At 42.1% G+C, this 115,343-nt stretch carries 109 protein-coding genes, 4 tRNA genes and 1 pseudogene (2 of these 114 running past the window's edge); 42 read left to right on the forward strand and 72 right to left on the reverse strand.

Annotated elements, in window-relative coordinates; genetic code table 11:
• From DMB45_RS07755 to nqrF, 6 genes are all read left to right on the forward strand, one after another.
• Nucleotides 1-1,286: the 3' portion of a Na(+)-translocating NADH-quinone reductase subunit A gene (locus DMB45_RS07755; protein WP_041502073.1), read on the forward strand. 70 nt of this gene lie to the left of the window's left edge; the window shows 1,286 of its 1,356 coding nt (coding positions 71-1,356); its start codon lies beyond the left edge, outside the window; it ends in the stop codon at nt 1,284-1,286.
• Between the two features lie 67 nt (nt 1,287-1,353).
• A complete protein-coding gene (locus DMB45_RS07760; protein WP_041502074.1) occupies nt 1,354-2,508 on the forward strand; it encodes an NADH:ubiquinone reductase (Na(+)-transporting) subunit B in 1,155 nt (384 codons plus the stop codon).
• 22 nt (nt 2,509-2,530) lie between these two features.
• Entirely contained in the window at nt 2,531-3,214 is a 684-nt protein-coding gene (gene nqrC, locus DMB45_RS07765) for an NADH:ubiquinone reductase (Na(+)-transporting) subunit C (protein WP_110688632.1), read from the forward strand.
• A gap of 5 nt (nt 3,215-3,219) precedes the next feature.
• The gene (locus DMB45_RS07770; RefSeq protein WP_041502076.1) at nt 3,220-3,864 is read left to right on the forward strand and encodes an NADH:ubiquinone reductase (Na(+)-transporting) subunit D; all 645 of its coding nucleotides are present in this window, start codon (nt 3,220-3,222) and stop codon (nt 3,862-3,864) included.
• A gap of 24 nt (nt 3,865-3,888) precedes the next feature.
• Entirely contained in the window at nt 3,889-4,509 is a 621-nt protein-coding gene (gene nqrE, locus DMB45_RS07775; RefSeq protein WP_041502077.1) for an NADH:ubiquinone reductase (Na(+)-transporting) subunit E, read from the forward strand.
• Between the two features lie 97 nt (nt 4,510-4,606).
• Nucleotides 4,607-5,875, forward strand: coding sequence for an NADH:ubiquinone reductase (Na(+)-transporting) subunit F (gene nqrF, locus DMB45_RS07780; RefSeq protein WP_110688633.1), 1,269 nt, complete (start codon nt 4,607-4,609; stop codon nt 5,873-5,875).
• Between the two features lie 100 nt (nt 5,876-5,975).
• On the opposite strand, the gene DMB45_RS07785 is transcribed toward nqrF, so the two are convergent.
• Nucleotides 5,976-6,464, reverse strand: coding sequence for a hypothetical protein (locus DMB45_RS07785; protein WP_041502079.1), 489 nt, complete (start codon nt 6,462-6,464; stop codon nt 5,976-5,978).
• Nucleotides 6,465-6,509: 45 nt separating this feature from the next.
• Nucleotides 6,510-6,992 carry a hypothetical protein gene (locus DMB45_RS07790; protein ID WP_041505404.1) on the reverse strand — a complete coding sequence of 161 codons (483 nt, stop codon included), beginning with the start codon at nt 6,990-6,992 and terminating at the stop codon, nt 6,510-6,512.
• Nucleotides 6,993-7,150: 158 nt separating this feature from the next.
• Between DMB45_RS07790 and glyA the strand changes: the two genes are divergently transcribed.
• Complete coding sequence (glyA, locus tag DMB45_RS07795) at nt 7,151-8,431, forward strand: serine hydroxymethyltransferase (protein WP_041502081.1); 1,281 nt, start codon at nt 7,151-7,153, stop codon at nt 8,429-8,431.
• Between the two features lie 44 nt (nt 8,432-8,475).
• Here glyA and DMB45_RS07800 read toward each other — a convergent pair whose 3' ends face one another.
• A complete protein-coding gene (locus DMB45_RS07800; RefSeq protein ID WP_041505403.1) occupies nt 8,476-9,315 on the reverse strand; it encodes a formamidopyrimidine-DNA glycosylase in 840 nt (279 codons plus the stop codon).
• Between the two features lie 87 nt (nt 9,316-9,402).
• Nucleotides 9,403-9,882, reverse strand: coding sequence for a pantetheine-phosphate adenylyltransferase (gene coaD, locus DMB45_RS07805; protein ID WP_041502082.1), 480 nt, complete (start codon nt 9,880-9,882; stop codon nt 9,403-9,405).
• Nucleotides 9,883-10,118: 236 nt separating this feature from the next.
• Between coaD and DMB45_RS07810 the strand changes: the two genes are divergently transcribed.
• The 5 genes from DMB45_RS07810 to DMB45_RS07830 all read left to right on the forward strand — a co-directional run bounded on the left by DMB45_RS07810 (nt 10,119) and on the right by DMB45_RS07830 (nt 16,184).
• Complete coding sequence (locus DMB45_RS07810; protein ID WP_041502083.1) at nt 10,119-11,963, forward strand: biotin/lipoyl-containing protein; 1,845 nt, start codon at nt 10,119-10,121, stop codon at nt 11,961-11,963.
• Nucleotides 11,964-12,050: 87 nt separating this feature from the next.
• The gene (locus tag DMB45_RS07815; RefSeq protein WP_041502084.1) at nt 12,051-12,959 is read left to right on the forward strand and encodes an RluA family pseudouridine synthase; all 909 of its coding nucleotides are present in this window, start codon (nt 12,051-12,053) and stop codon (nt 12,957-12,959) included.
• A gap of 141 nt (nt 12,960-13,100) precedes the next feature.
• On the forward strand, nt 13,101-13,622 hold the full coding sequence (locus DMB45_RS07820) for an FUSC family protein (protein WP_041502085.1): 522 nt from the start codon (nt 13,101-13,103) through the stop codon (nt 13,620-13,622).
• A 48-nt stretch (nt 13,623-13,670) separates the two neighbouring features.
• On the forward strand, nt 13,671-15,452 hold the full coding sequence (locus DMB45_RS07825) for a MutS-related protein (RefSeq protein WP_041502086.1): 1,782 nt from the start codon (nt 13,671-13,673) through the stop codon (nt 15,450-15,452).
• Between the two features lie 42 nt (nt 15,453-15,494).
• Nucleotides 15,495-16,184: a hypothetical protein gene (locus DMB45_RS07830; RefSeq protein ID WP_041502087.1), complete on the forward strand. Its 690-nt coding sequence runs from the start codon at nt 15,495-15,497 to the stop codon at nt 16,182-16,184.
• On the opposite strand, the gene DMB45_RS07835 is transcribed toward DMB45_RS07830, so the two are convergent.
• The 4 genes from DMB45_RS07835 to DMB45_RS07850 are packed head-to-tail and all read right to left on the reverse strand — an operon-like array spanning nt 16,172 to nt 19,766.
• A complete protein-coding gene (locus DMB45_RS07835; protein WP_041502088.1) occupies nt 16,172-16,771 on the reverse strand; it encodes an aminotransferase class IV in 600 nt (199 codons plus the stop codon). The genes DMB45_RS07830 and DMB45_RS07835 overlap by 13 nt on opposite strands.
• A 10-nt stretch (nt 16,772-16,781) precedes the next feature.
• A complete protein-coding gene (locus tag DMB45_RS07840; RefSeq protein WP_394341857.1) occupies nt 16,782-17,753 on the reverse strand; it encodes an aminodeoxychorismate synthase component I in 972 nt (323 codons plus the stop codon).
• The gene (locus tag DMB45_RS07845) at nt 17,734-18,540 is read right to left on the reverse strand and encodes a lysophospholipid acyltransferase family protein (RefSeq protein ID WP_041505401.1); all 807 of its coding nucleotides are present in this window, start codon (nt 18,538-18,540) and stop codon (nt 17,734-17,736) included. The genes DMB45_RS07840 and DMB45_RS07845 overlap by 20 nt, the downstream gene beginning before the upstream one ends.
• Complete coding sequence (locus tag DMB45_RS07850) at nt 18,540-19,766, reverse strand: MFS transporter (protein ID WP_110688634.1); 1,227 nt, start codon at nt 19,764-19,766, stop codon at nt 18,540-18,542. The genes DMB45_RS07845 and DMB45_RS07850 overlap by 1 nt, the downstream gene beginning before the upstream one ends.
• A gap of 144 nt (nt 19,767-19,910) precedes the next feature.
• On the opposite strand from DMB45_RS07850, the gene DMB45_RS07855 reads away from it, so the two are divergent.
• On the forward strand, nt 19,911-20,525 hold the full coding sequence (locus tag DMB45_RS07855) for an anthranilate synthase component II (RefSeq protein ID WP_052634334.1): 615 nt from the start codon (nt 19,911-19,913) through the stop codon (nt 20,523-20,525).
• A gap of 2 nt (nt 20,526-20,527) precedes the next feature.
• Here DMB45_RS07855 and DMB45_RS07860 read toward each other — a convergent pair whose 3' ends face one another.
• From DMB45_RS07860 to DMB45_RS07875, 4 genes are all read right to left on the reverse strand, one after another.
• Complete coding sequence (locus DMB45_RS07860) at nt 20,528-22,159, reverse strand: B12-binding domain-containing radical SAM protein (protein ID WP_041502092.1); 1,632 nt, start codon at nt 22,157-22,159, stop codon at nt 20,528-20,530.
• 141 nt (nt 22,160-22,300) lie between these two features.
• Nucleotides 22,301-23,146 carry a mechanosensitive ion channel family protein gene (locus DMB45_RS07865; RefSeq protein ID WP_052634336.1) on the reverse strand — a complete coding sequence of 282 codons (846 nt, stop codon included), beginning with the start codon at nt 23,144-23,146 and terminating at the stop codon, nt 22,301-22,303.
• A 76-nt stretch (nt 23,147-23,222) separates the two neighbouring features.
• The gene (locus tag DMB45_RS07870) at nt 23,223-23,801 is read right to left on the reverse strand and encodes an acyl carrier protein phosphodiesterase (RefSeq protein WP_052634338.1); all 579 of its coding nucleotides are present in this window, start codon (nt 23,799-23,801) and stop codon (nt 23,223-23,225) included.
• On the reverse strand, nt 23,802-24,701 hold the full coding sequence (locus tag DMB45_RS07875; RefSeq protein WP_110688635.1) for an NAD(P)-dependent oxidoreductase: 900 nt from the start codon (nt 24,699-24,701) through the stop codon (nt 23,802-23,804).
• A gap of 102 nt (nt 24,702-24,803) precedes the next feature.
• Between DMB45_RS07875 and DMB45_RS07880 the strand changes: the two genes are divergently transcribed.
• The gene (locus DMB45_RS07880; protein WP_041502094.1) at nt 24,804-25,319 is read left to right on the forward strand and encodes a C40 family peptidase; all 516 of its coding nucleotides are present in this window, start codon (nt 24,804-24,806) and stop codon (nt 25,317-25,319) included.
• 1 nt (nt 25,320) lies between these two features.
• On the opposite strand, the gene DMB45_RS14710 is transcribed toward DMB45_RS07880, so the two are convergent.
• Complete coding sequence (locus DMB45_RS14710; RefSeq protein WP_041505399.1) at nt 25,321-25,512, reverse strand: hypothetical protein; 192 nt, start codon at nt 25,510-25,512, stop codon at nt 25,321-25,323.
• A 46-nt stretch (nt 25,513-25,558) separates the two neighbouring features.
• Between DMB45_RS14710 and DMB45_RS07885 the strand changes: the two genes are divergently transcribed.
• Nucleotides 25,559-26,419 carry a PfkB family carbohydrate kinase gene (locus DMB45_RS07885; protein WP_041502214.1) on the forward strand — a complete coding sequence of 287 codons (861 nt, stop codon included), beginning with the start codon at nt 25,559-25,561 and terminating at the stop codon, nt 26,417-26,419.
• Nucleotides 26,420-26,456: 37 nt separating this feature from the next.
• On the opposite strand, the gene DMB45_RS07890 is transcribed toward DMB45_RS07885, so the two are convergent.
• The 6 genes from DMB45_RS07890 to DMB45_RS07915 all read right to left on the reverse strand — a co-directional run bounded on the left by DMB45_RS07890 (nt 26,457) and on the right by DMB45_RS07915 (nt 33,770).
• Nucleotides 26,457-28,889: an FAD-dependent oxidoreductase gene (locus DMB45_RS07890; protein ID WP_110688636.1), complete on the reverse strand. Its 2,433-nt coding sequence runs from the start codon at nt 28,887-28,889 to the stop codon at nt 26,457-26,459.
• 26 nt (nt 28,890-28,915) lie between these two features.
• Nucleotides 28,916-29,218, reverse strand: coding sequence for a thioredoxin (gene trxA / locus DMB45_RS07895; protein ID WP_041502096.1), 303 nt, complete (start codon nt 29,216-29,218; stop codon nt 28,916-28,918).
• 66 nt (nt 29,219-29,284) lie between these two features.
• Nucleotides 29,285-29,578: an ArsR/SmtB family transcription factor gene (locus tag DMB45_RS07900; RefSeq protein ID WP_041502097.1), complete on the reverse strand. Its 294-nt coding sequence runs from the start codon at nt 29,576-29,578 to the stop codon at nt 29,285-29,287.
• A gap of 83 nt (nt 29,579-29,661) precedes the next feature.
• Nucleotides 29,662-30,441 carry a metallophosphoesterase gene (locus tag DMB45_RS07905; protein ID WP_052634342.1) on the reverse strand — a complete coding sequence of 260 codons (780 nt, stop codon included), beginning with the start codon at nt 30,439-30,441 and terminating at the stop codon, nt 29,662-29,664.
• Between the two features lie 165 nt (nt 30,442-30,606).
• A complete protein-coding gene (locus DMB45_RS07910) occupies nt 30,607-31,440 on the reverse strand; it encodes a PepSY-like domain-containing protein (protein ID WP_181416500.1) in 834 nt (277 codons plus the stop codon).
• A gap of 251 nt (nt 31,441-31,691) precedes the next feature.
• Nucleotides 31,692-33,770 (reverse strand): cation:proton antiporter, encoded by a 2,079-nt coding sequence (locus DMB45_RS07915; RefSeq protein WP_052634344.1) that lies wholly within the window; start codon nt 33,768-33,770, stop codon nt 31,692-31,694.
• A 193-nt stretch (nt 33,771-33,963) separates the two neighbouring features.
• Here DMB45_RS07915 and DMB45_RS07920 point away from each other — a divergent pair, with 193 nt between their 5' ends.
• Nucleotides 33,964-35,169 (forward strand): MFS transporter, encoded by a 1,206-nt coding sequence (locus DMB45_RS07920; protein WP_110688672.1) that lies wholly within the window; start codon nt 33,964-33,966, stop codon nt 35,167-35,169.
• Nucleotides 35,170-35,487: 318 nt separating this feature from the next.
• Here DMB45_RS07920 and DMB45_RS07925 read toward each other — a convergent pair whose 3' ends face one another.
• Together DMB45_RS07925 and DMB45_RS07930 are read right to left on the reverse strand one after the other, a co-directional pair.
• Complete coding sequence (locus DMB45_RS07925) at nt 35,488-36,594, reverse strand: SIR2 family protein (RefSeq protein WP_110688638.1); 1,107 nt, start codon at nt 36,592-36,594, stop codon at nt 35,488-35,490.
• A 154-nt stretch (nt 36,595-36,748) separates the two neighbouring features.
• Nucleotides 36,749-36,821, reverse strand: a tRNA-Thr gene (locus DMB45_RS07930).
• Between the two features lie 117 nt (nt 36,822-36,938).
• Between DMB45_RS07930 and DMB45_RS07935 the strand changes: the two genes are divergently transcribed.
• Nucleotides 36,939-37,319, forward strand: a complete 381-nt coding sequence (locus DMB45_RS07935) for a diacylglycerol kinase family protein (RefSeq protein ID WP_041502100.1) — start codon at nt 36,939-36,941, stop codon at nt 37,317-37,319.
• 5 nt (nt 37,320-37,324) lie between these two features.
• The gene (locus DMB45_RS07940) at nt 37,325-37,864 is read left to right on the forward strand and encodes a phosphatase PAP2 family protein (protein ID WP_041502218.1); all 540 of its coding nucleotides are present in this window, start codon (nt 37,325-37,327) and stop codon (nt 37,862-37,864) included.
• A 2-nt stretch (nt 37,865-37,866) separates the two neighbouring features.
• Here DMB45_RS07940 and DMB45_RS07945 read toward each other — a convergent pair whose 3' ends face one another.
• From DMB45_RS07945 to DMB45_RS07960, 4 genes are read right to left on the reverse strand one after another with little or no spacing between them, the layout of a single operon-like run.
• A complete protein-coding gene (locus DMB45_RS07945; protein WP_041505398.1) occupies nt 37,867-38,418 on the reverse strand; it encodes a flavodoxin family protein in 552 nt (183 codons plus the stop codon).
• A gap of 21 nt (nt 38,419-38,439) precedes the next feature.
• Nucleotides 38,440-39,102, reverse strand: a complete 663-nt coding sequence (locus tag DMB45_RS07950) for an HD domain-containing protein (protein WP_041502102.1) — start codon at nt 39,100-39,102, stop codon at nt 38,440-38,442.
• Nucleotides 39,103-39,129: 27 nt separating this feature from the next.
• A complete protein-coding gene (pncB, locus tag DMB45_RS07955; RefSeq protein WP_041505397.1) occupies nt 39,130-40,287 on the reverse strand; it encodes a nicotinate phosphoribosyltransferase in 1,158 nt (385 codons plus the stop codon).
• Nucleotides 40,288-40,292: 5 nt separating this feature from the next.
• Nucleotides 40,293-40,898, reverse strand: a complete 606-nt coding sequence (locus tag DMB45_RS07960) for a uracil-DNA glycosylase family protein (RefSeq protein WP_041505396.1) — start codon at nt 40,896-40,898, stop codon at nt 40,293-40,295.
• Between the two features lie 344 nt (nt 40,899-41,242).
• Between DMB45_RS07960 and DMB45_RS07965 the strand changes: the two genes are divergently transcribed.
• Nucleotides 41,243-41,707 carry a fibronectin type III domain-containing protein gene (locus DMB45_RS07965; protein ID WP_041502105.1) on the forward strand — a complete coding sequence of 155 codons (465 nt, stop codon included), beginning with the start codon at nt 41,243-41,245 and terminating at the stop codon, nt 41,705-41,707.
• Nucleotides 41,708-41,814: 107 nt separating this feature from the next.
• Here DMB45_RS07965 and DMB45_RS07970 read toward each other — a convergent pair whose 3' ends face one another.
• Nucleotides 41,815-42,225, reverse strand: coding sequence for a secondary thiamine-phosphate synthase enzyme YjbQ (locus DMB45_RS07970; protein WP_041502106.1), 411 nt, complete (start codon nt 42,223-42,225; stop codon nt 41,815-41,817).
• Nucleotide 42,226: 1 nt separating this feature from the next.
• The gene (locus tag DMB45_RS07975; protein ID WP_110688639.1) at nt 42,227-42,580 is read right to left on the reverse strand and encodes an arsenate reductase family protein; all 354 of its coding nucleotides are present in this window, start codon (nt 42,578-42,580) and stop codon (nt 42,227-42,229) included.
• 391 nt (nt 42,581-42,971) lie between these two features.
• Between DMB45_RS07975 and DMB45_RS07980 the strand changes: the two genes are divergently transcribed.
• The gene (locus DMB45_RS07980) at nt 42,972-43,568 is read left to right on the forward strand and encodes a DUF4251 domain-containing protein (protein WP_041502108.1); all 597 of its coding nucleotides are present in this window, start codon (nt 42,972-42,974) and stop codon (nt 43,566-43,568) included.
• Between the two features lie 111 nt (nt 43,569-43,679).
• Here the strand turns inward: DMB45_RS07980 and DMB45_RS07985 are convergent, their stop codons facing one another.
• Nucleotides 43,680-45,059, reverse strand: a complete 1,380-nt coding sequence (locus DMB45_RS07985; protein WP_041502109.1) for a tryptophanase — start codon at nt 45,057-45,059, stop codon at nt 43,680-43,682.
• Between the two features lie 247 nt (nt 45,060-45,306).
• Nucleotides 45,307-46,611 carry a DEAD/DEAH box helicase gene (locus tag DMB45_RS07990; protein WP_041502110.1) on the reverse strand — a complete coding sequence of 435 codons (1,305 nt, stop codon included), beginning with the start codon at nt 46,609-46,611 and terminating at the stop codon, nt 45,307-45,309.
• Between the two features lie 420 nt (nt 46,612-47,031).
• Between DMB45_RS07990 and DMB45_RS07995 the strand changes: the two genes are divergently transcribed.
• Both DMB45_RS07995 and DMB45_RS08000 read left to right on the forward strand, forming a co-directional pair.
• A complete protein-coding gene (locus DMB45_RS07995) occupies nt 47,032-47,277 on the forward strand; it encodes a DNA-binding protein (RefSeq protein ID WP_041502111.1) in 246 nt (81 codons plus the stop codon).
• A gap of 118 nt (nt 47,278-47,395) precedes the next feature.
• Nucleotides 47,396-48,574, forward strand: coding sequence for a class I SAM-dependent rRNA methyltransferase (locus DMB45_RS08000; protein ID WP_041502112.1), 1,179 nt, complete (start codon nt 47,396-47,398; stop codon nt 48,572-48,574).
• A gap of 27 nt (nt 48,575-48,601) precedes the next feature.
• Here the strand turns inward: DMB45_RS08000 and glmM are convergent, their stop codons facing one another.
• Nucleotides 48,602-49,987 (reverse strand): phosphoglucosamine mutase, encoded by a 1,386-nt coding sequence (glmM, locus tag DMB45_RS08005; protein ID WP_041502113.1) that lies wholly within the window; start codon nt 49,985-49,987, stop codon nt 48,602-48,604.
• 74 nt (nt 49,988-50,061) lie between these two features.
• Complete coding sequence (gene gcvH, locus DMB45_RS08010; protein WP_041502219.1) at nt 50,062-50,436, reverse strand: glycine cleavage system protein GcvH; 375 nt, start codon at nt 50,434-50,436, stop codon at nt 50,062-50,064.
• A gap of 300 nt (nt 50,437-50,736) precedes the next feature.
• Here gcvH and DMB45_RS08015 point away from each other — a divergent pair.
• Nucleotides 50,737-50,810 (forward strand) — tRNA-Asp (locus DMB45_RS08015).
• 17 nt (nt 50,811-50,827) lie between these two features.
• Nucleotides 50,828-50,901: transfer RNA gene (locus DMB45_RS08020), tRNA-Asp, on the forward strand.
• A gap of 72 nt (nt 50,902-50,973) precedes the next feature.
• Here the strand turns inward: DMB45_RS08020 and DMB45_RS08025 are convergent.
• Complete coding sequence (locus tag DMB45_RS08025) at nt 50,974-51,822, reverse strand: LytTR family DNA-binding domain-containing protein (RefSeq protein ID WP_181416501.1); 849 nt, start codon at nt 51,820-51,822, stop codon at nt 50,974-50,976.
• A gap of 171 nt (nt 51,823-51,993) precedes the next feature.
• Here DMB45_RS08025 and DMB45_RS08030 point away from each other — a divergent pair, with 171 nt between their 5' ends.
• Both DMB45_RS08030 and pgl (DMB45_RS08035) read left to right on the forward strand, forming a co-directional pair.
• On the forward strand, nt 51,994-53,154 hold the full coding sequence (locus tag DMB45_RS08030; protein WP_041502114.1) for a DUF6051 family protein: 1,161 nt from the start codon (nt 51,994-51,996) through the stop codon (nt 53,152-53,154).
• Nucleotides 53,155-53,219: 65 nt separating this feature from the next.
• Entirely contained in the window at nt 53,220-54,023 is an 804-nt protein-coding gene (pgl, locus tag DMB45_RS08035) for a 6-phosphogluconolactonase (RefSeq protein ID WP_052634348.1), read from the forward strand.
• Here the strand turns inward: pgl (DMB45_RS08035) and atpG are convergent.
• The 16 genes and pseudogenes from atpG to DMB45_RS08120 form a co-directional block, all read right to left on the reverse strand.
• The gene (atpG, locus tag DMB45_RS08040) at nt 53,991-54,854 is read right to left on the reverse strand and encodes an ATP synthase F1 subunit gamma (RefSeq protein WP_041505394.1); all 864 of its coding nucleotides are present in this window, start codon (nt 54,852-54,854) and stop codon (nt 53,991-53,993) included. The genes pgl (DMB45_RS08035) and atpG overlap by 33 nt on opposite strands.
• A gap of 5 nt (nt 54,855-54,859) precedes the next feature.
• Nucleotides 54,860-56,437 carry a F0F1 ATP synthase subunit alpha gene (atpA, locus tag DMB45_RS08045; protein ID WP_041502116.1) on the reverse strand — a complete coding sequence of 526 codons (1,578 nt, stop codon included), beginning with the start codon at nt 56,435-56,437 and terminating at the stop codon, nt 54,860-54,862.
• Nucleotides 56,438-56,461: 24 nt separating this feature from the next.
• Nucleotides 56,462-56,998, reverse strand: coding sequence for a F0F1 ATP synthase subunit delta (locus DMB45_RS08050; protein ID WP_041502117.1), 537 nt, complete (start codon nt 56,996-56,998; stop codon nt 56,462-56,464).
• Nucleotides 56,999-57,003: 5 nt separating this feature from the next.
• A complete protein-coding gene (gene atpF / locus DMB45_RS08055; protein ID WP_041502118.1) occupies nt 57,004-57,501 on the reverse strand; it encodes a F0F1 ATP synthase subunit B in 498 nt (165 codons plus the stop codon).
• Nucleotides 57,502-57,511: 10 nt separating this feature from the next.
• Nucleotides 57,512-57,766, reverse strand: a complete 255-nt coding sequence (atpE, locus tag DMB45_RS08060) for an ATP synthase F0 subunit C (protein ID WP_041502119.1) — start codon at nt 57,764-57,766, stop codon at nt 57,512-57,514.
• A gap of 70 nt (nt 57,767-57,836) precedes the next feature.
• Nucleotides 57,837-58,952 (reverse strand): F0F1 ATP synthase subunit A, encoded by a 1,116-nt coding sequence (gene atpB / locus DMB45_RS08065; RefSeq protein WP_082027553.1) that lies wholly within the window; start codon nt 58,950-58,952, stop codon nt 57,837-57,839.
• Nucleotides 58,953-58,956: 4 nt separating this feature from the next.
• Nucleotides 58,957-59,193 carry an ATP synthase F1 subunit epsilon gene (atpC, locus tag DMB45_RS08070; protein ID WP_041502223.1) on the reverse strand — a complete coding sequence of 79 codons (237 nt, stop codon included), beginning with the start codon at nt 59,191-59,193 and terminating at the stop codon, nt 58,957-58,959.
• A gap of 26 nt (nt 59,194-59,219) precedes the next feature.
• The gene (gene atpD / locus DMB45_RS08075; protein WP_041502120.1) at nt 59,220-60,725 is read right to left on the reverse strand and encodes a F0F1 ATP synthase subunit beta; all 1,506 of its coding nucleotides are present in this window, start codon (nt 60,723-60,725) and stop codon (nt 59,220-59,222) included.
• Between the two features lie 127 nt (nt 60,726-60,852).
• A complete protein-coding gene (locus DMB45_RS08080) occupies nt 60,853-61,245 on the reverse strand; it encodes a hypothetical protein (protein WP_041502121.1) in 393 nt (130 codons plus the stop codon).
• Between the two features lie 179 nt (nt 61,246-61,424).
• Entirely contained in the window at nt 61,425-63,077 is a 1,653-nt protein-coding gene (locus DMB45_RS08085) for a tetratricopeptide repeat protein (protein WP_041502122.1), read from the reverse strand.
• Nucleotides 63,078-63,104: 27 nt separating this feature from the next.
• Complete coding sequence (locus DMB45_RS08090; RefSeq protein ID WP_181416502.1) at nt 63,105-64,049, reverse strand: PstS family phosphate ABC transporter substrate-binding protein; 945 nt, start codon at nt 64,047-64,049, stop codon at nt 63,105-63,107.
• Between the two features lie 3 nt (nt 64,050-64,052).
• The gene (locus DMB45_RS08095; protein ID WP_041502124.1) at nt 64,053-64,877 is read right to left on the reverse strand and encodes an energy transducer TonB; all 825 of its coding nucleotides are present in this window, start codon (nt 64,875-64,877) and stop codon (nt 64,053-64,055) included.
• A gap of 3 nt (nt 64,878-64,880) precedes the next feature.
• Entirely contained in the window at nt 64,881-65,552 is a 672-nt protein-coding gene (locus DMB45_RS08100) for an ExbD/TolR family protein (RefSeq protein ID WP_041502125.1), read from the reverse strand.
• Nucleotides 65,553-65,573: 21 nt separating this feature from the next.
• Nucleotides 65,574-66,176 (reverse strand): ExbD/TolR family protein, encoded by a 603-nt coding sequence (locus DMB45_RS08105; RefSeq protein ID WP_041502126.1) that lies wholly within the window; start codon nt 66,174-66,176, stop codon nt 65,574-65,576.
• Between the two features lie 110 nt (nt 66,177-66,286).
• Nucleotides 66,287-67,087, reverse strand: a pseudogene (locus DMB45_RS08110) (MotA/TolQ/ExbB proton channel family protein); the annotation flags it as partial.
• Nucleotides 67,088-67,474: 387 nt separating this feature from the next.
• Complete coding sequence (locus DMB45_RS08120; protein WP_041502128.1) at nt 67,475-67,867, reverse strand: hypothetical protein; 393 nt, start codon at nt 67,865-67,867, stop codon at nt 67,475-67,477.
• A 291-nt stretch (nt 67,868-68,158) separates the two neighbouring features.
• Here DMB45_RS08120 and pgl (DMB45_RS08125) point away from each other — a divergent pair, with 291 nt between their 5' ends.
• The 5 genes from pgl (DMB45_RS08125) (at nt 68,159) to DMB45_RS08145 (ending at nt 70,632) form a co-directional block, all read left to right on the forward strand.
• Nucleotides 68,159-68,854, forward strand: a complete 696-nt coding sequence (gene pgl, locus DMB45_RS08125; RefSeq protein ID WP_041502129.1) for a 6-phosphogluconolactonase — start codon at nt 68,159-68,161, stop codon at nt 68,852-68,854.
• 154 nt (nt 68,855-69,008) lie between these two features.
• Nucleotides 69,009-69,437 (forward strand): large-conductance mechanosensitive channel protein MscL, encoded by a 429-nt coding sequence (gene mscL, locus DMB45_RS08130; protein WP_041502130.1) that lies wholly within the window; start codon nt 69,009-69,011, stop codon nt 69,435-69,437.
• Nucleotides 69,438-69,522: 85 nt separating this feature from the next.
• Complete coding sequence (locus tag DMB45_RS08135; protein WP_110688641.1) at nt 69,523-69,825, forward strand: hypothetical protein; 303 nt, start codon at nt 69,523-69,525, stop codon at nt 69,823-69,825.
• Between the two features lie 34 nt (nt 69,826-69,859).
• The gene (locus DMB45_RS08140; RefSeq protein ID WP_110688642.1) at nt 69,860-70,258 is read left to right on the forward strand and encodes a hypothetical protein; all 399 of its coding nucleotides are present in this window, start codon (nt 69,860-69,862) and stop codon (nt 70,256-70,258) included.
• Complete coding sequence (locus tag DMB45_RS08145; RefSeq protein WP_146216429.1) at nt 70,210-70,632, forward strand: golvesin C-terminal-like domain-containing protein; 423 nt, start codon at nt 70,210-70,212, stop codon at nt 70,630-70,632. Before DMB45_RS08140 ends, DMB45_RS08145 begins: the two co-directional genes overlap by 49 nt.
• Nucleotides 70,633-70,776: 144 nt before the next feature.
• Here the strand turns inward: DMB45_RS08145 and DMB45_RS08150 are convergent, their stop codons facing one another.
• From DMB45_RS08150 to DMB45_RS08185, 8 genes are all read right to left on the reverse strand, one after another.
• Nucleotides 70,777-72,423 carry a metallopeptidase TldD-related protein gene (locus tag DMB45_RS08150; protein ID WP_160289124.1) on the reverse strand — a complete coding sequence of 549 codons (1,647 nt, stop codon included), beginning with the start codon at nt 72,421-72,423 and terminating at the stop codon, nt 70,777-70,779.
• Between the two features lie 41 nt (nt 72,424-72,464).
• On the reverse strand, nt 72,465-74,171 hold the full coding sequence (locus DMB45_RS08155) for a metallopeptidase TldD-related protein (RefSeq protein WP_052634350.1): 1,707 nt from the start codon (nt 74,169-74,171) through the stop codon (nt 72,465-72,467).
• A gap of 5 nt (nt 74,172-74,176) precedes the next feature.
• A complete protein-coding gene (locus DMB45_RS08160) occupies nt 74,177-74,599 on the reverse strand; it encodes a hypothetical protein (RefSeq protein ID WP_041502135.1) in 423 nt (140 codons plus the stop codon).
• A gap of 20 nt (nt 74,600-74,619) precedes the next feature.
• Nucleotides 74,620-75,258, reverse strand: a complete 639-nt coding sequence (locus DMB45_RS08165) for a hypothetical protein (RefSeq protein ID WP_041502136.1) — start codon at nt 75,256-75,258, stop codon at nt 74,620-74,622.
• Between the two features lies 1 nt (nt 75,259).
• Nucleotides 75,260-76,840, reverse strand: a complete 1,581-nt coding sequence (locus DMB45_RS08170; protein WP_052634351.1) for a RagB/SusD family nutrient uptake outer membrane protein — start codon at nt 76,838-76,840, stop codon at nt 75,260-75,262.
• A 5-nt stretch (nt 76,841-76,845) separates the two neighbouring features.
• Nucleotides 76,846-80,313 carry a SusC/RagA family TonB-linked outer membrane protein gene (locus tag DMB45_RS08175; RefSeq protein ID WP_237143289.1) on the reverse strand — a complete coding sequence of 1,156 codons (3,468 nt, stop codon included), beginning with the start codon at nt 80,311-80,313 and terminating at the stop codon, nt 76,846-76,848.
• 111 nt (nt 80,314-80,424) lie between these two features.
• The gene (locus DMB45_RS08180) at nt 80,425-81,591 is read right to left on the reverse strand and encodes a FecR family protein (RefSeq protein WP_110688644.1); all 1,167 of its coding nucleotides are present in this window, start codon (nt 81,589-81,591) and stop codon (nt 80,425-80,427) included.
• Between the two features lie 30 nt (nt 81,592-81,621).
• Nucleotides 81,622-82,200, reverse strand: a complete 579-nt coding sequence (locus tag DMB45_RS08185; RefSeq protein WP_110688645.1) for an RNA polymerase sigma-70 factor — start codon at nt 82,198-82,200, stop codon at nt 81,622-81,624.
• A 405-nt stretch (nt 82,201-82,605) separates the two neighbouring features.
• On the opposite strand from DMB45_RS08185, the gene DMB45_RS08190 reads away from it, so the two are divergent.
• On the forward strand, nt 82,606-83,181 hold the full coding sequence (locus DMB45_RS08190) for a hypothetical protein (RefSeq protein ID WP_110688646.1): 576 nt from the start codon (nt 82,606-82,608) through the stop codon (nt 83,179-83,181).
• A 188-nt stretch (nt 83,182-83,369) separates the two neighbouring features.
• Here the strand turns inward: DMB45_RS08190 and DMB45_RS08195 are convergent.
• Nucleotides 83,370-83,442: transfer RNA gene (locus DMB45_RS08195), tRNA-Lys, on the reverse strand.
• Nucleotides 83,443-83,653: 211 nt separating this feature from the next.
• On the opposite strand from DMB45_RS08195, the gene DMB45_RS08200 reads away from it, so the two are divergent.
• Together DMB45_RS08200 and DMB45_RS08205 are read left to right on the forward strand one after the other, a co-directional pair.
• Nucleotides 83,654-84,214 (forward strand): ComEA family DNA-binding protein, encoded by a 561-nt coding sequence (locus DMB45_RS08200; protein WP_041502139.1) that lies wholly within the window; start codon nt 83,654-83,656, stop codon nt 84,212-84,214.
• Between the two features lie 54 nt (nt 84,215-84,268).
• Nucleotides 84,269-86,758 (forward strand): AsmA-like C-terminal region-containing protein, encoded by a 2,490-nt coding sequence (locus tag DMB45_RS08205; RefSeq protein WP_041505392.1) that lies wholly within the window; start codon nt 84,269-84,271, stop codon nt 86,756-86,758.
• A gap of 43 nt (nt 86,759-86,801) precedes the next feature.
• On the opposite strand, the gene DMB45_RS08210 is transcribed toward DMB45_RS08205, so the two are convergent.
• Both DMB45_RS08210 and ettA read right to left on the reverse strand, forming a co-directional pair.
• Nucleotides 86,802-87,605: a hypothetical protein gene (locus tag DMB45_RS08210; RefSeq protein WP_041502141.1), complete on the reverse strand. Its 804-nt coding sequence runs from the start codon at nt 87,603-87,605 to the stop codon at nt 86,802-86,804.
• Nucleotides 87,606-87,616: 11 nt separating this feature from the next.
• Nucleotides 87,617-89,293, reverse strand: a complete 1,677-nt coding sequence (gene ettA, locus DMB45_RS08215) for an energy-dependent translational throttle protein EttA (protein WP_041502142.1) — start codon at nt 89,291-89,293, stop codon at nt 87,617-87,619.
• A gap of 393 nt (nt 89,294-89,686) precedes the next feature.
• Here ettA and DMB45_RS08220 point away from each other — a divergent pair, with 393 nt between their 5' ends.
• The 5 genes from DMB45_RS08220 to DMB45_RS08240 all read left to right on the forward strand — a co-directional run bounded on the left by DMB45_RS08220 (nt 89,687) and on the right by DMB45_RS08240 (nt 96,570).
• Nucleotides 89,687-91,555, forward strand: coding sequence for a hypothetical protein (locus DMB45_RS08220; RefSeq protein WP_041505391.1), 1,869 nt, complete (start codon nt 89,687-89,689; stop codon nt 91,553-91,555).
• A gap of 117 nt (nt 91,556-91,672) precedes the next feature.
• The gene (gene tilS / locus DMB45_RS08225; RefSeq protein WP_052634357.1) at nt 91,673-93,028 is read left to right on the forward strand and encodes a tRNA lysidine(34) synthetase TilS; all 1,356 of its coding nucleotides are present in this window, start codon (nt 91,673-91,675) and stop codon (nt 93,026-93,028) included.
• 256 nt (nt 93,029-93,284) lie between these two features.
• Nucleotides 93,285-94,289 (forward strand): type I glyceraldehyde-3-phosphate dehydrogenase, encoded by a 1,005-nt coding sequence (gene gap, locus DMB45_RS08230; RefSeq protein ID WP_041502144.1) that lies wholly within the window; start codon nt 93,285-93,287, stop codon nt 94,287-94,289.
• A gap of 88 nt (nt 94,290-94,377) precedes the next feature.
• Nucleotides 94,378-95,175 (forward strand): patatin-like phospholipase family protein, encoded by a 798-nt coding sequence (locus DMB45_RS08235; RefSeq protein WP_052634359.1) that lies wholly within the window; start codon nt 94,378-94,380, stop codon nt 95,173-95,175.
• Nucleotides 95,176-95,247: 72 nt separating this feature from the next.
• Nucleotides 95,248-96,570, forward strand: a complete 1,323-nt coding sequence (locus DMB45_RS08240) for a DEAD/DEAH box helicase (protein WP_110688647.1) — start codon at nt 95,248-95,250, stop codon at nt 96,568-96,570.
• A 31-nt stretch (nt 96,571-96,601) separates the two neighbouring features.
• Here the strand turns inward: DMB45_RS08240 and DMB45_RS08245 are convergent, their stop codons facing one another.
• From DMB45_RS08245 to argS, 6 genes are read right to left on the reverse strand one after another with little or no spacing between them, the layout of a single operon-like run.
• Nucleotides 96,602-97,375, reverse strand: a complete 774-nt coding sequence (locus tag DMB45_RS08245; RefSeq protein ID WP_041502146.1) for an inositol monophosphatase family protein — start codon at nt 97,373-97,375, stop codon at nt 96,602-96,604.
• Between the two features lie 12 nt (nt 97,376-97,387).
• Nucleotides 97,388-98,350, reverse strand: a complete 963-nt coding sequence (locus tag DMB45_RS08250; protein ID WP_041502147.1) for an FKBP-type peptidyl-prolyl cis-trans isomerase — start codon at nt 98,348-98,350, stop codon at nt 97,388-97,390.
• Between the two features lie 35 nt (nt 98,351-98,385).
• Nucleotides 98,386-99,402 (reverse strand): FKBP-type peptidyl-prolyl cis-trans isomerase, encoded by a 1,017-nt coding sequence (locus tag DMB45_RS08255; RefSeq protein ID WP_041502148.1) that lies wholly within the window; start codon nt 99,400-99,402, stop codon nt 98,386-98,388.
• Nucleotides 99,403-99,413: 11 nt separating this feature from the next.
• A complete protein-coding gene (locus DMB45_RS08260; RefSeq protein ID WP_110688649.1) occupies nt 99,414-100,256 on the reverse strand; it encodes a histidinol-phosphatase in 843 nt (280 codons plus the stop codon).
• A 2-nt stretch (nt 100,257-100,258) separates the two neighbouring features.
• The gene (locus tag DMB45_RS08265) at nt 100,259-100,771 is read right to left on the reverse strand and encodes a flavin reductase family protein (protein ID WP_041502150.1); all 513 of its coding nucleotides are present in this window, start codon (nt 100,769-100,771) and stop codon (nt 100,259-100,261) included.
• A gap of 11 nt (nt 100,772-100,782) precedes the next feature.
• On the reverse strand, nt 100,783-102,570 hold the full coding sequence (gene argS, locus DMB45_RS08270; RefSeq protein ID WP_041502231.1) for an arginine--tRNA ligase: 1,788 nt from the start codon (nt 102,568-102,570) through the stop codon (nt 100,783-100,785).
• Nucleotides 102,571-102,793: 223 nt separating this feature from the next.
• Between argS and DMB45_RS08275 the strand changes: the two genes are divergently transcribed.
• Nucleotides 102,794-103,942, forward strand: coding sequence for an alpha/beta hydrolase family protein (locus DMB45_RS08275; protein ID WP_041502151.1), 1,149 nt, complete (start codon nt 102,794-102,796; stop codon nt 103,940-103,942).
• A gap of 69 nt (nt 103,943-104,011) precedes the next feature.
• On the opposite strand, the gene DMB45_RS08280 is transcribed toward DMB45_RS08275, so the two are convergent.
• From DMB45_RS08280 to DMB45_RS08310, 7 genes are all read right to left on the reverse strand, one after another.
• Nucleotides 104,012-105,283, reverse strand: coding sequence for a TolC family protein (locus DMB45_RS08280; RefSeq protein WP_110688650.1), 1,272 nt, complete (start codon nt 105,281-105,283; stop codon nt 104,012-104,014).
• 68 nt (nt 105,284-105,351) lie between these two features.
• Nucleotides 105,352-108,387: an efflux RND transporter permease subunit gene (locus tag DMB45_RS08285; RefSeq protein ID WP_041502153.1), complete on the reverse strand. Its 3,036-nt coding sequence runs from the start codon at nt 108,385-108,387 to the stop codon at nt 105,352-105,354.
• Between the two features lie 12 nt (nt 108,388-108,399).
• The gene (locus DMB45_RS08290) at nt 108,400-109,449 is read right to left on the reverse strand and encodes an efflux RND transporter periplasmic adaptor subunit (RefSeq protein WP_059025609.1); all 1,050 of its coding nucleotides are present in this window, start codon (nt 109,447-109,449) and stop codon (nt 108,400-108,402) included.
• A 244-nt stretch (nt 109,450-109,693) separates the two neighbouring features.
• The gene (locus DMB45_RS08295; protein ID WP_110688651.1) at nt 109,694-110,470 is read right to left on the reverse strand and encodes a 3'-5' exonuclease; all 777 of its coding nucleotides are present in this window, start codon (nt 110,468-110,470) and stop codon (nt 109,694-109,696) included.
• Nucleotides 110,471-110,500: 30 nt separating this feature from the next.
• Entirely contained in the window at nt 110,501-111,625 is a 1,125-nt protein-coding gene (dnaN, locus tag DMB45_RS08300) for a DNA polymerase III subunit beta (RefSeq protein WP_059025607.1), read from the reverse strand.
• A gap of 17 nt (nt 111,626-111,642) precedes the next feature.
• Nucleotides 111,643-113,034, reverse strand: a complete 1,392-nt coding sequence (locus DMB45_RS08305; RefSeq protein WP_059025606.1) for an aminopeptidase P family protein — start codon at nt 113,032-113,034, stop codon at nt 111,643-111,645.
• A gap of 197 nt (nt 113,035-113,231) precedes the next feature.
• Nucleotides 113,232-113,639 (reverse strand): hypothetical protein, encoded by a 408-nt coding sequence (locus tag DMB45_RS08310; protein ID WP_041502158.1) that lies wholly within the window; start codon nt 113,637-113,639, stop codon nt 113,232-113,234.
• Between the two features lie 266 nt (nt 113,640-113,905).
• Here DMB45_RS08310 and mce point away from each other — a divergent pair, with 266 nt between their 5' ends.
• Both mce and DMB45_RS08320 read left to right on the forward strand, forming a co-directional pair.
• Nucleotides 113,906-114,310, forward strand: coding sequence for a methylmalonyl-CoA epimerase (gene mce / locus DMB45_RS08315; protein ID WP_041502159.1), 405 nt, complete (start codon nt 113,906-113,908; stop codon nt 114,308-114,310).
• Between the two features lie 37 nt (nt 114,311-114,347).
• On the forward strand, nt 114,348-115,343 hold the 5' portion of the coding sequence (locus DMB45_RS08320; protein ID WP_110688653.1) for an acyl-CoA carboxylase subunit beta. 564 nt of this gene lie beyond the right edge of the window; the window shows 996 of its 1,560 coding nt (coding positions 1-996); its start codon is at nt 114,348-114,350; its stop codon lies beyond the right edge, outside the window.

The raw sequence follows: 115,343 nt of genomic DNA on the forward strand, positions 1-115,343 counted from the left end.
CCTCCGTGGAGGGATGTAACCTATACGCGGTAAAGCCTACCGATTTCCGAGCGCTTACTCCTAAACTAATGGTAAAAGCAGGCAATGAAGTTAAAGCAGGCGACGTATTATTCTCGGATAAATACAGACCTGAAGTCCAGTTTACGGCCCCGGTTAGCGGTATCGTGGATACGGTAAACAGAGGTGAAAGAAGAAAATTATTAGAGATTGTCATAAAAGCGGATGCAGAAATCAGCTACAAAGATTTCGGTAAGGCTGATGTGAACAAATTAAACCGGGAGGAGATCATTTCCAAATTACTTGAAAGCGGAATATGGCCCATGATCAAACAACGTCCTTACGACGTAATTGCAAACCCGGAAACCACACCGAAAGCCATTTTCATCTCAGGCTTTGACTCGGCTCCGTTAGCTCCTGATTTCGAGTTCGCCTTACAAGGAGAAGAAGAGGCATTACAGACGGGTATCGATTGCCTGAAAAAGCTTTGCAATAAAAAGGTATATTTAAATCTCCGAGAAGGAACTCCTTCCCATTCCATTTTTGCAAAACTAAAAAACGTTGAGATCAACTATTTCAGCGGTCCCCACCCAGCCGGGAACGTAGGCATACAAATCCATCATTTGGATCCGATCAATAAAGGAGATATCGTATGGGTTGTCAATATCATGGATGTTGCCATCATAGGTCGGTTATTTTTAACAGGCCATTTCGATGCGCGTAAAATTATTGCCTTAGTAGGTTCCGAGGTGAAAAAACCAGCATACTATAAAACAATCCTCGGCGCAAATATCGGTTGTATCGTTAACAACAAGTTGAAGAACCAAGTACACCAACGGATCATTTCCGGAAATGTTCTCACGGGTTATAAAGTATCCCCGGAGTCGTTCTTGGGTTATTACAACAATATGGTAACCGTCATTCCGGAGGGAGACGAATACGAATTTTTAGGTTGGGCCACCCCCGGATTCAACAAATTCTCCATGTCCAAAACCTTCCCCTCTTTCTTATTTCCCAACAAGAAATACGCGTTGAACGCGAATTATCATGGAGAAGAGAGAGCGTTTGTCGTCACCGGACAATACGAGAAAGTATTACCCATGGACATTCTGCCGGTTTACCTGCTAAAAGCCGTTTTAGCCGAAGACCTGGATAAGATGGAGCAATTGGGTATGTATGAAATTGCACCGGAAGACTTGGCTCTTTGTGAATTTGTTTGCACCTCTAAAACTCCGGTACAACAAATCGTAGAGCAAGGTATTGAACTGATGATGAAAGAACTGAGTTAATTGACGATTTTAGATTTTAGATTTCGGAAATCAAAAATCATAAATCATAAATTCAAAACAATAGAAAATGAACTTTTTACGAAATTATTTAGATAAGCAAAAGCCTAAATTCGAAGAGGGAGGTAAACTGCACAAGTTGCACTCCGTTTTCACGGGTTTCGAGTCTTTTCTTTTTGTGCCCAATCGCACAACGACTTCAGGTTGCAATATCAGGGATGCCGTTGATTTAAAAAGAACCATGATCATCGTGGTCATAGCCCTGATCCCGGCTTTACTGTTCGGTATTTACAATGTAGGTTATCAGCATTTCAAAGCAATCGGTTCATTAGCGGAAACCGGATTCTTCGAACTATTCTTTTACGGTCTATGGAGAGTTCTTCCCATGATCATCGTCTCTTACGTGGTCGGGTTAGGTATAGAATTCGCCGTGGCACAAATCAGAGGGCATGAAATTAACGAAGGCTTTCTTGTATCCGGCTTGTTGATTCCGTTAATCATGCCGGTAAACGCACCGTTATGGATGATTGCCGTGTCTACAGCCTTTGCGGTCATCATCGGAAAGGAAATATTCGGAGGAACCGGGATGAACATTTGGAATCCGGCTCTATTGGCTCGGGCATTTTTCTTTTTCTCCTACCCTTCTATGATCTCCGGCGATAAAGTATGGATCGCAGGAATGCCTGACGGTTTTTCACAGGCTACGCCGTTGGCTCAGGCCGCCCAAGGCACACCTCTAACCGCAGACTTCAGCACCATGTTTTGGGGGTTGATTCCGGGATCCATTGGAGAGACCTCGACCTTCTGTATTTTACTGGGTGCTATTTTATTGATTGCAACAGGAATTGGAAGTTGGAAAATCATGCTATCCACTTTTATCGGAGGATTCTGCATGGCTTACTTGTTAAACCTAACCTTACCCGAAACAAACCCGTATGCAGCCGTAGATGCTATCGATCATTTGGTGATGGGAGGGTTTGCCTTCGGCGCCGTATTCATGGCGACAGATCCGGTAACTTCAGCTCAAACCGAAAAGGGAAAATGGATTTACGGATTTATTCTCGGAGTAATGGCAATTCTAATCAGGACCTTGAATCCGGGGTATCCGGAAGGAATGATGTTAGCCATTTTGTTAATGAACACGTTCGCTCCGCTTATCGACTGGTTTGTTGTGCAAGGCAACATTAAACGCCGGTTGAAAAGGGCAAAAGTCATGGTAGATTGATCTAATTCTAAATCAAAGAGAGATGAATAAACAAGGAAATACATACACCTTTATATATTCCATTATACTGGTAGTCATCGTTGCCGTTCTGCTGTCCGTGATAGCCCTGTGGTTACAGCCTACCCAAAATGAAAATATAGAGAATGAAAAAAGACAGAACATACTGCGTTCTGTGAATATTACCTCCACCCCGGAAAACTCCAAAGAACTATTCGACAAATACATTACCAAACAATTTATTGTCAATTCGAAAGGAGAAGAAGTGGCGGGGAACGCTTTCGCGGGTGATCTCAGCAAGGAAGTGAAAAAATCGTGCGAAGATAGACAGCTTCCGGTCTACGTGGCCAATATCGATGGCGTGATCAAATACATCTTGCCGTTACAAGGAACCGGTCTATGGGGACCCATCTGGGGATATATTTCGCTAAACGAGGATAAAAATACCGTTTACGGAACCGTTTTCGATCACAAAGGTGAAACTCCCGGCCTTGGAGCAGAAATTACTCAAGATCAATTCCGTCGTCAATTTGACGGAAAAACAATCTTTGATAACGGTAATCTGGTCTCCATATTCGTGAAAAAAGGCGGAGGAGCTACCGGCCCGCATGAAGTGGATGCCATCTCCGGGGGAACCATCACCTCCAAAGGAGTAGAAAGCATGCTTAAAAATTACTTAACCTGTTACGAACAATTCTTAAAAAAATAATTCTGATGAGCGAAAAAGAAGCATTATTTTCAGCTAAGAACCTACAATTACTGTTAGGTCCTTTGAGCAAGAATAACCCGATCCTCGTACAGGTTTTGGGAATATGTTCTGCTCTTGCTGTTACGGCAAAATTAGAACCGGCCATCGTTATGGCACTATCTGTTACTGCCGTAACCGCCTTCTCTAACGTGATCCTTTCGCTGTTGAGAAATACCATCCCGACCCGTATCCGTATTATCGTGCAGTTGGTTGTGGTCGCAGCTTTAGTAATCATCGTGGATCAAATATTAAAAGCCTATGCTTACGATGTAAGTAAACAACTATCCGTATTCGTCGGTTTGATTATTACAAACTGTATCATCATGGGCCGAATCGAGGCTTTCGCTTTAGGAAACAAACCGTGGCCTTCCCTCCTCGACGGTATCGGCAATGGTTTGGGATACGGAATCATCCTGGTTATCGTGGCTTTTTTCCGGGAGTTACTCGGCTCAGGAACACTCTTCGGTATCAAAGTGGTACCACAGGCTTTTTACGATATGGGATACATGAATAACGGTTTGATGATTCTTCCTCCGATGGCCCTGATCATTGTGGGAATCATTATCTGGATACACCGTTCCAGGAATAAAGACTTAATCGAACAGAAGTAGTTAACCAAAAGATAAAATGAAGATATGGAAAACCTTTTAAATATATTCATTCGCTCTATATTCATCGACAACATGATTTTCGCATACTTCTTGGGTATGTGTTCTTATCTGGCCGTGTCGAAAACCGTTAAAACTTCTTTCGGTTTGGGTATAGCTGTCGTTTTCGTGTTACTGATTACCGTTCCGGTAAACTATTTGTTGGACAACTACGTGCTAAAAGCCGGAGCATTGACCTGGTTGCTGGGAGAGAGTGCGGCCAACATCGATCTCAGCTTTTTAAGTTTTATTATGTTTATCGCCGTTATCGCCGCGATGGTACAATTAGTGGAGATGGTCGTTGAGAAATTCGCACCGACTTTATACAATCAATTGGGAATATTTTTACCGTTGATTGCCGTTAACTGTGCCATCATGGGAGCATCATTATTCATGCAAGAAAGAGGCTACGCAAACGTAGCGGAAGCCACTGCATTCGGATTAGGGTCCGGTATCGGCTGGTTACTTGCCATCGTGGGAATCGCTGCTATCCGTGAAAAACTAAAATACTCGAATATCCCCGCTCCCCTGCGAGGTATCGGGATTACGTTTATCGTGACAGGATTAATGGCTATTTCATTCATGAGTTTTTTGGGTATCAATCTGTAAAACAATTCAGTGATTTAGAGATTGCCGATTCAGTGACGATTAATCACAGAATCTAAAATCACGGGATCACTTTATCAGTAAATCTAAAATTAATAAGATGACATTATTAGTAATAAATACAGCGATCGTCACGGCAGGAGTAATCGTGTTCCTTATCGTAACACTCATTCTCGTGGGCATGCTCCTGTTTGCCAAAGCAAAACTAACTCCCAAGGGGGAAGTGAAGGTCAGCATCAATCATGGCGAAAAAGAGATAGCAACGGAACCCGGGTCAACCTTATTGGCCACCCTCGGAAATAATAAAATATTTCTTCCTTCGGCTTGCGGAGGAAAAGGCTCCTGCGGCATGTGCCGTTGTCAGGTAGAATCGGGTGCGGGATCCATTCTTCCCACCGAAACGGGCTTCTTCTCCTATAAACAGCAACACGATAACTGGCGTCTGGCCTGCCAGGTAAAAGTGAAAGAAAACATCGAGATGGAAATTCCCGAATCCGTATTGGGTATCAAAAAATGGGAATGTGAAGTCGTTTCCAATAACAACATTTCAACTTTCTTGAAGGAGTTCGTCGTGAAATTGCCGGAAGGGGAAACTTTGAAATTCAAATCGGGAGGTTATATTCAAATAGATGTACCGGCCATCGATGTTGATTTCAAAGATATTGAGGTAAACGAGAAATACCGGGCAGACTGGGAACGCATGAAGATGTTCGATTTGAAAATGCATAATCCGGAAGCCACTTACAGAGCCTACTCCATGGCCAACCACCCGGCAGAAGGGAATATCATCATGTTGAATATCCGTATTGCCACTCCCCCGTTCGACAAAGCAATAGGTGGATTCGCCCATGTAAACCCGGGCATCTGTTCATCTTATATTTTCACTCGCAAACCGGGTGATAAGGTGACCATTTCCGGACCTTATGGAGAATTTTTTCTACGGGATACCAATAACGAGATGATGTTTATCGGTGGAGGTGCCGGTATGGCCCCGATGCGTTCGCACATCTTCAATTTATTTAAAACCATGCACACGAAACGGAAAGTGACCTTCTGGTATGGTGCCCGAGCATTGCAGGAAGCCCCTTACGTGGATCAATTCAATAAGATACAAGAAGAAAACCCGAACTTCAGGTGGACCTTGGCTCTTGATAAACCGGATCCGGTGGCTGATGCGGCTGGAGTAGCTTATAAGCCGGGATTCGTACACCAGGTAATCTACGAACAATACCTCAAGAATCACGAAAATCCGGAAGATATTGAATACTATTTGTGCGGACCTCCTATGATGATTCAGGCCGTCACGAAAATGTTATACGATTTAGGTGTTCCCGACGAAAACGTTATGTACGACAATTTCGGAGGATAACATGAATAAAAAGGCCCTTGTTCCCAAGGGCTTTTTTATTTATTTACCATGTAGGCAAACAAAACATTGTACGGTCTCCGGGGAGATTTTATCGCCGCTTTTATTTCATTTGCCTGTAATTGACCGCGTAAAGGACAATAAACAGCAAGACAAAAAAGCCGGAAGTAAGGAATGAGACCCAGACGATCATCGAAAAACCTGCATAATAAGGAAGTACGAACAAAGCCAAAATCTGAGCTGCCGAATAAATATAAAACCCGACCTTTCTCAAATTAAACATAAAAATAGCCCCGATCAAACTAAACAAAGACAAAAACAAACCGGATAAATTAATCGCTGTTGCATGCAGGGCTGTCACTTGCATAAGATCCATGCTCGAATTCATCCATGCTTTAAGAAAACCGGAACCCGAACTTCCGCTACTTTGATACAACTGCTGTATTTCCATTGCAGAATTCTGAAGCCCCGCTGTAAACAATCCCATTAAATTACTTAAAATTCCCCAGCCACTCCCGATAAAAGTCAGGATACAAAGTACCGTTAAAAAGGCCGAACGTTTCGGTTTACTCGTTTCAAAAGGATTTTCCATAGTATTCAAAATTAAATTTGAAATCAAATATATAAAATATTAGAACTATTTTACCATATATTTATAATTTGCATAATACATCAAAACAAAAGCCGCATTGACCAATAAACCCAATACATTATAAATAAGAAATATCGACACGAATTGCACGGTCGTGTATACAAAAAAACCGAATTTATCCAATCGCCACATCCGATGTGCTCCATAAAGAGAAGCTCCGCTCAACACGAGTGAAATAAAAGAAGCCATCATTACAGTTTGCCCGGAAAGATACTCCTGGGGAACCATTCCATTCATCCAAAACAATTGCTCTATGTAACCGGATATCAATAGACTCACGAAGCTGACTAAAAGAGTGGATCCGCTACCGATAAAGGTCAGAATACAAAGTACGGTTAAAAAAGCAGGTCTTTCCGGTTCCCGGCCTCCTTCCCGGTTATCCGATACATAACTTCGCCCCGTTTCCATCAATTCATACACTTCTTCGGAAGAAGCGCCGCCGGATAATTCTTTTTCTCCTATCTTCATTATTTTACCTTTTATATTTCAATTTCCTTATTCCTTACGAATCTACGGGATAAAGGGTTTTTAGGATTAAAAAAAAACTTGAAATACTTTGTTTACAACGAGTATTAATATAATTTTGGCAAAGATTTTAGAATGTCTATATATTAAAAATTTAAATAATGAAAAGAGATACACAAATTTTTGACCTCATTGATAAGGAGTGTCAACGTCAAAAACAGGGGCTGGAGTTGATTGCCTCTGAGAACTTCGTAAGCGATCAAGTAATGCAAGCCATGGGTTCCTGTTTAACCAACAAATACGCCGAAGGCTACCCCGGAGCGCGTTATTACGGAGGATGTCAAATTGTCGACCAAACGGAACAGCTGGCTATTGATCGCGCATGCCAACTTTTCGGAGCCGAATTCGCCAACGTACAACCCCACTCGGGAGCACAAGCCAACGCTGCCGTGTTCTTTGCTTGCATGAAACCGGGAGATACGTTCTTAGGGTTAGACTTGGCACACGGAGGCCATCTTTCCCACGGTTCACCCGTGAATCTTTCAGGTATCAACTACCATCCGGTAGCTTACCACGTGAAGGAAGAGACCGGTATGGTGGATTATGATGAGATGGAGCGATTAGCCATCGAACACAAACCCAAAATGATCGTATCCGGAGCATCCGCATACTCTCGCGACTGGGACTACAAACGTATGCGTGAGATTGCCGATAAAGTAGGAGCTTTACTGATGTGTGACATGTCTCATCCGGCCGGTTTGATTGCCAAAGGATTACTGAATAACCCGATGGAATATTGTCATATCGTAACTACCACGACCCACAAAACACTTCGCGGTCCCCGCGGCGGTATGATCCTTCTCCCTAAAGATTTCCCAAATCCATGGGGTTTGAAAACACCGAAAGGAGAGATCAAAATGATGTCGCAGGTAATTAATTTCGCCGTTTTCCCCGGACAGCAAGGAGGACCGCTCGAACACGTGATTGCCGCTAAAGCCGTCGCTTTCGGTGAAGCGTTATCCGAAGAGTATACCAATTATGCCAAACAGATGTTAGCAAACTCCAAAGCCATGGCAAAAGCGTTCATGGACAAAGGATACAAAGTAATCTCCGGAGGTACTGACAATCACTCCATGTTAATCGATTTAAGAACCAAATTCCCGGATTTAACCGGTAAAAAAGCCGAAAATACATTGGTATTGGCAGACATCACGATCAATAAAAATATGGTACCGTTCGATACGCGTACCCCGTTCTCCACATCCGGTTTGCGGGTAGGTACTCCTGCCATTACGACCCGCGGCTTGAAAGAAGAACATATGCCTGTCATCGTGGATATGATCGACCGGGTATTAAGCAACGTCGATAACGCCGATGTAATTGCACAAGTAAGAAAAGAGGTAAACGCCATGATGAGCGACAGACCGATGTTCGCTTGGTAATATTATCGAATACGAATAAAAAAGCTGCTTTTGAAGCAGCTTTTTTATTCGTATTTTTGACAACCGGGACAGTAATATATACTACCTCCCATATAATTTTCTTTCAATATCATTTCGCCACAGCGTAAACAATTGCTTCCCAGCGTAGCCTTCGACAAATGAGAAATATATCCTCCCGGTTTTCCGAACAAATCGGTTTCGGTGCTTCTACCCCCGAAACAATACATCTCACTTAATACCACCTTAATAGCTTCAAACAACCCCTCCTTTTGCGTAAAAGATAAGGAAGAGACCTTACTCCTCGGATGGATCCTCGCGTGATAAAGGATATCCTGCAATACCCCATTCCCCAAACCGGGAATCGTTTGCCCCGTTGCCAAGAAAGCCTTAATACTCTTTTTTCCCTGCTCCTCTCCTTTAAGCAACTCCATAAAATAAGATATATCGAAAGTATCCGTCATTACTTGAGGTTTATATTTCGCACTCTCGTAATAAGGTTTTAAAGAGCCTTCAAAATCTCCGGTCGGAAAGCACCAGATTCCACCGTACATCCGGACAGAAGCAATTATACAACTTTGATCTTCAAAACCAACTAACAATTGATGTTTGGAAGGAAGTCTCTCCCCCGGCCCATAATAACGAAGATTTACCCCATCAGTATAGACTAAACGAATATCTTCGGCACATATCTCAACCATACCCCCGAAAGCACACGCTCTTCTCACGGTCTTCCCGAACAAACGCTTTTCATATTCGTCCGTATCCCCATAAAAAAAAGTAAACCGATGCGGCGTATTCTTCACAATTAAATCCGTAACACGCTTTCCTTTGATCGTCCGGTTTAATTGTTCGGCCAAACATAAAGCTTCCGGTGCCTCTATCATCCTATTTTTTATTTTTGAATTGCAATTTAAAACATCGAAAGGAACTACTTCCCCGTAATACCCTTCTTCTGTTTCAGCTTTAAGTGCCTATTGAAAACAAATCAGATCTTCAGTCGTAATATTCGTGGGCAAAAATTTGGTAGCATCTCCTCCGTTCATAACAATATCCCGCACGATGGTCGAACTGATAAAGGTATGTTCCGGAGAAGTTAACAAAAATACGGTTTCAACGGAAGAATCCATAGCTTTATTTATCTGCCCCACAGCTCTTTCATATTCAAAATCAGCAGCCGTTCTCAAGCCCCGAATGATAAAACCGGCTTCTATCCGGTTACAATAATCAACCGTTAAGCCGGAATAACTCTCCACCCGAACCCGTTCTATACCCTTAAATACTTTCTGTATGATGGCAATACGAGTATCTATATCCAAAAATTCCCTTTTGACGGCATTGATACCTACAGCCACAATAATACGGTCGAATATCTTCAATCCTCTTTTGACGATCTCCTCGTGTCCCACGGTAAAAGGATCGAATGAACCCGGAAATACGGCAATTTTTTCCATTACAATTCATTTATGATTAAAAACAAACCCTAATTTTCTCATTTGCACACACATAGAATACAATACACAAGCAACTTCCCCCACATATTACAAATTAAAACTATTTTTCTGAATTAACAAAGGAATTGTTATTATTTCTCCTCGATTTCATTGAAAATTATTAGGATAAAAAAATAACTTTAGATATATTTGTGAAATAGTAAAATACAACACATAACAATTAATTCTTATAAAACATGGCACAAAAATTACTAATCAGAGACTTAACTCTTAGAGATGGTCAACAATCTGCTTTTGCGACACGAATGAAACAAGAACAGGTAGACCGGGTATTACCTTACTACAAGGATGCAAACTTCTATGCAATGGAAGTTTGGGGTGGTGCCGTTCCCGACTCTGTAATGCGTTACTTGAATGAAAATCCCTGGGATCGTTTGGAAAAAATCAAAGCCGGTATCGGAGACGTTTCAAAATTAACCGCTTTGTCGAGAGGTCGTAATCTTTTCGGTTATGCTCCATACACGGATGAAATCATCGAAGGTTTCTGTAAAAATGCTATCGAATCCGGACTTGGGATCATGCGTATATTCGATGCGTTGAATGATGTCAATAACGTAAAATCGACCATTAAATACGTGAAGAAATACGGCGGTATAGCTGACTGTGCAGTTTGCTACACCATTGATCCGAAGTATCCGAAACTCAGTTTAATGGATAAATTGAAGGGAAAGAAAAACCCGGAACCGGTGTTCACCAACGCTTATTTTTTAAACAAAGCCAAAGAGATGGAAGCTCTCGGGGCTGATATGATCACTATTAAGGATATGAGTGGTCTGATCAACCCGGCCCGGATTGCAGAGTTAATTCCGTTATTTAAACAAAATCTGAAAATTCCCGTCGATTTCCATACGCACTGCACTCCCGGATACGGGTTGGGAGCTGTATTGATGGCTATCGTCAAAGGAACCGATATCGTAGATACCAATATATGGAACTTCGCAGGCGGTCCTGCCGCTCCCGCTATCGAATTGATTTACATCTTCTGTCAGAAGTTAGGTATAGAAATGGATGTAAACATGGAGGCTGTAGCTAAAATCAATAAAGAACTTTACACGATCCGTAAAGAACTGGAAGCTTTCGACGCTGTTAAACAATTCCCGAAACCGTTCAATCCGCTCACGGACAAATTACCGGCGGAAGTGGATAAAGAGTTTGACAAAGCCATCGAAGCCGCAAAACAGAATAACGAAGAGGCATTGTTGAATGCCTGTCATGCCATCGAGGCTTATTTCAATTTCCCGAAACCGAACGAATTGGTTAAGAAAGCTGAAGTTCCCGGAGGTATGTACACCAATATGGTCGCTCAATTGAAGCAATTGAATGCCATGGATATATTGGAAGATGCCATGAAGTTGATCCCGACGGTTCGTTTAGCTGCCGGTCTTCCTCCTTTGGTTACGCCAACAAGCCAAATTGTCGGAGCACAAGCCGTAAACTGTGCTTTGGATATCAAAAACGGCAAACCCATGTATTCTAATGTATCCAACCAATTCGTTGCTCTTGTCAAAGGTGAATACGGAAAAACTCCGGTTCCCGTCGATCCCGCTTTTCGTCTGAAAATTGCCGGAACACGGGAAGAAACACCGTATGATACTTCAAAATACCAAATGCAGGAGAATCCCGTGTTGACGGCATTCGGAGGTGTTAAATTAGCGGAAAATGAAAAAGAAGTACTTCTGCTCGAACTCTTCCCGGCTGTCGCTAAAACGTTCCTAACCAAACAAAAAGAGGCTCGTTATATGGCTACTCATAAACAAGAGGAGACCCAATCCGCAGTCGAGGAGAAAAAAGAGGAACCGATTACAGGAAAAGTAGTTGAAGCTCCCATGCCAGGAAGCATTTTCAAGATTTTGGTAAAACCGGGAGATATCGTGGCTAAAGGACAAAACGTACTCATACTCGAGGCAATGAAAATGGAAAACAGCATTGCCACGGATTATGCCGGCAAGGTTAAACGAATCTTAACAAAAGAGGGAACAACCGTTGCAGCAGGCAGTAAACTAATCGAGATCGAGGTGTAAGCCTTCATTAAATAATTTTGAAAAGAGTGGCTTCCTTTAAGGGAAGTCACTTTTTATTATTACTTTTGCCGCAAATAACAAGGCGCCATGAATAAAACCAACCATCCCCGAAGACACAAACCTCAGATACGTCAATTTACGGTCGGAGAGGAAATTGAACTTTTGTCCTATCTATTCAAACAATTCCCGGAAAAGAGCAGAACAACCGTAAAATCCATATTGAGCAACCGACAGGTCAACGTGAACGGCCAAGTTACGACACAATTCAACGAGCCGTTAAAACCGGGGGATTATATTTCCATAAACATGGAAAAAGGAAACGTTGAATTTTCCAGTCCGCATATGGACATGGTGTATGAAGACTCCGACCTTATTGTTATCAATAAAAAGAGCGGTCTACTCTCCATGGCTACCCAAAATGAAAAAAAGAAAACAGCCTATCATATTTTAAGTGACTACGTCAAATCCATTGATCCACAGAATCGTATATTTATCATCCACAGATTAGACAGGGAAACCTCCGGTTTAATGATGTTCGCCAAAAATCAGCAAACACAGGAAAGAATGCAACAACACTGGAACGAAATGCTTCTTGAAAGGAAATACGTGGCCATTATTGAGGGGGAACCGGAAAAAGCGGAAGATCAGGTATCGACCTATCTTCAAGAAAATGAAGCCATGAATGTTTATACCTCCGACCGGGGAAAATGGGCCGTTACCCACTATAAAGTAATTAAATCCAATCGTCAGTACTCATTGGTTGAACTGGAATTGGAAACCGGACGCAAGAATCAGATCCGCATTCACATGGCAGAAATAGGACATCCCGTAACCGGAGACACCAAATACGGCGCACGCAATAACCCGATTAACCGTTTAGCCTTACATGCCCGTCAATTGAAATTCATTCACCCCTCAACCGGTCAGGTTATGAATTTTAGAACAGATGTTCCGAAACGTTTTAGTCTGCTCGTAAAGAACCGAACAGGTAATTAACGAAGTACCTGTTCAATTCGTATCTACGGTTAAATCCGCTTTAATCACTCTACCCGCTGATATTCCGAATCCTCTCGGTCTCCAGGAAGATTAAAGATCAAAAAGTGCAACTTTTCATTAAGTCTGACGATACAAGAGAGTATGAAACTTCGGGTAAAAACTATCTTAACCCGTATTAAACCGGGTTCGGCTATCGCAAAAGGCATCGTGGTACTACTCTCTTGTCTGCTGGGAGCATACATCACGGGAAGGTTCCATGAAGGTTCCAAATATATGGGAGCAATGCTTGCCGCCATTTCCGGAATTGTGGTGCTTCAAGATGATTTCAAGACATCCATCCACCAGGGATGGTTGCGAGTTGCAGGCACGTTTATCGGAAGTTGTATCGCTTACGCCTATCTTACCTGGTTTCCTTTTACCATTACAGGAATGGTGATCTCCGTACTCATTCTCGATTTGTTATGTATGGCGATCGGACTTCCTGACGGCAGCAAAATGGCCGCCATTACCTTAGTAGTAATCATGATTGTCTCTATCATGTCACCGGATATTTCTCCCCTGCTAAACGGTCTGTTGAGATTTACGGAAGCGACCGTCGGGGCCCTGATTGGAATTACCCTGGCCTGGATATTGCAACGTATCCCTGCTAAAAAAGGCTCCTGATCTCATTTATTACTCATTTTGAATTATCTTTGTAAAAATCCCATATCCATGCATGCAGAATTATATTATCAAGATAAAATAGCAGAAGCGACCTCACAGGTAAAGAAATTGAAAGCAACGCGTAACTACATTACATTTACCAAGATCATACTCTTTTTACTGATCATCTACTTTTTATATTCCCTGCTTACGACGGGAAACCTTTTTGCATTATACACCGGAATTCTTTCCATAATACTCTTCGTCTATATCAATTATACGGAAACCAAATTGTTACAAAAAATAACCTACTATACCGAATTACGTCATGGTGCAAAAATAGAGGTAGAGTACTTGGCGGGAGATTCGACGCACCTGCCTAAGGGAGACAAATTCAAAGATCTATCGCATGCCTACTCTCACGATTTGGATCTATTCGGAGAAAACTCGCTTTTTCAATCCGTCAACCGGACGGTTACCCCTAACGGGACTCAAAAACTCTCCGAGTGGCTGTGTTCCCCTCTAAAATCTAAAGAAAGAGTGCTACAAAGACAACAAGCCGTTCAGGAGTTAAGCGAAGATCCGGACTGGTGTCACAGTTTCAGAGCTATCGGTGTCAGCCATAAATTATCCGGTATCGCCATAAAAGAGATTCGGGAATGGTCCGAAGAACAATTACGACTCCCTACCGCCATGCTCCAACTATCCTACTATCTTCCGATAGTGACAATAGCAGGCTGGAGCTTATGTCTGTTTTCAATCATACCCTTTTCTTTACCGCTTTTATTATCGTTTATTCAATTAACGATCGTTCTCTCTTCCGCGAAAAAAATAAACCGGGTCCAACACCAACTGGATCAATTTATCCATTCGTTCAGCAATCTTCACCGATTGATGCAACACGTTCGATCCAAACAGGTAGATTCGGAGCGACTGAAAGAGATATATTATAAACTATACGAGCAAAAATACAACGCAGAAGAAGCATTCCGTTCGCTTCACAAAACATCGGAAAGTTTTGACCAGCGGGGCAATATATTAGCCGCCATACTGTTGAACGGACTTTTCATGAAAGATGTTCATCTTATCCGCCGATTAACTAAATGGAAGGAAAAATATGCCTCCTTCATCCCGGAATGGTTAGAATCAATAGGAGAATTGGATGTATTCGTGAGTCTCGCCAATTACCGCTTCAACCATCCCGATTACATCTTTCCCATTCCCGACGACGAGGTTATCTTACGCGGAGAAGCAATAGGTCATCCGATGCTCCCGGCATCGCAACGGATTGTCAACGATTTCCAGGTAGCACGTTTGCATGAATTCTATATCGTCACGGGAGCCAACATGGCAGGAAAGAGCACGTTTTTACGCACAATAGGCACTAACCTGATTTTGGCTAATTGCGGTTGCGTCGTATGTGCCAAAACCTTCCGTTTTCAGCCCATAGCTATCTTTTCAAGCATGAGAACTGCCGATAATCTGGCTAAAGGAACCTCCTATTTCCACGCAGAGTTATTGCGTCTGAAGCAATTGGTCGAAACTGCCGAAAAAGAAGATAAACTCTTTATTATTTTAGACGAAATTTTAAAAGGAACTAACTCGGTCGACAAATTGAACGGCTCGCGCCTTTTCCTACAAAAATTGCTATCTCTTCCTGTTTCCGGCTTAATTGCAACCCACGATTTAGAATTAGGAAAGTTGGCGGATGTATTTCCTCGGCACTTTATCAATAACTGCTTTGAGATCGCACATTCCGGAACGGAAATAAGTTACGATTACAAATTAAAGCCGGGAATCAGCCAAACAATGAATGCCTCCATTCTTTTAAAGAAAATGGGACTGGTATAACTTTATTTTTGTCATTCCGTTATACCCAGAAAACGAAATGATATGAATACAATACAAATCGTAAGCATTTGCTTCATCACCCTTTTTTTGTCGGGTTGCAAACCACAGAAAACGAAAGAAGAAGAACAGCCGAAGCATACTACTTTTCCGGCACAAACAGAATTATCCATACCACATTATTTTAACGGAGAGTTTTCGCTCATACGGGAACATCCGGTTCTCACGGACTGTGCCACAGGAAACCGATTAACAATCACCATGGACAGCATCGCGAAAGAGGTTATCGAAAAATACCGAAAAATTCAAAAGGGTACAAACACAAGTCTATTAGGGGTGTTCGAAGGTTCACTCTCTTTCTCGAACGATATCGAAAAGAATCAAACACTCCAATTGACACTGACCGATTTTATTCGTTTCGATACGGTAAACGATTGCGATCCGCAAAGAAAGATTACCGGTGAATACGTGGCATTAATTCCTAATCGACAACAACCGACAGATAAATTTACCCTGAACCTTCATCCGGATTATACTTATACCTTCACCATTTTCAACATGTTGTCTAACTCTACCCGGAAAGCAAAAGGGTATTGGTATCAGTTATCCGAAGATATGATCGCTTTAGAAATAACACCCCTTACCAATTACCGGAACAAAGCGTATATCAATTACAGTACAAAAGAGCTTACCTTTATCAACAGCAAACGAGTATATCACCATCAAGAAGAGTAGATCCGCTCCACGGGAACATATACTTGATCCGACAAATCGATCATGGCATTGATCAAAAATACCCCTTGATAACGGGTGAGATCCGCAACACGAATCTCTCTTTCACGGACAATCCCTTCCCGCAACAGACGCTGACGCCGGGTTCCGTTCAACAAGAAAGCGGAAGGAGTATAGAGACCGTCGCAGGCTCGAAAGACAACATTTGAAAATGAAGTGTCTGTTATCTGCCCTTGTTTCACGATCAAAACCTCATCACGATCTCCCCGACGATCAGACAATCTCTTTAAAGCATCCCGGTCCGTAGACTTAAAAGGGTAAACAATCTCGTTGTCCTCCACTAATTTCAAACTGGCAATTTTCCGAATATGATAAGGAATAAATTCCACTTCCCGAATAACATAATCGTAAATAATCCGACACTTTACAACCCCCTCCCGTAAATCTTCGGGAACTATCAATTCATCCGGTATGAAAACGATTTCCCGTCTGAAAAAAACAACAGAGGTCTCTTTCATTCGAGCCACATGGAATGAAAAATTACAAAATTCACCGTCAATCACTTGTATGGTCTCAATAAATGCAGACATCCGTTTCCCGTTAAAAAGGTAAATACACTTTTTCCAATACCTCCTCGTATTCACTTCGGCAAGAACTATTGATCGTTATTCCTCCTCCGCTACGAAAATAACGTTTCCTTCCCTTCTCCTCTATAAAACGAATCATCACGGCCGTATCCAAACGCTTCCCGTCGTACAAGCCAAAAACTCCCGTATAAAATCCCCGCTTTTCTCCCTCGGCACGAGATATAATACGTAACGTAGCAGGTTTGGGTGCTCCCGATATGGAACCGGCCGGTAATAAGTCAAACACGATATCTCCCAAGAAAGTTTCATAATGTTCCGGCAAACGGCCCGTAATCTCCGAACTGACCTGCAGGATATCCCCATTACTGGTATGTAAGCGATCCACGTATCGAAAACGTTCCAGTCTTACTTGTTCCGACACCCGATTCAAATCATTACGGATCAAATCCACTATCGTATTGTGTTCCGAACGCTCTTTATAGTCGGATAATATCACCTCTTCGGCAAAAGGAACAGAAGCATCGATAGTCCCTTTCATCGGGTTGGAAGAGATCCTGCCCTCCTCTATCAACACGAAACGTTCCGGGGAGAAACAAACAAAATTCTCCGGTATACATAACCGGTACAAAGCGTGACTTTGATGAAATATCTCCACCAAAGACCAACAGGTCTCGACCTCTGTTGCCACCGTCAGGTTCGATAAAAAGGAATCCCCCCGCAACAATCCTTTCCTTACCTCCCTGAATTTACGTTCGTACTCCTCGAAAGCAATCGGATTTTTCACTAATGCTTTTTGCTCACCGTTTATCTTAGCACGCTCCACGTTAGAAACTCCCCGTACATCAAAAAGAATATTTTGTTGTTCCAAGGGACTCTCGATAAAAAAACCGCGAGTCAATTCAAAATCAACCCCGAAAAGAAAAGAGGATCCGGATGCTCCGGCCCGATTCATTAATTCTTTGACTTTATTCGCTGATTCCATCATATTTTTGGGGGTCTGCTCCCTTTATATGTTCCGGTAATTTACGTTTTAAAGCGGGAGAATAAAAAAAATGCTTCAAAAACAGGACCGGCTCCGGCCCTTCCGCATTATAAAAACTCTCCAAATAACGATTGAACTCCTGACGACTCACTGCCGCTCTCCCGCATCCCGCATCGGTAATATCATAAAAACTGATCGTAACATCCCTTCGCGGCAAAAAAAACAGGCCATTAGCCAAAACATAAAAAATTCCCTTCAAATAAGTCCATAAAAAGTTAGGAGATTCCCCGTTCCAAGCCTTGGACCACATGCTACCCCATAATCCCCGAATACGGACGCCGATGATACGGGTATTCTCCGGCAATTGCCGGCATACTTGCCAGGCACTCTGTTTATTATAAATCCGTTCATACCCTTGACCGGCCAATTGGCCCGCCGGATAAATCAACATACTATGACCATGGGCGAGAGCCTCAAGTACGTTTTTATAAAGATTGGCAACCACCTCTATCCCTTTCCGGCTTTTTTCCAGATCCGGAACGGATACGACGCCCATCAAACGAAATATCGGCTTCAATATCCAAACTTTACAATAAGCTTCCGTCACCAAAGGGGAAGCTTTCGTGTATTTATATAAATGAGCAAAAATCAATTGAGGATCAACCGTTGCCTGATGATTTGGCAAAAACAATTTCGTTGAAGAAGAAGTTAAATGTTCGGTTCCCTCCAATTTCACTCTATACCTCAATGCCAGCAGATAACGATATATAGCAGCAAACACTCTTACCATTATTTCCGTATTTTTAAATTCTTAAATCTCCCTCTCATCTCTTTCACCTGCTTATACAAAACAAAAGTCATGAAAAATGTCAACGTAGCTAAAAACAAAAATATATATTTGGTATCCCATAACATCTCCATCGTTCCGAAACAACCCGAGGCAACAAGCATGAATAAAAAGGTGATCAGATTGGAATAAGCCAACATGTCTCCCAACTCCCTTCCTTTCACATTCGCTTGTATCCAGGCATCCAAAGGCACTTTATACATCCCGCTGCAAAAAGCAGCTGAAAATACCAACAAGGCAAAAGCAATTCCTTGCAGATCAAACAAGAAAATAATGGCAAAAGCAATTCCTGTCATCATCCCACCCCACGGAACCAATCCCAATTCTACCTCCCCGTGAGAAAACACTCCCGCCAGATAACACCCCGCTCCGATCCCGATAGCAGCCAACGACATGACCATACCGGTTTCTGAATCGCTCATTCCCAACTCTCCCCGACAATAAACGATCAAGGTCATCTGAATCATCGAACCGATAAACCAGAATACAGCCAATCCCACGACAATCAGATTCAACCCTTTAAAATCACTCGCACGGATATACATATCCCGAACGAATTTAACCGGATTCAATGTTTCATGACTCTCTTTCAACGGTTCGCTCTCCCGGACCCGAATCGTTAAACTACAGCCCCATCCCAAAAAGGCAATCACAAACAACAACCCGCATAACCCTAAAATACTCACATTCTCGGAAAGAAAAGCAGCCAAGAGAGTCCCCGATAGTATTCCGACAAAAGCAAACATCTCCATAGCCCCCGATCCGAAAGATATACCTTTTTCACCTCCGATATCCCGAATCAACCCGTACTTGGAAGGAGAAAATAGCGCACTCTGCAACCCCATCAGCAAAATAGCAATCAATACAACAGAAGTAGATGTCATCAATAACCCCAGACTTGCCACAGCCATAATCCATAATTCGGCAAATTTCGCCCACACGACAATTTTGTGCTTCTTATAAATCTTGGCCAACCGACCGGCCAAAGGGGAAAACAGCAAATAGGGAATCACCAAGGCGGCGGATGCTGAAGTAACGACCATCGACTCATGCTCCTTTCCGACCCAAGCAATACATATAAAACACGCCAAAGTCTTCAGGAAATTATCATTCAATACCCCCAAATAGTTTGTAAAAAAGAGAGGTAACCAATTTTTATTTTTACTCATAATCCGAATTTATCGCATCATTTACCTTTATCACCCCCGCGTTTCGGGCCAAAGGTATTTAATTTTATCATTCAAACCGATGAAAAAAACTAAAAATAGCCCTGTTTTCTCTATTTTTGTCTCCCGTAAAAGGGAGCTTCAAGCATGAAAAATATATTGGTAATCGACAATTACGACTCATTCGTGTATAATCTGGTCCAACTCCTGAAAGAAAACGGGAAATGCAGATTCGATATCGTTCGAAACGATCGCATTGATTTCACTCGACTAAGCCGATACGACGGCTTACTGCTTTCTCCCGGCCCGGGAATACCCGCTGAAGCCGGGGATCTGCTTCGTGTCGTCAATCAGTGCAAAACGACTCATTCGATTTTAGGAATCTGTCTGGGACACCAGGCCATTGCGGAAAGTTTCGGTGCAAAATTAGAACGATTGCCCTTCCCCAAACACGGACACGAAAGCCCTTTAATCATTCAAGATACCGAAGATCCGATTTATCGTAATCTTCCGCCCCAGGCTGTTATCGGGCGCTATCACTCCTGGACGGTAACCCCTTCTACCCTCCCTCCTCCTCTTAAAGTCAGCGCTATCGATGAAGAGGGACATATCATGTCCTTTTATCACCCGGTCCTCCCCATTCATGGTTTGCAATTTCATCCCGAATCCATCATTACCAACATCGGCTCTCTCCTTATTAACAATTGGATAAACAGAATAAAAATCCAATGTAATCCTACACAAAGATACCTTTCTTTCTAAAACTAATTTCTGGCTATAAAGAGCGGTTTGGATTGTGACTTGCTCCTGTCAAATCCGAACCAGTACGTTTCGGTTTCAAAGGGGAGACGATAAAGACGCATGACCTCCGTCCACTCCCCTTCCAACACCTCCAAGTTTTCCGGCAAACGGCTATCCCATGCTTCTAAACGTCTGCTCGGCTCTTTGGTAAAAGGTATTCCGGCCGCAATCCATGCCACTGCTATCTTCGGTAAATAAGAGGGATATGCCCCACTACAAAATCGATACAACAACACACCCCGTTTTTCCAGACTTAAAGGTTGTTCTAAAAGTTCCTGATCTTCAAGCCAAGAAAGAAACTCTTCCAAAAAACAAGGATGATCGGTGACGAGCTGACGAATCACTTTTTGCCAAGCCAGAGCGTTATAAAAACCGTCTATCAAACGGGAAAGCAGGCGAGCTCGTCTCAAGTCGCCAACAGACATGACCGGCGTTTGTAAAACTTCATAAGGAGGATCCGGCGAATAGATTATTCCCCACTCTTCAGCTCGTTCTCGCATCACCGTTCCCGGTAACAATTTCAATAATTCCAACTGGATCTCGCTTGTCCCGAAAGAGACCAAGGTTCTCACGTCTTCAACTATTTCCCTAAGGGAATATAAAGGTAAACCCGCTATCAAATCCGCATGTACCACGAGATTAGAAAGAGAGGACAAATAACGCAAACCTTCCAAAGCGGCTTCTATATTCCCAATCCTCTGACACGTCTTCAATACCTTTTCCCGTAAACTCTGTATTCCGGCTTCCAAATGCAACAAATCTTCCGGCATCTCCCGGAGCAAGTTCATTACCTCTTCGGAAAGCAATGCCGGATGAATTTCCAGATGAAAATGCATTTTTCCGGCATATTCCCGGAACAAAGACAGAAGTTCTACGGCACGTCGGGAACTCCCGTTAAAAGTACGGTCCAGCAACCGGATGTCCCGGATACCCCTTTTCCGAATAAGATCCAACCTCTCCCGGATACGCTCGACAGGTAAGGTACGTACCGGCTTCTCTCCTCCGCTCACGCAAAAAGTACAGGTATTAAAACACCCTCTGGTCGTTTCCAACTGCACGAAAGGTTTAGTCCAATCAAAAAAAGTACTTTGCTCCGGCAAAGCCAAACTGTCAAAAGCTTTAATCTTAGCGATACCATTATCCCGATACACCCCTGCTTCATTCAACCAACACAATCCGATAATCTCCTCCCATCTATCCGGTCGCTTATACACGGCTAACCATTCGTGAAACCCTACTTCTCCCTCCCCCCGAAACACGCAATCGATAAACGGATAGGTTCGCAAATAAGCCTCGTTATCACCCAACATCTCCGGTCCTCCCAATATAACAATACAATCCGGCAACAAAGCCTTTACCCGAATAATAATTTTACGCAATACTTCGTGAGTAAATAGCCAAGCCGTGGCCGCTAAAACTTGCGGAGCATACCCGACGATTTCCGTCACAACACTCCCCACGTTCGAATTGATCGTAGCCGAAACCCGACACCACTCCACATCAATCTCCGTCCCCGGTTGCTGAGCGTGAATCGCCGGTAAAGCCAATGAAGAATGAGCGTACGAAGAGTTTAAATCCAACCAGAGTAATCGCATAATCCTGTTTTATTCTTTCACAAAGATAGACGATCTAAAGAAAAAACACGATCTATTGCCTCACAAAAAAGTCATTCGTTTTGACGAATGGCTTTTTGATTATAAATTGTAAATTAATAACCTCTCAACCTGCAAGTCGTTTTATTTCGTTCCATGCACGTGAACATCCATCTGCGGGAACGGAATATTCAGGTTCTCCCGAGCGAACGTTTTATAAACTTTCTCATTCATATCAAAAAATACCCCCCAATAATCGGCGGCATTTACCCACGCCCGTACAACGATATTGACGGAACTGTCACCCAAAGAGGTAAGAGCTATAAAATAAGCAGGGGTCTTCAATACCCGAGAGTCCTCATCCAACAATCTGCCTATAACCTCTTTGGCCTTATCGTAATTATCCCCGTATGCAATACCGAACTGCCAATCCACACGCCGGGTCTCCTCTTTAGAATAGTTTTTCATGATACCGGTAGAAAGTCCCCCGTTGGGAATAATAATGATCTTATTATCTGCAGTCGTTACAATGGTATTGAATATCTGAATCTCCTTTACCGTACCGCTTTGTCCCTGAGCTTCGATAAAATCTCCTACCTTAAAAGGTTTAAATAACAAAATCATTACTCCGCCCGCAAAATTTTGCAATGTACCGCTCAATGCCATACCGATAGCGACACCGGCAGATGCAAACAAGGCTATGAATGAACTGGTCTCTATTCCCAACACCCCGATCACGATAATGATCAACAATAAATTTAACGTGATACTTACCAAACTTTTCACAAAAGAAGATAAAGAAGCTTCTACCTTTCTTTTCTCTAGAATAGTAACCAGTAATCGATTCAATTTTTTTACAATCCAACGTCCTACAAGAAAAACGACCAATGCAATCAATAACTTTGATCCTAAGGACACTCCCAAATCAATCACTTTAGTTAAAAAAACATCCCATGACATAGCTGATGTCGAACCCAAAAACTCATTCATAATTTAATTTTTACTTCATTAAACTTTTCAATATTTCACAAATATATAAACCTTTATTTAAAACAACAAAATAAGATTATCTTGTCGCCTTGTTTAATATACAATCCTTATAACTATCAAAAAAAGTAACAGCCGAATCATTGAATACCGTATACCGATCCTTTACAAAAATAACGGCTTTATCCGGATCCACGACGAAGTTTCTGTATTTTGTCATAATAGACAACGATTCCCGTATTCCGTTTAAAGACCCGTAACGACACAACCGATTCGTGATTACAAAATGCCATAAGAATCCTTTTATCCGGGGAGGAAGTATCGCGTAATGTCTTATTAAATTCCAATAAAATCCCCATGCAAAACGTTGTAGAGACTTAGAGGTATATCTTTCAAAATTAACAGCCAAGAAATGGTCAAAAAAGATATCCGTCAACACTCCGGAATAACGTCCGAAATCAGGTCTCAATAATAAAACTGCTTCCCGAACCGCAGGATGCCCATCCGCGTATTGATCCATTCTACGATGCAAGGCGATACCTTCGCGTATACGTTCCGGATAGTGATCGTAACTTCCTTTCACCGCATCTCCGATAAAATTTCCAAGCTGAATGTCTTTATCTTCCCCGGAAAAAAGTATATGGGCCAAATAATTCATCTACTCGTCGATTTCCATGTAACGACAACAATTCTCCAACACTTTCCGGGAAAGCCGTTCCATGCATTGAGCAGAGTGTCCGGAAACCCGATCGGTAAATAATACATTTTCCAAAGGTAATAGAGAATTTTTTAAATTTCCCATTCCTACTTGATCGCACACGTAAAAATTACCTGTCCCTGCCAACCACTCGACCAAAGCCTCTCCATCGAAAGTGGGGCCCACCGATGTATTAAAAAATATCTTTCCTTCTCCAAGAGCAGCAAAGTCATCTCTTCCCAAAACAAAAGTATTTCTCGGCAAACAAGTCCCCAAAATATCCACCTGTCGTAACAACTCGTTCAATGGCAAATACATTATCCCTTCCCGTTCTGCCTCCTGTTTACGACGACGATTATAGTAATACACCTCCGCTCCTAAAAACTTCAATCCTTTGGCAATCATACTCCCCGTTCGTCCCAAACCAATTATCCCGACTTTCAACCCGGTCAGCTCGTAAGCCTCGTCTCTCCACCGTTGTTTTCCGAAACCATGCAACAGCCGAACCAATTCGCTAATCACGTATTCGACAACCCCTTCATCCCCATAATCGCAAATTCCGGTCACCATAATTCCATGCTCCCGGGCCGCCACCACATCGACATTCGCACTCTGTTCACTATATAAAGTACAACACATCCCTATATATCGAATAGAAGGACATGCTTCTATCACCTCCCTGCCAATCCGGGTATTGTAGGATACCAATACCCCCTCGGCATCAGCAATACGCTTTACGAGAACCTTATTATTCTCCGGTATATCCCCGTATACATCGACCTGACGGGCAAACTTTCTCAAACCCTGTATAGCCCAGGGTCTCAATCCGGTAGAATCTACTATCACGATCTTCTCAAACATACTTTTTACATTAACAAGGCAAAATTACAAAAATCCTTGCTGAAAGAGGATCGTTTTTAAGAATGAAATTTATTACATTTGTCCTAAAGTTGCGATCAAATCATGAGATACATACTATTTATTGGATTTCTATTCATATGGGCCACTTTTTCTTCTTGCGGTACAAACCGGCAATTAGCCTTCAATAAGCAACAAACGGCACAACTGTCCCGGAAACTCGGATTCACCGTGAATCGGAAAGACGACCTACCTCTACTCGAAGAGGTTACCACCTGGTTAAGAGTACCTTATCGATACGGGGGAACTACTCGGACCGGAGTTGATTGTTCCGGTTTTGTCGGGGCCGTTTATAAAAATGTATATCACAAAAAATTAGAAAGGACCGTTGCGCATATTTTCCAAAAAGACTGTAGGCGTATCGGAAAACATAAACTAAAATCCGGAGATCTGCTTTTCTTTACCCTTTCGAAGAAAAAGAAAAAAAGACTGACACATATGGGTATCTTCCTAAAAAACGGTTATTTTGCCCATGCCAGCGTATCCAAAGGAGTCATCATCAGTCACCTGAGTGACCCTTATTACAAAAAAGGTTGGAAAAAATCCGGACGGGTATGGTAATTTATCCCTCGTTTTCCTGTCGATACGAATAGAAAACAAATCTACTAATGAGCGGTGACTCCTGGTATACATTCCATTCCGCTTCCACTGAAAGATCAAACACCAAATTCATCTCCCATCGACCTCCGGAATATTCCGTGTTAACCATAGCAGTCGGTTCCGTTATGGTTTTCTCTTTTAATATATTCTCCAACCAAAACTTTCACTACCTTTGGATATATAAAAACAAGAATTACTTCATGAACGGATTATTTATAGGCTTATCAACCATAGATCTGATTTATTACGTTGAAAGAACCGTATATGCTAACGAAAAGATAAACGCAAAAGAGATTGTATTATCCGGCGGCGGACCAGCCTATAATGCCGCCGTCACATTTTCGGCATTAGGAAACAAAAGTCTCTTGATTAGTGGAATAGGCCCTTCTTCTCTTTCAACTATTATTCATAAAGAACTAAAAGATTTCCACATCTCTTGTATCGATGGTTTTAAAGATTCTTCCCAGACACTCCCCGTATCCTCCATACAAATCACTCCTGACGGAGAACGTGCCGTATTAACCAATTCCGGTCCGCGTTCTTTACAGCCGGAACAACTACCCGGAGATATCCCTCCCGATACCCGTATCTTGTTGACTGACGGACATTATTTAGAATCGGCCATACATTTTTCCCAAATAGCTTATCAGCAAAAAATTCCTACCATTTTAGACGGGGGAAGCTGGAAAAAAGGAATGGAAAAATTATTACCATGGATCAACGTCATCATCTGTTCCGATACGTTTCGTATTCCTTCCGTTGCAGATAACTATTTGGAAAAAAAGGCTTATTTGTTTCATACTGGCCCCCAAAAAGTAGCTTTTACACGTGGAGCAAACTCCGTTCTGGCTTTCGAGAACGATCTGCAAACAGAGATTACCGTTCCCGACTTCCCCGTTGTCGATACCTTAGGTGCGGGAGATATTTTCCATGGAGCCTTTTGTCATTACTATATAGAGCATTTCAACTTTTTAAAAGCTTTAAAACAAGCCTCCGAAATAGCCAGTCTCTCTTGTAAATATAAAGGAACCAAAGCTTGGATCGATCAGTTAAACAAATAAACAGGTCAAGACGAGATCGTTTTGACCTGCTCCCTCATTAAATGAATAAATTCACGTTCGCCTCCTCCGCCCTCTCTAAATAAGTCGCCACACCTCCCACATTCACTCCCTCCAACAACTCTTCCGGCCCTATTCCCATGACCTCCATCGACATCTGACAAGCAATGAATTCCACTCCACTTTGTCGGGCCTGTTGAATTAAACTCTCCAGAGAATCGATCTTTTTACTCTTCATGATCCTTCTCATCATCCAACTTCCCATACCGCCCATATTCATTTTAGACAAAGACAGCTTCTTACTATTCGAGGGAAGCATCCAACCGAACAACTTTCCGACCCAATCCTTTTCCGTCCTTCCCGGATGCTCTTTTTTGATCACGTTCAATCCCCAAAAAGTAAAGAACATCGTCACTTTACGTCCCGTCGATACCGCTCCGTTAGCAATGACGAACGATGCAATGGCCTTGTCCAAATCGTCACTAAAAACAATCAATGTTTTATTATCAGCCAGCAACCTCTCTTTCTGCCGGAAAGAATCGCCTTTCTCAACAACAGCCGTAATAATACCTTTTTCCCGTTGCAAACTTACCACCTGATTTCCGGTCATCTTGGCCCACGAAACCACATCCCGATAAAAACCATTATCCGTTGCGGTTATCTTCATCCGCTCTCCAACCTTGAGATGCTCAATTTCTCCCTTCAATTTCATCACAGGCCCCGGACACTGCAATCCGCAAGCATCAATCGATACAGTTTGAGGCTCTTTCGCTTCTTTTTTCTCTTCCGTATTTGTTTCTGGCTTCGCCTGAACACTACTACCTTGTTCCTGTATAGCCATCCTGTAGGTTTTCAAACCTCCGTTTAAATTCATAACCCGAAAACCTCTTTGTGAAAGAATCCGGGCGGCAATGTAACCCCTGAGTCCGACGGCACAAAAAACGACAATCGGCCGATCGGGGGTAATAGAATCGATCTCCTGCCTCAAACGATCCAATGGAATATTTATAGCTCCGGGAATACTTCCTAATACATATTCATCCGGCGTGCGAACATCAAGCAAAATAAACTCCCCTTTCCGGACCTCTTTTAAGTTACGCCACTCTATGGTTTGTACCTTACCGCTCCACAAATTATCTGCCGCAAATCCAGCCATGTTTACCGGATCTTTAGCGGAAGAAAACGGCGGTGCATAAGCCTGCTCCAATTCCGCCAAATCGAACACGCTACCTCCACCACGTATGACCGAAGCCAACATCTCCAGTCGTTTATCCACCCCCTCATACCCCACAACCTGTCCTCCCAGCAAACGTCCTCCCTCCGGAGAGAAGTTAATTTTGATCATCAAGGGCATAGCTCCCGGATAATACCCGGCATGGGAAGAAGCATGGATGATCACATTCTGATAAGGAATACTATTTTTCTCCAACAATTTAGCCGCAACCCCGGTACTGCCGACCGTCATATCGAACACCTTGGCAATAGCCGTATTAATAGCACCTTTATAGGAATACCGATTCCCGTATACCATATTGTCAGCGCATATCCTTCCCTGTTTATTCGTCGGACCGGCTAAAAAAGACAACGAAGGACGCCCAGTAACGGGATTCGGAAACTCAATGGCATCTCCGACAGCATAAATATCCGGATCAGAAGTTTGTAAATACTCGTTTACCCATATCCCGCCGGTCTCTCCAACCCTCAAACCCGCCATCGAGGCCAACCGATGATCGGGACGCACACCAATGGAAAGCAAAACCAACTCCGTTTTTAATCTATCCCCGCTACGCAACGCGACCAAAATAGTTTCTTCCTCTTTCTCGAAAGAGACCACAGCCTCTTCCAACCGCAAATTTACTCCCTGATCCTTCAACTCCTGATGAACAAACGTAGCCACTTCGTAATCTACAGGCGTCATAACCTGATTTGCCATCTCTACGACAGTCACTTCGATCCCCTGTCTTTTAAGATTCTCGGCCATTTCCAAACCGATAAAGCCAGCCCCGACAATCAAGGCCCGTTTCACGCGATGTTCCCCTATAAACGTTTTTATCCGGTCCGTGTCGGCTACGTTACGAAGGGTAAATATACCCGGATGCTTAATACCATCCAACGGAGGAAGAACCGGTTCCGCTCCCGGAGAAAGAACCAGTTTATCATAAGTCTCTTCATATTCTCTTCCTGTTTCAATATCCTTTACAACCACCTTCTTAGCATCCGGCAAGACATCCGTAACCTCCGACTTCACCCGCACACCTACCCGAAAACGGGCAGCAAAACTCCGAGGTGTTTGCACGAATAACTTCGAACGCTCGTCTATCACATCCCCGATGTAATAGGGCAAACCACAATTAGCATAGGAGATATATTCCCCCTTTTCCAATAGAATAATTTCCGCCTCTTCATCCAACCGACGCAACCGAGCCGCAGTCGACGCTCCACCGGCAACACCCCCGATAATAATATATTTCATAACTCTCTTCCCTATTTATAATTTTCTTACAAGTACTTCTCGATAATCTGCTGTAACTGGTTGGCCGGAACTACACCGCTATTATTCCATAGTACCCGTCCTTGCTTAAAAAGCATTAGTGTCGGCACCGATTGTATATGATAAGTATAAACAGGCTGACGATTGGCAGGAACGTCAACATCCACCTTTACGATTGTTATCTTGTCGCCCAAGCGCTTTTTTAAATCCTCCAAAACAGGATGCATCATTTTGCAAGGACCGCACCAGGTCGCATAAAAATCAACCAATACCAATTTATCTCCTTGAATCAACTCGTTAAACTTTTCCATAATCTTATCTAATTTAAATTTATAATATCAAATACATAAACATACATTTATATAATAAGGTAAAAATTATTCCGAACACTTCATCATACACCGCATGGCGTTCGTGATACGGTCATCTGCCAATCGATAGTAGGCATTCCGTCCTTCCCGACGAATTAACAATATCCCTTTAGCCAGCATATCCGTCAAATGATGCGAAACCAATGCCTGACTACACTCCATCTTTTCACAAATTTCAGAAACACTCAACTCGGCATTTCTCGAAAGCAGGCATATGATATTCAATCGATTCGGATGAGCGACAGCTTTCAATACATAAGCCATCTTCTCTAATTCTTCCCTCGTTAAACAATGTTCCATCTGTATATTCTTTCATTTAATAATACAAATATATAAACATATATTTGAATATACAAGTAAACGCAAAAAAAAATTTTACGCGATTATACCTCAACGAAAGCATCCAATTGAAAATTAAGATGCTCATCGTATTTCACGTAGCCCAATTGATTACATAATAATTTCGTTCCCTCTATATCGACTTCCGGCATATTGGAATGGGAGTGCCCGTATATCCAATAATCAATCGGATATTTTTTTATAAAATCCTTCAACTCCACGACAAAAGCCGAAGTTAAAACGCCATCTTTAAACTGGGGAGGATTACAATAATAGGTCGGTACATGATGAGAAACTACGACTCTTTTATTCGCCGTACTTTTCTCTAACGCTTTGTTTAAAAAACATAAACACTTCTCGTGTACTTTATCATAATCGACAGCAGCAAAGGGGCGACCGGAATAACAGATCCGTTGACAGTCCATCATACCGTATTCGACATCCCACAACATCTCTTCCGGAACGGGTGACCATAAGGTGGTAAAAAAAAGTTCCGCCTTCCCGATCCGTACACTCCGATTATTAATCCACCTTACATTCGAACGAACTTCCATGACAAAACCTTCCAGTACATTCGCCAAGTCGTATCCCCCGTAAAATTCATGATTCCCCGGTACGACATACACCTGTTCATAATGCTCGGAAGCCCAATCCCAAAAAGGATGACGATTCAAACGCCGATCTTTGATGTAGCTAACATCCCCGGCTAAAACAAGCATATCTCCTCTAACGATCAAAGGGATCTCCTCCAGAAACTTTGTATTCTGACTGAATTCCAAATGTAAATCAGACGCGTATTGAATTTTTATACCCTCTTCTTTCATACTTTAAAGATATGAAAATTATCCGTATGGAGAGCTTTTCATCCCTTTTATAAGGCTTGTTTCAATCATCAACGTTAGTTTATACACGGAGCGAACCGGAAATTTATCTCAATAAAAAACTGCTCCAAAAATCATTTTGAAGCAGCTTTTTATCTATTTGTTAAATCAATCAAGAAATAACGATCCGTCTGCATAAATCTCGACAAACATATTCAGACTTCCGTTTTTTTGTAACTCTATCCTGTATACGTCATCCCCCGATGCGTATTCCCTGAATTCGGCTCCGATCAGAGTATACCCTACAAAAGCATTTCCTTTCAAAGTATTAAGGACAGGCTGAGGTAACTCCGTCAACAGTACTTTCCATTGAGTCTGAAGCCACGAGTTGTCCGATGCGAATAAAACCTCTTTTACCCGTCCCTCATCCAAAATAGTGACAATCTTACGCCCATCGATCAGGAAATCGGAATCAACGATGACGGACTGTGGATAATCCTTCTGAATAAAACTGACCATTGCCGTCGGTAAATCCGTAGTACTGTTGTCATCGGCCTCCCGCCTCAAATTTCCTTCCTCATCATAATAAAGCGTTCTTTCCTGTTGTCCTTGTTCCACCTCTATCCGATAGGATAAAGGCATATTCAACCGTTCCAGCATCTCGACATCTTCTACTTTCCAGGTGGAGTAAGCTCCGGCTTCAAATCCTGTCTTAACGGCTGAAGGCAATTGATTATACGACAAATCCGTTTCCGTCAATAACCATTTACCGGATTGAGAGAACCATGCTTCACAACTTTTTCCTTCAAACGTAAAATCCGCCCGGGCATACCCGTTATCCATCTTCCATTCCACATTCGAGGCCGTCGCGTATTTTGCCTGAAACGCTTCAATAACCTGTTTTCCGGGAGTATTTTTCCCTCCGTTATGATCGTCATCGCTACAAGCCGCAAAAAAAGCGAAAAAACCGATAACGACCGCCAAAATTCCATTTTTCATCATCTTCATATAGTTTATTAAATTTCTATCCGACGAAAGATAAAGCTGTCTGAAAAATACAAACAGCTCCTCTTTTGCCTGTCGTAATACTGTTTTGATCCTCTTTTTCTACAGCTCCATATCATTACGACAGCCATAAGGTATAACGAAACGGTCTGAAAAAAGTTTCTTCATACACATCATTCCTGCGACCAATATTCACTATCATCCGTCACGAGGGCGCCTTACGATAAGATTTCGAAAAAAGAGTGGTATCAAATAAAATATCGGTTATGAGAGATCTCCATTGCTTGCGAAGGATAGATAAGTACAAAACTGTTTTCCTGGAAATATTTATTCAGGTATCCCGGAACACGCCCCATATTAGCATGATAAGAAGGCCCTTCCCTGCGACTTAACACGATCCATAAATCATCATCCTTACGGATATCCCGGAACACAATTAAAAAATCTTCCCAATCTCCGAATTCTACGAATTCGGCCGCAATAGGACGTTTGGCATAAATCTCCTTCAATGCCGACAAGGTCTGTCCGGAAGCGTAAAATACGATCTTAGCTCCCGTATTGTTGGCCACCTGCCAGATCTTTGCCACCCATAAAGTAAAACCGACCTCTTTTTCCGCTTTATCCGGGACGACAACCAAATGCCGTTTTATGGTTGCCAAAGGTTGAGCCGGTTTATAAATCAAGGTCGTGGTATGACTTTGACTCAATAAACCTTCCGTTATTTTACCTAAAAACGAAGTCGAAATACCCTTCTCTTTATGCAATCCAAGTACCAGATCGGTGATGTTCCTCTCCTTAATCACCCCGATGATGGCATTTACAATACTCAAGTCATAACGAATCAAATCCTGTACATGATTATCTGCCGCAGAAGCCGTCACAACGGCCTGATTCAAAATCTTCTTCGCCCGCTTAAGTACCTTTTCGTCTGTTTCCCGACTATCCACTACATTCAAAGCATACAAACCGCTTTTATTCTTTTTTGATTTTATGACCGTACTCAAATTAACCAATTCATCCACGTTATGTTCATAGCTTACCGGAATCAATATTCGTTCAACCTCAACGCTATTATCCGAATCCGTATCGGACATATCGGCCAAAGCCAGATTCTGAGCTCCTTTCTGAGCAGAAAAAGAGGCCATCGTACAGGTTACCAATATCATTAAAATCGTACCGTTCAGTACGCTTTCATTTAACAATCGTACCGGTTCTCCCGTATCGGTATGCCCCAATATCACATTATACCCGACCATCACCGCCGCCAGGGTTGCCGCCGCCTGTGCATTACTCAAGCCGAAAATAACCCGTCGTTGGTCTACCGACATTCGAAATGTTTTCTGAGTAAGCCATGCCGCCGCGTATTTAGCGACAGTAGCCACGACTATCATCACGACACCGACCTCTATCGTTTCCCAACTATTAAAAAAAGCACGATAATTAATCAACATCCCGACCCCGATCAGGAAAAAGGGAATGAAAATAGCATTACCGACAAATACGACCCGATTCATCAATGGAGAGGTTCTAGGAATCAAACGGTTCAAAGCCATTCCGGCCAAGAAAGCACCTATAATAGACTCGATGCCCGCTACCTCCGCCAAAAAGGCTCCCAAAAATACCATGACCAATACAAAAATATACTGGGACACGCTATCCTCACAGCGCTTAAAAAACCAACGTCCGATCCATGGAAACACCAACATGACGAACAAACCGAACACCATCACGGCTATCGCCAAACGATACCAGAACATATCGTCCACACTATCCGTCGACATTCCGACGACGACCGTCAATACAAGTAAAGCCAAGGTATCCGTGATCATGGTCCCACCCACGGTCAGATTAACAGCCAGATTCTTGCTGACACCTAATTTACTGATAATAGGATAGGCTATTAACGTATGCGAAGCAAACATACTGGCCAATAAAATGGAAGTCAGCCAGGAAAAATTCAACACGTAAAGACCGACAACGGTTCCCAAGACCATCGGAATAAGAAAAGTATACATTCCGAAAATCAAACTTTTCCCGCTATTCTTTTTAAAATCTTCCAAGTCAATCTCCAAACCCGCTAAAAACATAATATAGAGTAGTCCCGCCGTACCGGAAAGAATAATGCTGCTATCCCGCAGAACCAAATTAAAACCGTTCGGACCGATAATCGCCCCCGCGATAATTAACCCCAAGAGATGAGGTATTCTCAATTTGTTCAATAGCAGCGGTGCCGCCAGAATAATAATCAAAATCAACAAGAACTTCAGAACAGGGTCTTCCAGAGGGAGCGAAAAATCCGTAATTGCCAATAATAATACATTCATCATTTTAACCTAAATATTAAATTCTTACAAACATTTACTTTCCTCGGAACCGAACAACACAAAAGTAATAAAAACCAGCTTTATAGCAGACTTTTACCCGATCAATTTTTCAAGCGGAAAAAGGCACCGGAAAAGGGACATCGAGCAGAGAAACTACGTATATTTGTACCCGCGTTTTGATCAAACTGACATGTACATGAAATCCAAAGATTATCTGCAACAAAAAATGACAAAAGACATTGTTATTTCAGTATGTGTATTCCTATCGGGATTTTCCTGCTTCGCCCAACTCTATTATTTTCAACCGCTTCTTCCCGATCTGGCCAAAGAGTTTTCCTTAACCGCCAGCCATAGCAGTTTGGCCATATCTTTCTCCACGTTAGGTATGGTTATAGGGTTATTTACCGCCATGTTTATCGCTGATCGTATTCCAAGAAAACAATTAATCAGTTGGGCTTTGCTCTCTTCTTCCATTTTTTCCGTCATTTCATCTTTTTCAACATCCTTTTTTTTCCTTGTACTATTAAGTGCCGCTAAAGGTTTCCTGCTTTCCGGAGCCACTTCCGTCTCCTTAGCCTATATTTCGGAAGAAGTCTTACCGCAAAACAAGGGAAAAATCACCGGATTATATATTGCCGGGAATGCTTTAGGAGGTATGGCGGGACGGGTCATCTCTTCTTATATCAGTGAAGAATACTCCTGGAGAATAGCCTCCGTATCCATCGGAATACTATGTGCATTTTTCGCTCTGTTATTTCTCTTTTTCAGTCCTATGTCGACCAATTTTATACCTAAAAAAGAGAATTTCAAATCCTTGATCACGGAAAATATAAAATTTATCACGGTCAAAGAGTTGGTTCCGTTCTATATCATCGGTTCCCTCATGTTAGGCATATTCGTAAGTTTATATAACTACCTGGGATTTTATTTGGTAAAAGAACCTTTTAACTTTTCTCCCAACCTGATCCATTACATCTATCTGATGTATTTGTTCGGTATTTTCGGTTCCGTCGCCACGGCAAAACTAACTTACTATTTCAATCCCGTACAGGTGTTGAAAACGACCATTCTCATCTCCATTCCCGGCATCGGGTTAATGTATATCACTGATTTTTGGATTGTCACGTTAGGATTAGCCATCCTTACCTTCGATTTTTTCGTCATACACGTCATCTGCAATCGTATCGTCAGCGAATACAACGTGATGAAACGTTCCGTCACGATCTCCATTTACCTTTTAGCCTACTACCTCGGTTCCAGTTTCTGGGGATCGGCCACGGGTATCGTATTAGACAAATGGGGATGGCAATACTTTTTAGCAGGACTTATCGTTTTACTGCTTATTCTTTATCTTTTCGCCAAACAGGGAGAAAAAGTCACGCGAAAAAAGAGGCTATCTTAAAATAAACTTTCGAATCAGACGCTATTACACCCTGTTTGTAGCTGCTCCCATTCACGATCAAAAAGAGGGAAGCAAACAATACCCGATAACCCATTTTGAGATCTTCTAATAGGCATCATAACCCTATCCTCCCATTATTAAGTCAAACATTCATATTCTTCTGAATGGGGTTTTACCGCGAGCTCAAATGCATGAAAAGATAATTCAACTTATGTGCCAAATCCGGTACGACAGCCAAAAGCCTACCCGCACTCGTATCTATGTCATTCTCGCATCATAATATAGACATACTATCTCTATTATCAAGTAGATATAGTACTATTTCATTTCGTTTCTTAAACCCGTTACATAATCGGGCACGCTCTTCAAAATAATATCCCGACCTGCTATCCGGCTACCGAAGAAATTTTTATAACGGTCGACTTCGGCCTTCACCCTATTTCCATACGGGTATATGACGACCTCGATTTTTGCATCCGGACGAATCATACGAGCCAAAAGCTGACGGATCTCAAAATCGGCAGAGGGAAGAGAGTAACCGATAAAAACAATTCTTGTCGCTTCAGAAAGTTCGATGGCTGCATTCTGCCATACCAACTTAATCTGTATGTTACTCAAATTCTTCAGGTAAGTAGGCAATAATAAATTACTCCTTAATTTAATCGAACTGATCTCCCCCATCCCGTAATTCTTGCGACAATGACGGCAATAAGCCGCTTCCATCATCTCTATCTCCTCCCCGAATCTCACGTACATCCGTTGACACATGGGACAATGAAACCAATTCATCGAACCGTGCAATTTCAAATACTTGATATTGTAACCGCCGTAACCAATCGCCAGCAAACCGGGCTTCACCGTATCGTCATTGGCTTCCCAGGAACTCACGTAACAACAATAGTCCACAACACTCAATTTTTCCGGATGCCCGTTATCAATGGCTCGCTTCAAGGCATGATCGAAAAGGACGTCCCAATTCGTGGTAATCAATGCGACCCGATCCTCCCCGTCCTCCATCCTTTTCTTGGCCATCCCGTCAATATACTCGGCAAATTGATCCACGTAATCCCCGCAACTTCTATTCTTTTTAAAACTATAATTCACCGCCGCTGCCATCAGGGCATGAAACTCCTCCCTCAATTCGACCAAACCCTTTGCACTGTAACGACCGATAGAAAGTCCATCCCAAATGCAACGATCTATGGGGGTAAATACATCCTCAAGAGCTACATTACAATAATGATCCTCGTATATATGCAACTCCTCTTTCAAAAAGTCGATAAAATGATCTCTCGCCCGGATCAACTTTTTATTATCACCGGTAAACTTCTCGTCCAAAATCGTCCGGATTATCTCATTCTGAACCAACCCTCCCGCTTCTTTCGAAAATCCTGAACCTAAAAAATACACCGTCTTTTCCATCATTTCCCCATTTGAATTTAGACAAAAGTAATGTTTAATTGTTACATATCCATCTCTTATTAAACAATCTAACCGTACATTTTATCCCCCCATGGAGAATTAGATTTCTCTCAGAACAAAAAAATAAGGATCGGAATAAAATATTCCGATCCTTCCGAGCCAATTTGGGGACTCGAACCCCAGACCTACGCATTACGAATGCGTTGCTCTACCAGCTGAGCTAAATTGGCAATTACGGCTGCAAATGTAGTACAAATTTTCAAACATAAAAACGATAAATCAAAAAAATTCCCGTATCATTTCTCATTTTTTCGTATGTTTGTCCCGACTTTTTAATTATCAGAAAGATGAATGACCGCAAATTTTCAATAAAAGCTAGAATACGCAGTTTCAAATACGCCTTTCAAGGAATTAAAATACTAATTACCCATGAACATAACGCCCGTATTCACCTTTTTGCAGCGGTATGTGTCTCTATTGCCGGATTCTTACTTGATATTTCAAATAACGAATGGATCGCCGTCATTTTCGCCATCGGATTGGTTTTCTCCGCAGAAGCTTTTAATTCGGCTATCGAATATTTAGCAGATCTGGTATCGCCTGACTATAACGAACTAATCCGTAAATCCAAAGATGTGGCCGCCGGAGGCGTATTATTTACCGCTATCGTCGCCGCTATTATCGGATTACTTGTTTTCATCCCTCGATTAATCACTTTATTTCAATAAAAATGATGCGCTATCTTTTCATATCGATAACCCTATTGGGACTCTTTTTTATACACCCCCTACAAGCCCAGCGCAAAGCTATCCGTACAACGGGAGACGCCCTTCTCTTCGTCGCTCCCGTAACGGCCTTTACCATGACCCTATTCAAGAAAGATTACGAGGGAACCAAACAATTGGTACTTTCGGGTGCCACGGCTGTCGGATTGACCTATATTCTTAAATACAGTATCAGCAAGGAACGCCCCGATAAAAGCGACGATCACTCCTTTCCGTCCGCCCATAGCTCCATCTCTTTCACGGGAGCCTCTTTCCTGCAACGGCGTTACGGATGGAAATTCGGGATACCCGCCTATCTACTCTCTACCTACGTGGCCTGGAGTCGTGTATACGGGAAAAAACACGATTGGTGGGATGTACTAGCAGGAACGGCCATAGGTGTAGGCAGTACCTATATCTTCACCAAACCTTTCGGCAGAACGGCCATTAGCATCACTCCCGCCGTCCTGGACAACTACCCCGGTATCCACGCATCTATTGTCTTCTAAATTTAAAAACTCGCACCTAAACTCCGGGCCCTTTCCAAATAATCCATATGTCGGACCTCACCTTTTTCCCAAACGTCACAGGCATACATCTCTCCCCGATTCTTCCACCCCATGTACTCCGTCATAATCCGGTAAGTTTCCTGAATACCTTTCAATTCCGCCATCTGATCGGTAGCAGCCGCCAATATCAAAGCACTCTCTTTTCCCTTCAACTTAACAGGAGAACGATCGAGATAATAAGGATACAAACGATCTATAACGGCTTTCAATTGGGTTGACCAGGTAAAGAAATAGAGAGGAGACACCCAAACAACGGCATCAGCCTGTTCTATCTCCGGATATATTTTTTCCATGTCATCCGATTGTACGCAAGGTTTTCCCATATTCCAACACATACTGCAGGCAAAACAGCCGTTTACCCGGTAACAGGATACCTTTATAATGCTGACCTCGTGTCCCTGGCCTCCGGCTCCCTCGGCAAAAGCTTCCGCTAACATATCGCTATTCCCATCCATCCTGGGACTTCCTTCCAACACTAAAATATTTTTTCCCATAACCGCAAATTAAATCCACTCCTATAGCAATCGCTGACCGTTTATGACCAGTTCAAAACGAATATTCAAAAACTCTGCCGCTTTTCTGCTCAACAACATTCTGCCCAAAAAGATCTCAAAATAATCCATAACGGCAGAAATTTTGGTATCAATTGTCAAATCGAGAATAACAGCACTTCTATCTTCGTTAAAATAGATTTCGGATTCTTCTACGGCATAATTTACCCGATCGTGAATATCAAAATTAGCGAAATCCCGGTTCCGGACACGACTACGCCTCACATCCGTCTTATCTCCCAAAATCAATGCCGCTGCAATCGGATTTACCGGAGCGGCCGTACTTTCATCATGGTTGCCGATAGCACTTATCACCTGGGCAATCTCATCCGCTTCCATCCCCATTCTATCTAACAATCGAAAAGCCATTACTGCTCCGCTCTGGGCATGATCCACCCGATTCACGATGTTGCCGATATCATGCATATATCCGGCTATTTTGGCCAATTCGGCTATCCTCTCCGGATAACCCAAAGTCTGTAATATCATCTCCGCCGTATTGGCCGCTTTCACCACATGAGGAAACGAATGTTCCGTATAGCCCAACGTTATCAACACGTTATCCGCTTGAGCTATATAACTTTTTATTCCCTCGTCTTTTCTTATATCTTCATAAGTCACCAACATATTTTTCCCTTCTGTTATTCTATGTCTTCATAATCGCAATATACCCAAACACAAATCAATCTCCCGAGGATCTCCGGTATGTTTACCCTCCACATCGGAAAGCTTTACCACTGGCAAAAAATCCGCCCCTCCTTTGGGCCTGCACTCAAACAATTTTATCACCATGTTTAAAGGTTTTACACCCACGTCATTCGTCAAATAAGTACCGATCCCGTATACATCATGAATCCGGCCGTTTACAAACGCTTTGATCTTCTTTACCCCTTCCAGATCCAAGGCATCGCTATAAACAATTGTTTTGGTCGTCGGATCAATCCGATGCTCCCGGTAATGTTTCAACGCTCTCTCCGTAAACTCATACGGATCACCGCTATCCCATCGCAGACCGTCAAACAATTTGGCGTATTTGGTATTGAAATTTCGAAAAAAATCTGCCGACGTATAAGTATCCGCAAGTGCTATTCCCAAGTACCCGTCATATACTTCCACCCAATTAGCCATAGCGATCTCGTTGGCCGAACGATAGCCGTAGTGAGCCCCATGATACATAAACCACTCGTGCGGATGTGTTCCCATAGGAATCAAATCATACTTCATGGCAAGATACACGTTGCTGCTTCCGTTAAGAAAACGTCCCATATGCTCTTTCAATATACCGACCACCCGATCCTGCACTTCGTAAGAGTAACGCCTCCGGGTTCCAAATTCCGAAATCTCTGCTTTTAAGCGCACAAACTCTTTAGCTTTACAGACGGCATTTTTCTCCTCATCCCGAGCCTCTAATCCCATCATTTTAAAGTACAATTCAGAGATAATAGCCATTAAAGGAACCTCCCAAAGTACCGTACGATACCACAACCCGCGAATTTCCACGTTTAACTCTCCCCCCTCCTGTGAAATTTCAACCTCCTTAGGATCAAACCGAAAACCTTTTAACAAATCAAAAAATACGGAATCAAAATAATAACACTTTGCACGCATAAAACGTTCGTCCTCTTCCGTCAACACCAAACTTTCCATTCGATCGACCTCTTCCCGCAAAACAGTTGCGAATCCCGGCGGAAATGAGGTTTTTCCCCGATTCACGAAACGATAAACCACTTCCGCATCCGGAAACTTCTTTTGAATAGCATTCATCGTCGTGAATTTATACAAGTCGTTATCTATAAAACTTTTTATAACCATATCCCCTATTCTTTTTCTTTTTTCAACAATCCGATCTCCTCCATCATTTTCCGGTAATACAAAGCTTTCTCCTCCACCGGTTTGGGATAGGCCCTCGAAGAGGAAGGCATCCGATACAATCTTATCACCCGCCCCTGAAAACAAAATTCAGAAAATCCTCCTACCGGCGGCTGCTCCGTTCCAGTTAACGCGATCAGCGTATCCGTCGCCTTTTGTCCTGTGGTTACAATCGCTTTACATGCAGCAAGTCGTTGTAAAACGACTTGCAAGTCCAAAGACTCCACCACTTCTAAAAACTTATCCGAAGCATTATCTTTATGGCGGATAATTTTGGTGGCCGTATCGCTTAAGGCTATTCCCTTTTCAATCAAAAATGCCCGTATCTTCTCCTCGTAAAAATGTTTTCCGTCCTCCGTCAGAAAATAGTTTTTATCCTGAAAAAAGACAATCCCCAGAATCCTCCACATATCGTTTTGAAAATTAGGGTAGTAAAAGTCCATGGACCAACGGGACCGGGGCGGGGGAAAACTCCCCAACATCAACAATCTCGCCCCTTCCGGTAAGAACGGCTCTAAAGGATGAATCTCTATTGCCTTATTATTATCAATCATTTACGCTTCAAAATATCTATATTTTCCAGATACAAATGTACGAAAAAAATACGAACATCATACCACCGAAATCTCCGGTATTTATCCTTTCTTATTTTACATTTTTCGCCTCTTTTACTTTTATTATTTATTGGAAAACATAGACTGTATAAAAAAGAAAACCATAATTCCATTTAAAATAGCCACAATCCAGGAACAAAAAGAACACAGTTTAGATACATTTATTAAAAATAGATGATTTATTTTTGTCAAAATAAAATATCATTATTCTTAATGACATAAATAAATAACAAGACGCTATTATTCCTTGCAATATCAAAATGTGTAACTAAAAAAGTAAAATCATGAAAACATTAAAAATCTTTTTAACACTATGCGTGTTATCGATCAGTTCTTCTTTGTTTGCACAAGATACTAAAGTGGTCTTAAATCTTATTGCCGACAATACAGACATAAAAGACGTCACGCTAACAATTATTGAATATCGGGAAATATCAGAATCAAGATGGACCCTCCATGCAAAAATTCCTGCATTTACTCCAACAATTGTGATTAAAGGTTTACGCGAGGGGAAACAATATCAATTCAGAGTCATATTGGCATCAAAATATGGGGAAGGAAGACCGGCTGATAGTAAATTTTACGAGATAATGAGTCCGCTATGGGAACTCTCCATTAGTATATGGTGTTACCCACCGATCTTGGCTTATGCATGGACTCCAACAAGCAAGGCCAACATGAACTATTCCAACATAAACGGTATATTGAACAAGAAAACCACAAAAGTTCCCCTTAGACCTAAAGAATAAATAAAAATAATACGATAAGAAATAGGAATAATAGGAAAATCGAAACAGTAGATTGAAGTAAATGTAAGTTTTCAATCTACTGTTTTTTATTTCCCAAGATACGATCTCTAAGCAATTACGGTTGCCACAAGCCGACGTGCTCCCCCCTGTTCCCTAAACTCGCAAAGGTATATTCCCTGCCAGGTACCCAGATTCAATTTTCCGCCCGAGATCGGGATCGTAAGCGTTACCCCGGCAATGACTGTTTTAGCATGAGCCGGCATATCGTCATCCCCCTCCAACACATGGCGGTAATAGGGTTCCCGTTCTTTTACCAAACGATTAAAAATACGTTCGAGATCCCCCCGGACTTCGGGATCTGCATTCTCATTCAACGTCAGAGCAGCAGAAGTATGTTTTATAAACAAATTCAATATACCCGTTTCCGGCAAAAGAGGTAAATGGCAGATAACTTCATCCGTAATCACATGAACACCTCTCGGTTTTTCCCGAAGTGCAAATTCTATTTGTACGACCATGTCAGCCTATATTTTCCCAATCCTCCACATGAAAACCTACCCACACCCGGTCTTTTCCTATCAGCAAAGGACGTTTTACCAGTTTTCCGTCAGAAGCCAAGAGCTTCAACTGCTCCTCTTCACTCAACAAGGGTAATTTATCTTTCAATTGAAGTGCCCGGTATAATTGCCCGCTTGTATTAAAAAAACTCCTGACAGGCAATCCGCTCCGGATTATCCACTCTTTTAACTCTTTAAATGTCGGCTTATTCACAACGATATCTCTGTCCTCATATAAAACACGATGTTGATCCAACCACTTTCTGGCATTCCGGCAAGTACTGCATTTGGGGTATTCTAAAAATAAATAGCTCATAATATTTCCATTTCATGTATACACTTCCGTTTTCGAACGCTTACAAAAGTATACAAATATCACCGGTTTGAAAAACGAAACAAACAGGAAAGATTGTCTTTACAAAAGATCCGTCAGACAACTATATCACTATATATCAAAACAATACACTTCAACTTATCTCTTATACCACATCTGTTTTTATTCAAAGTTTTCTAATTTATTCTAACGGAAAAGGAGAAAATTAATCTTTTTTAAAGAAAGAAGGCTAACCCTCTTTCCATCCCTCACGTATATGCCATAGAATTTCAATATTCTACTCCTTATGGATAGAGACTAGCATCACAAGAGGAGTATCGAATGGGATAAATTCGTTAAACTAAACTACATAAAAAAATAAAAAAGAGACGCTATGAAAAGATTACTTTTTTTATTGGCAATGGCTACATTCTTGTTTTACGATTTCAGTCTTCAAGCACAAACCAAAACAAAACAAGAGATAAAAGCGGAGAGAAAAGCACACAGACAAGCGATGAGGGCACATAATAAAATGGTTCGCCAGTTACAAAACGAAATCGCTTACCAAAATGCACTACAAGCGTTAAAGAACAATAGTTGGGCATTACAGGCAAATACCTTGTATAATAATTACGGCATGCCGATGTCCGTAACCAACAACACGAACTTTATCGCGATGGATCGTAATCGGGTTTCCTTACAATTAGCCTTCAACGGCTTCAATCCCGGTCCTAACGGACTCGGAGGGATCACGGTTACCGGTTGGCCATCCAGTATACATCAAAGAATAGACAAGAAAGGGAATGTTACTTACACGTTCAATGTCATGGGTGCTGCTATTTTTGCACAAGTTACGGTACAACTCTCGTACGGAAGTAACTACGCGACGGCAACGGTAACCGGCAACACGAACGGAAGACAATTGACTTTCTCCGGTATACTGCTACCTTACAGTCAATCTAATATTTTTGAAAGTGGGTTCAGTTTTTAAGTGAAAAACTTTACGACACAACTCATTTAATATTCAATTACTCAATTTTCGCACATGAAAAAACCGGGTTGGCTCACACCAACCCGGTTTTCATATTCTACTCCCCAAAATTTACTTGGCAGGTTCCAACTCCACGGTAAAGTGACGCATAATCGGGAACTCTTTGGTAATCACGTAACCGCGATTAATTGATTCTCTCCGGTCATATACATTCTTCAACGCTGCTGCAATCACATCCATATGATTGTTGGTGTATGTTCTACGCGGGATAGCCAAACGTAACAACTCCAATTTCGGATAACGATTTTCGCGGGTAACCGGATCACGGTCAGCTAAGATCGAACCGATCTCTACACCGCGGATACCGGCTTCCAAATAAAGCTCAATACCTAAAGTTTGAGCAATGAATTCTTCTTTCGGAACATGAGTCAGGATCTTCTTGGCATCCACAAAAATAGCGTGTCCACCGGCAGGACGTTGATACGGAATACCGTATTCATCCAATTTAGCCCCCAGATATTCAACTTGTTTGATACGGGTTTCCAGGTAATCGAACTCAGTCCCCTCATCCAAACCTTGAGCCAAAGCGTTCATATCACGACCGGACATACCTCCGTAAGTGATAAACCCTTCGTTCATGATACAGAACATCTGGCATTTCTTCCATAGTTCCTCATTTTTGAACGCTACAAATCCGCCCATATTCACGATAGCGTCTTTTTTAGAGGACATCGTCATAATATCGGCATAGGAGAACATCTCTTTTACGATCTCCTTGATAGTTTTATTCTCATAACCCTTCTCCCGGGTTTTGATAAAGTACGCATTTTCAGCAAAACGAGCGGAATCAATTTGCAGATTAACACCGTATTTCTTACAGATAGCGGAAACCTCACGTATATTAGCCATAGAAACCGGTTGTCCTCCGGCCGTGTTATTGGTGACCGTCAAAACGACTGCCGGAATTTTCTCCTTCGGGTATTTCTTTAATACGGCTTCCAGCTTAGCCGGATCCATATTCCCTTTGAACGGAATTTCCAATTGCGTATCGGCAGCTTCGTCTATCGTACAATCAATGGCTAAAGCCTTACGAAATTCAATATGTCCTTTTGTCGTATCGAAATGAGAATTACCTGGAAGTACATCTCCTTCTTTAATAATGGTTGAGTAAAGAACATTTTCGGCAGCACGTCCTTGGTGGGTAGGCAAGAAATAATCAAAACCTAAAATATTTTTAATCGCGTTCTTCATGTTATAGTAAGAACGAGCCCCGGCGTAACTCTCATCACCCAACATCAATTCCGACCATTGCTTATCACTCATGGCTCCGGTTCCGGAATCCGTTAACAAGTCGATGAACACATAATCGCTCTTCAGGTTAAACAGGTTATACTTCGCCTCTTTAATCCATTGTTCGCGTTCTTCACGCGTACTTTTACGGATGGTTTCCACCATCTTAATTCTATACGATTCTGAAAATGGCAATTCCATAATCCTAAAATTTAAATTGGTAAATAATATAAGTTATTTTATTTGATTCTTTTCACAAATAATCAGACCCAGCGGTCTTTTGCATAGGAAAGTCCGTGAAAAAACTTCACGCCAAGACAAGAAACGCATCCCGCTTCTTAATATTCAGAAAAAGCTGATTGATCAATATGACGTTTCTTACTTTCATGCAGGCAAATTTGAGAAAATAAAAAAAAAGATCAAAATAATTTTGATCTTTTTTATATCTCTATCTTTTCTTACGATGTGCCATCCTTTTGGCCTTTACGTTTCTACGATTGTCATCCGTCGTATAACTGTTCTTTTGCTTCCGTGTATGAAAAGCCCCTCCCCCTTGCGGTTTTCCTCTCTGGTAAACGATATTATTGGTCTGTATCCGCTCTTCATCCAATAAAAGTTGAGACACTTCCAAATCTTCAGGTAAATCCGCCAATTTCACTTTTTGCGAGATCAGTTTTTCTATATCGTCAAAACGCTCTTCCTCTTTCTCGGAAACAAAGCTTATAGCCGTTCCCGTTTTCCCGGCTCGGGCCGTTCTCCCGATACGGTGTACATACTCTTCCGCAAGAGAAGGAATATCAAAATTTATAACATGCGTAATATCCTGTACGTCGATACCGCGTGCCGCCACATCGGAGGCAACCATGATTCGAGTCGTTCCCTCTTTAAAAGCGTTTAAGGCTTTCAAGCGGGTATTCTGTGCCTTATTCGAATGAATTACACTTAATTCATTTCTCCAATAGTCCGCCAATCGCTCCACGATACGATCCGCGTTCTTTTTGGTTTCCGTAAATATCATAACCTTTTTAAAACTTTCTTTATCAGCTAATAACGACTTCAACAAATTAATCTTCGTCATGATATTGGGCACGTCATACCGTATCTGTTCGATATGTTCCACCGGGGTCGCCTGCCGATCGACCTCCACTCTTACCGGATCACGCAAAAAATCACTTGCCAGCATATTCACGGCCTCCGAAAAAGTGGCGGAAAACAACAAGGTTTGGTGTTTCTCGGGAATAACCTCCAGAATACTTTTCAATTGAGGTAAAAATCCCAAATCCATCAACCGGTCCGCTTCATCTATAACAACCGTTTTGATCAATTTGGTCCGAATAATACCATTATAATAAATATCCATAAATCGCCCGGGAGTCGCCACCAGCAAGTCCACGCCTTCATACACCTTATCCTGTTGCGTACGAATATTAGTTCCTCCGTATATTCCGACACAGCGAATATCCATATACTCTGCCAAAAGCTCTACACTTTCACATACTTGAACCACCAATTCCCGGGTCGGAACGACAACCAAGGCCCGCGGATAAACATCCTGAGCGTAATGCAATTTCATCAATATCGGTATCAGGTAAGCCAATGTCTTCCCTGTTCCCGTCTGTGCTATTCCAATCACATCCATTCCGGAACGAACGACAGGAAATACCTCTCTTTGAATAGGTGTAGGCGTCTCGAATCCGGCTTCTTCCAAAGCCATCAATATCTGCTTACTTATATTTAAATCCTGAAAACTCATGCTTTAAAATAGATTTATAATTTAGATCTTCTTTCATAAATAGTCTCATCTAACAACCGGACTATTCATCTTAATACTCAATAATCGAGTGTACAAAGGTATAAAAAGCATCTCTCCTGAAAAATAAAAAACCTATTTAATTACAAGAAAACTCTTTCGCTTCTCCGTCCTTCCGGCTGTCTACAAGAAAGATATCGGTCGTACGCGTTGATTCTCCATAACAAAGGCGATACGAGGCAACCGCCATAAAATATAATGTATCTAAATACAATAAATATATTCTCTCATAATAAAAGAGTTATCCAAATCCATGTTTCAGACCGGCTACAAATTAGAGTCGGAGAACAGAATATTTTATTTGCTTTTCTCAAAATAAAGTTCTACATTTATTGCAGGTAATAATTCTAAAACTACTACGTTATGACTTATACTATTACATTCAACGAATTAAGAAGAATTAAAGATATGTTGCCACACGGTAGCATGCAAAAAATTGCGGATGAATTGGGAATCAGTACCGATACCGTAAGAAACTACTTCGGAGGGGATAATTATGAAGAGGGTAGTTCTGCCGGTATTCATTTAGAACAAGGTCCAAACGGTGGAATCGTTGTTTTAGACGACACGACAATCCTTGAAAAAGCAAAAGAAATGCTGGAAGTGTAAACAAAGAAATTGAATGCCGGGAAACGATGAAAACAGTTCCCGGTATTTTTTTATCCGTTTTTTAGCTACTTTTGCGCCGGAAAAATCGATATCGCACAGGTGATAGACAAATAAAATTATGAACAAAATAATATTAAAAGCCGGTAAAGAACGCTCTCTTTTCCGTTTGCATCCATGGATATTTTCCGGTGCCATAGCTAAAATGCCGCGTGATCTCCAGGAAGGCGATGTGGTCGAAGTATACAACTACGATGAAGAATTTATGTGTATCGGACATTACCAGATCGGAAGCATCGCCGTTCGGGTTCTCTGCTTTGAACAAAGAGAGATCGATTATGCGTTTTGGAAAGAACGTATCCAACAAGCATACGATACCAGGATAACGATCGGACTGGCAAAATCCCACGACTCCAATGTATATCGTTTGATACACGGAGAAGGGGATGATCTTCCCGGTTTAATCGTCGATTTTTATGCCGGTGTCGCCGTCGTTCAATTCCATTCGGTCGGTATGTATAAAGTTCGTCAGGAAATAGCCAAAGCAATCGTAGAGGTTATGGGAGATCAGTTATCAGCCATATACGATAAATCGGAAGGAACCCTCCCTTTTAAAGCGGGATTAAATCCCCGTAACGAATATTTATACGGAGCATCTGAAAACTTCATTGCCATAGAAAACGGTTTAAAATTCAACGTCGATTGGCTCGAAGGACAAAAAACCGGATTTTTTGTTGACCAAAGGGAGAATCGCAGTTTGTTAGAAAAATACGCGAAAGATAAAAACGTATTGAACATGTTTTGCTACACGGGAGGTTTCTCCTTTTACGCTATGCGTGGAGGAGCACGCCTGGTACACTCCGTTGACGCTTCGGCCCGGGCCATCGAGCTCACGAACCGAAATGTAGATTTAAATTTCCCGGGAGATTCAAGACACGAAGCTTTCGTTGAAGACGCCTTCAAGTTCTTGGAAAAATCCAAATACACATACGACCTCATCATCCTCGACCCCCCAGCTTTCGCCAAACACCAGAATGTACTGGAAAACGCCATTCAAGGATACAAGAAACTCAATCGCAAAGGAATCGAAGTCGTAAAACCCGGTGGTCTCATTTTCACTTTCTCTTGTTCCCAGGTGATGACCAAAGAACTTTTCAGGCAAACCGTTTTCACGGCAGCAGCCAACACGGGAAGAAAAGTAAAGATTTTACATCAGCTGACACAACCGGCCGATCATCCGATCAACATCTACCACCCGGAAGGAGAGTACTTAAAAGGACTGGTTTTATACGTGGAATAATAAAAAAATCGGCACTTGCCGATTTTTTTATCCGATTAAACTCCGGGCTACTTGTATAACTTCATCAGCTAATCGATTGGCGGAATTCTCGTCTTTTGCTTCCGAATAGATCCGGATAATGGGCTCCGTATTTGATTTTCTCAAATGTACCCACCCCTCTGCAAAATCAATTTTCACTCCATCTATATCCGTTATCTCCTCCGAGGCATATTTTTGTTTTAATCCGGTCAGGATCTTATCCACATCCGTACTCGGGGACAGGGTCAATTTATTTTTTGAAATAAAATACCGCGGATAGGCTGCTTTCAACTCCGTCATTTTTTTCCCTTCTGCAACATAATGGGAAAGGAAAAGCCCTACTCCGACTAAAGCATCCCGACCGTAATGACTCTCCGGGTAAATAACTCCCCCGTTTCCTTCTCCCCCGATTACGGTCCGCGTCTCTTTCATTTTGGCAACGACATTGACTTCTCCGACTGCCGCTGCATAATAAGAGTGTCCGTATCCGAGGGTTATATCCTTCAAGGCCCTGGAAGAAGAGAGATTAGAAACCGTGTTTCCCGGAGTATGTTTTAAAACGTAATCGGCAACAGCAACTAAGGTATACTCCTCCACGAACATTTCGCCATTCTCACAAACCAACGCCAAACGATCGACATCCGGATCTACCACAATTCCCAAATCGGCACCGCATGCTTTTATTTTTTCTGATATTTGCGTTAAATTTTCAGGAATAGGTTCCGGATTATGACTGAAATGTCCGGTCGGCTCACAATTCAATGGAATGATCTCTTTTACTCCCAAAGCCTTCAATAGAGCAGGAATGACAACTCCACCCACGGAATTCACGGCATCCACGACAACCTTTAGATTGGCCTTGGCTATAGCCTCCCGATTTACCAATTTTAAATCCAAAACTTGCTGAATATGATAATCGGTATAATCCTTATACGTGATCATCCCTAATCCATCCACATCAGCATATTCGAAACACTCCTCTTCTGCCATTTCCAACACTTTACCCCCTTCTTCGGCAGAAAGGAATTCTCCTTCAGCATTCAGCAGTTTTAAAGCATTCCATTGCTTGGGATTATGACTCGCCGTCAGAATAATACCGCCATCGGCCTTCTCCGCCGTAACCGCAACCTCGGTTGTCGGAGTCGTCGCTAACCCGATATTCACGACATCATGCCCCAAAGCGGAAAGTGTCGCTTCTACCAATTTGGCATACATATCACCGGATACTCTTGCATCCCGTCCCAATACAATCTTTGCCTTTTGCTTTCCAGCTTTCTCTTTCAGCCAAGTCGCGTAAGCAGAAACAAACTTAACAATATCCAAAGGAGTAAGATTTTCACCCGGCCTCCCTCCGACCGTTCCACGAATTCCTGAAATAGATTTTATTAGTGTCATAATTGTTTATACAAAAAAAAAGACTGTACCTCCACTCAAGAATAAAGGTACAGTCTCTACCATCCATAATATGTTTAAATCAACGCTTTATAGGCATCAGCACTAAGCAATCCGTCCAATTGAGCTTCATCGTCTATTTTGACCTTGATGATCCAACCTTCTCCATAAGGATCCTTGTTTACCAAATCCGGTTGATCTTCCAATGCAGCATTGAATTCAATCACCTCACCGGCAACCGGCATATAAAGATCCGATACGGTCTTCACGGCTTCAATCGTTCCGAAAGTATCTCCAGCCTCCAAACTATCTCCTTCGGTTTCGACCTCTACAAATACGATATCACCTAATTGACTTTGCGCATAATCCGTTATACCGATAAATGCTTCTTCACTCTCAACACGAATCCATTCGTGTTCTTTAGTGTACTTTAATTCTGCTGGTACGTTCATTATCTTATTAATTAAATTAAATTTGACGTATATTAATGCCACAAATATACTCAAAAAATTAAACTCCAAAACAGTAATCAAATATTTTACATCTCTATTTTATTTCTCCGTATATTTAACATTTTAATACTCAAAAGGTATCTTTTCAGAAGAGAATAACGGGAATCATTTTTTTCTTACTTGTCTCCCCTTTTTTAAATAACTTTTTTTCATTTTTCTTCCTACGGGTATTGCAGAATAAGAAAAAGTCTATATCTTTGCACCGCAATTGGGAATAACAGCGGTTATTCTATACAAAAAGGTTCGGTAGTTCAGCTGGTTAGAATACATGCCTGTCACGCATGGGGTCGCGGGTTCGAGTCCCGTCCGAACCGCTTTTTTGAAATATTTTGGTGTGGTAGTTCAGCTGGTTAGAATACATGCCTGTCACGCATGGGGTCGCGGGTTCGAGTCCCGTCCGCACCGCTAAGATATAAAGCTCTGAAAACAAATCTTTCAGGGCTTTTTCATTTAAAAATAATCTCGCCACAACTTCGCTCAGGAGGAGTAGCTCATAAACCACCGGGTAACTTTCTCACTATAGGTTTTTGAAATCGGAATATCCGGAACCTTATCCACTCCCAATTCTAAATATATCCCGTCTTTTCCGCGTCGAATGACTTTGACCTGCTCGAAGTTCACCATATAGGAACGATGACAACGCAATACGGTCGTATTGATAAAATGTTTTTCTATGTTCTTCAACGTATTACGCAACATAAACCGGGTCACGATCCCCTTGTTCAAGTACCAGATAAAAACATAATTGTCTGCCGACTCCATGTATAACAGATTATTCCGCTTTACGGATAAACGCAGCTCTTCTTTCTCGTCATAAAACGAAAGAACGGTTCCCTTCCCGCCGACATCCGCCCTTCCCTCTTCCAGTCTCCTTAATTGACGTTCTTTTTCCTGTTTGGAAAAATAAAGCACAAGAATAGCGTAAGGAAGGAGCAATACCAAACTCGTGTTCTTCATGGAATCTTCAAAAACATCCAACACCTCCTTTTCTTCTTTTAACGAGAGCGTATATATCGTGTAAAAAAGAGCCATCAAAAATATTTCTCCCAAAATCCAAAGCCCGTATTGACCGTATGAAATAAAATGAGACTTTACATAATGATACATTATGATACGACTGATGACCACCACCAATACCCCCGTCAAAATGATCAAACTCGAAAAGAGAAAAAATTTGAATTCGGAAACAGGATACCAGTAAGAAGAACTGAAAGGTTTATATATATTAATAAATACAAGAGCAAAAAGAGCTGTAAACAAGACCAAACGAACCAAGTTCGATTTCTCGTACATGTAAACCGGTATTTTACGATTCAACAATCCCATTTTTCCATGTTTTTAAACAAAGATACATTATTTTTTCTCAGAATTTTCACCACGCATAAATGAATTTTACCCCATTATATCGGTTTTTATCCCTTTCCGGAAAGCACTGAAACTTTTTTTTGGAAAATAGAGTATTCTCTTTTTTGTTTGTATATAAAAACACGCTAAGTCATGAAAATTTCGTTACGCACCCAACAACTGAAAACTATTTTTTCTTACGAAAAAAAGACGACTATCGAAGACAGACCTTTGGAAATTCGTCCCTATCGTTTTATACAACGCATCGGGGAAAACGAAATCAATTGTTTCCAAGAGTCTATCCCCACCACGGAATTTTGCCCGATACGCGATAACGGTATCGAAGAAAATAAAAATTTCAAATACACGATTTTCGTTCCCAAAGGAACACGGAAAACCGACCAGGCGATTCTGTTTTTACACGGATTAAACGAACGAAGCTGGGAAAAATACCTGACCTGGGCAGAATTTCTCTCTTTGGCAACCGGAAAAGCCGTTATCCTTTTTCCCATTGCCTTTCACATGAACAGGACTCCCAGTAACTGGTACAACCCAAGAGCTATCCTGCCTTGGGTAACCAAACGCAAACAACAGATCAACGACCTGCAAAATTCGACCTTTGTTAACGTGGCTCTGAGCAGTCGACTATCCGAAAGTCCCATCCGTTTTTATACTTCAGGAAGGGAATCCGTTTTCAATCTATGGCAACTATTATCTGAAATCAAACACGGCGAACATCCGCTTTTCAAAGAAGATTCGTCTGTAAACATATTCGCTTACTCGATAGGTGCGTTTCTTGCTCAGATTTTATTGTTAGCCAATCCGGATCACTTGGTTCAAAACAGCCGCTTATTCATGTTCTGCGGCGGTTCCATATTCAGTCGAATGAACGGAAACGCAAGGGATATCATGGACCAGGAAGCCTATGAACGCGTACGTCAGTATTTTCTCCATAACTTTTTAGAGAACAACGAGCATCACCGGCTGCTACCTGCGGTATGTAAAGAAGATTTCCTGGAAAAAGCTTTTAAGGCCATGCTTGTTCCCGAAACCTGCAAAGAATACAGGGAAGCTTTCTTTGAAAAGAACAGAGAACGGATCAGAATCCTCACGTTGAAGAAAGATGTCGTTATGCCGACGTCCGGCGTCATCGAAGCCCTGGGTGAATCTAACGCCACCACGATGTTAAAGGAATGGGATTTCCCGTATGATTACAACCATCAGAATCCGTTCCCTTCCCATACGCACATCGCCCCCGAATTACTTTACCAATCATTCGAGGGTCTCTTTAATAAAGCAGCTTCTTTTCTTTAACTCTATCTTTCCCGTAAACAAAATAAAGCCGTAAACGTACAACGAATAAACCAATTGACAGGAAAATGAAATTGCACGTATATTCTTCGCCTCGAAAAACGGCTCACGCATTATGTCGGAAACTGATGGAAAAGATGAAAGAAAAAGAGGGGACTTTCCATTTAGCCATACCTGGCGGCAATACCCCCATCCCGTTTTATAATGCCTTAGCGGGAAAATACAGAAAAGATATTCCATGGGAGCGTGTCTGCCTCTACTGGGTAGACGAAATCTGCGTACCACCGACCCATCCGGCAAGTAATTACGGATTGGTAAAACGGCTGCTTTTAGACCGTATTCCTCTATCCGCATCTCAAATCTTCCGTATCCGCGGGGAAGCCGACCCGGAAGAAGAAGCCTGCCGCTATTCGCAATTGGTAAAAGACCAATTACCGTCCAAAGACGGTATCCCCGTTTTCGATATGGTTATAGTCGGTGTTGGTAATGACGGACATACTTCCTCCGTCTTTCCGGGAGAAGAACCCGTTCTCCATTGTCAAGAAAATTACGCCGTAGCTTTTCAACCGGAAACCGGACAAAAACGAATAGCCTTAACCGGTAACCCCACGCTTCATGCCCGTGATATCAGCCTATATATCACCGGAGCGGAAAAAGCCCCCATCGTAAAAGAAATATTAATCGATTCCAATTTAGTCGATGATTACGCGGCCAAATTCATTCTACAGGAAGATAACGCTCACTTGGATCTCTTTTTAGATCGCTCGGCTCTTTCGTTAACCAAAGACTGGCAGATATCAACCTTGATCGATGCGGATTATCCGGAACATATCCCAAAATCACTCTACGACGCCTCCGGCAATATCCAATAGTTCTGTCGTTATCCCTTGTTGTCGAAGTTTGTTGTATTCCAACTGCAAATTTCCCAGTAACTTAATCGCATTATCATTAGCCATTTGCATGGAAAGAATTCGGGCCGCCTGCTCGGACGTCTGGTTCTCCAAAAAAGCCCGATACAAAGCGGATCGAATCGTCAACGGGTAGACCGTATCCAAAATGGAAACGCAATCCGGCTCATAAATATATATTCTATTTTGTTCCGTGACCGAAAGTTTTTCAAGCTCTTTCCCTTTCCAGGGTAAAAGCTGAAAGCAAGTCATTTCCTGGGAACCGATACTCTTGTAATGAGCGTATATGATATCCACCCGATCAACTTCCTTCTTCAGGAAACGATACATCAGTTCATCGGCTAAAGACAACATAACGTTCGAATGCTCTTTCTGCACTGTCAATTCGGGAATCTCTTTTATTTCGATACCTGCCGTACGTTTCACTTCCGTCAAAATCTTTTTCCCGACAGGGTACACCTCTACCTTTTTTCCCTTCTCCCTATCCAATAATTCTTCCTGCAATTTTTTATACAACATGAGGTTAAAGGAACCACAAAGTCCCTCGTCCGACCCGAAAACGACAACGGCAACTTTTTCCACGGACCGTTCAATACTCCATGGAGAAATGTAATCGCACGTACCCGCAATGCGATCCAAAAGACGTTGCAATTGTTCTAAATAGGGGCGAGTATTATACAAAGCATTTTCTGCTTTCCGTAACCTCGCCGATGAGATCATTTTCATCGCCCCCGTTATTTTTTGAGAAGAATGTACAGAATTAATTCTTCCTTTTAATTCTCGCGTCGTCGCCATGTCGTTTATTCCTTAAATTTTTGAGCTACATCCGTTGCAACCTCTTTCAGCAAAACAGTAACAGAATCGTCCAAAATACCGTCTCGTAATTTATCCAGTACTTCTCTCCGGTATCTGGATCGCAAAATTTCCAAAAAGAATTTCTCGAACTCAGCTATATTCTTCAAGGGAACCCCCTTCAACAAAGCTTGCGTACCACAAAATATGACAGCCACTTCTTCCTCCACGGGCATAGGAGAATAAGCAGGCTGTATCAACAGTTGTGCATTTTTACGTCCCTTGTCGATAACCATAGCCGTCACCGAATCCATATCCCCGCCAAATTTAGCAAAAGCCTCTAACTCCCGGTACTGGGCCTGATCGATTTTCAATGTCCCCGCTATTTTTTTCATAGATTTTATTTGTGCATTCCCCCCCACGCGGGAAACAGAAACCCCCACATTGATAGCTGGTCGCACTCCTTCATTAAATAAACCGGACTCTAAAAATATTTGTCCGTCCGTTATCGAAATCACATTCGTAGGAATATAAGCGGAGACATCACCGGCCTGAGTTTCGATAATGGGCAAGGCCGTCAAAGACCCACCTCCCTTAATATGAGGTTTCAACGCATCCGGCAAATCATTCATAGTGGCAGCCACCTCATCATTCGAAATAATTCGTGCGGCCCGCTCCAATAGCCTGGAATGCAAATAAAAAATATCACCAGGATAAGCCTCCCGTCCGGAAGGACGGCGTAAAATCAACGAGATCTCACGATAAGCCACAGCCTGTTTGGAAAGATCATCATACACGACAAGAGCATGACGGCCACTATCCCGGAAAAACTCTCCGATAGTCGCCCCCGCGAAAGGAGCGTAATAACGCATCGCCGCCGAATCCGATGCATTGGCAGCTAATACGATCGTATACTCCAAGGCTCCGCGTTCCCGTAACGTATTTACCAACATGGCAACAGAAGAAGCCTTCTGTCCGACCGCCACATAGATACAATAGACAGGATCTCCCTTATCGAAATTCTTTCGTTGATTCAATATGGTATCTATTGCTATCGTTGTCTTTCCTGTCTGCCTATCGCCTATTATCAACTCCCGTTGTCCTCGACCGATGGGAACCATGGAGTCGACCGCTTTAATCCCGGTTTGCAGAGGTTCCTTCACCGGCTGACGATAAATAACCCCCGGGGCTTTCCGCTCCAAAGGCAGTTGGACTAAATCACCCTGAATTGGGCCGGCCCCGTCGATCGGTTCGCCTAACGTATTCACCACTCGCCCTAACAATCCCTCTCCTACCTTGATAGAGGCTATATTACCGGTACGCTTTACCGTGAAATTCTCTTTTACCTTATCTCCCGCATCCATCAGTATGACCCCGACATTATCCTCTTCCAGATTCATAGCCACTCCCAGTACCCCGTTTTCAAACTCGATCAGCTCGTTGGAACGCACGTTATCCAATCCGAACACGTGAGCAACTCCGTCACCGACCTCCATTACCGTCCCCACCTCTTCAAAAGCCATTCTGGTGTCCACCTCCTTAAGTTGCATCTCTAATATATCTGAAATTTCATCCGCTTTAATCATAACTTTTCACTTAAAAATTAATTTCTATTTCAAAAGTCCCAAACGAATATCCTTTAATTCCCTGAGCAATGAAGCATCCAACTGACGGGTTCCGATTACTAATATAAATCCCCCTATAATGGCCGGATCTATTTTATGCACGAACTCGATCGTTTTATCCGTATGTTTTCTCACAAATGCCTTGATTCTCTCCAATCCTTCTTCCTTCAGATCGGTTGCAGTAACCACTTTTACCCGTATTATACCGTAAGCCTCTCTATAAAGTTTCTGATACATCAGACAAATCGATCTCATATACATCTCCCGGTGATTTTTGATCAGCAACCGAATGGCCCTCAAATAAGCTTGTCCCGGCTCTATCCCGATCGCTGTCGACAAAAGTTGTATCTTATCATCAACCGATAACATCGGATTCAGCAAAGCCTTTTGCAAATCCGGATGAGAGATATAGTTTGCCTGAAATAATTTCATCTTATCATAGACCAACTCTTCCACTCCTAAACTTTGCGCGTACCGGAATAGGGCCTTCGCATATCTACGTGCAATCAATCCTTCATCCATGCTTTTTACTCTTTATTCTCTAACTCGTTCAATAACTTATCGATGATTTCCATCTGAGCCTTATCGGTAGACAAATCTCTTCGTACCAACTTTTCCGCAATCTGAAGAGAAAGTATCCCCACTTGCCTTCGCATTTGCAATTCAGCTTCCCGCTTCGATTGTTCTACAGCCAATTTTGCCGCCTCCACCACCCGACGAGCCTCCTTATCCGCTTCTTGACGAGCCTCTTCTATTTTTTCCCGTTTCAGTCGTTCTGTTTGCTGTAACACCTCCAATTGCTGCTTTTGCGCTTCGGCAAGCAACTTTTGGGCATCGACTTTCGCCTGTTCCCTGTCCTTTTGAGCTTCCCGGGTGAACTCCACGCCTTTATCAATAAAAGCAGCCCGTTCCTCCATGTTTTTTATGATCACCGGCCAAGCGAACTTTCCGAGAATACCCAACAGGATCAAAAAAACAACCAGCATCCAAAACGCCAACCCGAATTCCGGTGTAAATAACGACATAATCTAACGTTTATACAAATAAAGCCAATAAACAAACAATAATCGCAAATAGGGCAACTCCCTCCACCAAAGCGGCAATAACAATCATATTGGTTCTGATCTTATTGGTTGATTCCGGTTGACGAGCGATGGCATCCATGGCAGAAGAACCTATTTTTCCAATTCCTATACCGGCCCCTATTGCCGCAATACCCGCTCCAATTGCTGCTCCGATCTTTGCCAAACCAACGCTGGCTACTGCTTCTAATAAAATCATACTTAACATAACCTTTTCATTTTTAATTTATTCTTAATTTCATCTATCGTTTCACAACCCCATAACTGTTTTCATTCGATCATTCGTCACTGCTCTTTTTTACCCGGGCTAATCCTATAAACAAGGCTGAAAGCATCATAAACACATAAGCCTGAATAAAAGCGATCAACACGTGAATCAAATCCATAAACACGGCAAAAAAAACGGATAAAACTGTCGTCGTACCCACCACAAGGCTTCCCATGGCCCCGAACAGGAATATCAACGATATCAAAATAATGATAATCAAATGCCCTCCCAGCATATTGGCGAAAAGCCGGATCATCAGAGCGGCCGGTTTCGTGAATACCCCGAATATTTCAATCAAAGGCATGATCGGAAGAGGAAACTTCAGCCAAGTCGGTACATCCGGCCAAAAAACGTCTTTCCAATACCTCCTCGTTCCCGATACATTCACGATAACAAAAGTACATAAAGCCAATACCAACGTAATCGAGAGATTTCCGGTCACATTAGCTCCCCCGGGAAAAACGGCAATCATCCCCACTATATTGGCTATGAAAATAAAGAAAAATACGGTCAACAAATAAGAGGCATAACGCTTAGCTTCTTCTCCCAGTATCCCGACAATAACTTCCCGATACAGCATCTCAATAATCATCTCAATGAATCCCAATATCTTACGAGGAGCTTTCCATCTCTTTCGTTTATAAAAACGAACCAAAGCAAAAGCCATCCACAGGGTTAAAAGGGCTGTCAGAATAATCGACATCACATTTCTCGTGATAGAAAAATCCATCGGCCGATACAAATTACCCGAAACGTCCTCGCCTACTACCTTATTCTCGTATTTTCCTTCTCCGGCAACATAAAAGCCCTCGTGTTTTTTTCCCTTCTCAATATGCTTCGAACTGAATACATGCCATTTACCCGTATCATCTCTTACAATAACAGGCAAAGGTAATTTCAGATTGCTGGCAATTTCCCACCCGTACGTATCTCCCAAATGCTCAAAAATAACCTTTTTAGGCTGGAAAACATCTTTCTTTCCTTCCTGATCGATCTCATCGCCCGTACTCATTCTTGATGCGATTCCCAAAGTATCGTTCGGTACTTCCGGATTCTCGCGGGCATATACCTTCATACCCCCTGCAAACAAAAACAGCATCACGAAATATGTAATCCATTTTTTCATAACCTTAACCGATACAAATAATCACTTCGTTATCTCGCACTTCCACCACTCCGCTTTCGATCTCCATCTCTTTCTCTCCTTCTGCTTCTAAATAAACAATTTTTCCTTCAACCAACGAGGAGACCAAGGGAGCATGATCCTTTAAAACGGTAAAAAATCCCAGACTTCCCGGCAAAGAGACCCGTTCCACCTCGCCTTTATATACTACTTTTTCCGGAGAAATAATTTTCAATTTCATAATACCCTCCTTTCTACTCGACAAAACCTCTACTTCTCGGCCGCTGCCATCATCTCTTTTCCTTTCTTTATCACATCATCGATAGTTCCCACATTCATAAATGCTTGTTCCGGATATTCATCCATATCACCGTCCAGAATCATCTTAAAGCCTCGAATGGTTTCCTCCAGGGGAACCATCACTCCCGGTATTCCCGTAAATTGTTCCGCAACGTGGAATGGCTGAGAAAGAAACCTTTGTGCCCGCCTCGCCCGGTTGACAACAATTTTATCCGAATCCGAAAGTTCGTCCACGCCCAAAATAGCAATAATATCCTGTAATTCATTGTAATGCTGCAACAACTCTATTACCCGCTGAGCCACATTATAATGTTCTTCACCTACAATATTCGGATCCAAAATACGAGAACTGGACTCCAAGGGATCAACAGCAGGGTAAATACCCAATTCCGTAATCTTACGACTTAATACGGTCGTGGCATCCAAAAAATTAAACGTAGTTGCCGGGGCCGGATCCGTTAAATCGTCCGCGGGAACGTAAATAGCCTGAATGGAAGTGATCGATCCGTTTTTTGTAGATGTAATCCGCTCTTGCAATTTACCCATCTCGGAAGCCAACGTCGGCTGATACCCCACGGCAGAGGGCATCCGCCCCAACAAGGCCGAAACCTCGGACCCTGCTTGAGTAAAACGAAATATATTGTCAATGAAAAATAAGATTTCACGTCCTCCCTCGTTTGAATCCCTAAACATTTCCGCTACCGTCAATCCGGAGAGAGCTACCCTTAAACGAGCTCCGGGAGGTTCATTCATTTGTCCGAAAACCAAAGTCGCCTGAGAATGATTCACTTTTTCCATATCCACACTCTTCAGATCCCATTTCCCCTCCTCCATCTCATTCTTAAACTTTTCGCCATAGTCAATAACTCCCGATGCTATCATTTCCCGTAACAGATCGTTTCCCTCCCGCGTTCGTTCCCCAACTCCCGCAAAAACAGAATAACCATTATGTCCCTTCGCTATATTATTGATCATCTCCATGATTAATACCGTTTTTCCCACACCCGCTCCGCCGAACAATCCGATCTTTCCCCCTTTAGCGTAAGGTTCCAACAAATCAATAACCTTAATGCCCGTAAACAAAAATTCTTCCTTAATCGATAAATCTTCAAATTTAGGAGCCTCTCTATGGATAGAAAGCGTTTCCGAATAGTCTAAAGGAGCCAAGTAATCAATGGCATCACCCGTGACATTCAGCAAACGTCCTTTTATTTGTCGCCCTACAGGCATCGTTAAAGTCCTACCCAAATCAATAGCTTTCATTCCCCGGTACAAACCGTCCGTCGTATCCATAGCAACACAACGTACGGTATTTTCTCCGACGTGTTGTTCAACCTCCACGATCAACTTATGCCCGTTATCTCTTTCAATCTCCAACGCTTCATAAATCGGTGGTAATTCGCCTTCTTTATTTTCGAAGATAACATCGACAACAGGTCCGATTACCTGTGTAACATACCCAATTTTCTGTATCATAACATCAATTTAAAATCTCTAAACTTCAGAACAATATGTTAACGTATTTCAACTAAAAAAGTTATTATTCTAATACCGTTAACATTACAAGGCAGGAATATCCTCTATTTAATAGGCTCAAATAGAACTAAATAATCATTTTACTCAACATATAGATATAAAATCCTTGTATATGCCGCTCGAATAAATACCCCCCTATCTTCCGGTAACTGTCGGTACATCTCAAAAAAGCGATCATCGTTTGACGGTTACTCCTCGCAAAAGGATCAGACCGTTTGCCCTTTTGAAACTCGGATTCAGCAGGCAAATCAACAGTAGGCGTCAAAACAAACGAATTTCCTATCCAATCGTAAACATTCATTAATTTATCAACTGTTACAGGCAAAGAAAAACTCGTCTGACAATCCTCGGAAACAATTGAAATTTCCTCCTCTCCCTCATAAATAGCTTTCTGGAAAGGTTTTGCCCCGACACTCAGGGACACCGATAAAATCAATATAATCCAAATCAATCTTTGCATAACTACTCATACACTATCAAAGATAATGCCAATTTTGAATTATTACAACATATTTCAAATAAAAAGCCATATCTTCCAACGCAACCCACCACAGGCCGCGTAGAATCGGAAAACGGAGGCAATCTTTAGATCAGGAGAAAAAGACATCTTTTATTGCCTACCGTTTTCCTGGCAGGATTCTACTTGATCTGTTCCAATGCTTGCTTGGCAACCTCATCCGAAGGATCGAGCCCGATCACTTTATAAAAATAGGATTTTGCAGTATCATATTCCGTTTTAGCCGGTAAGGGATTGCCATTATTCTTAGCCGTAACGGCATCCGCTTGCAAATAATAATAGTACCCCAAATATTTATAACTCTCTATCAGCTCTTTTTTATTACGTTCCGGCTGTCCCAAAGCAATTTCAATTACTTTTTCATAATAAGGACGGGCCAAACCTTTTGCCGTCTCCGGATCTAACATGGAATTCGCCCGGGCACGCCAAAAATAGCCGACATAACTTTGCGGCACCTCTTCGCTCACGATATGGAATAAAGAATCAGCTACCATCAACTCTCTATTTCGAGATTCCGCAACGGAGTCCCGACATGCCACGTCATAAAAACATTTTCCCAATCGCAACACATCCCCGGGTTCGCAGTTATCCGTCGTTTCCGTATATTTTCGGTAATAACGAATGGCCCGATCCGGTTGCCTTGTTTTTATACATATATCCATCATCTCCCGGTAAAGCTCTCTTTTCGTCTCATCCTTAAGCAATGCTTTTTCGTAATAAGAGAGAGCATCATCATAACGTTCTACTGATGCTAATTGCTCGGCATAGCACAAAAAATCCTGCGCGATACATTCATTTTCGGAAGTCGTTTCCATAAAATGCCGGATAGCATCTATCCCGTTGGCATCCGTCTCCAGTTTCGATAGACAATAAGCATACAACCTCTTGGCCACTTTATTATCCGGCAACTCTTTTAAGACCGAATTGATTACCGGAAACATCTCTTCGTATTGTTTGTTAAAATAAAGGATTCCCGCATAACGTAACCTATGACCCGAATCGCTATACCCGCAACGAATAAATTCGCCATAATACTTCGCCGCATTACTATAGTCGCCGGACATCTCATACAGCTCGCCAAGCAGACCATACGTTCCGCAAAAGTCAGGAGCCATCTCCTTCACGTGATTCAAGTTTTCCTTTGAAAGCGATGAATTGGCCGTCATATATAACCGAGCCAATTTGAGGTAAGCTCCTATGCAATCCGGAGAAAAATAAAGAACCATGTCGTATTTTGCACAAGCCTCTCCGATACGGCCCTCTTTTGTCAAAATATCTCCCTCCAATAAATAGGGTAATCCGCTTTCAGCATCATACTCCTTGGCTTGTTGTATATATTCCATCGCTTTTTCCCTATTACCGGCATAATAATAAGCCCGGGCCAACGCCACCTGTAAACGGACATCTTTTTTATATCCTTTGGTTTTAAGAACTTCTTTAAAAATATCCTCCGCCTCTTCCTCCGCCTCTTTCAATTTTAACATGCCAATCCCTATACGATTATAAGGATATTCCGGTTGAATTTCCATCCCCTTTTCGAAATAAATTCGCGCGGAATCGATTTGCCCTAACATCACGTAATTTTCACCCAAATAATAATACGCCTCCATCTTTTGTTCCGGAACTATGGTTTCCAAATTTTTCAAAAAATAGATTTTAGAGACATCATACATCCCTGATTGATATAACTCAATACCCTCTTTATTGTCCGCCGCCTTTCCGCATAATCCGGCAAATAACAAACCTATACATCCTATCAATTTTATCGAGTCCATGACTTTACATTTTTTTATCCATCAATTTCACAATTCACTTCTTATATCCACGATATTCACAGGCATCGTGGCCGGTAACAATCCGGCCTTCAAAATAATTCTCTGGCCCTGAGCTCCCGTAATGAAGGAGGTCAATCCGGTCGGTAAAACCCCCTTGGGATCATTCAACAAAATATAGATATCTCTTCTCAACGGATATTGACCGGTATAGAGATAATACTGGTAAGGTTGATAACTGTTTTGACAAGAAGGTTGTCGAGAACGACTAACACGCATAACCTGAATATCCTTCCTAAAATCTTTGCAAAGAGAGTCCTGGTCTTCGCTAATCCAATTAACCCCGATTACCCCTAAAGCACCCGGTGTACGTGCGACATAATCTATGACTCGCTGATTCGTCCCGACTGCCCGGCAACGACCGGACAACGGTTCTCCCCGGCATATGGAATCGATCACGTATCGAACCGTACTGGAATTCGGGTGATCAAATACGACCTGGATCTCTCCCGATGCGGAACGGGAAGGGAGCTCTTTCCAATCCGTCACTTTTCCTGAAAAGATCTGTTGTAACATATCCAAATTGACAATCGAATCGGCATTTTGTCTATGTACGATCAAGGCAATCCCGTCCGTGGCGATTTTTATCGATCGCGGGAAAAATTTACGGCTATGAAACGATTCCGTTTCCTCCCCCGATAAAGGACGGGTTGCTATAACAAAACGCACGCTATCCTTCAATAAAAGATTGATCGCTTCTACTTCATTCGTATATTCAGGTAGTATTCCCGCGTATTGGTATCGCGATTCGAAAACGGCTATCTCCTCCTCCGCAAGCGGAGCAAGAGTTTGGTCGACAGCTATGGACATTACGCCGCTAAACAAGGTTTCCTGTCCCGCCGACGAGTTGCCTTTACAGGCAACCATCAGCAGCAAAACAAAAACGAACCCGGTATAGTTACTCCATTTTTTCATAAATCACCGTTGAATTTTAAACGTGATCGGCAACGTGAATCGTACAGAAACAGGCACACCTTGTTGTTTTCCGGGAATCCATTTCGGCATTTTCTTAACTACCCGTATGGCTTCCTTATCCAAATCTGCATCCACGGAACGCAACACCTCGACATCCCTGACACTCCCGTCCTTTCCGATCACGAACTGAACGATTACCTTACCGGAAATTCCCATCTCTTCTGCTACCGGCGGATAATGAATCTCTTTACCGAGCCATTTCAACAAAGCTTTCATCCCACCGGGAAATGTCGGACTCTGTTCGACCACCTGGAAAACAGCATCTTCATCATTCACGACTAATTTATGATCCTCCAAATCGGCAATATCCTTTCCGGACTCCTCATCGTTTCCCTTTACGTCCGCTATCGAGATCGCCATCTTCGCCTGAGTTACTTCCTCCTGAGTTTTCAACTCGTCTTCCTCCCTCACCTCTTCATCTTTTTTAATTACCGGAGCCGTAAATTTTATCGTGCTCTTCAACGTGGGAGGAGGCGGGACATTTACCGCAACCACCTTATTTTCTTCCTTTACCTCCGGTAATTCCATCTTCAAATTCGACAACTCAGTTACCGTAACCATTTTCTCCTGAGCCTTCACCGGTGTTAAAAAACGAATAAAAATCGGCAATACCATAAACAACACGATCAACCCGATAATAATCAGGTATGCCGTAATATGGCGTCTGGAAGAACTCTTACGAAGCACGTAAGCCCCGTACTCTTTATTTTTTCCTTCGAAGATCAGATCACACCATTCTCCGCAGGTTACATCCAAATCTTTCGCCATAACCTATTGTTTTAATTCTACATAACGAACAACTTCTTTCAAATCTTCCGCATACCCATCATGCGTCAAATCCTGCAATAAACGCAAATCGCCGGGAGTAATATCCATAATAGCGTAACGCCCTATATTGCAAATCTGCATCTCGTCCAAAGCATCTATCAGATTCTTATAACTGGCAAAATCTGTCGCTTTAATCAATACCACGGGAGAATCTTTATCTTTCCGGATCTCTGAAGACTGCTTCATATACTCTTCATTCGTAATCTCCAGGTTGGCTCTTTTCTGTTTCAGCTCCCGAATCTTTTGAACCACGAACCGATTACGTCCCAACAATAAAGCACGTAATCCGTTGGAAGAAAAATCCGTCTCTTTCAACAAATCGGGATCATCATAATTCGGCTCCCCCACGTAATAATATACCTTACCCTCTTTCCCTAATAAAATCGTTATGGCCTTAGAAGCTTTCACTTTATTTTGCTCCTGTTCATTCAATAAATCCTTCCGAGGCATACTGATTTCCATTGTCTGAGGTTTACTCATGGAGGTACATAGCATGAAAAAAGTAATCAGTAACATATTCATATCCACCATGGGTGTAAAATCCACATGAATGTTGAACTTTTTCTGTTTACCCTTTTTTCTGCCACCCTCCTCTTTTTGTTGAATCTCTGCCATAATTTTTTATTTTAAAATTGCTCAGACTTCAGGTGCATTCTTCAAATTGGTAATCAAATTATACCGATTCTCTCTTAGATCCTGAAGGGTATTCATGATATCTTTAATCAAAGGATAAGGAGTACTTTGATCCGCCTTAATCGCAATGACTAACTCTTTATTTACTTCCCGCACGCATTGCATCCAGGTCTTAAATTGATTATCCGTACTGTCACACGGTATGCCGTAATTCATGATCAGCTTATCCTGCTCTTCCGGAGATAACGCAAGAAATTGTTTCATTCCTTGAATAGGAACCCCAAAAGAAGTATTCAAACTAAATTTTTTCAACTCCTGATCAGTAAAAGCGATATGATAATTTTCTCCCATTTTCTTTAAAACTTCCATCCGATCCTGAGGTTTATCCAAACCCATAAATACCTTTCCATTCGATTCGATCAATATGGATACAATATTGTTTTCCGGTATCTTTATTTCCGATACGGACTGCGGAGGAGCAACCTTCACGGGCTCCTTCTGGATAAAAGTGGATGTCAGCATAAAGAATGTCAACAATAAGACCGTCACATCGCTCATGGCCGTCATATCGATAAGTGTCGATTTCTTTTTTATTTTCTGACTCATCACCCATTCATTTTAACGGTTTTCGTATTCATTTATGCTAAAAGCGGATCGGTCGTCGGAGCGACCCGATTTCCCGTCTTTTTCAAAACGTTCACTTGCGATTCGCGAACGGCAAAAGTTTGCACGATATAAGCCCCTATTTCATCAATACTATGCGTAATGCCATCTATTTTACTCGTGTAAAAGTTATAAGCGATAACCGCACAAGCTCCCGTGGCTATACCAAAAGCCGTATTTACCAAAGCTTCCGAGATACCTGTTGAAAGCGCAATGGAATCCGTTCCCCCGGCAGACGATAAAGCCGCAAACGATTTGATCATGCCGATGACGGTTCCCAACAACCCCATCAAGGTCCCTAACGTGGTTATCGTCGCGATAACGGGTAAATTCTGTTCCATGGTAGGTAACTCCAGCATCGTCGCCTCTTCCAGGTCTTTTCTCACGGCCAACTGTTTCTCCTCCTTAAGCATTTTATCGTTCGCCTTCACATCGGCATAAGTGACCAAGGATGCCCGTATTACGTTAGCAACGGCTCCTTTCTGTTCATCACACAATGATTTTACCCCCTCGATATCTCCATCCGCCAGAGATTGCTTCACTCTTATTACAAACTGTTTCAAATCATTTTTACCCCTTGCCTTGCGCAAAGCAAAAAAACGTTCCACACTTAATGTCAATACGGTAAATAATAGAGTCTGAATCACAGGAACGATTATACCTCCTTTATAAATAGTTCCTAACAAATTTCCAGGTAAGGGATGATTATTCGGATCATTGTTCACAAAATTTGCAGGATTACCGAACACGAAATGATAGATGACCAAAGCCAAAGCAAAACAAAGAACAATAATCGGAAACGCGGATATTCCAAAATTCCTTTTTCCTTTATTTATATTTTCACTCTTTTTCATAATTTCAAATTTTATATATTACAATGCCAGATATAACGCTAAAAAAACCAACCCAAAGACAACTCCCATCACGAGAAACGGATATAACTTTTGCAGGACCAATTCCCTGCGTAACTTCTTCTTTTCCATGGTATAATTACTTATTAAAAAACATAAAACAGTTACCCTTCGTGAAATACAGAAACGGGACCCTCCGTTTTCTCTCCAATACACGAAATGCCAATTACAATTACCCACAAGCATAGGGGATACAATTTGATACCCGGATGAGGTATCAATGCCCGGGGAAACCTGTTCCGGAATGAACCTTATCAACCCATCCATTCATTACCCTTTACACCTGACCCTCTAAATGCAAATCGGTCAGAACAGAGAAATAACGGTAGGCTAAATTATTATTTTACAAAGCTGATAGACATAGAAACCTTCTTGGTGTCGTAGTTCAAGAAGAGTATTAAAATTCTCTTGTGAAAGAATTTTCTCCGATAAAGCTACATCTATTTTTAAAGAAGAAAGTTGAATATTCCGATAGTATAATAGAGATATATGTTCCCGATTACCACTAAAAGAAATTTCTTGTTGAGAAAAAACGAGAGATCGCTCTATGGCCCAACCGTGGTCTATTTCTGCGGTCGAAAGCGTTGAATCATCCTTCTCCCCTTCTACACATACTTCATTCCCCACGACACCCCGACTATCGGACTCCAAACCGAATAGTTCCGTGCCAAACAGGAAGAGAAGCATGAACAGCGAGACATATTTCAACAATATCTTTCTCATTTTTTCATATTAATTACATTCAAAATTAAGAAATATTATTCTCAAAAAAAATCTTTTTGACAAATAAATTTTGAATTTGACAATGATTCACATTAATCGATGTTCTTTTGTTTATATATCATATTTTAATTTTCTTATACGATTGATAAATCAAAAAGTTAACGTTACCAACCTACTATTTCCATTCGGCAACAGGTCATTTTAATGCATAAAGATGTAACAACCCTTGTTTTAATCACGAATAAAACATAACTTGCATTACTCAAATCATGTAAATAAATCGTATTGAACATGAAAATAGAAACTTTAACTACAGCTGAAGAGGCCTTACGTTCACTGAGTGAAAAACTCATCTCTATCATCGGACAAAGCCGGGTAAATCCGTTTCATATCGCGTTATCCGGCGGCAAAACGGCACAAACATTATTCAAAATATGGACAAAAGAATACAAAGAACGTATTCCCTGGGATATTCTTCGTTTCTATTGGGTAGACGAGAGATGCGTGGCCCCGGATGATGATGAAAGTAACTTCAAGCACGCCGAACAACTTCTTTTCCATCCTTTGGAAATTCCCATAGACCACATTCACCGTATTTGGGGAGAACAAGATCCCAATATCGAGGCGGAACGTTACTCGGAAATGGTTAAGTGGGAACTCCCCGGATATTCCGATCTTCCCCGTTTCAACTGTATCATTCTCGGTGTCGGTACGGACGGCCATACGGCTTCCATCTTCCCGGAGTCGTCCAACTTGTTGACGGACCGCCGTTGTTATGCGGTATCCCAGCATCCTGCCACCGGACAAAAACGAATTAGCATGACCGGCCCTCTCATTTTGCAAGGAAAACATATTTTAGTTCCTATCCTCGACCCCGAAAAAAAGGAGATCATGGAACATATTGTCCGTGGAGAAGGAGATTTTCCGGCTCTTTACCTCCTTTCAAAAGCTCATAATGCTTGTATATACACGGATCAAATCATATAATATACGACAGGAAGAATTTGGGAAAATCATATGAACCGGAAAAATAATTTGTCGGTTAAAAATCATGCTGTTTTCAGTAATCCCGCATCATTTAAGTAGAACAAAATAAAACATACATACGATATACATGAATAACATCTAAAAACAAAACGAAATGAAAAAAGTATTACAAGAATTCAAAGCTTTTGCCATGCGTGGAAATGTGGTGGATATGGCTGTCGGTATCATCATCGGAGGTGCCTTTGGCAAAATAGTATCCTCGTTGGTCGGCGATATTTTAATGCCTGCCATCGGATTGGCATTGGGAGGGGTCAACTTTTCCCATTTGAAGATAGTCTTAAAACAGGCTGTCATCGATAACGGGCAAATGATCTCCCCGGAAGTAGCCTTAACTTACGGCAATTTTATACAGGTAGTCATAGACTTTATAATCATTGCCTTTTCTATATTTATCCTTATAAAGGTAATCAGCAAGCTATCTCAAAAGAAAGAAGAAGCTCCCGCAACACCTCCCGCTCCTCCTGCCGATATCCAGTTATTAACAGAAATCCGGGACCTTTTAAAAGAAAAAGAGATAAAGTAACTTTCCGTCCTACCATTACAATAAAATACTGATCTTTATAAACAAGGTCAGTATTTTTATTCGTTCTTTAGAACCTACTAAAGAAATGACAGAAAGAGATATAGCAATTTTCTGGTTAAACCTGGATATTGAATTTATCAAGCAGAACAGCAGTTATGACGTGAAACCTATGTTCAGCGGAAAAACAATGTTTATTTCCTCTCGGAAATACCCGATCGTTCACGATATTTTAACCGACGTGTCACGTGGAGATTTCAAAGACAATAATTCATCCCCGATGGACGATTACCTGGCCACAGAGTACCTAAACGGCAAGAGTTTAAAAGATGCCCTGCTCGATGTGCGGGATGTACGGATCATGAAGATCACAGAAACAGCCCCCCTATAGTTTGTATAGCTTCAAGGTATTTAACTGGAGTGAGGTGCCCGGACTAATCAAGACGGGAGAACACAAAGGGTGGATTATCCTACCACACGAGGGAAGGGAAATACGGGCCCGGGGACAGCAATATAATGGACACATCCCGCAAAAACCTTTGGCTCAAAACATTACCGCTACTGTACGTTTCAAAACAAAAGACATGGGAAACGCCAACGTGGACACGACCACCGGGGTCTTTAAATTAGACGCATCGATGTTCCCCGCTGACAAGAACGCAAATGAAATTATCGTGGATAACGAAGATCCAGGGTTCAAGGTGGTAAAACCGGAGAGTTTTATCACCTCTTTATTCCGAAAAGAAAAAAACGGGAAAAATATCATGAATTTTTCATGGAAGATACTTGGTTGCCTACTAACCATTTTTATGGCGTCCCCGTGAAAAGTGCATACTTTAAAAGTGTGAGTTCCGGAAAACAAAAAGTGGTGTGGAACGTCACCTTCCCGCAAAAGGGAAAACACGAGGTATTCTTTTACTACACGGAATTCGGTGACTTAGATTCTTTTACCATTGGTGTACCAGAAAATCTAAAGATATTACGTTCCTATACCGTTTTCGACGGTAAAAAAGAGCAAGAAGTTATCATCTCTTTGAGCAAAAAGGAAAAAGGAACTTGGGTATCCTTGGGCATATTCGATTTTTCAATAAATGCCCGGGTAACCCTGAGCGACAAGGCTATCAATAAAGACTACCGGCAAGGACTCGTGACCGATGCCGTAAAATGGGTAAAAATAATTTCCAGTGATGTCTTTTGAGGTCCATTTCGAACCTCAACACCATTTCCGGCACGATAACCCGTCAACTTATCTCCGAATTTCCACACGTATCGATATACTATAAAATCGGTTATCGGATGGATGCTAAACATGATCCGATAACCGAAAATAAAAAAACAAGATCTACTCCAGTAAAGGATTTTTTAAAACCGGAGGCTTTCTTTTCCGGACATTCATGACAGTTATATCCGCATTATCCAAAAGAAAGGATGCGGGGTAGATCATCGATACGACGGCTCCTTTATCGAGTATAAAATTATTTACCCTCTCCGAGGAGCAAATCGCCCTGATATTTTTCAACTTAGCCATGTTCACGGGGGAAACTTTCCCGAATCGGACCTGGGTCTCTTTTCCTGTTTTCACATCCACCCGATACAACAAGGAAGCGTTACCGGACAAGCGACGCACGATATAAGCGTAATCCATTTTCTCTTCCTTTGCCACTTTAAGTAAGGCTTTTTTCATGGCTTCGGGTTTTAACCCGTCGTTCGCTTTCACATGGAGCGTTCCGGGAGCAGTCACGTAGATCACGTCACCGCGGGCGGGAATAAATCGGGCACTTCCGGTGGAATAACGCACTTTATTCGTCGGAATCTTCCCGTTCAGCTCTTTTTTCAAAACACCTTTATCCACGAGCAGCATCTCTTCTTCAGGAACCACTCCCTCGGCATCCACGACATAGCTTCCCAATAGGGGTACACTCATATATTCCGTCATAGAACTGTAATTCACTACACTCAACCGGGAATCGAGCAATTTTTTCCCGATCTTATCTTCGAAAGAGGTTGTCGCCTCCCTCTCCCCCAACGGCATCCGGTAAGTACATAGACCACCGTTATTCCCCAACAGATTCTCTGTAAAAATCTGCCGTACGGCTTCGTTTTCAAAAAGAATCGGCCCACTGTACTCCTCTCGAAACACCTCTGCGTTTTTCAGATCCATCAGACGCCGGGCAAAACCAGCCACGATTTGTTTGAGCTCATCGAGCGCAGGTAAGGCTGTAAACGAGGGGGCAAGCAAAATATAGGAATCTCGTATATATTCCCCAGTTGCCGTCATAACGGCTGCCTCCATATACAACTCCACGAAATCCAGCGGTTGTTTGATCGCTACCTGCTCCGTAGTCAACTTATAAAAAGTCATCTCGTTGCCCTGCAATATCACTTTCGATCCGATAATCTCCTTGTAATGACCGAACACGGCCGATAATTCCCGTGCCATCGTTTCCACCTCCGAAATACCGGAAATATAAGGTTGTTTTGCCTGAACCATCTTCTCTACCGAAGGGGTCGGCAACAGATCGGGAAGCCCCTGAGGAACCTCGTAAGGATTAGCTTCCAGGTAAGCTTTCTTGGCTGAAAATTCCTGCAATGCTATCTTGTACGCCTGATCGGAAGCTAACCAAAAACCGAAACGAATCGCATTATAATCGATTTCTCCCCCTAAATCCACTCTTAAAAATTGTCCCACGTGGCGTAAATCATTCGTTCGATTGTAGTCGCCGATCAATACCTGCGCTGTTCCCATCAGGTGAAGAGGCAAAAGAACCGAGTTCAACACGGAACCCAAAGTAGCTTCTACCGAATACTGACGGGAGAGAGAAACAGCATAAGAAACATAAAAGGGCTTACTCATCATCGGAAGAGCTAAACGCTCTTTCGTTCTCACCTGTTCATCACCCATCGCCGTAAAGATAATCAACTCTTCCGGAGTCTGGGCATGCAAGACACCCGAGAGCAAAATCAACGTTAACAGTACTCTATATTTCATTATTTTTCCATTTTTATCCATAACTCCATTTTTTCATTGAACTATTTCTGAGGTAAATGCACTCTCGGGAGAATAGGAGGCAGAATACTGGACTTAGCCGTGCGCTGCGTCTCTATTTTGCTAACCAAAATAGTCGGAGATATGGCCGTAACCTGAACATTTCCGGACTCTGCCCCACAAATACCGACAAACACGTCTGGATCGTCTCCCGCACACACGATGTTCGAAAACATCGACAAGGGGGTCCCGATCAATATCACTCCCCGAACCAATTCATCCGGACGACCATCCGTGTAAATCCGATAGACTACCAAGGGGGTCACGTTAAACGAATTGGTACTGCCCTTACCCGTGTAAGTCAGACCGCTCGTCACCTCCTTAAAGAAATAACCGTACTCCTTTTTCTGCTTTTTCACCTCTTCGACTAACATACGGCGCAGCTCTTCTTTCGTCTTCGGGGATTTCGTTTCGATACAGAGATTGGATTGCCGGGATACCGGATCGAATCCATCACTGGCACGAGCATGCCCGTTGGTCATGGGAAATCCGTCTATCGGTACCCGGGTCATCAAAAAATCGCGTAATTTACCGTCGACAACTACGTCAACCCGTTTGGAACGGATCCCCTGATCATCAAACTTATAATAACCGTTCAAAGCCTTTCCGGCATAACGGGTTAAGGTCGGATCGTCGAACACCTGAAAATCGGGAGCCAATACACTCTCCCCCACCATCTGTTTAAATGTCTGCCCGTCTTCATCCGTTTTCATACGTTGTCCTTCCAGCCGATGCCCGAATATCTCGTGAAAAAACACCCCGCTGGCAGCTCCCGATAACAAAGCCGGTCCGGTATAAGGTTCGGCAACCGGAGCCTCCCGTAAGGCAGCTAACATTTTTACCATCTCACGGGTATCCGCAATCATTTGCTCATCCGTGGGCAAATCCGCCGGATCGTAAGCAAAATAGGAAAGCAACAAAGGAAGTTCCATACCGTCCAAAGCCGTAACACTCCCCTGAATCATAATCCGGGCATAGGGCAGATTCTCCGCCACGTTCCGACCTTCCGTATCGACGAAATAACGGCGCTCGACCTCATACGTCAAGATCGCATCCCCCCGCGTCATATACATGTTCTCGTTGAATAAATCGGATATTTTTTTCAACCGGACAATCCAGGCGTGCGTATCGACCTTCAACCGGTCAGCCGGGAAAGGAGGTTCGTAATAAGACTCCACGGGAGCGAAAGAGAAATAAGGAGCTTTGTCCTCGTTCTTGACGTTCACCTTACTTTGTGCCTTCGAACGCTCGTATATATCCGAGGCAAATGCGTACCGGGAAGAAGACTCCATCCAGATCGCCTGACGGATGGCTTTCTCGTTATTCTCGTCATCGATAGGCAATACCGCATATGAAATTCCTCTCTCGGAGACTTCCGCTCCCATCGGGTAATAGCTGAAATTATCCAGAAGAGAATCCCCGATCCGGATATGCGGAATCATGATCCGGGTATGCCTGGACTGATTGTCCCTCAATACCCCGAACGAGGCCGCAATCGTCGTACTCCAAGTATCGATAATCCTGTAATTCATATAATAGGGGGGAAATTTTTCCCCCTGCAATTCCCGGTAATGTTCATTCAATTCACCGGAAAGCATGATCAGCAATTTATCTTCCGATTGCGCGAATGCTCCGGGAATACCTATTATTCCAAGGACACAATATAAATAAATAAACTTTACTCTTTTCATCTATTTCATTTTAAGATAAATGTAAAAGCATCTTTCACCACTTGACTATATCCCGGGCCTGTCAAACGAACCGATACCGTATAGCGTCCGGCCGGAGACTTCCCCTCGAAAGGATAACGTAAAATACCCCCGCCTAAAATAGATACCTCTTTCATAAAGGAGGTAACAGCCACCTCTCCGGCTGTTGAGGAAACAGATTCCACTGTAAAATCAATACGTTCCGTTCCCTCGTACCCTTGCATCGCCAGTGATTGCCAAGGAGATTTATACTCTATCCGCACGGCATCCAGTTCCGGATCCGGAACAAGACGAACAACCATCGTGTCGGGTTCATAAACGGCATTTTCCGTCCTCAAATACCCCTCCTTTTCTTCGCAAGCGACAAGACAGAGGCAGACAATCGGTAATATAAACATGATCCATTTCATAACATTCTGTTTTTTATATTTTATAAATCACCCAATGTAAATTGGTAGGTTAAAGAGTGCACCACGCAATTATCCGGTTCGATATTCGAAGAAGCAATCGAAAAATCGCGAAATGCATTTTGGGAATATACATTCAGAGAAACCGCACCTACATCGGGAATTCCCTGCAAGGTTTCCTGATGCGTATACAACCAGATCGAATTTCCTCCCAAAGTGACATACCAATCCCCGCCATCACCCGGCTCAGCTTCATCCTCATCGTACTTTCCTCTCGGAACATCATCCCGGTAAATCTTCCCATCGATGATGCAATTAAGCAATAGCATCTCACACACTTCAGGTTCTATATCCGAAATTCGTTCGTAACCTTCAAACAGCATATACCTACGAATGGAATGGTTTGTCGGTCCCAAAAAAGTAATTTCAGGGTGCTCAGGATCCTTCCCCTCGAATAAACGGATCATATCCGGTCCGGCCTGTTCTACTAATCTGGCTGTCGAATCCCAATCGTAAGAGTGCCCTGAAGCTTTTAAATACTCCAGTAAACTACCTTCAAAACGGCCGTTATGCAGCCCCGTTTTGACAAAATTATCCTTCGTACAGGCTCCCGTAGCTACAACAAAACCTACAAGGGCCACTATAAATATATGTTTCATCATCTTATTGTACTTTTGTGTTCCAGTAAACATTTTGTAAAACCAAATCGTTGTTTTCCATCGCCCCAGCGTTCACGGGATAATACAAGGCCCCGTTTCGGATATCAGCGTCGGTCAAACGTCCGAAAGCCTCCGGCAATTCCCGCCGTACATACTCTAACCCGTTTCGCACGGCATCATAATAGCGGGTGTCCTCGAACAACAGCTCCCTTTCCCGCTCCCTGAATATTGCTAACTGAACGTCTCCGCCAAAGTCATCCGTCAGGTCGGGTCCCGATAATCCCGCACGTTGACGTACGGCGACCACGTCCTCCATGGGATCGGGCAATCCGGCACGGAAACGACATTCTGCTCTTAACAACATGATATCCGGCAAGCGCCAAACCACCTTATTCATCTCCATTCCCAAATACCGTTTCGAACTTTCATTATCCTTAATATTATAAAATGGAAAACGGAATACATTAGCAAAAGCTTTTTCCATTTCCGTGTAATCGTAAACCTTTATCACCTCCACCATTTGTCCCGTCAGCCAATCGTATTGCATAACCTTCACATGGAATTCGGTCGAATCAATACCATAGAAATAACTTTTTCTTCGCAGGTCCTCAAACGGATAAAGCTCATTGACCGTCTCCTTCGTAAACTCCAATACATCCGGATAAGCAAAGCTCACGTCCATATCCGTTCTGACCGGCCAGCCGATAAACTCCTCGCTGACAAAAGCACGTTCGGTAAACTCTCCCGGCGTTATCCACGTTCTGTAAATTTCCCAAATACTCTCCTCGCTTCCCCCTTTTAATACCCGGGTACATACCTCTTCCGGATCAGCGACCAAACCATAGGCACCGGCCTTGTTCTCGATAATCATCGTACAGTATTTCTCCGCTTCCTCCCAATACTCTTTTTTATTTTCCAAATTGGCCCGCCAGGCATAGATATTAGCCAACAGGGCCGCAGCAGCACCTTTACTCGCGTATTGTTTGATCGTTCTGGACTTTCCGGCATAATCCTTTAAATCTTCGTAATTCGGTAAATCGATAGCCAACAAAGCCCATTTCGTCGCCTCTTCCAAGACCTGCTTTACACTGCTTTTTCCTAATTTCTCCGTAACGGACTCGCTGTTGGGAACGATCGGAGCTTCACCCCAGGCCCGTCCGAGCCAAAAATAACAGACCCCTTTCACGAAATAAGCCTGTAAACGATAGATATCCACGATCTCTTTCGACATCGGGAAACGGTAAGCGTTATCCAAAAGCAGATCGGCATCATGGATGGCGGCATAATACAATTGCCAACTCGCCTGAAAATAGGTTCGCGGAGCCAATTGCCGGGCACGCCTTATGCTGTTCCCCCGGTAATCCTGAGCCACGTTATCCACCTTCATCCCGGCCCACGCGTGCACCTGATCCTGATTCTCCGCGAAACGCAGATTCGACATCATGGAGTTGAGCAGTGCTTCCGCATCTTTTCCCGAACGAAAATAGTTATTGAACGTCGTTGAATTCTCCGGTCTCACGTCCAAAAAATCGGTACACGCAACAGACAGGAGTCCCATGATCATATATATATAAAACCTTTTCATCGCTATTAAAAATTAAGGGTTATACCAAAAGTCCATTTTTCAGGCAAAGGGTATGCTTTGCCCCAATCAATACCACTATCCATATCCACCACTTCGGGATCCGTACCGGAATAATTGGTCCAAGTCCAGATATTCTCTCCCGTGATAAACAAACGGATGCCGCTGAAATAAAATTTCCTATTGAATTTTTCCGGCAGGTTATATCCCAATGTCAATTGTTTCAACCGGAGCATATTGACCCTTTCCACGTTCGAACGCAATTCCGGAAAAACGAAGGAAGCCCCCATGCGCGGCAAATCCGTCAGATCCCCCTCTTTTTCCCAGAAAGTCGTCTTTCTCAAATCCCTGAACATAGGCCCGTCGATGTTCATCGGAGTCCCGTATCGTGCGGCATTTATCATTCTCCGTCCTAAAGAATAATTGAAAAGGATATTCAAGTCAAAATTATTCCAGGTAATCTCGTTTGCCCATCCCCCGTAAGCCAACGGCAAAGCACTACCGATGTAATACAAATCTCCGTTACCGATCTCCCCGTTGCCGTCCACGTCCTCTATTTTCACCTCCCCTACGACTCCACTCGTCTCCCCGTATACCTTATTGATATAAATCGGGAAACCCTCGTTATTGTAATAAACGGGAACCTCTTTCTCGTTTTGGTAATACCCCTGATCGTTAAACACGTATATACCGAACAAACCCCGTTTCAGCACGTTACCCATCATATCCTTACCGTCAAAGGTTTTTTCCAATTTGTTCCAGTTCCGGGATATATTCAACCGGCTTCTCCATTTTATCCTCGTATTCCTGAGTATATCGGCTTTTAATTCCAATTCGATTCCCTCGTTTGAGATCTCTCCTGCGTTTTTCTTGTAAGAATCCATCACCTGCACATCACCGAAAGTAGGTACGTCCGTAATCAAAGAGTAGGTCAGTTTATTATAGTAATCAAATTTCACATTCAAACGATAATCGAATAATTCCAGATCCAAACCGACGTTATACTGTTTGGTCTTTTCCCAGGTTAAATCGGGTGCAACGGCATTATAGCTGGTCATCCCCGGATTCCCGTGAAATATACCGTTTTTGGACATCAACCCGTAAGCCATGTACGGATCAAGAAATACCTGACCGGACTTTCCCCAGCTTAAACGCAACTTCCCGCTGTTTAACCACGCCACATTTTCCAGAAAGGCTTCGTCCGCAAAATTCCATCCCACCGCAACCGAGGGAAAATTGGCCCAACGTACATTTCTTCCGAAAGTAGAAGAACCGTCTCGGCGATAAGCAAATTCCACGATATAACGTTTTTTGAAATTATAACTCAAGCGACCGAAAAAACTCAACATGACCTTTTCGTTAAAGTTCGATCGGTAATCCGTTCGGGGTCTTGGAGTTAATTTATCCGATTCCGTATAATAAATACCTCCCGGTCCCTGATAATAATACACATTATCGCTTGCACCTCCGTTACCGGATCCCCAATTCTCGAATCCCTGTTCTTTAGAGATACTCATCCCCAATAAAGCCTCTAAGGTGTGTATATTACCCTCTATCCTGTATTTCAACAAATTTTCATTCATCAGCGAAATATCCCTGGATATCTGCCCCATGGAAAGATTTTGACCCTGAGTCGCATCCAAGTTACTCGGAATAAATTCGTTCACGTTGAACTGAGCGTAATCGACCGCCCCCATTCCAGAAAGAGTCAATCCTTTAGCCAATTGAAACTCCAAGCCCAAGCTGGCGATTAAACGGTAATTGTCATTCCGGGTCACCGTCTGGTTGATCTTTTCCAAAAACTTATCTTCTATTTTTCCATGCCCGGGAAATAGCGTGGATTGCGAAGCTGGATCGACCGTCATTCCCTCGATTCCGCGATTTCCTCCCTTGTTATTCAGATTTCGGCTTTTATCCATATACCCCAAATAAAGTTGGGTCGTTGCCGTTAAAATAGGAGCAGGTCTGGCCGAGAGGTTCACCATTAAGTTTGCTCGAGAGTAATTACTGCTCAACATAATACCTTTTTCGTCGTAATACCCGGCCCCGATCATATATTGTATCTTATCGGTTCCCCCGGATGCCTGAATATTGGCATTGATCACCTTACCCGTCCGGAAACTATATTTATACCAGTTTGTCTGGTTGTTATAGAAGGGATTCAGACTATCCTGGAGAACTTTATTTTCTCCCGCTGAATCGGGAAACCCGTTTCCCCACCATCCGTCATATCCTCCGTCACCCCTATTGAATGCATCTTCATAAGAAGTCGGGTAAAAATAGAGCCCGTTCATATAATCATATCCCGTTTTCAGGCTATTCCGCATATGGTATATCTTGGTCATTCTCTCCAAACTCCCTCCCGTCTGCTCGGGTGTAACAGGTAAAAAAGAAGCCGTATAGGAAAAATTCACGGAAAATTTGGTTTTCCCAGCCTGTCCTTTTTTAGTCGTAATCAAGACTACCCCGTTTCCCGCCCGGGACCCGTAGATTGCGGCAGCAGCGGCATCTTTCAATATCTCCACGGAAGCAATCATGGAAGGATCCAAATCCGATAACGTATTCGTCCCCGTTACCGGAGAGGTAAAGGAAAACATGGGAACCCCGTCGACCACGTACAAAGGCTGTCCGTCGGTCGCCCCCTCCTGCATCAAGGAGTTATATCCCCGAACGGCAACCCGGTTCCCCCCGGAACCCGGAGCTCCCGACTGGTTCACGATATCCACGCCGGCCAAACGCCCCTGTAACATACTCAAAATACTGTGCGAAGGAAGCTCTTTCATCTCATCGGCCTTTATCGAAGTAATCGAACTGACCATCTCTTTTTTATTCTGCGTACCGTAAGCCCGAATCACCACCTCGTCCAGATCCGTCACTTCTTCCTCCATCTTTACCGACACAGCCTTATCCGCTTCATAAGCCACTTTTTGCGATTTATACCCGACAAACGAGAGTAGCAAGCTCCCCTTTTCCCGGGTTACTGACATCTCGAATTTACCCTCCGAATCGGTAGCCGTTCCGATATTCGTTCCTTCCAGCAACACGGTAACCCCCGGCAAAGGCACACCCTTTTCATCCGTCACTTTCCCTTTCACGACAAACCGTTTTACATCCGCTTCCTTACGTCGGATCATGATATAGATACCCTCCTGTTTATAGGAAAAAGGCTTATCCCGAAAAACCGTATCCAAAATCTGGAATACCGTTTTTTCTTTCACGTCGAATGTTACCTTATACGGTTTCGTATCTTCGTAATTAAACACGAATTTGTAGACATCCGCTTTTTCCAAGGCATTGAATACATCCGACAAAGGCACATTTTCCCATTTGAAACTCAGTTTCTTTTGCTGACCGAAAACAACCGAGGCCATACAAAAGAAGCTTAAAAACAAAATCAAGCGAATACACGTGATGTTTTGCACCCGATTCTTCGTTTTTCGCTCCTCAAAATGAGGTGAAATCGATTTTTTTTCCATAGATTTGTAGTTAAGAATTAAACATGTTCATCCGTCCGATGAACCAAATTCATGTTAAGGGGATAGGTCTCAACTATCCCTTTCTTATTTGGTCCTCGTTCACTTTATCTTTTATATAAAAACGATTACCGTTTTTCCCGTTACCTCAATCCGCAATTTACCCGTCTCATTCAAACGTCCGATCACCTGTTCCACCGTATCCTTCCGGTTAGCCCAAAACTTAAAGCGAAAATCCTTGGCTTCCGGATTCCGGTAAAACACGGTAAAATCGAACCACCTGCCCAACTCGTCGAGTATGTCTTCTAAACGTATGTTATTATAATAGAAAAATCCCTCTTTCCAAGAGGTATACTCTAACACGTCAACCTCCTCTACGTGTAATAAACCGTCACGCAACGAGACATTCTCTCCCGGTTTCAACACGACCTCATGATCCGCACCCGTTCCCTCTTCCTTCACGGAGACAACTCCCTTTATAAGTGTGATATTCTCCACCCCGTTCTCGTATGACTGCACGTTAAATTCCGTACCTAATACGTTGACCTCGGTTCGGGTTGTCGCCACGACAAAAGGACGATCCTCCTCCCGTTTCACGTCGAAATAAGCCTCTCCTTTCAAAAAAACCTCCCGCTTCGCCCCGCTAAACGCCAAAGGATATCTCAATTCGGAATCGGAATTGATCCATACCCGGGTCCCGTCATCCAAAATCAGAATATACTCGCCCCCGCGAGGTACTTTTATCGTGTGAAACTCTTCCGGCCGACAATCATCCCGCAATACTCTCATGTATTTCATTCCTCCCACCGAATCGATAACCACCCCTCGTATGTTTAAAGAATCTTCAGCACCCGTACCGGAAGCCAAAAAGTACTTTTTTCCGCCTTCGGTGATCAACGTTACCGTATTCTTCTCCGTATTCCGGGTTAACTCCATCGGTTGGATAAATTGTCTTTCTCTCTGTTGATAGTAAACAGCCATCGTCACGGAAATCAACACTAAAACCGAAGCCACGAACTTCATCATCCTACGACGGATCCGTATTTTACTCGCCCGTAAAGTTATTCTCTCGTCCAACAAAAACCATTGATACTCCTCGTCCACCTCCATCCCTCCCTTTTCACGCATACCGGCTTCCCGGTAACGCCGTAATCCTTCCAACAGATCCCGATGCTCCTTCACCTCCAACCAAGCTCGAACCTTCGGCTCAGCTAATAATTTCTGATGATGTAAAATATATAATGCGAATTCTATATCCTCGCAATTAAAATCGTTTTGCATGTTTTCGTCTCCTGTTTTTAAGAACACGCACTACGTTTCAAAAAGGGTGATGTCTTGGAATACTTTTTTATTTGTTTTTCGTAAAAAAAATACCAGCAACCAAAGTGCATCATTCGAATACTCTTCCCGGAGGATACGTAAAGCCTTACTTATATGCGTCTTAACCGTATTGATAGAGATAGCCAATTCATCTGCTGCTTCTCGATATTTTCTTCCCTCGAGAAAACATTTCCTGAATACGGTCTTCGTTTGTCCTGGTAAATTTCCGACGGAATCGCGCAAACGCTCGATTAAAAGTTCATATTCCATGCAGTCCTCGTTAATTGTCTCCTTCTTTAACGACCATTCGAAGGCAAAACGCTCCTTTGCCTTCCGACGCCGAAGCTGACTCACGCAATGATTACGTACCAAAGTATACAATAACGGTAGAAGAGATTGGGATCGTTCGATCTTTTCAAAATTCCTCCAAACCTTTTCAAACACGTCATTGACCGTATCTTTCGCCGTCTCCTCATCATTCAAAAAGCTAAGGGCATGATAATACAAACGGACATAATTCTCCCGGAACAACTGTTCAAAAACCTCTTTATGGTCAATAAATTTAATCATATAATACCCTGTATCCGGTACAAATATACAATATCAAAATTAGATTAATAAAATAAAAATAGATATTTAATGACATTAAAACAATATCATTATTTTACCAACACTTCCAATATCCATTCATTATAAATATAATACTTTAGCATTAAAGGTATTACCGAAAGAAGAGATAAAAAGCAAAAACTGTAAACAATACGGGTTTAAGACTTCTTGTCATTTGACAAATAGGGTGTATGATCAATTCACTGTTCTCATGATAACACCCCTGCTTACTACCAACCGTAGATTTTTCAGACATAAATAAACCATTCTATACATAATTATTATTCAGTCTGTTATATGACAAATATAATTGCATATGTAAAAAATATCCCTATATTTGTGTAGAACGATTAAAAATTACAGCTTATGAAACGCCTTATCGCCTTGCTTGCGGTTCAGCTATTATTCTGGGGTTCCTTATCGGCACAGAGGATAACAGAATTTTCGGAATATGATTTTTTGTTTGAAAAAAGACCATTTGGCAGATTATTTTCAGATACCCTAAAAAAAACAAATTTCGATAACGCATTTACCTTAAGCAATCCACTCCAACCAGATCCGAAAAAAAAGATTTTGACCAGAAACGATTCGATCTATTTCAAGAAACTACCTCTTAAAGAACCGAATGCAAAGAGGGATGGGTTATCCAACGTTGATTTCAAACACAAATTACCTGCAAAACCCTTGTTTTATATCTCGTTATGGGATTATTCCCCCAAACCCATGCCGGATAAAAGATCTCTTTTCTATAACCCGCTTGAAAGAAAATCGAGAGATTTACAAAACTTACGATACTTATGGTCCGGAGATATTACCCACTTTAGAGAAATCGGTTATTCCGGTAATTATCCCGGCCAACAAAAACCAGTATATAAAATTTATATCGTAAGAAACGGAAAAAAAATCAAAGGGTTTGGAATCGAATTGTTAGATGACGAGTAACGAGATGTACACGCGAGAAGTAGGCATAAAAACAGAAAAATCAAAGAATTTACAAAATCCATATCAGATAAGAGAGAGAAAAAAAATCGTAAAATCGAATTATAACATAACAAGTATCGATAATTAAATTAAAATCAGTCATCAAAAAAACCAAATCGTCTATGATCGATTTGGTCTCTAAAGTATTGTGATCCAGCTGGGATTCGAACCCAGGACCCCAACATTAAAAGTGTTGTGCTCTACCGGCTGAGCTACTGAATCGTCAATTGTTTTTTTACAATTGCGGTGCAAAGGTATATATTTTTGCATCCCACACAAATTTATTTTCGTTTATTTTCCGGACTTTTTTACACTTCTTTCTTGGAAAAACATTAAATAGTTGATAAACAAAATCTCCATAGTGCATAGCCCTTCTCTTTGATATTTCAAAAAAATATCATAACTTATAACCATTTATAAAATCACAATAAATATGCCGCTTAGATCGTCAGAGAAAAAAGGAATTATCGTACTATCTTTTCTGCTAACAGGCTTCTTCGTATTTCCTCTTCTAATCGAGGAAGACGACACCCCTTTTTTCCTGCTCACGCAAGCCGAGATTCCCGATTCCATGGTACAGCTCTCGACTCATCCGGCCTCTCCGGTAAAACGGTTTGAATTGAACTCGGTCGACAGTGTTTCTTTAACCAAGATAAAAGGCATCGGTCCCTACTACGCTTCCAAGATACTAAAATACAGAAAACGCCTCGGTGGTTTTCATACTCCCCTACAATTGAAAGAAATCTCCTTCAAATACCTCTCCGTAGACTCTTTGCTGGATCACTTTTATGCCGATCCCAAACACATTACAAAAAAAGAGATGGATACCATGAGCTTTAAAAGCATATTGAGCCATCCTTATTTGGAATACGGGGAAGTGCAACTGATCTTTAAAGCGAAGAAAGAGTGGGGAACAATCACCTACTCCCTGTTGGAGCAGAAAAAAATATTGGCACCCCACAAACTCAAAAAGATAAAACCTTACTTCAAATAATTTACATAACTTTGTAGGGACTCATTATTGATTAGAAACATAAAACAACTAAATATGAAGAAAGTATTCATTATTATCCTCGGTATTTTTATACTGTTCATTATCGCACTGATAACGATTCCGGTATTCTTTAAAAGCGACATTCTCCGGCTTATAGAAGAACAGTCCTCAAAGTATATGAAGGCCGACTTAAAAATCGGAGACGTAAACTTAAGCATGTTCAAAAATTTTCCGGATTTAAGCGTTACATTAACGGATGTCATGTTATCCGAGAACCGGGAAACGGTAAAAGACACCTTAATTCGTATTCCTGAATTTGAAGCATCCGTTAATCTAAAATCTCTTATTTCGGGAAACGAGATCATCATCAACCGTATTTTATTAAAAGATTGCCGTTTGATGCCGCAAGTAACGGCCTCCGGTCGGGAGAACTGGGACATTATGATCGCATCGGACAGTACGGGAACCGCCACTCCACAAGATAGTATTCAGACAAAAACAGACGCCTCCGGAAAATCGGTCAGATTCAATCACATCGAGATCCGGGACCTTTATTTAGATTACAAAGATTTTCAATCTTCCACCTATTTCAGCATCGATAAAATCAACCTGGAATTGCAAGGAAATCTTTCCGAAACAAATACGCTTCTACAAATTTTACTCCATTTGGAAAATATCTGTTTCCGTCAAGGCAACAGCGTATGGGTCAACAACACGAATTTCAACTGGCAAGCCGATATCGAAGCCAATCTGAAGGAGATGCTGTTCCATATTAAGAAAAACGACATGTCGTTGAACGACCTGAAATTAGATTTGACAGGCAATGTTGGTATAGGAAAAGAAAAATACGATATGGATCTGAAGCTAAACGCTCCCGATACCCAATTCGAAAGTCTTTTGGCTATGGTTCCGAAAGAATTCCAAAAAGAGATTGAAGGAGTAAAAACTTCCGGAGGTTTTCAGCTTAATGCCACGGCGAAAGGAGAATATTACGAAAATCATCTCCCGCAATTCGATATCCAATTCAATATATTGGATGCCAGTTTAAAATATCCGGAGCTTCCTGAATCCATCGAAAAGATCAATCTTAAGTTAAGTATTACTAATCCGGGAGGAACTCCCTCCCTAACGGTTGCAGATTTACGTACCCTATCCTTTTCCGTGGCAGATAATCCGTTCGACATGAGCTTATTGGTTTCCAACCCGGAAGATCCCACACTAAAAGGAGAAGCCAAAGGCGTCATCAATTTCGAAAGTCTTAAAAAAGCTCTTCCCTTGCAAGACATCACCCTCAACGGAATACTTTCCGTAGATATGGCGTTCAACGGAAAATACCAATACATCGAAAAAGAACAATACGAAAAATTTTCCGCTACCGGAAAAATTTCATTGAAAGATGTTCTGTTCAAAAACAGTGATTTTCCCAAAGGCATCGTCATCCCCTCCGGAGATTTAACCGTAACCCCGGCTCGTTTGAATTTGAAGAATCTATCGATTCAAATCAATTCATCCGATCTCACCTTGGAGGGATACGTGGCCGACTATCTGCCCTATATATTTAAGAACCAAACATTAAAAGGGAATTTTAATTTAAATTCAAAATTATTGAACCTGAATGAATTGATGGCAAATATAGCCACGGATACCACACAAATACAAAAGGATAACGCTTCTTCATCGCCTAACGGAGTATTTGAAGTTCCCAAAAATATCCAACTGGGTTTAAATACCAACGTTAAAACCTTATTGTTCGATCAACTGACCGTCAAGAACATTAACGGGAATGTACAAACAGCAGGAGGCGTGGCTACCCTTAAAAATCTCAGCATGGATATGCTGGAGGGAAAAATACTCATGAACGGATCCTATAACACGACCCATCCGGCTAAACCATTCGTGGACTTCAATCTCCGGATAGACGATTTCGATATCGATGCCGCCTACCATGCGTTTAGCTTTATCAAACAAAGTATTCCCATGGCGATGAATTGTTCCGGAAAAATCTCTACCGTAATGAAATTTTCCGCTAATTTGGATCAGGAGATGAGTCCGATCATGAACACGGTAAACGGAGGAGGAAGTCTTTCCACGGCCGGATTCTTAATAAAAGACAACCCGGCTATGGCGAAATTAGCCACTTTATTAAAAAATGACGAATTAAGCCGAATCAGTATCAGCAAGTTAAAAATAGACTTTAAACTGGATCACGGAAATATTATCATAGAACCCTTTACCACCCATTTAGCAGGAAACCCGACGACAATCTACGGTTCCCAAACTGTAAACGGGGAGATGGACTATACCCTCTCCATGAACATCGACCGGAAATATTTCGGAAAAGATATCAACAACGTACTCTCCGCACTCCCGGGAGCAAGCAATATTAAAGCGTTGGATGTTGACGTAAAGATTGAAGGAACCCTTGATAAACCTATCGTGAAACCAGATTTAACAAAAGCGATAAAAGCCGTAGAGAAAGAAGCGGGCAAAGAAGTTAAAAAGAATATACTGAAAGGACTTGACAAGCTGTTCAAAAAGAAATAACCCTCCTCAATAAAATAAGGCTGCTTTTAAAAGTAGCCTTATTTTATTGATCGAAACCCGGACGACAAAAATTTCGGGCATCCGGAAAGCGATGTTCCAGGTCCCGCAGCATTTGCTCCAAAACGACCAAAATACGTTCTATATCCTGTTGAAAATAAACCACCTTGTTTTTCAACACGGACCAGGCTTGATAAGAAATTTCAATAGCCAACAAGGCTACCTTCGCCGAGCCGTTATAATCATTTTCTTCCTGTTTGGCATTGATTTTATCCGCGTAAATATGAAAGCCGTACAAAGCCCGTTTCATTTTCGCGTGAATCAGATCCAGATACCAGCTGATTTCCACCAATGCTTCATCGACCTCCTTCGTCTTTATTCCATTACCTTTCTCCTCCTCTTCATCCAATTTCTGATATATACTCTCCTGACACTTATCAGCCAAAGTCTCATATATCCGGTTACAGCAGATCATATCTTCCCTCTCCACTTTTCTGGCCAGCTCTTCGTCATCATCGTCCAAATCCTCATAATCTTCGCCCCAGAAACCCTTATCGATATTTTCTGCCCGATATATGTCTTCAATCGCGATTCCCTTCTCCTCAGCCAACTCCCGTAATACCTCATAGGTTGAATCGAAGATACTTTTCAAACGAGAAAGAGCTACATCATCATCATCCGGCAACTCCTCATCGAAATCGACCTTTGCTCTTTCTTTCAATTTTTTCCCCATCGTGAAGCTCATGCAACGGGATTGAAATTTACAGCGTTCACACCAACGATCGCAATAATTATATATACCGGGAACAAAACCAGTATTCACGATATTATTTTCTTTTTTCTTAGGCACGCTTTCTAACCTTAGCCGATTAATTTTTTATAACGTATACGTTTAGGAGTAACATCCCCCAAACGTTTCTTTTTATTTTCCTCGTATTCGGAGTAACTCCCTTCAAAATACACCACCTTAGAATCACCCTCGAATGCCAGAATATGAGTCGCGATACGATCCAAAAACCAACGGTCATGGGAAACCACAACCGCACAACCGGCAAAATTTTCCAAACCTTCTTCCAATGCCCGCAACGTATTCACATCGATATCGTTTGTAGGCTCATCCAATAATAGAACGTTTGCTTCCTCCTTTAACGCCAAAGCCAAATGCAGGCGATTTCTCTCTCCCCCGGACAGGACTCCACACTTTTTTTCCTGGTCGGAACCTGAAAAATTAAATTTAGAAACATACGCCCGGGCGTTTATTTCACGCCCTCCCACGGTTATCAGGTCACTCCCTCCCGAAATAATTTGATACACGGTCTTTTCCGGATCAATGGAAGCATGTTGTTGATCGACATAACCAATCTTCACCGTTGGGCCGACTTCAAACGTCCCGGCATCAGCCTTTTCCAATCCCATTATCATCCTGAAAAGAGTCGTTTTTCCCGCTCCATTCGGTCCGATCACCCCGACAATTCCGGCCGGAGGCAACTGGAACTCCAAATCCTCGAAAAGCAATTTCTCGCCAAATCCTTTCGACACATGCTCCGCTTCAATAACCTTATTCCCGAGACGAGGACCATTCGGTATAAAAATCTCCAATTGTTCTTCTTTCTCCTTTACGTCTTCCTCCATCATTCGATCGTAAGCCTTTAAACGAGCCTTACTTTTTGCCTGACGGGCTTTCGGAGACATTCTCACCCATTCCAATTCTCTTTCCAGCGTCTTTCTTCGTTTACTTGCCTGTTTCTCTTCCTGCTCCATACGTCTCGCTTTTTGCTCCAACCAGGAGGAATAATTTCCCTCCCAAGGAATTCCTTCTCCCCGATCCAACTCTAAAATCCATCCTGCCACGTTATCCAGAAAATAACGGTCGTGAGTCACACATATTACCGTTCCGGGATATTGATGCAAATGTTGTTCCAGCCATTCGACCGATTCGGCATCCAAATGGTTCGTAGGCTCATCCAGTAATAAAATATCGGGTTCCTTTAACAGCAATCTGCATAGAGCAACCCGACGACGTTCTCCCCCGGACAAGTTCTTAACCAAAGCATCCGGTTCCGGACAACGAAGAGCATCCATAGCCCGCTCCAATTTCTGATCGATTTCCCATCCTCCGTTATGTTCTATCAATTCGGTCAATTCTCCCTGACGGACCATCAATTTATCCATCTCCTCATCACTCATCGGTTCACAGAACTTCAGGTTCACCTCCTCGTACTCTTTCAATAAATCCATCACTTCCTGAACTCCTTCCTCAACGACCTCTTTCACTGTTTTCGTATCATCCAACAAAGGCTCCTGGGGAAGATAACCTATCGAATGTTCTTTGGACCAGACAACTTTCCCCTCATAATTGGAATCCAAGCCGGCGATAATTTTTAATAAAGTGGATTTACCCGACCCATTCAATCCAATTACTCCAATCTTCGCACCATAAAAGAAAGAAAGGGATATATCTTTTATTATCTTTCGTTGCGGAGGGATAGTTTTACTTACCCTCATCATTGAAAAAATAATTTTTTTATCGTCTGCCATATGCTTTAACTTGTTCTATTATTATGTTTAAATTATATCTACGACTGATTTCCACTCAAAACGGATACAAAGATAAACCATATCCATCAATAAAAAAAATCGCAATACTTAATAACACTAAGTAAAAATCATTTTATCCCCCTCAAAGAGCTTCAAACAAAAAAACAATTTATCGGCCTATTAAAAATTTCATGACTATTTCTCTCATCCACCTTTTATCTTTTTTTATTTCAATAATACAAGAGACTCGTGCATATTTCACATATTTTATGAATTACAAAAGTCATAAAAGAAGAGATTTATCTATTATTGATCGATATCAAATGAAAAATAGAACACGTTACAACCGAGATAAATTTCATTACTTTTGCCAAAATAAAACGAATAGCTGCTATGATAAAAATAAAACAGTTTATCTATTTATCGTGGATCTTCTGCACCACGTTATGCTTTTCTTGTCGTACACATTCCGAAAAGTTAAACGATGCCTTAAAATTAAGCGGAAAAAATCGACAAGAATTAGAAAAAGTATTAAAGCATTATTCACAAGACCGGGCCGATAGCTTGAAACGGAAAGCGGCTATTTTCCTCATTGAAAATATGCCCGGTCATTTTTCCTACAACGGCCCCTACCTGAGAGAGTTTAAAAATATTGTCGATACGTTGCCGGATTCCTATTGGCTAAAAAAAATCATCTTAATGCAACCCTACCGTTATAAAGAGTACAGAGAACAACTACAAGAAGAGGAGGATATCAAACATATCAAAGCCGACTATTTGATCCATAACATAGACGCAGCTTTTAAGATGCTGGAAACCAAACCTTGGTTGGAATCTTTACCATTCGAGGATTTTTGTGAATATCTATTACCCTACCGTATCGATAACGAGTTACTCGACAATTGGAAGGATTCGATTATTCCCATTTACGAAAATAAAATTACAGAAAAGACGACTTATTGTGACGATCAAAGATATTCTGCGTTCCAATTGGCAAAAGAAACATCTATTGAGTTTTATAGCAGCGAACAAGCCTCTTCCGATATGATTGCCGGTATTCCTTACCAAAAATACGAGTGTATCAACGACAGTCGGTTACGCGTGATAGCAACGCGCAAGGTAGGCATTCCCTGTACTATCGATTTCGTCCCGGCTTGGGCAGACATGAACGGATATCATTATTGGATGGTCGTTGTCGATCCAAAATACAAAACCCTTTCCTCCTATCAGATCGAAGGGAAAACAGCCCCGAAGGTGTACCGGAGAACTTTTTCCATCAACGAAATCCCGCGTGATCCGAAAGGGGAAAATTTTATTCCAGAATTTTTCAAAGATCCTTTTAATAAAGATGTGACTGATATATACCTCAACACTTCCGATGTAAAGGTAAACCTTTTATTCCCTCCTTCCCGCGGTGTCAAATACGCCTATATAGCCATGTTTAACGATTTGACCCTAAAAATCGTGGGGTGGGGCAAAATAACACGCGATCAAGTAACATTCCCAAAATTAGGAAGAGGTATTGTTTATTTTCCGGTCTACTTCTCAGGCAATCAGCTGATGAACGGAAACTTCCCGTTTATTTTAAAAATGAATGGCGAAACCGAATTTTTGATTCCGGATACCACCCGACGTCAAACCATCAGGATTACCCGGAAATTTCCCGTTATCGGTTACAAAACCGTATACGGAGAACTATTAAAAGGGAACTGTTTCAGTGCCTCCAATACCCTTTCGTTTAAAGACTCGACAATCATCCACAAAATTACCGAAAACCCATACATGCATTACACGACATTCAAAGTGGATACGAATTTAAAATACCGGTATTGGAAAATAAGCAATACGCATTACTCTCATATAGCAGAACTTGTTTTCCGTGATGCAAAAGGGAATTATTTATCCTGGAAAACCATTCCTCAGGATAGAAACCGCCAGGAAGAATATTTAGGCGACAACGATCCGTTAACCTATACTTACATTTACAGGAATCTCCTTCTGGATTTCGGGGAACCGGTACAAATCTCTTCCGTAGGTTATCTTTCTCAAAACGACGGTAATGGTATATACCCCGGCAACGAGTACGAACTATTCTTTTACGACCGTAACGGTTGGCACTCTCTGGGACGGAAAACAGCGGACGATCATTATATCGAGTACGAATCCGTCCCGGCCGGAGCCTTATACTGGTTAAGAAATCATACGACGGGACGGGAAGAACGTCCTTTTACCTACAAGAACGGAGAAGTACATTTCTGGTAATCTCCTCTTTACGAGATAGCCGGAGGCCGATCATCTTTTTACAGAACTTTCGATATGCTAATTTTCATAATCTCGATAAAAATCGCTATTTTAGTCTATCATTAGAACGATAAAATCATGATAGAGACAATTAATCATTTTCTGGAAGAGCATTCCATCGACAAAAACGCCGGTTTTATCATTGCGGTAAGCGGAGGAGCTGATTCAATAGCCTTATTACATGCATTTAAATACTTAAATATCAAAATATTGGCACTACACTGCAACTTTAATTTGCGTGGAAGAGAATCCAATATGGACGAACAATTCGTCAAGCGATTTTGTGACACTTACGGAATCCCTCATAGCGTCAAAAAATTCGATACGCTCGCTTACGCCAAAAGCAAAGGAATAAGTATTGAAATGGCTGCCAGAGAATTGCGATACAATTGGTTTGAAGAAGTCCGTCAGAAAAAAAACATGGACTATATCGTGGTGGGACATCATGCCGATGACCTGGCTGAAACTATTTTTATCAATTTCTGCCGGGGAACCGGCATTAAAGGACTCACCGGAATCCGTCCGATAAACGGACGGATATTACGTCCTCTATTAAACCGCTCTAAAAATGAAATCATCGATTATATTACTCTCAATAAGTTAGGGTACCGTGTTGACTCAACGAACAACACGTTAGATTACGTACGAAACAAAATCCGCCACCTTATTATTCCAGTATGCAAAGACATCAATCCCTCCTTTTTAAAAACCGTACAGGAAAATTGTCAGGCGATGCGGGAAGTCGAACAAATCTATCTACACGGTATAAAACAGTTGAAACGACAAATCATGTCCGAAGAAAACGGAGAGATACTAATCCATATCCAACAGACGTTAGATTCACCTGCACCTTATACTTTATTATACGAGATATTAAAACCTTACGGATTTAATACCACTCAGGTAAAAGATATATTAGAAAGTAACGATTCCATCCCCGGGAAACAATTTCAAGCGGAAGAGTACTTATTGACCAAAGGACGCACGTACTGGAGATTATTTAATATCCTTGAAAAAGAAGACGAACATACTCTAATGGCCGACAACGGTACTTATTATTTAAATAACGTCACTTTTACGTTGGATGAAACGGAGATCACTCCCGAGTTTGAAATACCCAAAGAAAGCCATATCGCCTGTTTCGATTTAGATAAAATCAATTATCCTCTTATCGTACGTCATTGGGCTACAGGAGACTGGTTTTGTCCATTAGGAATGAAAAGAAGCAAAAAGAAATTGAGTGATTTATTTACCGATTTAAAGTTCAGCGCAAAACAAAAAAAAGAATGCCTTATCATCCAATCCGGAAAAGACATCGTTTGGGTCGTGGGACATCGTTTGGACGATCGTTATAAAATTACTCCCGGCACCAAAAAAGCTTTAATAATAAAAGTCTCAGCCAAACCTCAAGGAGAAAAACAGGCAAAAAATTAAAAAAGAGGCCTCAGCCTCTTTTTAACACACTAACAATAAATTTACTACACTTATAAAAGCAAAAAACATTTCTTAGATTGCGTGGGCAAAGATAGTAATTTAAAACGTTTGCGCAAATTTTTTTAAGAAAAAAAACGTTCGCGTATAACAATTCCAAAACTTCTTTGTTTTTCATTTTTTTATCCATACTTTTGTATGAAAATAAGAGAATGATAAGAATAATAACATCATTATTAACCGATTAATATAATTAGAAATGTCAAAGATTAAAGTTGGTATTAACGGATTCGGACGTATTGGTCGTTTGGTTTTCCGTGCAGCTATGGGTAGAAACGATATTGAAATCGTAGGGATTAATGACCTTATCGACGTGGAGTACATGGCGTATATGCTTAGATACGATACCATGCACGGACGTTTTAATGGAACGATCGAAGTGAAAGACGGCAAATTAGTTGTAAACGGGCAAGCTATTCGCGTTACGGCTGAAAAAGACCCAGCCAATTTAAAATGGAACGAGGTAGGAGCTGAATATGTTGTAGAATCTACCGGATTATTCTTGACAAAAGAAAAAGCCGAAGCTCATTTAAAGGCCGGAGCAAAACGTGTTGTAATGTCAGCACCTTCAAAAGACGATACTCCCATGTTCGTTATGGGTGTAAATCATAAATCTTACTCCGGGCAAACTATCGTATCCAACGCTTCTTGTACGACCAACTGTCTGGCTCCGTTAGCAAAAGTAATCCACGACAAATTCGGCATTGTTGAAGGTTTGATGACTACTGTACACGCCACTACCGCAACTCAAAAGACAGTTGACGGTCCCTCTGTCAAGGATTGGAGAGGCGGACGTGCTGCTGCCGGTAATATCATACCTTCCTCTACAGGAGCAGCTAAAGCCGTGGGCAAAGTAATTCCCGAATTAAACGGCAAGTTGACAGGTATGTCATTTCGGGTTCCGACGCTTGATGTTTCCGTGGTTGATTTAACTTGTCGTTTGGAGAAACCGGCAACTTACGATGAAATTAAGGCTGCCATGAAAGAAGCTTCTGAAAACGAATTAAAAGGAATCTTAGGATACACGGAAGAAGATGTTGTTTCATCCGATTTCTTAGGTGACGCCCGTACTTCCATATTCGACGCAAAAGCAGGTATCGCATTGAATCCCAACTTCGTAAAACTGGTCTCTTGGTATGACAACGAATGGGGGTATTCAAACAAAGTAATCGAATTAATCGCTCATATGGCGACCGTAAAATAAATACGAAAAGAGCCGGTTATAAACCGGCTCTTTTTTTCAACCATTCTCTTTCATTCCCGTATAGTAAATAAGCAACATTATATATTCTATGGATATAATCAAGGAAAAAAGACCCTATCATTTGGGGTTAGTCTTAAGTGGAGGAGGGGCAAGAGGTTTTGCACACTTGGGAGTATACAAGGCCATGCAAGAATTAGGGATCAAACCCGATATTATTTCCGGTACCAGTGCCGGAGCTATTGCCGGAGTCATGATCGCCTCCGGACATACGGCAGAAGAATCGCTTTCGTTCTTTATAGGAACCAAGATGTTAGACTTCGCTCGTCCTGTTGTCTCCAAAATGGGCGTTATGATGATGGGCGGCATGGAAAAACGATTGTCCGAATTCATTCAAGTAGAAACTTTCGACCAACTCCAAATTCCTTTAGTCGTCACGGCGACTAACATGAATTTAGGTGTTCCCGCTCACTTCAATAGCGGCAAGGTCATTCCATCGGTCGTGGCATCTTCATCCGTCCCTATCGTATTCGTACCTACGGTTATCGACAATCAACAATACGTGGACGGCGGTGTTTTTATGAATTTACCGGTACGTCCGATTCGCGATTTATGCGATATCATTATCGGAGTCCATATCGATCCGGTTGAACCCAGTGATCACATTAAAAATTTAGTACATCTCGCAGAGCGCTCCTTCCACATGGGAATCCTTTCCAACATGAATATCGATGCTAAAAGTTGCGATATTCTGATCATGCCCAAACATATCAGTCAATACAGTATGTTCGATCTGAACAATACGGAAAAAATTTTCGACGAAGGCTATAAGGAAGCCATGATTATGTTTAAACGCCCCAAAACAATGGCCACTTTAGGACTAAACTGACCGAATAATCAGTCGTATCTGTTTTAAACCGAAAAGTAAATATTACTTTTGTCGAAAATTCATATCATACTAATGCCACCTATCGACGACACTTTTCGGGATATATTGCAATCGCTCGGAATTGCAACCTTAAACGAGATGCAAATCCAAGCCATCGAAGCTCAACGAAATAACAGGGATATCCTTCTGTTATCCCCGACCGGCTCCGGAAAAACGTTAGCTTTTTTACTTCCTCTTTTAGAAAAATTATCAAGCGACAAAAAGGAGATACAAGCATTGATTCTCACCCCCTCCCGAGAGTTGGCACTCCAAATCGAATCCGTATTTCGCTCTCTAAGAAGTTCCTATCGGGTGGTATGTTGTTACGGCGGACACGATATTCAAGTTGAAGAGAGAAGTCTCGTTTACCCTCCGGCTTTACTCATAGGTACTCCCGGACGACTATTAGACCATATCGATCGGCAAACTATCGATTTAAAAGAGGTACACACGATTATCCTGGATGAATTCGATAAATCGCTTGAATTCGGATTTATTGAAGATATGAGAGAAATATTTGCCTGCTTACACGGAATTCGGCAGCGGATTCTCACTTCTGCTACTTCGGCCGTTGAGATCCCCGTATTTGTCGGGATAAAATCGCCTCACGCGATTAATTTTTTAGAAAAAACACCTTTGGGTAAATTAGAAATAAAAACCGTCTATTCAGGAGATCCGGACAAACTTACTACCCTATACCGATTGTTAGGCGAGTTAAACGGGTCCCCGACCCTTATTTTTTGTAATTACAGAGAACATGCCGAACGGATCAGCACCTATCTTCGGAAACAGGCGGTGGGAAACGAGTTTTTTCACGGCGGACTGGAACAAGCGGAAAGGGAAAGAGTTCTATGCAAGTTCCGGAACGGCAGCACGACCATCCTAATCTCTACCGATTTAGCTGCCAGAGGATTAGATATACCTGAAATAGAATACATCATCCATTATCATTTCCCGGATACGGAAGAGGCCTTTATCCACCGTAACGGACGTACAGCCAGGATGAAAGCTTCGGGAACTGCTTTTGTTCTCATAGGAGAATCGGAAATATTTCCTGCCTATCTCCCGGAAATTCCGGAGGTATATCGTTTATCCGGCAAAAATAAGATTCCCCCGAAACCGGAATGGGATACCTTATACATCGGAAAAGGAAAAAAAGATAAACTGAGCAAAATGGATATCGTCGGTTTCCTCTGTCAAAAAGGGAATTTACATAAAGAGGAGATCGGACGTATCGAAATAAAAGATTTTCATGCTTTTGCGGCCATTAAACGAAACAGGATACGAAAAACCCTCTCCCTTATTCGGAATGAAAAAATCAAAAACATGAAAACAAAATTCGCCATCTCCTTCTAAGAAAAACGAGGAGGCAGGCCTCCTCGTTTTTTCATTTTACATATTCTTGCATTTTTGTAATCAGATGAATGTTTCCGGCCATTATGGCAATTCCCCTGTTTTCCCGAAAAGAACGGATTTCTCCCCCGGCCTCCCGTACGATAAGCTCTCCGGCACACACGTCCCAAGGATGCAGTCCCAATTCCCAATAAGCATCCAAAAATCCGGCAGCCACACAACACAGGTCGTAAGCAGCCGATCCCAATCGCCGGATTCCACGGATACGCGGAAGAATACGAGCTAAATTAGCGGCATTATTATCCGGATTTACATCCTTATCGTATGGAAAACCTGTTCCCAATACACTATGGGCCAAATCCTTCTTGTCCGATACACGAATAGAGATTCCGTTCCTAAAAGCGCCTTTCCCCCGGATCGCCGTATACATTTCATCCAGATAGGGAGCGTATACCACACCTAAAAGGGATTCTCCCTTGTAGGTCAATCCGATAGACACGCAAAAAACAGGAAGCCCCTGACTGTAATTATTTGTTCCATCCAATGGATCCACAATCCACAAGTAATCACTATGAACATCATGCTCTCCGCTCTCCTCCCCCAACACGCCATGAGCCGGAAAAGAGGCATTTATTCGCTCCAACAAAAAGGTTTCACATAACTTATCCACCTTAGTCACCACATCGAAAACATTCGATTTGGTCTCAATTCCCAAATTATCACCTCTAAAATAGGAGCGTTGCGTACTTCCGACCTCTTTCGCCCAGCCAACTACAAGTTCCAGCGTACTTTTCAAATCCAGGTCCATCTCTTTACTTCTTTATTTTTTGGCAATTTTTTCTTTAATTTCCAACTGATAAATAATGGTTGAATAAGGAGGAATCCCTCTAAAAAGTTTATCTTCATAAGCCATACCGTAAGGCACGATAATATCGGCTTTATCACCGACTTTCAATAACGGAAAACTTAATCTCAAACCATCTATTAAATCGCTTACCAACCACTTCACCGACTTATTTCCCTCGAGCTTTATAATTTGTCTTAAGTTATCCCGATCTCTCACTTCATCCAAAAGATAAGCCGCACACACAACGCGCACACTGTCTTTCGCCCCAATGTTTTCTCCCTCCGAATCCAATGTCGTCCGCACAATATAGGTTGTCGTATCGCCACTTTTCACATCCAAAATGTTTTCCCGAGGAATATTCGAATAGACCTCATCCATATACCGTTTAATCATCTCTTTCTCATAGGAGAACAGGTCTTTTCCCACGACTTTCTCCACCTTCATATCATACAGATGGGTAATTCCGTTACTGTACATCACCGGAGAGGGTACAAGTAAATTTCCTTTTTTACCTTCACCGACATATCCGGCTAACAATCCCACGAAACTACCGTCTCCCACCCGGCAATATACCGGCCCCCCGTAAGGAAAAGTAGCGGTAAATCCGCTACCCGCGGCTTTAGCCGGATCCGTCGTATCGAATATATACCCGTTCAAGTTCGTCAGATCATAATTGACCAATACCCACTCTTTATCTTCCGCAACCGTTCCGGTCCGATCGTTATTGAACACATACATATCTGCGATATGCTGGCTTTGTTCCGATACAGGTATTTTTATTATCTCTGTTTTGGCGTTTTTATCAAGATAAGCTTCGATATTCTTTTGTTCTTGAGCAAGAACCTTTTTAATATCGATCGTATCTACACCATCCGAACAACCTGCGAATATACCCATCAGCAAGCCTAAACCCCAAATTAAATTGTTTTTTTTCATTTCCGTTTTTTTAGTTGTTATTAAAATACCATCTGTCATGGTTCATTACCTCTCCCTGTCTCCGGATCTTCCGGAGGAGTAAATATACCTACCCTCTTTACCTTCAACGTGTATACCAAAGTTGAAAAAGAAGGTATTAAAATTTGTCCGCTCGCACTCTTCACCCCTGCACGCCCGTACCCCAGCACATGAGGTACGATTATCGTAGCTTCATCGCCTTCGTGCAAATAAGTCAAAGCCTTCGCATAAACCTCCAATATCGTCCCGTTTCTCGGGGCCAAAGGATGAATCATCGTCACGCTGTCCCAGACTTCATACTGCTTTAATAATCCCTCGGTCAAAACGTATGCCTCATGCGAAATCGAAACCGTATCTCCCTCCTTGATCACAGAGACGCCACTTCCCTGGTGTGTCATCACCAAATAGGCAATCGAATCGTTTCGCCTTATCTCGACAGGCTCGCCGATCTTGTCTTGGATGTGATTGTCTATATAAGATTGAATTAAAGCATCTTCATACCCTTTGAAATCCGGAATAACCCGTTTTATCTGAAGCTTATACAGTAGCGACTTTCCGTTCTGACTACCTAATTTAGAGGGAACGATCATCTCTCCCGTTTTACCCTCTCCGATGTACTTCAACGCCTCCCCGATATAATTGAACTTATTCGCCGTATCGAGCACATTATATACCGGTCCCCCCATCGCATAGGTCCTGACATAAGTTGAATCCAGTTTTTGTTGCGGATCGGTAGAGTCCATGTATTTCCCGTTCAAGTCCAATACGTCATAATCGATCAGGGCGTATTCATCCTCTTTTACCAAAGTCCCCGTCTTATCATTATTAAAAATATAGATAGAATCTATAGGCAAACCTTTTACGGAATAAAAACACACCGTAGTAACGGGAGTCGTAACATTTTCCCTCAAATACTCCCGAATATCAACGGATTCTTTCTCCAGAACATCAATCAGGTCATCCTCTTTTTCTTCGGAACAACTCCAAAAGCTCAGCATCAGCACGCATACCGATAAAATACAATACTTTCCCATACTTGTTTTTATTAAACCGTTATCTCTGTTTCTTCCCAAAATCCTTTTCGTAAATGTACCGTACTCCGAATCCCGGCCTCCCGCAACAACCCAAATACTTCCGCCCTGCCCTGATTGATTTTTTCAGGCTCATGAGCATCGGAATTAACCATCAAGGGTATCTTCAACTCCCTCAATTCTTTAAAATAACGCACGTCCGGGAATAACATTCCTCTCCGCCCATAGGCTTTCGTATTGATCTCCATCATCACTCCCTTCTCTGCAATCACCCTCAAATAATCCATCATCATGTTTCGAAACCAGTTGCTGTCCACTATTTCCGGATCGCAAAGCGAACCGTTCATCGCCACCTTATCCGCATGGGCAACGAAATCGAAGCCGCCCAACTCAACCATCCGCATCGAGGCCTGAAAATAATTCTTTATCAACAGCTTCAAATCTCCGGCGAACACCTTATCCAAATTCCTCCGGAAATCCTCGACTCTTCCATCCATGTCCATCATTTCTCCTCTTTCCGGATTTACCACATAATGAACGGAACCGATACGATAATCCAACGGCAATTGTTGAAAATAAAGGGAAGAAGGTCCGTATTCATCATTCAAATAATCAATTTCCAACCCTACATATACCTCAAGCATTGAGGCATATATTCGTTTAAGCCTTTGCATTTCCCGTAAATAATTCCCCACCTCACTCCGTTTCAAAGACCAGTCGGTCTCAAACGGCAACGGGGAATGGGAAGAGATTCCGTAACTATGAAATCCTGCTTCTATCGCCGCATTTACAAAATCTTCCGCAGATGCTCTTCCGTCACAAAAAGTACAATGACTATGATAATTACATAAATCCATTCTTACTTTTTCATCCAGGCGTTAACAATTTCACCCACGTATATTTTATGAAAATCTTTTTCAGGATAGCTTTCCGTTATCGGCGTTTTCTCCCAAAAAGCATCTTCCTTTAACCAATCCGCGTATATTTTTTTACATTCCAAAACCAATCGGGCCTCTTCAAAAAAAGGATTCCCCAATAGCGTAAATCCGGGAGTCAACCCACTCTTCTCTATCTTATTCGCACACCTACCCGAAATCGAACCGCATACATTCAATGCTTTCCGATTCTCTTTTCCCAAAAAGTCAAGCGTAAAATAGGCATTATTTTCCATAAATTCAAACGTGTAGCGCTGCGGACGTACGAAAACGGTCACGACGGGCTTGTTCCACAAAAAACCCATCATACCCCAACTTGCCGTCATCATATTAAAACGATCGGCATTACCGGCAGCAATCAGCATCCACTCCTCACCGATTAATTTTATGGCATTCTCCTGAATGACCTTAGGATCTATTTTTTGAAGCATACTCATTTCCCTTCCGTTTACATTCTTTCCGGCATTTCGATACCCAACATACCCATAGCGCTTTTTATAGCCTCACTGCATTGCCGGGCCAACAACAATCGGATATTCCGAACAGCCACGTTATCCTCCTTCAAAATAGAGTAATCGTGATAAAACTGATTAAACTCCTTGGCCAGCTCGTACGCGTAATTTCCCAATACGGCAGGACTATAATTGTCTCCGGCCTCTTTTACAACCGAAGGCAATTTAGCTATTAACTTAATCAGATTCTGTTCCTTTTCCGTCAACGGAGTATGGATATCTCCCGGTTCAACCGTAATTCCTGCTTCCGCCGCTTTACGCAATACCGACTTAATCCTCGTATAGGTATATTGAATAAAAGGTCCCGTATTCCCGTTAAAATCAATCGATTCTTTCGGATTGAACATCATCGTCTTCTTGGGATCCACCTTTAAAATAAAATATTTTAAAGCACCTAAAGCAACTTTACGATACACCTCTTCTGCCTCCTCTCTGGAATAACCTTCCAACTTCCCCAACTCCTCCGAGGTTACCCGTGCGGTATGAATCATCTCCGCAATAAGATCATCGGCATCGACCACGGTACCTTCCCTTGATTTCATTTTTCCCTCGGGCAATTCCACCATTCCATAAGAGAGGTGTTTGATTTTATCCGCCCACTCGAAACCTAATTTTTTACAAATCAGTGATAATACTTGGAAATGGTAGTTCTGCTCATTACCCACGACATAGATCTCCTGATCGATATTAAATTCATTAAAACGATCGTAAGCCGTTCCAATATCTTGGGTCATGTAAACGGACGTGCCGTCATCCCGCAACAACAATTTGTGATCCAACCCGTCTCCTGTCAAATCCGCCCAAATGCTTCCCGTCTCTTTCTGATACAAAACTCCGTCAGCCAACCCTTTCAACACAAGATCACGCCCCTTTTTATAAGTTTCCGATTCGAAATAGATCTTATCGAAAGAGATCCCCATCAATTGATAAGTTTCATCAAATCCCTTCAATACCCAATCATTCATCATCCGCCACAAAGCCACAGTCTCATCGTCTCCAGCCTCCCATCTTCGCAACATCTCCTGAGCTTCCAACAAAATCGGAGCATTTTTCTTTGCCTCCTCTTCCGACATTCCTTTTCCCACCAGTTCTTTTATTTGAGCTTTATACTCTTTATCGAAACGTACATAATAATCACCCACGAAATGATCTCCTTTGGTTCCGGTGGATTCCGGTGTTGCTCCATTCGCGAATTTCTTCCAGGCTATCATACTTTTACAAATATGTATTCCCCTATCGTTTACCAAATTAGCCATAATCACCTCATGGCCGTTCGCTTTTTGGATTTCAGACACAGACCACCCCAACAAATTATTTCGTATATGACCCAAATGCAACGGTTTATTCGTATTAGGAGAAGAATACTCTATCATAATCGTCTTCCCGCTCTTCTCTTTTAAGTAGCCGAACCTCTTCTCTTCTGCGACTTCATTCAGCACCTCGAGCCAATAAGCAGAAGAGATCGTAACATTAAGGAAACCTTTAATAACATTGTATTCCTTGACCTCTTCTATATTCTGTTTCAAATACTCTCCCAATTCTTTCGCCGTCTCTTCAGGAGATTTTCGAGAATATCGGGTAAACGGAAAAACCACTACCGTCAAATCTCCGGCAAACTCTTTTCTCGTTTCCTGCAACTGAATATCCTTAGCTGTCAATTCAACCCCGTAACACGCCTTTACGGCCTCCAATACTTGCCGAGTAAGCATTTTTTCTATCGTCATATCGTTCAAACTTTTAAACCATTCACTAACATCCGCAAAAATACAATTTATCAAGATAATATCCGCAATTAATCGGAAAAAACACTTTTTCCCGCGATTATTTCCATTTTTGAACGAATGATCCGAACGAAAAATAAAAATCTTACTTTTCACCCGGTAATTTATCCGATGCTGAATTTATATAATTTATTATATTTGAGCATCCATATGAAAAATATACATTATGAAAGAATTCTTCCTCTTTTCGGTTATCGGACTCATATTACTCTATTCCTGCTCCAAAGATGAAGAATCTGTCTCTCCCCACTACTTTGTATCGGTCATCCAGGAAAAAGAATTTTCCGTTGACGAGATAAAAAACAGGTATCCTGAAATTTTCATTCGTTATTCGTCCTTATCCGTTCTTTTACAAAATATTCATGTCACGGCCATACGTTACCGGACAAAGGACTCCAAGAATCAGGACATTATTGCGTCCGGTGTTATCGCTTATCCTTCCAACAAAAAAATAACGGGAGTTACCAGCGTACAACACTCTTCTCTGTTTTTAAAATCCCAAGCTCCTTCCCGCCAACTTCTCCATTTCGAGCTTGCTCCCGTTCTCTTTAAGCAAGTCGTTTTTATGTCGGACTACATCGGATTCGGAGAAACGGAACATCTATTTCATCCCTTCTTTCACAGCAACAGTACGGCCCAGTCCTGCATTGATATGATCAGGGCCGGCAAAGAGTACCTGCAATCCATTTGTTTTCCCGTCCCTGAAGAGATCTCCCTGATGGGATATTCACAAGGAGGAAACGCCACTCTCGCTTTATTGAAGAAAATCGAAGAAATACCCGATACCGACCTAAAAGTCAAACAAACTTTTGCAGGAGGAGGTGCTTATGATTTGGAAGCTACCTACAACTGTTTTTTGAACCAAAATTATATCTCCCAACCCGCTTTTATACCCTATCTCCTCCTCGGTTTAAACACGGGTAACCATTTGCAGTTAGCTTGGAACGAGATTTTCATCTCTCCCGATCAGGTCATTTCCCTCTTTGACGGAAAACAAGATTTATCGGAAATAAACTCCCGATTAGGTCATCGGTTGGAAAACATTTTATCGCCTGCTTTCTTTTTGCCGGAGAAAAACAACTCCATAAAGAAACTGGAAAGAGCTTTAAAACAAAATTCTCTTGTTGAGTGGACTCCGAACTCTTCCATCACGCTGATGCACTCTCCCGATGATACGTACGTACCCTACCTAAATGCCGAACAGGCCTTTCAATCGTTTCGACGACACGGATGTAAGGTTAATTTTGTCTCCCTTCAAGGAGATCACGGCGATGCCGGAATTCAATTCTATTTACAGGTAGTACTCAAACTATAAAAAACCTTATCCCTATCTTTCTAAGCGTAATACCCTCAAATCCGAAACCGTGAATCTCCGATCCCTAAGTCACTCGTAACCTCCCAATATTTTAACATATTCCGCTAAGGCCACCTTGTACTGATAATTCGCGGAAACCACACTCGTATATGCTTGCAACCAGGTCGCCTGGGATGAAAGCACATCCAATATCGGTAACTTTCCTTCGTTGTAACTAAATGTATTTAACATTAAGTTTTCCCGGGAAATATCCAAGGTGGACTGTGCTATCTCCACTCGTTTGGCCGATTCATTCAACTTCACCCAGGCATTAGCTAACTCCTCTTTAATCTGATCTTCCACTTTACTGATTTCCAATTCCTTATAAACCTCCATGGCTCGATTCTGCTGTACATAGTGACGTTTCTCCCCCCAATTGAATACAGGCATACTCAATTTAGCAAAAGCTACCGTGGTAAAACGCTCTTTGCCGTCTACATTAATCATCGGTGTTCCCCATGCCTCTTTTAAGCCGATACTGAACTGAGGAAGATATTTTGCCCGCACTATTTTTGTTTGTTGTTTCGCCAGATTCAGGTTTTCCATGGCGATCAGAAAATCAGGGCGACGTTTCAAGGCCGTCTCAACAGGCTGTAACGCGGGAACAACCATCGGTTTCTGAATAGAATCAATGACAACAACAGTCTCCTCCAAAGTAACTCCCATCATAATCTTTAGCGATTGCATGGCTGTTTTAAAGTTCATGCCAGCCGTGGACAACTGTAATTCGGCCTCCTTTAACCGTGTCTTTACCATTAATACATCTGTTTTACTTATCGCACCCTCATCGAAACGTTTATTCACGATATCGTATAACTCACGTACAATCAATACAAACTCTTCCGATATCAGATAAAGGGTTTCGTTAGCAGCAACCGACCAATAGCTCAAATCTGCGGCATAAACAATATTATCCCTTGTCAAATCCTCACTCAACCGCGCAATAGCTTCCTGCAATTTCGCTGCATCCCGTTGCTTTTTCACTCCGCTTCCGGAATATATATTCTGGGAAGCCGTTGCGGTGGCGGAATAATTATTATGCTTCATATCAATCCCCTGCATAAACTCCACATCCTCGAATTGATAAGAATAATCTCCTCCTATCTGGACCTTGGGAAAAAAACCTGTCTTGATCGCTTTCAAAGCGGAAACGGCAGTTTTTACAGCTTCTCTCGACTGCTTTACATCTTGATTATACTCCAATACCTTTTGGCGATATTGTTCCAAGGTTAGCGTCAACGCTTGTCCGTTCACCGTAATAGCAGTCAACAGGATCGATATACTCAAAATAAATTGTTTCATATTTTTTTGTTTATGAATTTAGACGGTGGCTCCCGACCCTGAAACCTCAAAAATCGGGATACCACGCCCTATCTTACTTTTATTCTAAAAATCAAACAATAAGTCACCGGCAATACGACTATGGTCAATAAACTGGCTATCAATAATCCGCCCATGATACAAGCGGCCATTCCCCCGAACATGGCATCGAACAACAAGGGCAGCATTCCCAAGATAGTCGTTCCTGAAGCCATCGTCACCGGTACGATCCTGGATTTCGTAGCCTGCAAAACAGCATCCAAAGGAGCCAAACCGTTTTCCTGTTCTATTCCTATCTGATCCACCAGCACAATAGCATTTTTTATATTCATTCCAACCAATCCCAACACGCCTAACAGGGCAAAAAAGTCAAACATTTTTCCCATCACTAACAATCCAAAAACGACACCTATAAAGATTAGCGGAACCATCAGTAAAATGACCGTCGGTTTTCGATAAGTACGGAACAGCAACAAAAGCACGATAAACATCAGTATCAAGGTCAGTGGCATGTTAGCAGCCAAAGCCTGATTTGATTCTTCTTGCGTCTCCTCCTCTCCAAAAACCTTCATCGCATAGCCTTCCGGCAGATCCATCTGCTTCACCTTGCTTAAGACCTTGGCAAAAGCAGCTTTCGTATTTACTCCTCTTTTCGCATCGCATTGGGCCATCATTACCCTATCCCGATTATAACGCTTGATAACATTAAAATTATAATCATAAGCAAAACTATCCACAACCTGAGCCAACGGGACGGTCAAACCTTTCGAAGTAAATACCGGTAAGGTTTTCATATTATCGAGATTCTTGGTATCCAATCCATCCTCTTTCAATAAAATCGGCATAAACAGGTCTTTTTCCCGATAATCCCCAAGCGCTAACCCATTGGTTGCAATCTTCAACGCGTAAGCAACGGATTGTCGAGTAATTCCCACCCGTTGTCCCCTCTCCTGAGAGTAAGCAGGCTCCCAAACCGGCACCTTATTTCCCCAACTGTTCCGCACATCAGTGACCATTCCGGTTTCCCGCATGATTTTCATGGTGCGATTGGTCAAAGCGACCAAGGTATCTATATTGTCCCCGATAAAACCGATTTCAATAGAGGCTTCTACGGCCGGAGAAAGTTTAAACAGAGAAGAACGGATCAATACATCCGGATAATTTTCCCGGACATAAGCATTCAATCTCTCCTCTAAAATAGGAGAATCAGACTTATCGTCCACTTCTATTAACAAATTACCGAAATTCGATTTCGGACCGAAAGAGGTACTGGCCAAATAATAACGTAACGGAGAACTACCCACTGTTAAGGAGACATTTTTCACCTCCTTCTGTTTCATCAAATATCCCTCTATCTCCATCAATATTTTTTCCGATTCCCGAATACTATACCCTTCCGGCAAGAAACAATCTGCACGGAAATAGGGTTTATCCATATTCGGAAAAAAGTTTTGAGGCATGGCCCCCATAATATAAAGCGAAACGAAAAACAATATGATCACGGTAACAAGCGTTAATACCTTATGATGTATCAATTCTCGCAATACAGAGGTGAATTTATTATAAAATTTCGTATCATAAGGATCCTTCACCGCCTCACCGCTTCCTTCTTTCAAGATAAAATTACCGAATACAGTCGTCTGCGTCAATGCCAATATCCAACTCAATGCCAAAGAAACAGCCAACACGATAAACAAAGGCTTTACCATCTCCGCAACTGCCGAAGGAGCGAGATAGAGGGGTAAAAAGGAGAAGATTGCTATCAAGGTCGCCCCCAACAATCCCCACTGAGGAGAGGTCGCTCCTTTTATCAGAGCATCTCGCCGTCTCATTCCCTTTTTTATCAATATCTGGGCATTATCGGTGACGACAATGGCATTATCGACCAACATACCCATGGCAATAATAAAAGCCGCCAAAGAGGTCCTGTTTAATCCTACACCCATGAATTGCATGATTAACATGGTTCCGCCGATGGAAAATAGCAAGGAAGAACCGATCAACACCCCTGCTCGAGTTCCCATAACGAGCAGGATAATCAGAATAACGATCACGACGGACTCTATCAGATTTAAAATAAATCCGTTGTTTGCTTCTCTTGCAATTTCATTCTCCGGATAAAGAGTTACCAATTCGATACCTACCGGCATCATCTCCACCAACTGGCTCAATTTAGCCTTCACCTTCTCTCCGGCCTTTACCACATCCATATCGGGTACCGTAGAGATACCGATTCCTATAGCCCGTTTACCATTCACCCGAATCAAACTGGAGGGCGGATCCAGATACCCCTTTTCCACGATCGTGATATCCCCCAAGCGAACTTGCTGTCCGGTTTCTGTCACAATTAATTGATTCCGGATATCGTCCAAAGTCTTATAAGTTCCATCGGCAAGGATTTTCAATTCAATATTCCCAGCCCTCTTTACCCCCGTGTTGATAAGTGAATTCTGGGATTTTATAGTATTGATCAACGTGTTTAGATTTAACCCGGAATTAGCTAATTTAGACATCGTTATAAAAACGTTTACAACTTCCGTTTGTTCCCCGAACAGCGCCACTTTTTGCACACCATCTATCGTCACCAATTGAGTTTTCAATTTTTGTCCCCACTCTCTCAAATCGTGATAGCTAAATCCCTCGTCAGCCGTCAAACCGTAATATATGCCGAATACATCTCCAAAATCATCCGATACGCTAATTTGAGAAGCTCCCTGAGGCAGACTCGGTTGGATGTTCAATACTTTACGCCTTAATTCATCCCACATCTGAGGCATTTCATCCGGAGGGGTCGCAGGACTCAACTCAATTTTAATTTTAGACATTCCATAAAAAGACTCCGAATTTATTTTATGCACACGCCGCATAGACTGAATTTCCCGTTCTATAGGTTCCGTGATCAGTTGTTCCACTTCAGCGGGTGTCGCTCCCGGATACTGCGTAATAATCACTGCCGTTTTAATTACAAAAGGAGAATCCTCTTTTTTCCCTAATAAATCAAACGACAAAACGCCTCCGATCATCAATATGGCCAGGAAAAAATAGATTACCTTCGTGTTATCCAGCGAATATTTTGCTATATTCATAATTTTTCCTTATTATTTTAATATTTTTACTTTCTGACCTTCCGTGATATAGTTAGCACCCGCTACTACAATGATATTATCGCTATTTAATCCTTTCTCCACGATCACCTTGTCATTACCGATCAATTGTCCGATTTCCACCGCCTGACTCTTTACCGTCTCCGAAGTCGCGTTGTATAACCACACGCATGTTTTACCCGTGTTCAAATCCTTAAAAAGAGCACTCATCGGCACGATATAACTACCTGCTACTGCCGTTTCGATCTTCAAGTTAACTTTACAGGAGAACCCGGGATAAATAGTATGTATATCCCTGGAAAAACGAGAATCGTCAATGGACAATTTTACAGGAATACCCGTCCCGTCAGGAGAAGCATCGATAAACTCTTTTACTCGGGCTTTAAACCAAATCCCTTTATAAGTATCAAACTCAACCGTTACCGTCATCGGTACCCGAGTCAAATCCACACTTGTCTCCGGTAAGGTAAAACTGACAGCTAATTTGCGGGGATTCACCAATTTTATAATAGACTCTCCCGGCATCACTTTCTGATAATTCTCCACGAATTTTTTTTCCACGAACCCGTCGAAAGGAGCTCTCAATTTCGTATCCTCCAATGTATTTTGTGAAGTTTCATAAGCCGATTTTCCTTTAATGTAATTCGCCTCAGCTATCTCATAATCTTGTTTGGAAATGGCTTGCATAGCCAATAATTTCTTATTTCGCTCCAATTGAGATTTGGCCGTCAAATAGGCAGCCTTATTCGCTTCGTATTGTAACCGATAATCCAAGGGATCTACCCGTGCGATGATTTGATTCTTCTTTACTTTCTGTCCCTCTTCCACGTTCATTTCAATTAACGGACCCGATACTTTAAAAGCCAGATTGCTATATTCTTCCGCCTCAACGATCCCCGTATACACCTTATTGATAGCATCTAACGATTCTACTTTTACAACCTTCACTGGACGGATAATATCGGGAGCCGCATTATCCTTTTTCCCTTTACAAGAGATGCCCAGAAGTACGTATAAACCTACAATTGCCCATTTACACCTCATAAAACAAATTATTATTAGTTATTAATCCATTTCTTTACTACAAGGGCTACGTCTTTACAACTTCCATGCCAGAATCCCAATTAACGAAATAAAGCAAAAATTCAGATAAAGATTTCACCCAAATATATACAATACGAAATAAACCATAAAAAGTTCATCTATACACATTTTGAAATAAAAAACGTTCGATAGTGCCATCGAACGTTTTTTACTAATTATACGTATTCTATACTATTCATACGAATCACTTCATTAATCCGGCACTTTTTAATTTAATTTCAGTCAATATTTTTTTCGTATACAATGGAAATTCACTATTCAGCATCCAGGCAAAATACCCCGGTTGCTCTTTCAACACCTGAAGTACGGGAACTCCCTTATTTTTTCCAAAATTAAATACCTCAACCCCATTCTCATCATACACGATAAAACCGGCGAAATCCGCATTATTACTTTGCGACGAAAATTTACTCAAAAAATTAATATCATTTTCCAACTGCCCCTCATAACGTTCCAATTGAGATTGCAATACTTCATAAGTAGCCAAGGTATCCGCCGCAGCGGTATGTGCATCTTCCAAATTCTTATCACAATAAAAACGATAAGCCGCACTCAACGTACGTTGTTCCATCTTATGAAAAATAGTTTGTACATCCACAAATCTGCGTCTCCGCATATCAAAATCCACTCCCACCCTCAAAAACTCTTCTGCAAGCAGAGGAATATCAAAACGATTCGAATTATATCCTCCCAGATCACATCCTTCAATAAAACGGGCCAACTCTTTGGCTACTTCCTTAAAAACAGGACAATCCTTTACATCTTCGTCCTTAATACCGTGAATCGCTGTCGCTTGTTCTGGTATATGCATCTCCGGATTAATCCGGAGGGTCCTCTGTTCCTCTTTCCCATTAGGGTGAATTTTCAAAACAGATATTTCAACAATCTTGTCCTTGGCGATGTTAATACCCGTCGTTTCCAAATCAAAGAAAACGATCGGGCAGGTCAGTTTTAACTTCACAAACTTCCAATTTAAATTTCAAATAAGCTATTATACCATCATCGGCATCAATAGCATCAATAAATCCTCATCCTGATTATCGCTTTCATAAGGCAGGAAGAGACCGGGACGACTCGGATCCGATAACTCCAATACAAAATATTCCGTATTCAAATTAGCTAAGATTTCCAACACGAAAGGAGATTTAAACCCGATTGCCATCTCCTCTCCGTCATATTGGCACGAGATCGTTTCGTGTCCGGACATAGCATAATCCACATCCTGAGCCGAGATAACCATCGAACCTCTTGTCAAATCGAATTTCACCAAATTACTGGCTTGATTAGCCATCACGGAGACCCTTCTCAGGGTATTATACAACTCTTTCTTCTCAATAATAATTTTCTTGGGATTATTTTGAGGAATAACCGAATTATAATTAGGGAAACGTCCCTCCACAAGAGTACATATCATCTTGTAATCTCCGAAAATGAAACAGGCCATTTTTTCATTGAATTGCATTTTCAATTCGCTATCATCTTTCGGTAGAATATTCTTCAATAATAAAGAGGGTTTTTTCGGCAGGATCAAAGCCCGTTGCTCTCCATCCGTGCGAGCATCGAAACGCTTGTATCGTACCAATTTATGAGCGTCAGAAGCGACAAAAGTGAAATTTTCGGCGTTCATCTCAATCAGGATGCAGTTCATCACCGGACGGAGATCGTCGTTCGCCGTTGCAAAAACGGTCTTGGAGATCCCTTCTAACAACATGCCGCAATTGGTTACTAACGCGACCGAATTTTCATCCAAACCGGATTGTACCGGATAATCCTCCGCACTCTCTCCCATCACGGAAAACTCGCCCTTGTCGGAAATAATTGTTACTTTATGAGTCGCCTCATTGATATCAAAAGTCAAGGGTTGTTCCGGAAACTCCTTCAATATATCCAACAATAATTTAGCAGGAATGGTAATACTACCGGGAATCTCCAATTGTTCCAACTCTACACGGGCTTCCATGGTAGTTTCTTTATCGGATGCGGTAACATACAACCTATTGTCTTTAGCCACCAATAAAATATTATCCAGAATCGGCTGAGCAGGCTTTCCGCTAATGACGCGACTCACCGCTTGCAACCGAGAAAGAAAAGTGCTACTTGATATAACAAACTTCATATTATACGATTTTAAATTTACATTTGCATAGTATTTTCGACTTCTTCAACGGTAATCGGAGCACGACGATCTCCCATGCATTCACAACCGTTTTCCGTGATTAGGATATCGTCCTCCAAACGAATACCCCCGAAATCTTTATAAGCTTCGATCTTATCATACACTAAATAATCTTCATGCATGCCTTGTGCTCTCCACTGATCAATCAAAGCCGGAATAAAATAACAACCCGGTTCATCCGTAATAACAAAACCCGGTTGTAACATTCTTCCCATCCGTAAAGAAGAAGCACCGAACTGGTTAATCGGACGGGTAACCTCATCGTATCCTACGTATATCTGCCCCAAATCTTCCATATCATGCACGTCCAACCCCATCATATGACCTAAACCGTGAGGCATGAACAAGGCATGCGCACCGGCAGCAACCGCCTCATTCACATCTCCTTTCATCAATCCGAGATCCTTCAACCCCTGGGCCAATACCTTGCAGGCCTCCAGGTGTACATATTGATAAGTCACTCCCGGACGGGCAATTTCCATGGCCTTATTATTACAAGCCAGTACTATATTATAAATCTCTTTTTGCCTCTGGTTAAATTTTCCTCCGACAGGTACGGTACGCGTAAAATCCGAACAATAATTCATAACCGATTCGGCCCCGGCATCCGTCAGCATCATGCGTCCTTCCGTCAATATCTTACTGTGGTCATGATTATGCAAGGTCTCTCCATTTTGAGATAAAATAACCGGGAAAGAGACCATACTACCGTAAGAAGCGGCAATACCTTCGATCAAGCCGGCAATGTACTGTTCTTTCACTCCCGGTTGAGCGTGTTTCATCGCTGTCACGTGCATTTCGTATCCGATGTTACAAGCCCGGTTAATTTCATCAATCTCACACGGTTCTTTCACGGAACGCAAGGAGATAACAGCCTTAACCAACTCTAACGAAGCATAACTCTTCACCAAAGAGTGATGAATGCCCAGCAAATCCTCCAAAATAATCCTATTTCGATACCGATAAGGAGGTAAGAAATGAATTTTGCGTCCGGCAGCTATCGCCTCCTTCAAACAATCAGCTAATTTGGTAAAAGGTGCCGTATCAGCGACTCCGACACCAGCGGCCATATCTTTCACGGTCGGTTGGGGGCCCATCCAGATAATATCGTCCATATCCACATCGTTCCCGAAAATATACTCTTTACCGGAATCTACATCCAGCACCCCGGCAAAACCGGGCAAATTCAACCCGAAAAAATAAAGAAACGAGCTATCCTGTCTGAACTTATAGGTGTTATCCGTATAATTCGCAGGGGCTTCTCCATTACCGAGAATAAGTATCAAACCGCTACTCATTTTCTCGATAAGTCGCTTTCTTCTACTAACATACACGCTTTTATCAAACATATCTTATTGTTATTTTAATGAATAATTTTCAACGTCAGAAATGAGACGACAAGGTACTGATTTTTTTTAATAGATGAAAAAATTTATTTCCAAAATCACAAATTCCTCTCTTTTTAAACACAACCATTCCGGGATCAGGGAATTGAGTTCTTCTTTAACTCTCCAAGTCCCCCGATCCCGGAATTTATTTATTTTCTTCATTTTTTCCGCTGAAAAAGAAATGCCCCGAAAGGAAGACATATTCCGGCAATGACTACCTGATAAGCGCCATACAAAACCCGTACCTCCTCCGCCATCATCTCCCCGGTCAATGTCGTCGCAGCCCCCTCCTTATCCAAATAAATAACGATAATGCGCCATAACACCACAAAAGCCGCGGCCAAACTGAAACCCGAACCGATGTATACCCAACCCACACCCATATCTTCTCTCAATTTTCCCCTCAGCCCCAATAAAAAAGCGACGGCAAACATAATGAACGTGAACCAACCCGCCGACTGATATCCCATAATCGAACCATAAAGGTTTACTTCGTACCAAGGTAAAAAAGTAGCTATCATTCCGATGATCGCCATAATAAAAACAACTAATTTCTGTCTACTCATGATCTCTTATTTTTTATTTCATTTTTTAAGATTTACGTATTTATCAAGTAAAGAGTTACAGAAGGAAACCATTGATTTTTTGCAGTTTATTTAAAACGATTCTAAACATCGTTTTTTAAGAATAATCAACATCAAATTGTTTGAAAATCGCAATAACAATCAGTAATTTCGCACCTTGTATTTTTAGCAGACAAAAAGTTCTAAAAATATGTGTGGAAAACAAATTAAGATTAAACATAATATCTAATTAATTAAATTTTATCACGATGAAACCAACTCATATCGAGCACATTGGCATTGCCGTTGCCAGTTTGGATGAAGCCATTCCATTTTATGAAAAAGTATTGGGATTAGAATGCTATGCAATTGAAGAAGTAAAAGATCAAAAAGTAAAAACGGCCTTCTTCAAAGTGGGACAGACAAAAATTGAATTACTGGAGTCGACTGATCCGGAAGGCCCTATCGGTAAATTCGTGGAAAAAAACGGAGGCGGTATGCACCACATAGCTTTCGCCGTTGAAGATGTTCAAACCGCATTGAACGATGCACAAGCTGCAGGTTGTCAGCTAATCGACAAAGCACCCCGCGGAGGTGCAGAAGGACTAAGAATCGGATTCCTTCACCCGAAATCAACGTTCAGAGTATTGACGGAACTTTGCGGGACAAAATAATTTTTTCAGATAATCAGCCTATATAAATTTTGATACTATGACCAATCAAGATAAAGTCAAAGAGTTAATCGAATTACGAGCCCAGGCGAGACTTGGCGGAGGGGAAAAGCGAATAGAATCCCAGCACAAGAAAGGGAAATATACCGCCCGAGAAAGAATCGCCATGTTGCTGGATGAAAACAGTTTCGAAGAGTTCGATATGTTCATAACACACCGTTGCTATAATTTCGGCATGGAAAAAACCAAGTTTTTGGGAGACGGCGTGGTGACCGGTCAGGGAACAATTGACGGACGTCTCGTATTTGTTTTCGCTCAAGACTTCACGGTTTTCGGTGGAGCACTTTCCGAAACGTTAGCTCAAAAAATCTGCAAGGTGATGGATAAAGCCATGACCGTGGGAGCTCCTATTATCGGATTGAACGACTCAGGCGGTGCCCGTATTCAAGAAGGTGTTAACTCTTTAGCCGGATACGCCGAAATTTTCGAACGGAACATCCTGGCGTCGGGAGTAATTCCGCAAATCTCCGCCATATTCGGTCCTTGTGCCGGAGGAGCCGTGTATTCTCCCGCGTTGACGGACTTCATTCTGATGACCGATCAATCATCTTATATGTTCGTAACCGGTCCGAAGGTAGTAAAAACCGTAACAGGAGAAGACATCACGACCGAAGAATTAGGAGGTGCGGAAGTTCATTCAACGAAATCCGGTGTTTCTCATTTCCTGGCAGAAAACGAGGAAGAGGGAATCGCTATTATCCGCGATTTGCTCTCTTACCTGCCTTCTAACAACTTGGAAGAAACCCCGATCGTTCCATGCAATGATCCGATCGATCGTTTGGAAGACCAGTTAAACGAGTTGATACCCGATAACCCGAATTTACCGTATAACATGATGGATGTTATCGAAGCCATCGTGGACAACGGAAAATTCCTGGAAGTTCACAAACGTTATGCACGGAATATCATTGTCGGATTCTGCCGCATGGGAGGACGTTCCGTCGGTGTAATCGCTAACCAGCCGAATTTCTACGCC

Source organism: Sanguibacteroides justesenii (assembly GCF_003204205.1).
GTDB lineage: Bacteria > Bacteroidota > Bacteroidia > Bacteroidales > Marinifilaceae > Gabonibacter > Gabonibacter massiliensis.

Excerpts from the sequence above, each read along its gene's own strand:
- mce (WP_041502159.1), top strand. The coding sequence starts at position 113,906 with ATGAAACCAACTCATATCGAGCACATTGGCATTGCCGTTGCCAGTTTG.
- DMB45_RS08155 (WP_052634350.1), bottom strand. The coding sequence starts at position 74,171 with ATGAAAAGAGTAAAGTTTATTTATTTATATTGTGTCCTTGGAATAATA.
- pgl (WP_041502129.1), top strand. The coding sequence starts at position 68,159 with ATGAAAATAGAAACTTTAACTACAGCTGAAGAGGCCTTACGTTCACTG.
- nqrC (WP_110688632.1), top strand. The coding sequence starts at position 2,531 with ATGAATAAACAAGGAAATACATACACCTTTATATATTCCATTATACTG.
- DMB45_RS08305 (WP_059025606.1), bottom strand. The coding sequence starts at position 113,034 with ATGTTTGATAAAAGCGTGTATGTTAGTAGAAGAAAGCGACTTATCGAG.
- DMB45_RS08235 (WP_052634359.1), top strand. The coding sequence starts at position 94,378 with ATGGATATAATCAAGGAAAAAAGACCCTATCATTTGGGGTTAGTCTTA.
- tilS (WP_052634357.1), top strand. The coding sequence starts at position 91,673 with ATGATAGAGACAATTAATCATTTTCTGGAAGAGCATTCCATCGACAAA.
- DMB45_RS08000 (WP_041502112.1), top strand. The coding sequence starts at position 47,396 with ATGAACAAAATAATATTAAAAGCCGGTAAAGAACGCTCTCTTTTCCGT.
- DMB45_RS08310 (WP_041502158.1), bottom strand. The coding sequence starts at position 113,639 with ATGAGTAGACAGAAATTAGTTGTTTTTATTATGGCGATCATCGGAATG.
- DMB45_RS07920 (WP_110688672.1), top strand. The coding sequence starts at position 33,964 with ATGAAATCCAAAGATTATCTGCAACAAAAAATGACAAAAGACATTGTT.
- DMB45_RS08260 (WP_110688649.1), bottom strand. The coding sequence starts at position 100,256 with ATGGATTTATGTAATTATCATAGTCATTGTACTTTTTGTGACGGAAGA.
- DMB45_RS08265 (WP_041502150.1), bottom strand. The coding sequence starts at position 100,771 with ATGAGTATGCTTCAAAAAATAGATCCTAAGGTCATTCAGGAGAATGCC.
- DMB45_RS07900 (WP_041502097.1), bottom strand. The coding sequence starts at position 29,578 with ATGGAACATTGTTTAACGAGGGAAGAATTAGAGAAGATGGCTTATGTA.
- atpG (WP_041505394.1), bottom strand. The coding sequence starts at position 54,854 with ATGGCGACGACGCGAGAATTAAAAGGAAGAATTAATTCTGTACATTCT.
- DMB45_RS07840 (WP_394341857.1), bottom strand. The coding sequence starts at position 17,753 with ATGATGGAATCAGCGAATAAAGTCAAAGAATTAATGAATCGGGCCGGA.
- DMB45_RS07815 (WP_041502084.1), top strand. The coding sequence starts at position 12,051 with ATGAATAAAACCAACCATCCCCGAAGACACAAACCTCAGATACGTCAA.
- DMB45_RS08165 (WP_041502136.1), bottom strand. The coding sequence starts at position 75,258 with ATGATGAAACATATATTTATAGTGGCCCTTGTAGGTTTTGTTGTAGCT.
- DMB45_RS07950 (WP_041502102.1), bottom strand. The coding sequence starts at position 39,102 with ATGTTGGTGACTTATGAAGATATAAGAAAAGACGAGGGAATAAAAAGT.
- DMB45_RS08205 (WP_041505392.1), top strand. The coding sequence starts at position 84,269 with ATGAAGAAAGTATTCATTATTATCCTCGGTATTTTTATACTGTTCATT.
- DMB45_RS08280 (WP_110688650.1), bottom strand. The coding sequence starts at position 105,283 with ATGAAACAATTTATTTTGAGTATATCGATCCTGTTGACTGCTATTACG.
- DMB45_RS07810 (WP_041502083.1), top strand. The coding sequence starts at position 10,119 with ATGGCACAAAAATTACTAATCAGAGACTTAACTCTTAGAGATGGTCAA.
- DMB45_RS07830 (WP_041502087.1), top strand. The coding sequence starts at position 15,495 with ATGAATACAATACAAATCGTAAGCATTTGCTTCATCACCCTTTTTTTG.
- DMB45_RS07845 (WP_041505401.1), bottom strand. The coding sequence starts at position 18,540 with ATGGTAAGAGTGTTTGCTGCTATATATCGTTATCTGCTGGCATTGAGG.
- DMB45_RS08050 (WP_041502117.1), bottom strand. The coding sequence starts at position 56,998 with ATGGATGAAGGATTGATTGCACGTAGATATGCGAAGGCCCTATTCCGG.
- DMB45_RS08100 (WP_041502125.1), bottom strand. The coding sequence starts at position 65,552 with ATGGCAGAGATTCAACAAAAAGAGGAGGGTGGCAGAAAAAAGGGTAAA.
- DMB45_RS08275 (WP_041502151.1), top strand. The coding sequence starts at position 102,794 with ATGAAAGAATTCTTCCTCTTTTCGGTTATCGGACTCATATTACTCTAT.
- DMB45_RS08220 (WP_041505391.1), top strand. The coding sequence starts at position 89,687 with ATGATAAAAATAAAACAGTTTATCTATTTATCGTGGATCTTCTGCACC.
- DMB45_RS07875 (WP_110688635.1), bottom strand. The coding sequence starts at position 24,701 with ATGTTTGAGAAGATCGTGATAGTAGATTCTACCGGATTGAGACCCTGG.
- pgl (WP_052634348.1), top strand. The coding sequence starts at position 53,220 with ATGAAATTGCACGTATATTCTTCGCCTCGAAAAACGGCTCACGCATTA.
- DMB45_RS07910 (WP_181416500.1), bottom strand. The coding sequence starts at position 31,440 with ATGATGAAAAATGGAATTTTGGCGGTCGTTATCGGTTTTTTCGCTTTT.
- DMB45_RS08185 (WP_110688645.1), bottom strand. The coding sequence starts at position 82,200 with ATGATTAAATTTATTGACCATAAAGAGGTTTTTGAACAGTTGTTCCGG.
- coaD (WP_041502082.1), bottom strand. The coding sequence starts at position 9,882 with ATGGAAAAAATTGCCGTATTTCCGGGTTCATTCGATCCTTTTACCGTG.
- gcvH (WP_041502219.1), bottom strand. The coding sequence starts at position 50,436 with ATGAACGTACCAGCAGAATTAAAGTACACTAAAGAACACGAATGGATT.
- gap (WP_041502144.1), top strand. The coding sequence starts at position 93,285 with ATGTCAAAGATTAAAGTTGGTATTAACGGATTCGGACGTATTGGTCGT.
- DMB45_RS07975 (WP_110688639.1), bottom strand. The coding sequence starts at position 42,580 with ATGAGCTATTTATTTTTAGAATACCCCAAATGCAGTACTTGCCGGAAT.
- DMB45_RS08080 (WP_041502121.1), bottom strand. The coding sequence starts at position 61,245 with ATGCAAAGATTGATTTGGATTATATTGATTTTATCGGTGTCCCTGAGT.
- DMB45_RS08085 (WP_041502122.1), bottom strand. The coding sequence starts at position 63,077 with ATGGACTCGATAAAATTGATAGGATGTATAGGTTTGTTATTTGCCGGA.
- DMB45_RS08135 (WP_110688641.1), top strand. The coding sequence starts at position 69,523 with ATGACAGAAAGAGATATAGCAATTTTCTGGTTAAACCTGGATATTGAA.
- DMB45_RS07785 (WP_041502079.1), bottom strand. The coding sequence starts at position 6,464 with ATGGAAAATCCTTTTGAAACGAGTAAACCGAAACGTTCGGCCTTTTTA.
- dnaN (WP_059025607.1), bottom strand. The coding sequence starts at position 111,625 with ATGAAGTTTGTTATATCAAGTAGCACTTTTCTTTCTCGGTTGCAAGCG.
- DMB45_RS07890 (WP_110688636.1), bottom strand. The coding sequence starts at position 28,889 with ATGAAATATATTATTATCGGGGGTGTTGCCGGTGGAGCGTCGACTGCG.
- DMB45_RS07855 (WP_052634334.1), top strand. The coding sequence starts at position 19,911 with ATGAAAAATATATTGGTAATCGACAATTACGACTCATTCGTGTATAAT.
- DMB45_RS07760 (WP_041502074.1), top strand. The coding sequence starts at position 1,354 with ATGAACTTTTTACGAAATTATTTAGATAAGCAAAAGCCTAAATTCGAA.
- DMB45_RS08190 (WP_110688646.1), top strand. The coding sequence starts at position 82,606 with ATGAAACGCCTTATCGCCTTGCTTGCGGTTCAGCTATTATTCTGGGGT.
- DMB45_RS08255 (WP_041502148.1), bottom strand. The coding sequence starts at position 99,402 with ATGGGAAAGTATTGTATTTTATCGGTATGCGTGCTGATGCTGAGCTTT.
- DMB45_RS08200 (WP_041502139.1), top strand. The coding sequence starts at position 83,654 with ATGCCGCTTAGATCGTCAGAGAAAAAAGGAATTATCGTACTATCTTTT.
- DMB45_RS08245 (WP_041502146.1), bottom strand. The coding sequence starts at position 97,375 with ATGGACCTGGATTTGAAAAGTACGCTGGAACTTGTAGTTGGCTGGGCG.
- DMB45_RS07945 (WP_041505398.1), bottom strand. The coding sequence starts at position 38,418 with ATGGGAAAAAATATTTTAGTGTTGGAAGGAAGTCCCAGGATGGATGGG.
- DMB45_RS07965 (WP_041502105.1), top strand. The coding sequence starts at position 41,243 with ATGAAAACATTAAAAATCTTTTTAACACTATGCGTGTTATCGATCAGT.
- DMB45_RS07925 (WP_110688638.1), bottom strand. The coding sequence starts at position 36,594 with ATGATGGAAAAGACGGTGTATTTTTTAGGTTCAGGATTTTCGAAAGAA.
- DMB45_RS08090 (WP_181416502.1), bottom strand. The coding sequence starts at position 64,049 with ATGAAAAAATGGAGTAACTATACCGGGTTCGTTTTTGTTTTGCTGCTG.
- argS (WP_041502231.1), bottom strand. The coding sequence starts at position 102,570 with ATGACGATAGAAAAAATGCTTACTCGGCAAGTATTGGAGGCCGTAAAG.
- atpD (WP_041502120.1), bottom strand. The coding sequence starts at position 60,725 with ATGATACAGAAAATTGGGTATGTTACACAGGTAATCGGACCTGTTGTC.
- DMB45_RS07935 (WP_041502100.1), top strand. The coding sequence starts at position 36,939 with ATGAATGACCGCAAATTTTCAATAAAAGCTAGAATACGCAGTTTCAAA.
- DMB45_RS08250 (WP_041502147.1), bottom strand. The coding sequence starts at position 98,350 with ATGAAAAAAAACAATTTAATTTGGGGTTTAGGCTTGCTGATGGGTATA.
- atpA (WP_041502116.1), bottom strand. The coding sequence starts at position 56,437 with ATGATTAAAGCGGATGAAATTTCAGATATATTAGAGATGCAACTTAAG.
- atpE (WP_041502119.1), bottom strand. The coding sequence starts at position 57,766 with ATGTTAAGTATGATTTTATTAGAAGCAGTAGCCAGCGTTGGTTTGGCA.
- DMB45_RS07790 (WP_041505404.1), bottom strand. The coding sequence starts at position 6,992 with ATGAAGATAGGAGAAAAAGAATTATCCGGCGGCGCTTCTTCCGAAGAA.
- DMB45_RS07880 (WP_041502094.1), top strand. The coding sequence starts at position 24,804 with ATGAGATACATACTATTTATTGGATTTCTATTCATATGGGCCACTTTT.
- glmM (WP_041502113.1), bottom strand. The coding sequence starts at position 49,987 with ATGACACTAATAAAATCTATTTCAGGAATTCGTGGAACGGTCGGAGGG.
- DMB45_RS07885 (WP_041502214.1), top strand. The coding sequence starts at position 25,559 with ATGAACGGATTATTTATAGGCTTATCAACCATAGATCTGATTTATTAC.
- DMB45_RS08145 (WP_146216429.1), top strand. The coding sequence starts at position 70,210 with ATGGAAGATACTTGGTTGCCTACTAACCATTTTTATGGCGTCCCCGTG.
- trxA (WP_041502096.1), bottom strand. The coding sequence starts at position 29,218 with ATGGAAAAGTTTAACGAGTTGATTCAAGGAGATAAATTGGTATTGGTT.
- DMB45_RS08160 (WP_041502135.1), bottom strand. The coding sequence starts at position 74,599 with ATGAAATGGATCATGTTTATATTACCGATTGTCTGCCTCTGTCTTGTC.
- DMB45_RS08150 (WP_160289124.1), bottom strand. The coding sequence starts at position 72,423 with ATGAAATATAGAGTACTGTTAACGTTGATTTTGCTCTCGGGTGTCTTG.
- DMB45_RS07850 (WP_110688634.1), bottom strand. The coding sequence starts at position 19,766 with ATGAGTAAAAATAAAAATTGGTTACCTCTCTTTTTTACAAACTATTTG.
- DMB45_RS08180 (WP_110688644.1), bottom strand. The coding sequence starts at position 81,591 with ATGCAAAACGATTTTAATTGCGAGGATATAGAATTCGCATTATATATT.
- DMB45_RS07770 (WP_041502076.1), top strand. The coding sequence starts at position 3,220 with ATGAGCGAAAAAGAAGCATTATTTTCAGCTAAGAACCTACAATTACTG.
- DMB45_RS07990 (WP_041502110.1), bottom strand. The coding sequence starts at position 46,611 with ATGAGTTTTCAGGATTTAAATATAAGTAAGCAGATATTGATGGCTTTG.
- DMB45_RS08170 (WP_052634351.1), bottom strand. The coding sequence starts at position 76,840 with ATGAAAAGGTTTTATATATATATGATCATGGGACTCCTGTCTGTTGCG.
- DMB45_RS07800 (WP_041505403.1), bottom strand. The coding sequence starts at position 9,315 with ATGATAGAGGCACCGGAAGCTTTATGTTTGGCCGAACAATTAAACCGG.
- DMB45_RS07970 (WP_041502106.1), bottom strand. The coding sequence starts at position 42,225 with ATGGTCGTACAAATAGAATTTGCACTTCGGGAAAAACCGAGAGGTGTT.
- DMB45_RS07860 (WP_041502092.1), bottom strand. The coding sequence starts at position 22,159 with ATGCGATTACTCTGGTTGGATTTAAACTCTTCGTACGCTCATTCTTCA.
- DMB45_RS07835 (WP_041502088.1), bottom strand. The coding sequence starts at position 16,771 with ATGTCTGCATTTATTGAGACCATACAAGTGATTGACGGTGAATTTTGT.
- DMB45_RS08120 (WP_041502128.1), bottom strand. The coding sequence starts at position 67,867 with ATGAGAAAGATATTGTTGAAATATGTCTCGCTGTTCATGCTTCTCTTC.
- DMB45_RS07905 (WP_052634342.1), bottom strand. The coding sequence starts at position 30,441 with ATGAAAGAAGAGGGTATAAAAATTCAATACGCGTCTGATTTACATTTG.
- nqrE (WP_041502077.1), top strand. The coding sequence starts at position 3,889 with ATGGAAAACCTTTTAAATATATTCATTCGCTCTATATTCATCGACAAC.
- DMB45_RS07980 (WP_041502108.1), top strand. The coding sequence starts at position 42,972 with ATGAAAAGATTACTTTTTTTATTGGCAATGGCTACATTCTTGTTTTAC.
- DMB45_RS08175 (WP_237143289.1), bottom strand. The coding sequence starts at position 80,313 with ATGGAAAAAAAATCGATTTCACCTCATTTTGAGGAGCGAAAAACGAAG.
- DMB45_RS08095 (WP_041502124.1), bottom strand. The coding sequence starts at position 64,877 with ATGGCGAAAGATTTGGATGTAACCTGCGGAGAATGGTGTGATCTGATC.
- DMB45_RS07820 (WP_041502085.1), top strand. The coding sequence starts at position 13,101 with ATGAAACTTCGGGTAAAAACTATCTTAACCCGTATTAAACCGGGTTCG.
- pncB (WP_041505397.1), bottom strand. The coding sequence starts at position 40,287 with ATGGTTATAAAAAGTTTTATAGATAACGACTTGTATAAATTCACGACG.
- DMB45_RS07960 (WP_041505396.1), bottom strand. The coding sequence starts at position 40,898 with ATGATTGATAATAATAAGGCAATAGAGATTCATCCTTTAGAGCCGTTC.
- atpF (WP_041502118.1), bottom strand. The coding sequence starts at position 57,501 with ATGTCGTTATTTACACCGGAATTCGGGTTGGCGTTTTGGATGCTGGTT.
- DMB45_RS07870 (WP_052634338.1), bottom strand. The coding sequence starts at position 23,801 with ATGAATTATTTGGCCCATATACTTTTTTCCGGGGAAGATAAAGACATT.
- DMB45_RS08030 (WP_041502114.1), top strand. The coding sequence starts at position 51,994 with ATGAAAATTTCGTTACGCACCCAACAACTGAAAACTATTTTTTCTTAC.
- ettA (WP_041502142.1), bottom strand. The coding sequence starts at position 89,293 with ATGGCAGACGATAAAAAAATTATTTTTTCAATGATGAGGGTAAGTAAA.
- DMB45_RS07995 (WP_041502111.1), top strand. The coding sequence starts at position 47,032 with ATGACTTATACTATTACATTCAACGAATTAAGAAGAATTAAAGATATG.
- DMB45_RS07825 (WP_041502086.1), top strand. The coding sequence starts at position 13,671 with ATGCATGCAGAATTATATTATCAAGATAAAATAGCAGAAGCGACCTCA.
- DMB45_RS08105 (WP_041502126.1), bottom strand. The coding sequence starts at position 66,176 with ATGAGTCAGAAAATAAAAAAGAAATCGACACTTATCGATATGACGGCC.
- atpB (WP_082027553.1), bottom strand. The coding sequence starts at position 58,952 with ATGAAAAAATGGATTACATATTTCGTGATGCTGTTTTTGTTTGCAGGG.
- DMB45_RS08290 (WP_059025609.1), bottom strand. The coding sequence starts at position 109,449 with ATGAGGTGTAAATGGGCAATTGTAGGTTTATACGTACTTCTGGGCATC.
- DMB45_RS07985 (WP_041502109.1), bottom strand. The coding sequence starts at position 45,059 with ATGGAATTGCCATTTTCAGAATCGTATAGAATTAAGATGGTGGAAACC.
- glyA (WP_041502081.1), top strand. The coding sequence starts at position 7,151 with ATGAAAAGAGATACACAAATTTTTGACCTCATTGATAAGGAGTGTCAA.
- DMB45_RS07915 (WP_052634344.1), bottom strand. The coding sequence starts at position 33,770 with ATGATGAATGTATTATTATTGGCAATTACGGATTTTTCGCTCCCTCTG.
- DMB45_RS07865 (WP_052634336.1), bottom strand. The coding sequence starts at position 23,146 with ATGAATGAGTTTTTGGGTTCGACATCAGCTATGTCATGGGATGTTTTT.
- DMB45_RS08240 (WP_110688647.1), top strand. The coding sequence starts at position 95,248 with ATGCCACCTATCGACGACACTTTTCGGGATATATTGCAATCGCTCGGA.
- DMB45_RS07940 (WP_041502218.1), top strand. The coding sequence starts at position 37,325 with ATGCGCTATCTTTTCATATCGATAACCCTATTGGGACTCTTTTTTATA.
- DMB45_RS08025 (WP_181416501.1), bottom strand. The coding sequence starts at position 51,822 with ATGGGATTGTTGAATCGTAAAATACCGGTTTACATGTACGAGAAATCG.
- mscL (WP_041502130.1), top strand. The coding sequence starts at position 69,009 with ATGAAAAAAGTATTACAAGAATTCAAAGCTTTTGCCATGCGTGGAAAT.
- nqrF (WP_110688633.1), top strand. The coding sequence starts at position 4,607 with ATGACATTATTAGTAATAAATACAGCGATCGTCACGGCAGGAGTAATC.
- DMB45_RS08285 (WP_041502153.1), bottom strand. The coding sequence starts at position 108,387 with ATGAATATAGCAAAATATTCGCTGGATAACACGAAGGTAATCTATTTT.